Origin of the sequence: Mesorhizobium sp. BR1-1-2 (assembly GCF_020165435.1) — a bacterium.
GTDB lineage: Bacteria > Pseudomonadota > Alphaproteobacteria > Rhizobiales > Rhizobiaceae > Mesorhizobium.
In genome coordinates this window covers 57672-147953 of sequence record NZ_JAIUID010000011.1, presented here as the reverse complement: position 1 = coordinate 147953, position 90282 = coordinate 57672, and the positions used below count along the sequence as shown (strand labels likewise).

The following is a 90282-nucleotide window of genomic DNA, read 5'->3' as shown; positions in this document are numbered from 1 at the left end:
GCAGTAGGGCAGTAGGGCAGTAGGGCAGTAGGGCAGTAGGGCAGTAGGGCAGTAGGTGGGACTATTCAGGCGACAATTTGCGGATCAAAAGCCGTAAGAGCGTCCCCACGCTCTCGCTCCGGGTCATCAATGGTTCGGCTGCTTCATGCGACGTAATTCCGACGCGCTGTGCGATCAGCAGATGGGTCTCGAGTTCCTTGAGAGATCCCTGCGCGATCCTCAGAAACTGCTGATAGGAAGCGCGGCTTTCCCGACCATAGCCCTCGGCGATGTTGGCAGGCACAGAGGTAGCTGCCCGACGCAGCTGTGCTGTCAGCCCATAGAGCTCTTCTTTCGGCCAGGCTTTTGTAGCTTCATAGATTGATACCGCCAACTCCACGGCCTGCTGCCAGACGATCAGATCCTTGTAGGACTCGATCTTCACCATCGACTGTCACCCCTACTGCCCTACTGCCCTACTGCCCTACTGCCTTATTCCCCTAAACATTCAGCAACAAATACTCCCTCTCCCAAGGACTGATCACTTCCATGAACGTCTCGAATTCCGCCCGCTTGATCGCCGCGTAGGTTGCGGCGAAGGACTTGCCCAAAAGTGCGCAGAGTTCCTCGTCGCCCTCGAACAGGTCGACGGCTTCGAGCAGGCTGCGCGGCAGGTCGATCTCGTCGGCATTGGCGGTGGTCAGCACCGGAGGCTCGGCCTTGATCTTGTTGGTGATGCCGATCAGCCCGCAAGCGAGCGAAGCGGCCAGTGCCAGGTAGGGATTGGCGTCGGAGGAGGGGATGCGGTTTTCGACGCGCCGCGCCGCCGGATCCGAGCGCGGCACGCGGAATGCCGTTGTGCGGTTGTCGTAGCCCCATTTGTTGTTGACCGGAGCTGAAGCCGCCTGTGTCAGCCGGCGGTAGGAATTGACATAGGGCGCAAACATCACCAGCGCGTTCGGCACATGCTTCTGCATGCCGCCGATGAAATGGAAAAAGTCCTCGGTTTCCGAGCCGTCCTCGGCCGAGAAGATGTTCTTGCCCGTCTTCCTGTCGATGACCGATTGGTGGATGTGCATGGCGGAGCCCGGCTGACCCTGGATCGGCTTGGCCATGAAGGTGGCGTAGATTTCGTGCTTCAGCGCCGCCTCGCGAATGGTGCGCTTGAACATGAATACCTGGTCGGCGAGTTCGACGGGATCGCCGTGGCGCAAATTGATCTCGAGCTGGCCGGCGCCCTCCTCATGGATGAGCGTGTCGATCTCCAGGCCCTGGCTTTCGGAAAAATGATAGATGTCGTCGATCAGTTCGTCGAATTCGTTGACGCCGGCGATCGAATAGCCGGCGCCGCCGCCGATCGCCCGCCCCGAACGGCCGACGGGCGGTGTCAGCGGGTAGTCCGGATCCGGGTTCTTGCGCACCAGATAAAACTCGATCTCGGGTGCCACCACCGGTTTCAGCCCACGCCTGTCATAGGCGGCTAGAACACGCTTCAAGACGTTGCGCGGCGTGAATTCCACCGAGCGGCCATCCTGGTGGACGAGGTCGCAGATGACGGCCGCCGTCGGGTCTTCCTCCCAGGGTACCACCGTCAGCGTCGACAGGTCCGGCATGAGCTTGAGGTCGCCGTCGTCCTCCGGATAATGGAAGCCGTTGCCGTCCTCGGGATAGCCGCCTGAAATGGTGGTCATGAACACGGCTGAAGGCAGCGCCAGCGAGGTGTTGGAGGTGAATTTCTTCGACGGCATCATCTTGCCGCGGGCGACGCCGGCCTGGTCAGGCGTAATGCATTCGATGTCTTCGATGCCGCGCCAGTCCAGCCATTCGCTGACTTCCTTCCAGTTCTTGACGCCACGCAGGTTTTTCACGAAAGCAGGCGTGCGGGCGCGCCCTCCGCGACTCGACGGACGGACTTCCTTTTTTGCAGGCGGCATTATTCACCAGATTGGGTTGCGGATTTAGGAGTATAGCCGTGCCCGGCGACCGAAGGGAAGGGGAGCCGCTGGTATCGGCCGTTGCGGTTGAAAATCGCGGCCGTGAGCTTAGGTTCAGCCTCGTTTACACATGAGAAGGCGTCGATGCAAAAGACCGGCCAACTGACCACCATAGGCTTCGATGCCGACGATACGCTGTGGCAGAACGAACAGTTCTTCCGCATGACCGAGAAGCGGCTTGCCGCCATGCTCGCCGATCACGGCGAAGAGGAACATATCTCGGCACGGCTGCTGGAGGCGGAGAGGCGCAACCTTGCCGTCTATGGTTTCGGCATCAAGGGATTCACGCTGTCGATGATCGAGACGGCGATCGAGGTCACGCAAGCTCGCGTCCCGGCTTCGATCATATCGGAGATCCTCGGCGCCGGCCGCGAGATGCTGAGTCACCCGATCGAGGTCTTGCCGCATGCGCGCGAGACCGTGGAGCGGCTCGCCGGCGCCTTTCGCCTCGTGCTGATCACCAAGGGCGATTTGTTCGACCAGGAGCGCAAGCTGGCCGGGTCCGGCCTCGGGGATCTGTTCGACGCGATCGAGATCGTCAGCGACAAGAACGCGGCTACCTATGCGCGCGTTTTCAGTCGTCATGGCGATGGCCCGGCCAGGAGCATGATGGTCGGCAATTCGCTGAAGTCCGATGTGCTGCCGGCCATCGAGGCCGGCGGCTGGGGAGTTCATGTGCCGCACGAATTGACCTGGGTGCTTGAACATGTCGAAGCGCCCATTGCCGAACCGCGCTTCCGGCAGATCTCCGATCTCGGACAACTGCCCGAACTGATCGAGAGCCTCGCCGGATAGGCTTACTCGCTGCCTTCAGCGGTTGACCAGCCGATCAATCACCGGCTGCAATCGCTCGGGCGTGATCGGCTTGGCCACCACCGCGTCGACGATGTTTGAAAGGCCCAGGCTCTCCGGCGTGCCGTTCTTGGTTGAAAGCAATACCACCGCAGGGAGCGATTTGCCCGAGGCCCGCCGCAACAGCTCGATGCCGGGCATCAGAGTGTCGCAGTCCCTGTTATCGGCGCCGCCGTCCAGGACAATCACGGCCAGGACCAGCAAGCGCAAGGTCTTCGCCGCCATGTCGGGTGATTCCGAGATCGGCTTGAGCCCGGACCGCTCGACGATCTTGGAAATCACCACCCGATTGATCGGCGACTTGCCGACAACGAGCACCTGCGAGGTCTGACGGATCGTCTCCGTGGCTGAATCCCGGCTCACCAGATTCGGACGTCTCGCGCTTTCGTCGTCACGCTTCACTGGGCACCCAAGTCAGCCAAGAAACTCGTCCCATTTCAATGCAGAGTTGAAATCAGGCGACAATTGGCGTGAGATCGCGGTCCCTGTCAAGCCGAAATAAAAAGCTTCTGGAAAGCATTCCCGCAGCAGTCAATTCAAGCAACAGTACTGTACTGCTCTGTCCATTCCTTGGTTGCATGAAGATAAAATTCACCTGCGCATACACGGCGCAGGTGAGAGGCGGCCCTGCGCGATCTTCGATCAGCCATGGCTTTGCTGCGTGACGATGACCGGGATCAACAGGTCCCCCCAATTGCCGTCGCCGCCATGGTGTCGTGCCGAGCGCACCAGCTCGACCGAGACGCCGGCTTCCACCGCCTTCATCACCGACTGGTTGAGCCGGTGCAGATCGTTGGCCAGCATGCGGATCGTCGCTTGCTGGTCGATGCTCATCGTGGTCGACTGCTCTTCGGCCCGTTCCTTGACGCGGCTTATCGATGCCATTGGTCTTCTCCTTGCTGTATGCCCTTGGGCGTTTGCCGAGATCCCTGGTCTGCTATTCCGCAGCCGGTTTGAACTGGGCGTGCTCGGTCGATTCATGCATGGCCGTGGTCGATGACCGTCCGCCGGTGATCGCCATCGACACGGCATCGAAATAGCCGGTGCCGACCTCGCGCTGGTGCTTGGTCGCGGTGTAGCCGTTGGCCTCCGCCGCGAACTCGGCTTCCTGCAACTCGGAATAGGCTGCCATCTGCCGCTCCTTGTAGCCGCGGGCGAGTTCGAACATGCCGTAGTTGAGCTGGTGGAAACCGGCCAGCGTGATGAACTGGAACTTGTAGCCCATGGCGCCGAGCTCTTTCTGGAACCTGGCGATCGTGGCGTCGTCGAGGTTCTTCTTCCAGTTGAACGAGGGCGAGCAATTATAGGCCAGCAGCTTGCCGGGATGATGCCTGTGCACGCCCTCGGCGAACCTCCTCGCCTGCGCCAGGTCGGGCTTCGAGGTTTCGCACCAGATCAGGTCGGCGTGGGGAGCGTAGGCAACGGCGCGCGCGATGCAGGGCTCGATACCGTTCCTCACCTGGTAGAAGCCTTCCACCGTGCGCCCGGCGTCGTAGTCGACGAAAGGCTGGTCGCGCTCGTCGATGTCGGAGGTGAGCAGCTTTGCCGCTTCGGCGTCCGTGCGCGCCACGACCAGGGTGGGCGTACCCATCACGTCGGCTGCCAGACGTGCGGCATTGAGATTGCGGATGTGGGCCGCGGTCGGGATCAGCACCTTGCCGCCGAGATGGCCGCACTTCTTTTCCGATGCCAATTGATCCTCGTAATGGACGCCGGCGGCACCTGCCTCGATGAACGCCTTCATGATCTCGAAAGCGTTGAGCGGCCCACCGAAACCGGCTTCGGCGTCGGCGACAATAGGTGCGAACCAGGTATCGACCGAAAGCCCCTTGCCTTCGGAGGTCTCGATCTGGTCGGCGCGCTGCAAGGTGCGATTGATGCGCTTGACGAGTTCGGGCGCGGCATTGGCCGGGTAGAGCGACTGGTCCGGATACATGGCAGAGGCGGTGTTGGCGTCGGCGGCGACCTGCCAGCCAGACAGGTAGATCGCCTTCAGCCCGGCGCGCACCTGCTGCATTGCCTGGTTGCCGGACATGGCGCCGAGCGCGTTGACGAAGTCCTCCTCGTGGATGAGCTTCCACAGCCGGTTGGCGCCCATTTCCGCCAGACTCTGGCGGATCTGCACCGAGCCGCGCAGTCGCGTCACATCCTCCGGCGAATAGGGACGTTCGATGCCGTCGAAGCGACCCTCAGGGGCCGAGGGGACGAGGTTGTAAAAATCAGTCATGCTCTACTCCGGAGGATTGTTTCTCTGTGGCTCGGCGGCATTCCCCTCGCCGCGTTTGGATGTGACTGAATTTACAGTGGGAGGCGAAATGAGCTAGGGAAATCGAAGAATCGCGCCATCAATAAGGGAAAATCTGTATTGTGTTTGACAGATCGCCGAGGTAAATTTGTAATTATTGTAAAGCCTGGCACGGCAGCGTAGCAGCGACTGAAATGTAAATTCCTGTCAAGGACGTCCATGGCCGACCAGAAGATATTTGCCGGGCCGCGTATCCGCCGCATCCGCAACGCCAAGGGCCTGACCCAGACGGCAATGGCCGAAGGCCTCGGCATCTCGCCATCCTATCTCAACCTGATCGAGCGCAACCAGCGGCCGCTGACGGTGCAGTTGATCCTGAAGCTGGCGTCCGCCTACAAGGTCGATCCGCGTGAGCTGCAGGGCGAAGCGGGCGGCTCTGTCGCGGCCTTGAGGGAAGTGTTTGCCGATCCGCTGCTGGCTGGCGAACTGCCGGGAGACCAGGAACTGATCGAGCTTGCCGAAGCCGCGCCCAATGCCTCCGCGGCCGTGATAAAACTGTTCCGTGCCTATCGCGAGCAGGCCGAGCGCCTGTCCGACCTCAACGAGCTTCTTGCGCGCGAGGGGCGGGTGACGGCGCTTTCCAGCGCCCGCCTGCCGATCGACGAGGTGCATGAGACCTTCGAGCGTCGGCCGAACCATTTTGCGCATATCGAGGAAGAGGCGGAAGCGTTCACTTCGGTGCTCGATCCCGGCGACGATTTGTCTGCCGCGCTGAAGGCCTGGCTGAAGCGCGAATACGGCATCGTCGTCAAGGTGCTGCCGGTCGCCACAATGCCGAACTGGCGCCGCCGTTACGATCGCCATTCGCAGCGCCTGTTCCTGTCCGAGCGCCTGTCGCCGTTCGACCAATTGCGCGAAATAGCGATGGAGGCATGCCTTATCCGCATGACCGTCGCGGTCGCCGGCGAGATCCAGGCGCTGAAACTGTCCACAGACGAGGCCCGCCGCCTCGCCCGGTTCGAACTCGGGCGCTACGCGGCGCATGCGCTGATGATGCCTTACCAGGCTTTCCACGCGGCGGCCGTTCGTGCCCGCTACGATATCGACGTGCTGCGCTCGCGCTTCGGCGTTTCCTTCGAGCAGGCGGCCAACCGGCTGACCACGCTGCAGCGGCAAGGCGCCGCGGCCGTGCCGTTCTTCATGCTGGAGATCGACAATGCCGGCAATCGCTTCCGCAAAGCCGGCAGCCAAGGCTTTCCGCAAAGCCGCTTCGGTGGCGCTTGTCCCAAGCTTCCCGTGCACGTCGCCTTCAGCCAGCCCGGCCAGATTTTCGTCGAAGCGGTGGAAATGCCCGACGGCGCCGAGTTCCTCTGCATCGCCCGCACGCTGGAAGGGCCGCAAGGCGCGTTCTCCGAGCGGCCGCGCCGCACTGCGCTGCTGCTCGCATGCGACATCGGCTTTCGCGACGACATCGTCTACGGTGCGGCACTTCCCGGCCCGACGGCTGGAAAAGGCGGAGCTGGCGCGGTAGCGGCGACGCCGGTCGGGCCCGCCTGCCGGCTTTGCGAGCGCGTCGGCTGCCTGACGCGCGCCGAGCCGCCGGTGACGCGCCCGCTTGGCCTCGACGAGATGGTGACGGGCCTGAGCGCCTTCGATTTCCAGTGACGCTTCCCATGGCGGACTTGCCACAATCGCCGGCGGTCTCTGGATCACGCCGGGCCCGCGCCTTTGCGTTACCCGAATAAGGTACGTTTTTGTCGTCCCTTGCGCATTGTGCCGTACTCAAAACCTCGACAGTCGTACCCATGACCGACACCGCATCATCGCCGATCGCTCGTTCATCGACCGTCCCGCAGCGGGAGGAGCGCATCGGCTTCCTGCTCGTGTTCCTGTCGGCATTGATGTGGAGTTTCGGCGGCACGATCGCCCGCTTCATCATCGCCGGCGACAGCTGGACGGTGGTGTTCTGGCGTTCCGTATGGGCGGCGGCCTTCCTGCTCTGCTTCATGGTCTGGCGTGATGGCTGGCGCGGCATGCTGAGGTCGTTTCGCGGCATGGGCCTGCCCGGCCTTGCCGTGGGGTTCTGCTTCGCTACCGCATCGACCTCTTTCGTCGTGGCGCTTGCCTACACCACCGTCGCCAACATCCTGTTGATGCAGGCCGGCGTGCCGCTGCTTGCGGCGCTGTTTGCCTGGGCGCTCTTTCGCGAAAGAGTGGCGGTCGCGACCTGGCTGGCGATTGCCGCCGTCATCGCCGGTGTCGCCATCATGGTGTCGGAATCGCTCGATGGCGCCGTTTCGCCCATAGGCGACGGGCTGGCGCTGCTGATCGCCGTCATGTTCTCGATCGCCACCGTCATCACACGGCGCTTCTCCAGCGTGCGCATGACGCCGGCGACCTGCCTCGGCACCATCCTGGCGGCGGGCTTTGCCGCCTCGCAGGCTTCGGCCTTCGCCGTATCGGGCAGCGATATGGGTTTTCTCTTCGTGTTCGGCGTGGTCAATCTCGGCCTCGGCCTCGCCTTCTTCGCCACCGGCGCGCGGCTGATCCCGGCCGCCGTCGCCGCGCTGCTGGGCACGTTTGAGCCGATCCTCGGGCCGATATGGGTGTGGCTGATCCATTCCGAGGTGCCGTCGGGCCGCACCATCGTCGGCGGCGCCGTGGTGGTCACGGCGCTGCTCGTCCATATCGGACTGGAGTTCAAGCGACAGACGCGGCCAGTCAGGGCAGGGGTCACCGGCGTGCCGTCGCCGAATTGATGCGGCGCCCTAGCTTTGCCATTGACAAGTTCGCTGCCGCGCGGGCAGGCTGGGACCACGGCAACAACAAGACAGGCTTATCTTGCCAAGTCTCCCCGGCGACCCGATCGAGACCGGATCACATTCCAGTATTTCTGCCTGCGCGGGGGCGAAAGCTTCTGACGATGCGGCGACTCCTTCCAGCCCAGGACAGTGGCGCGCGAGCATCGCTTGCGACAGCCGGCGACGCGGCAATTGGCGCTTGTCGCCTCCTGGAAAGCTCAATAGTCTGAAGCAAATGCCCGGCCGCGCGGATACCGCGACGCGCCGGCGATGGAACACTCACCAAAGGAGAATAGCATGATCCGCAAAGCGCTCTGGCTTTCGGCGACTTCGGCATTTCTGGCGCTCTTTACGCTCGGCGGCCACGCCGAGGACCGCGTCGTCAATGTCTTCAACTGGTCGGACTATATCGACCCCACGGTCATCGATGATTTCACCAAGCAGACCGGCATCAAGGTGGTCTATGACACGTTCGATTCCAATGAGATCCTGGAAACCAAATTGCTTGCCGGCGGCAGCGGCTATGACGTCGTCGTGCCGAGCGGCAATTTCCTTGCCCGCCAGATCCAGGCCGGCGTGTTCCAGAAGCTCGACAAGTCGAAGCTGCCGAACCTCTCCAACATGTGGGACACGGTTTCGGAACGGACCGCGAAATACGATCCCGGCAACGAATATTCAATCAATTATATGTGGGGCACGGTCGGCCTCGGCTACAACGTCAAGAAGGTGCAGGCAGCGCTCGGCACCGACAAGATCGACAGCTGGGACGTGTTCTTCAATCCGGAAAAGCTGGCCAAGCTGAAGGATTGCGGCGTCTATGTCCTGGATTCGCCGACCGACATCTTCCCGACTGCCTTCAAATATCTCGGCATCGATCCTGAGACCACGTCGCCGGACGATTTTGCCAAGGCCGAGGAATTGATGATGAAGATCAGGCCCTACATCAGGAAGTTCCATTCCTCCGAATACATCAACGCTCTGGCCAATGGCGACATCTGCCTGGCGGTTGGCTGGTCGGGCGACGTGTTCCAGGCGCGCAACCGCGCCGAGGAGGCCAAGCAGGGCGTCGAGATCGGCTACGCCGTGCCGAAGGAAGGCGCCGAAATGTGGTTCGACCAGATGGCAATCCCTGCCGATGCGCCGCATGTCGCCGAGGCGCATGAGTTCCTGAACTACATGATGAAGCCGGAGGTGATCGCCAAATCGTCGAACGCCGTGCTCTATGCCAACGGCAACAAGGCTTCCCAGCAATTCGTCGACAAGGCGCTTCTGGACGATCCGGCTGTCTACCCGGACGCCGCGACCTTGCAGAAGCTCTTTACGATCTCGCCCTACGATCCCAAGACCCAGCGCGTCATCACGCGCACCTGGACCAAAATCGTCACCGGTCAGTAGCCAGTCCAAGGAGGCCCGGCAGCCACCCTGCCGGGCCTCCTTCTTTTGATGGGGCAAAACAGCAGGACGGAGTGGGCACATGAAATCGCTTGGCAGCATCCGCAGGGATTTCGCGCCTTGGAACGATCCGAACGCCAAGCCATACATCCAGTTCGATAACGTCTCCAAGAAGTTCGGCGACTTCACCGCCGTCAACAATCTCTCGCTGACCATATTCGAGCGCGAGTTCTTCGCCCTGCTCGGCGCCTCCGGTTGCGGAAAATCGACGCTGCTAAGGATGCTCGCCGGCTTCGAGGAGCCGACATCAGGCCGCATCCTGCTCGACGGCCAGGATCTGCGCGGCATCCCGCCTTATCGCCGGCCGGTCAACATGATGTTCCAGTCCTATGCCTTGTTTCCGCATATGACGGTGGAGAACAACATCGCCTTCGGCCTCAAGCAGGAAGGCATGGCCAAGCCGGACGTCGAAAAGCGCGTCGCCGAGATGCTCAAGCTGGTCAAGCTCGAGCAGTTCGCCAAGCGCAAGCCGCACCAGCTCTCCGGCGGCCAGCGCCAGCGTGTCGCGCTCGCCCGTTCGGTCGCCAAGCGGCCGAAGGTGCTGCTGCTCGACGAGCCGCTCGGCGCGCTCGACAAGAAGCTGCGCGAGGAGACGCAGTTCGAACTGATGGATCTTCAGCAGGAACTCGGCCTAACCTTCGTCGTCGTCACCCACGACCAGGAAGAGGCCATGACCATGGCCGACCGCATCGCCATCATGGACAAGGGCGAGGTCATGCAGGTCGCGACGCCAGCGGAAGTCTACGAGGCCCCGGCGTCGCGCTTCGTCGCGCATTTCGTCGGCAACGTGAACATGTTCGAGGGCAAGGTTGCCGAACGGACGGACAAGACGGCGCGCATCACCGGGGCGACCGGCGCCCAGATTCTCGTCGAGAATGCCGGCAACGCCGCCGCCGCGGGCGCCGATATCGTCTTCGCGATCAGGCCGGAGAAGATCAAGGTGTCGTCCAAGAAGCCGGCCGACGGCGTCAATGCGCTGGAGGGCGAGGTCTACGACATCGCCTATCTCGGCGACATGACCGTCTACCACGTCCGGCTGGACGACGGGCAACTCGTGCGGGCAAGCGCCCTGAACGCGGCGCGCATCACCGAAGACCCGCTGACCTGGAACGACCGCGCCTGGGTCTCTTTTCGGCCGGATGCCGGCGTCGTGCTGACGCGGTAGGGGGTGACATGTCCGACATCGCCGCCACCGACGCCGCCCTACCGGCCGCGGCCAAACCGTTGCTGGCGCGGCTGGGCGCCGGCTTCGTCAACCGTCTCGTCATCTTCATTCCCTATCTCTGGCTGCTGTTCTTCTTTCTCGTCCCCTTCATCATCGTCTTCAAGATCTCGTTGTCGCAGACGGCGATTGCCATGCCGCCCTATACGCCGGTGCTTGATTTCAGCGACGGCGTCTCCGGCTTCTTCGCGGGCTTTCGCGATCTCAACTTCGACAACTATGCCTGGCTGACGCAGGACGCGCTCTATTTCAACGCCTATGTCACCAGTCTGATCATCGCGGCGATCTCGACCGTGCTGACGCTGATCGTCGGCTACCCCATAGCCTACGGCATGGCCCGCGCGCCGGCGACGATCCGGCCGACCTTGCTGATGCTGGTCATCCTGCCGTTCTGGACCTCGTTCCTGATCCGGGTCTATGCCTGGATCGGCATCCTGAAGCCCGAGGGGCTGCTCAACCAGTTGCTCCTGTCGCTGCACCTGATCAACCAGCCGCTGGTCATCCTCAACACCTATACGGCGATTTTCATCGGCATCGTCTACTCCTACCTGCCGTTCATGGTGCTGCCGCTCTATTCGTCGCTGGAAAAAATGGATTATTCGCTGATCGAGGCGGCCAAGGACCTTGGTTGTCCGCCGACCAGCGCGTTCTGGAAGATCACGTTCCCGCTGTCATTGCCCGGCGTGATCGCCGGCTGCCTGCTGGTGTTCATTCCGGCGGTCGGCGAATTCGTCATTCCCGATCTGCTTGGCGGGTCGCAGACGCTGATGATCGGCAAGACGTTGTGGAACGAGTTCTTCGCCAATCGCGACTGGCCGGTCTCTTCCGCCGTCGCCGTCATCCTGCTGCTGTTGCTGACGGTTCCGATCATGATCTTCCAGCAGGCCCAGGCGAAGGCGCAGGAGCAGGACAAATGAACACCACCTGGAGCCGCTTCAACATCACTTCGATCGTGCTCGGTTTCGCCTTCCTCTATCTGCCGATCGTGCTGCTCATCGTGTTCTCCTTCAACGAATCCAAGCTGGTCACCGTCTGGGGCGGCTTTTCGACCAAATGGTACGTGTCGCTGTTCCACAATCAGGGCCTCATGGATGCCACCTGGGTGACGGCGCGCGTCGGCGTCATTTCGGCCACGGCGGCGACCGTGCTCGGCACGCTGGCGGCGCTGACGCTGACACGCTACACGCGTTTCCGGGGCAGGGTGCTGTTCTCCGGCATGGTGTTCGCGCCTTTGGTCATGCCCGAAGTCATCACCGGCCTGTCGCTGCTGCTGCTCTTCGTCGCTGTCGGCCTGGACCGGGGCTTCCTCACCGTCACACTCGCCCATACCACCTTGACGATGTGCTTCGTCGCCGTCGTCGTGCAGTCGCGCCTGGTATCCTTCGACCGCTCGCTGGAGGAGGCGGCGATGGATCTCGGCGCGCCGCCGGTCAAGACATTCTTCCAGATCACGCTGCCCGTCATCCTGCCCGCGATCGTGTCGGGATGGATGCTTGCCTTCACGCTCTCGCTCGACGACCTGGTCATCGCCAGCTTCACCTCGGGGCCGGGCGCGACCACGCTGCCGATGAAGATCTACAGCCAGGTTCGTCTCGGCGTGACGCCGGAGATCAACGCCGCCTGCACCATTCTGATCGCGGTCGTCGCGGTCGGTGTCATCGTCGCTTCCCTTGCAAACAAGCGTCGCGAGGTCCAGCGTCAACGCGACGAACAGGCCGCGCAACGCGGCTGAGCATGATCCCGAAAAGTGGGCACCGGTTTTCGGGCGAGATCATGCCCGAACAGGCTGGGCATGATCCCGAAAAGCAAGCACAGGCTTTCACGGACAAACGGTTCGGTTTGTCCAGAGATCATGCTTGAACAAAGAGGCCGAAAGGCCGCTTATTCGCCCGACACGCCGCGGTTGATCGGCGAAATGAACGGCGTGCTCCATGTCCCGCCAACGAAGAAGGACGATTGCTTGGGGCCTTGCTGGCCATTTGCCTGCGTGGCGACCTGGTCCGGCTGGATGACACCGCCCGACAGCGCCAGCCCCCGTCCGGCATAGGAGGCGATGCCGGAAAGCCAGATCTTGTACTTCGCCGAATTGGCCTCGGCCTTGTCCAGTCTCGCCACGCCCTTCGAGATGGTTGCCTTCAGTTCGGCGCCATCGATCGGCAGCGTCCCGTCCGAGACGTCATCGAGCGCGAAGAAGCCGCCCTGTTCGGTATGCTTGAGAAAGGCGGGCAGGTTGAACTTGCTGAGCGCGCCTGGCCCGAAGGTCGCCGAAACCGAGCCGTCGGCGGTTTCGAAAATCGAGTCCCAGGTCCTGCCGGGCCCTTTGAGGATGACGGACACGGTCCCCGTGCCGACCGGCACCAGTCGCGTCATCCCGGCCGCCGTGCCGAAAGCGCCGCCATCGATATCGGAAGCCAACAGCCGGATCTCGACCTGGCTGCCCTCGGGCTTGCGGTCGAAACGAAGGCTGCTCTGGATGTTGCCGCCAAAGGCAGAGGCGTCGGAAATGTCGAAAACGGACAGGCCGTCCTTGACCTGGGCCGTGGCGGCGACGTCGGCAAGCTGGATGGAGCCTGCCGTGGCGTGCGCCGCAGACAGCCGGAGGTCCAGATTGACCCGGTCGGCGAAATTCGTGTCGGCTTCGCTTGGACCTGCGCCGCTTGCCGGTCCGAGCGGCGTGAAGGCGGACAGGAACGACCTCAAATCGAGCGTGTCGAAGGCGAGCGTGCCGGAGATCACCGGCTGTGTGTCGCCGAGCGACAGGTCCAGGGCACCCATTCCCGGGTTATTGTCGAGGGAGAGTGCGGTGTTTTCGAATTTGACCCGGCCGGCCGTCGCGGTCACCTTGCTCGAGACGCTGACGGAGCCGATCGCGGCGCCCGGCGCGATATCGGCCTGCGACCATTCAAGCACGCGGCGCAGCGAGGGCGCCGAAAACTTGGCCTGGCCGTCGAGATAGGCGTTTTCGGACATGCTGGCCATGCCGTCGAAAGAGAAGGTGGCGGGCGCGGCCTTGAAGGACAGCGTCAGCGGCGCCATGCCTCCGGCAAACAACACCAGCGGCTTCGGCGATGCGGCGTCCACGGCGACGCTTTCGCCGCGCCAGATGCCGGTCGCCGAGAGCGTCGCATTGCTGTTCATAGCCGCCCATGTCGCTTGGCCGCTCAGGCTGCTCAGCACCTCTTCGTCCTTGCCGTTGACGGACGCCACCATGCGGCCGTCCCTGAACTCCACCGTGCCGAAAGTGTCGGCCGGCAGCTTGTCAAGATCGGGCTTGGCGGGGTCCGCACCGACCACGCCGCGCGCCACGTCGATGGCGCGTGCGATGCGGCCGCCGGTCGGAGCGGTGGGCAGGAACAGGCCGCTCGCAGTGCGCTGGACCCTGATCGTCGGCCGCACCAGCCGCGCCGTGGAAAACACCACGTCGCCGCGCAGCGCCGCCATGGCCGAGAGGTCGACCTCGACCCGTTCGGCCTCGACGACCGGCGGTGCGTCGACGTCGGTCCACTTCGAAAGCGTCACATCCGTCAGGATCGCCCGGAAGTTCGGCCAGACCTCAATGCGCGGCGAGCCTTCGATGGCGACGCGGAAACCGCTCCAGGCACTTAATTCCCAGGCGATGCGATCGCGCACGATGCGCGTCGAAGCGATGAGCGGCAGGGCGGCGATCGCCAGCGCGATGACGATCACGGCAGCGCCGATCGCCCATGTTCCGCGTCGGATCAAAGATGATGGCATATCGCCCCGTATGCTTTCGTTCCGACAAAGATCGTCCGGCGGGTGTAAACCCGGTCGTCACACGACTGCCAGTCGTCACCACGACTTCCAGTTGTCACCACGACTTCTAGTCGTCACTACGACTTAGGGCCGACGCATTTCAAGTCTTTATGGCCCGGCGATGGCATTTGCGCACATCTGGGCGCCCCGGCCGAACAAAATCTTGCTCTGCTGCGGCGCAATATGCATAAGCGATGGCGATCCTGGGAGGACCCATCATGGCTGCCGAAGTACCACTCTGGACCCCAACGCAGGACCAGATCGACGCTGCGCCGCTGACCGCCTTCATGAAGGCCGCCGCGGCAAAGAGCGGCATGCCCCTGACCTCCTATGCCGACCTTCACCGCTGGTCGGTGGAGGATCGCGAAACGTTCTGGAGCCTGGTCTGGGATTTCTGTGGCATCGTCGGCGACAACGGCAGCGCCGGAGGCGGGCGCGTGCTTGTCGATGGCGAGAAGATGCCGGGAGCGGCCTTCTTTCCCGACGCGACGCTGAATTTCGCCGAGAACCTCCTGAGGAAGACCGGAGCCGGAGAAGCGATCGTATTTCGCGGCGAGGACAAGGTCGAGCGCCGGCTGTCCTGGAACGAACTGCATGCGCTCACCTCGCGTTTCCAGCAGCTCTTCCTGTCGCTCAAGGTCAAGAAGGGCGACCGTATCGCTGCGATGATGCCCAACATGCCGGAAACAGTCGCCGCCATGCTCGCAACCGCCTCTATCGGCGCGGTGTGGTCGTCCTGCTCACCCGATTTCGGCGAACAGGGCGTGCTCGACCGGTTCGGGCAGATCGAACCCGTCGTCTTCATAGCGCCCGACGGCTATTGGTACAACGGCAAGGCGATCGAGGTCGCCGACAAGGTCCGCGCGGTGGCCGCGAAACTGGGCACCGTTCGCAAGGTGGTGGTCGTCGACTATCTCGGCACCTCGGCCGATATCGCTGATACAATCGACAAGGCCGTGGCGATGGAAGAGGCGCTGTCGCCCTTCGCCGTCAGGCAGGTCGCCTTCGAGCGGCTGCCGTTTTCGCATCCGCTCTACATCCTGTTCTCGTCCGGAACCACCGGTATTCCCAAATGCATCGTCCATTCGGCCGGCGGAACACTGATCCAGCACCTCAAGGAACACCGCCTGCACGCAGGCTTGCTCGACGGCGACCGCTTCTTCTACTTCACCACCTGCGGCTGGATGATGTGGAACTGGCTGGTGTCGGGCCTCGCTTCGGGCGCGACGCTGCTGCTCTATGACGGCTCGCCCTTCTACCCCAACGGCAATGCGCTGTTCGATTTCGCCGATGCCGAGAAGATGACCTTCTTCGGCACCTCGGCGAAATTCATCGATTCGGTGCGCAAGACCGGCCTCAAGCCGATCCGCAGCCATGACCTGTCCACCGTGCGCGCCATCTCCTCGACCGGTTCGCCGCTCTCGCCCGAGGATTTCCGCTTCGTCTACGACGGCATCAAGAAGAATGTGCATCTGGCATCGGTCTCCGGCGGCACCGACATCGTTTCCTGCTTCGTGCTCGGCGTCCCGACCGAACCGGTATGGACCGGAGAGATCCAGGGACCAGGCCTCGGCCTTGCCGTCGACGTCTGGGACGACGACGGCAAGCCGGTCAGGCAGGAGAAAGGCGAATTGGTCTGCACCAAGGCGTTTCCGGCAATGCCGATCGGCTTCTGGAACGACCCCGAGGGCAAGAAATACCGGGCCGCCTATTTCGAGCGCTTCGACAATGTCTGGTGCCATGGCGACTTCGCCGAGTGGACCGCTCATGGCGGCATGATCATCCACGGCCGCTCCGACGCGACGCTCAATCCGGGTGGGGTGCGCATCGGCACGGCGGAGATCTACAATCAGGTCGAGCAGATGCCGGAAATCCTGGAGGCGCTCTGTATCGGCCAGGATTTCGACAATGACGTACGCGTGGTCCTGTTCGTGCGGCTGGCCGCCGGCGTTCAGCTCGACGAGGATCTGGAGAAGCGCATCCGGGCGAAAATCCGCGCCGGCGCCAGCCCGCGCCACGTGCCGGCCAGGATCGTCGCCGTGTCAGACATTCCGCGCACCAAATCGGGCAAGATCACCGAGCTTGCGGTGCGCGATGTCGTGCATGGCCGCGCTATCAAGAACAAGGAGGCGCTCGCCAATCCCGAGGCGCTCGAGCTGTTCAGAAACCTGCCGCAATTGGCCGAGTGATCGCCCGCCTGGCATGGTTAATCAAATCTGCCGCGCGAATTTACCTAGATTTCACGAGTGGTACACATTCGTAAATTTTTTCGGTACCCGGTAAGGACTTGTTAAGGCCCGGCGCCGATAGTCGCACGTAACTTGAGGGAGAAATCCCGTTCCTCAGCCCCCGGAGGATCTGAATTCGCTCAAGCCCCCGTTGTGACAGCAAATCCCATCTTTCAAGGCGTCCTGTTGGGCGCCTTTTCTTTTTCGGGCGGCTGGACGCACGGGAGCTTGCTATTCCGCAAGCACGCGCGTCGATGGGAACGCGATCTCGACCAGGGTTCCTTCGCCTGGCGTCGAGGTGATGATGAACCGGGCGCGGTTCGCTTCAACCATCGCCTTGGTCAACGGCAGACCGAGACCGGTGCCGTCGCCGCGCCCACGCTTCAATGCATTGATCTGTTTGAACGGCTTCAACGCCTGCTCGATCTCGGCTTGGCTCATGCCGATGCCCGTGTCGCGCACGCGCATGACGACATCGCCCGAGGTCTCGTAGGCCGTCGAGACGATCACCTGGCCGCCGGCCTGGGTGTAGCGGATAGCGTTCGACAGGATGTTGAGGGCGATCTGGCGCACGCTGCGCAGGTCCGCCACCACTTCCGGCAGCCGCGACGCGAAGCTGGAGCGGATGATGACGCGCTCGCGATTGGCCTGCGGCTGCATCATCGCCACGGTCTCGGCCAGCGTGTCGTTGAGCGACACCGCTTCATAGGCCATTTCCTGCTGGCCGGCCTCGATCTTGGAGATGTCGAGAAGATCGTTGACGAGATCGAGCACATGATTGCCCGATCGGTTGATATCGCGCAGATAATCGCGGTAGCGGTCATTGGCCACCGGCCCGAACTTCTCGTCCACCATCAGTTCGGAAAAGCCGATGATGGCATTGAGCGGCGTACGGATCTCGTGGCTGATGCGGGCGAGGAAATCCGTCTTCTGCGAGGAGGCGCGCTCGGCCACCGCACGCGCCTGGGTCAGGTCCTCTTCGGCCCTCTTCCACTGCGTGATATCGCGCACCACCGCGCAAAAGCCGCTGTCGTTGGGCAGTCGGCCGATGGTCATGAACAGCGGAATGAAACGGCCCTGCGCCTCGCGGCCGATGACTTCGCGGCCGTCGTTCAGGACGCTCGCCACGCCGGGCTCGGACAGGCCGTCGAGATAGTCGCGCGCCGCGCGCTGGCTTTCGATGGCGAACAGCGAGGCGAACGGCTTGCCGGTCACGTCGTCGCTGTCGAAGCCGAACAGCGCCTCGGCTGGACGGCTTATGGAACGGATCGCGCCGTCACGGCCGATCAGCACGACGCCGTCGGTGGCGGTATCGATGATGGTGCGCATCTCGGCGATGCGCGCCTTGAGCTCGGAAATATCGGGCTGCGCCTGCTCGTCGCCGGCCGGATGCAGTGCCGCCGGTGCCTCATCCTCGCCCGAACGGCGCACCACCAGCATCAGCGCCTTGCCGTCGCGCCACGGAACCGAGCGCAGGATAGCCTCGATCGGAAATTCCTGCCCCCCATGCGTCTTCAGCCGCAACGCCCGGTCGGCGCCCTCGGCGGCGCCGTCATGGCCATAGGGATCGGCAAACAGCGCGCCCAGCCCGCCGGCATCCGCCAGTTCATCGAGCGTCTCATAGCCTGTCAGCACGAGAAATTCCTCGTTGGCGTAATGAAGTTCATCCCCGGAATGGATGAGCAGCGGCACGGGCAGCTTGCTCAGGAGCGTGGTGTCGGGAGCCTTGCTCTCGTCTCCGACCGCAAAGGCCGACGGCACGAACCCTTCGAGCTTGAGCGGAGGCACTTTGAGGCGTGGCCGCTCGACCGGAGCCTCCACCGCGTCGCTTGTGCCGGTGGCCCCCTCGGCGGTTGCGGCCTGCTCATCGGATGCGGACGCTTCCTCGTCCCCGACCCAGTCCTCAATGTCCTCGGCATCGCGAAAATCGGCTGATGTCATGCTCTCGTCGTCGGCAATGTCATCATTCGCGCCGGCGACGGCCGGTTCGCCTGCCGCCGCGACGGGCTCTTCGCTCTCCCGTTCCGTCTGCGCCGCCGGTTCGGAAATCGGGGTCTCGCCATCGTTGTCGGCGACCGGCGCTGGTTCCTCGCTCCGCTCGGCATAGTCGAGCAGCGAACCCGTCACCCCGGCTGCCCTGTCGGCGGGCTCCTCATCAGCCGTTTTGTCCGGCCGTTCGCCGTCAAGCCGGGCGAGATCGTCTGCGTCCTCGGCATCGACATCGGTTTCTGAGGGCTCGGCCGATGCGGCTTCATCCTTTGGCGCAAGGTTTTTGCGGGCGTCCGCTGGTTTCCTGGACGGCTCCGCCGGCGTTGCCGCCTCCGGTTGCCCGGCATTGTCCGGAGCCGGTTTTTCGGCCTCCGGCTCGGCCGGGTTGCTTTCCTTCTTCAGCCGCTCGCCGATCTCGCGGAAAGCGCTGCGTTCCAGGGTCGAGAGACCCTTGTCGTTGGCCGGCTGGCGATGTTCGGCAAGCCGGATCACCTTGTCGGCAAAGCGGCGTTCGGGCTTCGGCACGATGGTCAGCGCCGGCACCTCGCCCCGGAACGGATCCGATGGCTTCGGCTCCTCGGCCTTCGTCGCCTCAGGCGCGGGTTCGACCGGTTCCGGCGCCTGAGGCGCCTCACTGTTGGGTACCAGCGCCATGCCGATCGCTTCCGGATCGACGATGGCGTCGCCAGCGCGGGCGACGCCGAAACCGCGAAAGCCCTCGAAGGCACGGCTGCGGCCATAGACCGGCAGCGCCGCCAGGTCGACCGGGATCTTCAGGTCGGTGCCGACGACCGGCCACAGCACGGAACGGCCGGACCAGGTGTCGCGCCGCTCCAGGAGACCGGCGATCTCGTCGGACGCATCGAGCCCGAAGGCCGCCGCGACGTCCCTGAAACGGCGGCCGATGACGTCCGCGGCCGGCTTGCCGACGACGTCGGCGAACTCCGGCGACAGCGCGCTGAACCTGCCCTCGGCGTCGGTGCGCCAGACAAAACGCATCGGCGCCGCCGTGCGATCCACGGCCCTGGCGGCCGGGGCTGCCGGGACAGCTGGAGGCTGGACATCCTGCTTCGCGTTCTCGGCTGGACCTTCGGCGGTAGCTGGCGAAGTCACGGCTTCGGCGTCCGGCGCGGCTGGGCCGCGCGCATGCCTCCCGTCCTCGCCGGCATTGAAATACCAATGGTCGTGCTGTGCCGGCGTACCGCTTGCCGCCGGCTGTCCGGGTTCTGACGCCGCCGGCTCTTGCACGGCCGCTTCGGCAGCGGCTTGTGCCTCCGGTTCCGAGATATCCTTGGCGACGGCCTGTGAGCGGTCACGTCCTTCCGAACGCTCGCCGGCTGAAGTTCCCTCCGCAAGCCCGCCGTCGTCGAGCCTGTTCTCGTCGATCACCACCAGCAAATGCCGCTCAGGCGTCAGTCGGGCGAGCCCCGCCGGATAGGATGTGCCGCCGCCCGGAACCAGCCGCTTGACGATGCGATCGCCCTCATTCGCGACGTCGGCCACCAGTGCGGCCAGCGTCGCGGGCTCGATCCCGAGCTGCGAAAAGCTCTCCGATGCCGCTTCGACATTGCCGCTGGCGTCGATGAAGGCGATGAAATGGCCATCTTCCGTGAAGCCGCTGATGGCCTTGCCGGCGATTTCGGCCGCACTGCGCGAGCCGGTCTGCGCCGCCGGCACCGCCAGCATGATGGCGTTCTCGCCGTCGGGCAGCGTCACAGCGCTTGCAAGGAAGCCGATGGCGCGGCTGGTCATGCCGGTCGCCAGCCTGACCGTGATGCTTCGGTCGCTGCCGATGTCGGGAAATCCACTGGTTGCCATGATCTGGCGGCGGGCGATCAGCGGCAGCCGTGCCTCGGCGCCGATGATGCTTTCGATGTCGGGATAGCCGAACACCGCGGCACCCGGTCCATTGGCCCAGATCACCTGCTCCAGATTCGCCGACAGGATCGCGATCGCGTCGCCGGCGGCGAAGCGCTGGCGGACCGCGTCGAGCACGGCGACGTCGAGAAAGGAATATTCGGACGGCATGCGCTGGCGAAATCCTCATGCAGCGGGCATTTTTGCAGTTAACGCTTTGTTAATAAAAGCCGGCGGCGCGAAGGTCCACAAGCCAGAACGTGCATAGGCCTGAATTTCGGCTCTTGGTTAACGGCCGAGACGGAATATATGGTGCAGTGCAACAAAGATATTGCAATGCACAAAAATTGCCTTTATATTGCCATCATACATGAACGAGACGGCTTTCCGTCAAAGCCGCTACCGCTGAAAAGGATGGAAAATGTCCAGGACCAAGACTGCCGAGACCATCGAAAACGTTGAATTCCCGAGCTTTGACGCTTCCAAGGCCACCGACCAGATCCGCGCTTTCGCCGAGAAAGGCGTCGAGCAGTCGAAGGAGGCCTACGCCAAGCTCAAGACTGGCGCCGAGGAAACCCAGAAGGCCCTGGAATCCACATACGAGTCCGCCAAGACCATTTCCAGCGACCTGTCGCTCAAGACCATTGCCGCACTGCGCGCCAATGCCGAAGCGGGCTTTTCGCATCTCGAGGCGCTGATTGGCGCCAAATCGCTGTCGGAAGTCGTGGAGCTGCAGACCGCGTTCCTGCGCAAGCGCATCGAAATGACCGTCGAGCAGGCCAAGGAATTCCAGGCCGTCGCCTCCAAGGCGGCCGAGGATGTCTCCAAGCCGATCAAGACCGTTTTCGAGAAGGCGATGAAGGACATCAAGGCCGCCTAATATTTGCGCATGATCAGAAGATGTAACAAAAGGTCGCATTTTCTTTGAAATGATCATATGTATGATGGCAGCCATCAACGAATACCCGGTCGGCGGAACCTCCTCCCTCCGCCTCCGGGGTGACCAGCCAGCACCTCCTCCCGCTGGCTCGTAACAGGAAAAGGCCGGCACCTCCTCCCGCCGGCCTTTTTCTTGTCCGCGGATCCGCTTCCATGTGGGCAAGTGACCTTTGCTTTGCAAAAGCCTTGAATTAAAATCCATAAGCCCGTAAGGACGCATCGCCGAACGACAGAGCGCTCGAGGGGACTTATGTCCACCGATCCCGCTCAGGCAAACGTGCCGTTGTAGCTCAGCTGGTTAGAGCGCCGGATTGTGGATCCGGAGGTCGCTGGTTCGATCCCAGCCAACGGTACCATCGGCTTTCCTCTGAACAACTGATTTTGCTCGATAAAAATTTTTGACCGCGGACTTCCGGGCTTGCGCTGTAAAGCGACAGCCTGAAGAGGTGCGAGATCCGCAGGATTTCGCGTGGCGAAAGCCTCGAAAGATCTCCGAGATCGAACAGCATGGCCCTGTTGCGGAAGCGGAAATCCAGTAGCAGGCCCGGATCGGAAAAGTTCGTTTACCAAGCGCGGCTGGACAAAAAGGCCTGCGATTCCCATTCGGCTCGCATCGGCGAGAAGCAGGCTGTCGTCCGGGCTTATCTTGGTCGCCGTCGGGAGGGACGCCGCAGATGTTCCGATGATCCACACCCTTCGGCTACATCCCCTGCAAAAGTTCGAGATCATCACACATGCGGTGTAGCGAACCAGGTCATTGGCCAGAAGCTGAGGAGGTGCCAGTATACGGACTAGCGCGCCCTTTGCGCGGTTAGGCCATGGCCGTCCTCTAAATCGCGAGATTGCAGATAGGTCCCATCATGCCCCCTGCTTTTATGACATCGAAGTTGGCAACCGTCGTGGCGATGATTGCTACCGTCGCCATTCTTTACGTCGCCAAGGAGGTCCTGCTGCCATTGGCAATAGCGGTCCTTCTCACATTTGCGTTGGCGCCGATTGTTTCTTTGCTCCGAAAGTTGAAGCTGCCGCGAATGATCGCTGTGCTTGGCGCGGTTGCATCGGCCTTCGTCCTCGTGTCGCTGTTCAGCCTGATCGTTGCCACGCAGGTGAGCCAGGTCGCGCAGGACATTCCGACATACCAATCCAACATCCTCGAGAAGATTCGGACCTTGAAAGAGACGGGATCCGAAGACGGCCTTATCAGCCGGCTCGGCAAGGTATTCGAACGCGTCAACACTGAAATAAACAAATCCCAATCCAACGAGCAAGCAGATGTGGAGCAAACCACGAAGCAGCAGGATCCGCTTCTGGTTCAGATATTCTCGCCCCAGCGTCCGATAGAGACGCTGAGGAACATCATCGAGCCGCTGATCGGACCACTCGCCACGACCGGCCTTGTCATCATCGTGGTGATTTTCATGCTGCTCGAGCGCGAAGAATTGCGGGATCGATTCATTCGCCTTGTGGGCTACAGCGATCTCCATCGCACGACCCAGGCATTGCAGGATGCAGGCAGTCGCGTTGGACAATATCTGCTCATGCAATTGGTCGTGAACATCGTCTACGGCGTCCCCCTTGCAATAGGTCTTTGGTTTCTTGGCATTCCCAACGCCCTGCTATGGGGCATGTTGGCCGTTGTCTTGCGGTTCGTACCCTTTATCGGTCCGGTTATCGCGGCGGTGATACCTTTGTTTCTTGCCTTCGCAGTGGCTCCCGGCTGGAGCTTACTGGTATGGACTGGCGCTCTCTTCATCTTGGCAGAGCTTGTAATCAGCAACGTCGTCGAGCCCTGGCTCTACGGCTCGCACACGGGCCTCTCGCCGCTGGCGATCATCGTAGCCGCCGTTTTCTGGGCCTGGCTATGGGGCCCGGTCGGCTTGGTGCTGTCGACGCCGTTGACCGTCTGCCTTGTCGTGCTTGGACGGCACGTGCCCCAGTTCGAATTCCTGCAGATCCTGTTTGGCGATGAGCCGGTGCTTGACCCGAAGGAGCGTCTGTACCAGCGGCTTCTTGCCGACGATATCGACGAAGCCACCGACAACGCGGAAGAAATGCTCGAGGAGAAATACCTGATCGAGTTCCACAGCACTGTTGCGATTCCGGCGTTGCTGCTTGGTGAACAGGACCGGGCTCGGGGCGCGCTGACGGCAAGTCAGTTGGCGAACCTTGCCGAAAACGCCCGCACCCTGGTGGCCAACCTCAACGAGATCGCCGCGGAGGAAGAAGAAGAGGAAGAAGACGAGCACGCGGAAAAAGAAGGCGCGAGCGCAGATCCGGGCGAAGAGGACGAGGATCAAGCCGAGTTTGCGCCTGATCTCCCGGATGGTGCTGGGAAGTCAGTGCTGTGTATCGGCGGGCGCGGAGACCTCGACGATGTGGCCGCTGCGATGCTCGCGCAGGTCATTTCGATCGAGGGTGCGGATTGCGTGGCCGCGAGCCACCGTGACCTCCTCCCCGCGCGGATCCGGAAACTTCCGCTTGAAGCTCGCGACGCAGTCGTCGTGGGCTTCCTCAACCGCGATTCATTCAAACACGCGGTATTCGTCGTGAGGCGCTTGAGGCGACTCGCACCGCGTGCACGCATCGGAATCGCGCTCTGGCACGATTCCCATGACAAGCCCAGGGAGGATGCGGCGAGCCTCGCCGAGCAATTGGAAGCGGACTTTGTTGCTTTCAACGTGGTCGACTGCGTGACGGGTGCGCTCTCAAACGAAGAACCGCGTCAAGTGAAAAAGAGAAAGCAGAGAAATCTAAGGCGGCCTCGCGTTCGTCAGGGCGTGGCGGCGGCGGTGCAATTGGACGATTCGCTGGGTCAGCCGGCGCGGTGATCGTCAACGGCACGGCTCTTTTTGGACCAACTTCGGCTACCTGACAATGATCGTGTTAGCGGTACCTCTGGTACCGGTCGAAAGTTCGCTGGCAAACGCACACTTCAACGTGTTTCATGCGGTCCAAGGTAATGCGGAAGTCGGCCGGATTGATGTCGGAGCTCGGCGAAGGCACCATGTTTTATCGATGGACGACGTGATCCTGAAACCCTCACACCCAATTACGGAATCCTGTCCATCTGTTACATTCGGCGACCCGGCGCTTTCGACGGTGTTCGAGCAGGAAAAGGCGGTGCCGGATCATCTGCTGCCCGGCGTTCGCTGGGCCTGAAATCTAAACGGAGACGGGCGCGATCAACTCCAGAGAAACGAGTTCGCGCTCGACTTCGTCCCAGTCGGCGCAGATGGTCCGGGCACCGGCCACGCGCAGTTTCTCGGCATGCCCCGAATAGGTGTGGCCGCCGCCGATGAAGCCGATCGCCGTCATGCCGGCGGCGACTGCGCCCTGCACGCCGAAGGGCGAGTCCTCGATAACCGCGCAGCGCTTCGGTTCGACGCTCATCCGTTCGGCGGCGAACAGGAAGATGTCGGGGGCGGGCTTCCCGCGCGCGACCATTGACGATGAGAATATGTTCTCGCCGAAGAATTTCGCGAGCCCCGTGACCGAAAGGCTGTGATGTATCCGCTCCAGCGAGGAGGATGAGGCGACGCAGCGGGGATTGGACAGCCGTTCAAGGAAGGGCTTCAGGCCTGCCATCGGCTGCAGACTTTCGCTGAAGAGCGCTTTCACCTCGTCCCACAAATCCGTGGTCTGATGCTCCTCAAGACGATGGCCGGTCGTGAGCCTGATGCGCTCCAGGATATCGGTCTGCTTCATGCCGACGCATTGCAGGACCGCCTGCGGGTCGAGTTCCATGCCGTGTTTCGAATAGACCCGCCGGTAGGCAAGCGCCGCCAGCGGTTCGCTGTCGACCAGCACGCCGTCGCAGTCGAATATGATCAATGCGTCTTGCATGCTCGCTCCGGTTTGCGCGCCAGGTGTCACAGGCCGCGTAGCGCTTCAAGAAGTTCGTCGTGAATGAGCCCGTTCGAGCCGACCTTCTGCGTGTCCTCGTCTGTGGAGTCGGGACCTGAAAGCGTGGTGACCTTGCCTCCTGCTGCGCGTAGCAGCGGCATGGCAGCCGCGTAGGACACGACGTCGGCCTTGATCGAAACCGCCGCATCAAGCTGGCCGGCGGCGACCATCGAATATTCAAAGGCCCCAGAGACGATGACGCGCACGCCACGCGCGCCGACGCCGAGCCGCCGCACGATCTCTGCTGTGCGCGCCACCTCCTCGGCCGAAAAGTGCGACGTCAGCACGACGGCAATGACCGCATCGGCCAGTCTCGAAGTTGTCGAGACGTTGGCCATCTTGCCGTTGACGGTCGCGATGCCGTCGCTGGTGTAGTGCGCCTCGAAGCCGGCGGCGGGCGCGACGGTCAGGCCGACCTTCGTCGCACCCTGCTCCTGATAGGCCATGGTGACGGAGAACCACGGCAGGCCGGACGCGTAGTTTATCGTGCCGTCGAGCGGGTCGACGATCCAGCGGCTTTCGCCCAAGGTTCCCGTCGTGCCGGCTTCTTCCGACAGGATGCAAGCTTGCGGTGTAAGCGCGCGCAGCCCGTCGATGACAATGCGTTCCGAAGCGAGGTCGGCGGCGGTGACAATGTCCAGACCTTCCTTGCGCGTGACGTCGAGGCGCTCCTCGCGCATCGACATCAACGTCGCGGCTGCCTTGCGTGCGATGGCATCGGCGTCTTTCAGGATTTGATGGTAGTCGCTCATGTCTCGTTTTTCCCGGGGTAGTCGACATCGGTGACGAAATCGTGGGCGGGGCCGAAATCGCCGATCGGGACGACGTGAGAAACGACACCGGTCTGCGGCGACCAGGCGTGCAGGGCGAAAGCCGGCGGTTCGAAGATGAAGCGATTGGGCTCGCCCGGACGAAGATCGAGCGCGACCTGGTGCGCGACGCCCGGCGCGACGAAGCCGACCGTGCCGGCAAAGCGCGTCGTGATGGGCCGGTGATAGTGCCCGCAGGCCACCCGCTCGATTTCGGCGTGGGACCTGATCATGTCGCGGAAGCCGTCGCCGACGACGCACATCATGATGTCCATGCCGTGCGCGCCGACGGGAAAGGGCGGATGGTGCATGAAGACGAAGGTCGGGCGGCCGTCGCCCTCGGCGAGACGCTCACCGAGCCAGGCTTCGCGCCGTTCGCAGATCGCACCACCGTCCTCGCCCGGCTGCACCGTGTCCAGCCCGATGAGGCGGACTGGAAGGTCCTCGATCGTATAATGCAGGAAGTCCGGCGACTGGCTCAGATAGGGGAATTTCGGCGCCATCACCTCGCGCATTGTCTCACGCCGGTCGTGGTTGCCAGGGATGACGAAGACGGGCATGGGCAGGGCCGACAGCATGTCGGCGACAAGCGCATACTCTTCCGGGCGACCGCAATCGGCGAGATCGCCGGTGACGAGGACGCAATCGGGCGCCGGATCGAGCGCGGCGACGGTCGCGATGGCGCGACGAGTCATGGTGTTGGTCTCGAGCCCCTCATAGGCCATCTGGCCGTCGGGTCGGATATGAAAATCGCTGATCTGTGCAATGAGCATCGGGAGGTCCGGCAGTGTGAAGGGAGGGCTGACACAAGAAGGGCGCCACATCGGCGCCACCTTAAAAAAGGCGCGCCAGCCGAAGCCGGCCGGCGCGCGTGGCATGGCGATTTATTTCATGAGTGCCTGTGTTTCGGAGACGAGGCTGTCGAGCCCGTCCTTGATCGATACGTCGCCGCTCATGACCTTGCTGATGATCTCGCGTTGGGTGCGCCAGATGCGGACCGTGTTGCCCGCCGAATAGCCGGGCCACGGGCGCGACAGTGCCATCTGCTTGGCAACGGTGGCGTAATTCGGGTTCGCTTCGTAGAACGGGCCGAGATAGTCGGTCCCGGTGGCGGCCTTGTTGGTCGGGAGGTAACCGCTCATCTTGACGACCTGCTCCTGCGCCTTGGGGCCGGTGACGAATTTAAGGAATTCCCAGGCCGCCTTCTGCTTGGCCGGGTCGGAGGCAGTGATCACCGCCGCGTTGCCGCCTGTGGGCAAGCCACCCTTTTCCTTGTCGTCGACCGGGAAGACCGCGGTACGCAGCTTGAATCGGTCGCCGATCAGTTCGGTATCCTGGCTGAGACGGGCAGGCGTATCGAAGAAGATGCCAATCTGGCCGGCGATGAAGGCCTGGCGCGACTGATCCCAGTCGATCAACGGCATGCCGGCATCGGTGACGAAGCTGCGGAAATATTCCAGCGCCTTCAGGCCGTGCTCGTCGCCGAAGGCCACCTTGCCGTCCTTGGTCAGCTCGCCGCCGCCCTGCATCAGCATGGCGTCCCAGAGCCATTCGTCGGGCCAGTCATGAATATTGTAAGCGAGGCCGGCGATGCCGGAACCGGTGGCCTTGATCTTTTTGGCGAGTTCCATGATGCCCGGCCAGTCGGTGGGCATGTTGTCGGGGTCGCCGCCGGCCTTTTTAACCAGGTCGGCATTGTAGAACATGATCGGCATCGAAGCGTTGAAGGCCAGTCCGTAGAGCTTGCCGTCCACCCGGCCGAGGTCGAGAATGTTGTCGGCGTAGTTGGCGTCGCGCCATTCCTTCGCTTCGGCGTCCATCATCGTGCCGAGGTCCAAGATCTGGTTGCGCGCCTTCAGCTTGCCGACCAGTTCATGCAGGACGTGATAGCCCGAATAATAGACGTCGGGCAGGTTGTTGGTGATGGAGGCCCGCAGCATGGCCTGGTGGCCTTCGTCGTAGCTGGCCGCCGGCGCGCGGAACTGGATCTTGATGTCGGGATGTTCCTTCATGAATTCCGCGGCCAGCGGCTCATGGAACTTCGCGAAGGCCGGGAATGCGTAGTAGACATCGAGCGTCACGGGGGACTGGGCCAGCGCTGTCGACGCCGCTCCCAGCAATACGGCCGAGGCCGCGATGATCTTTGACAAGAATTTCATTAAGGCTTTCCTCCGGTTATGCGATTTGCCCGATGCTCTTGAGGCGATGATGCCGCCTTGCCCCGCGAAAGGTGTGGGGGAACGGCGCGACCGGGCTTCTAGCCGCGCCAGTTGTCAGTTTTATTTCACCCCGGTCATCGTGACGCCTTCGATGAAGCGGCGGCGTGCGAACAGGAACGCGAGCAGCAGTGGCGCGGTCAGGATGGTCGCGGCGGCCGTCAGTGCGCCGTAATTGGTGCCGGCTTCGGCGTCCGAGAAGAACATCATGCCGAGGGGCGGCGGCGCCAGGTTGACGTCGGAGATGACGATTAGCGGCCAGTAGAGGTCGTTCCAGTGCGCGACGAAGGAGAACACCGCGAAGGCGGCGATCGCCGGCATGGCGCTGGGCGTGACGATGCGCCACACGATCTCGAACTCGCTCATCCCGTCGAGCCGCGCGGCATGAATGATGTCGTCGGGGAAGGAACGGAAAAACTGCCTGAACAGGAAGATCGCGAACACTGAGAGGAAGAAGGGCACCATCATGGCGAAATAGGTATTCAGCAGGTCCATTCTCGCCAACGCGATGTAGATCGGCAGCGCCGGCACCTGTTCGGGCACGCATAGGCCGAGCAGGACGAGGACGAAAAGCAGGTTGCGGCCCGGGAACTTCAGCTTGGCCAGCGCGTAGGCGCATGGGATGGCGACCAGAAGCTGGATGAGCAGGATGCCGCCGCACACTATGACGCCGTTGAGTGCGAAGCGCAGCAGCGGCGCACTGGTCAGCGCCATCGCATAATTCTCGAAGCCGTAGAAATGTTTCGGCCAGATCCTGAGCTGGGCGTTGAACACCTCTTCCGGCGGCTTGATCGAGGTCACCAGCATCCACAGGAAAGGCAGGAGAATGAACGCCGCGCCGGTGATCAGGATGCCGTGAGTGATGAACAGAGAGGCGAAGCGCCGGCCGGCGGAGCCAGCTGGTGTGGTTGTTGTGCCCGCCATCGCGGGAGCAGTGATGGTTGTGTCGGTCATCAGTAATGCACCCTGCGATCCATGACGACGGTCTGGAGGATCGAGAAGACCAGAATGAAAATGAGGAAGATGAAGGTGAGAACCGACGCATACGCCATGCGGAAGTACTGGAAGCCTTCGAGGTAGACTTTGTAGAGCAGGACCTCGGTCGATCCCACCGGACCGCCATGGGTCAGCACCGCCACCGTGTCGAACACCTTGAAGGCGGTGATCGAACTGGTGACGATGACGAACATGGTCGTCGGTCCCAGAAGCGGCCACGTGATCGTCAGAAAGCGGTCGATTTCGCCGCCGCAGCCGTCGATCTCGGCGGCTTCATAGAGGTCCTTGGGAATGGTCGAGAGGCCGGCCAGAAACAGGATCATGTTGAAGCCGACCAGTTGCCAGATGCCGATCACGGCAAGCGTCGGCAGCGCCAGCGAGGGATTGCTCAGGAAGGCGACCTCGCCGATGCCGAGCCAGCGCAGCACCGCGCTCACCGGGCCGAGGCTGGGGTGCAGCAGGAACTGCCACACCGTCGCCATGGCGATGAAGGTCGAGGTCACAGGCAGGAAGTAGATGATTTCGTAGAGCGAGCGGGTGCGCTTGCGGCGGTGAACGAGGACGGCGACGAGCAGCGACAGGATCACCGAGCCGGGCAGGACGATCGCGACGTAGACGAGCGTGTTCTTGAGTGCGCGGCGGAATTCCGGATCGGTCAGCGCGTCGGTGATGTTTTGCAGGCCGACATAATGGACATCGACCTCGCCGAGTTCGTAGTCGGTGAAACTGAGATAGCCGAGCACGCCGAGCGGCACGAGGATCGTCAGCACCAGCAAAAGCAGGGCAGGCAGCGCGAAGCCGCCGGCGACCAGCCTCTCGATGAGGGCCTGCCGGGCACCGGGCCTGGCGGGCGAAGCGGGTACCGCGGTCAGGCTCATGACGCGCGCGCTCCCTCTGCGAGGCGCAGCTTTCCCTTGGCGGCGGTGGCCGCGTCTTGGGAGACTTGGGGCTCCACGCGGTTTCCGGCGGCATCGAAGACATGGCAGGCCGAGGGATGGAACAAGAGTTCGGTGTTCTCGACCTCACTGTCCGGCACGCCCGCGCCTATGCGCGAGGTCACCAGGATTCCAGGGAGCGAGGGAACGTCGAAATGCAGGATCTTCTCGGAGCCGAGATGCTCGCTGCGCCGCAGCTTCGCCGCAAGCGGGACCTGGTCCGTCGACTGGCCCGAGACCGCGCCGGGCAGGATCATTTCCGGGCGGACGCCGATCATCGCTTTCTCTCCGGCGGGGAGGGCGGTGCCGATCGGCAGAGGCTTTCCGAGCAATTCCAGCCGCCCGCCGACCCCCACCGTCGCGGGAACCAGGTTGATCGTCGGGCTGCCGATGAACTGGGCGACCTGGATGTTGGCCGGCCTGTCGTAGAGTTCGTCGGGCGTGCCGAGTTGAAGGATGTCTCCGCCTTCCATCATGGCGACCCGGCTCGACATGGTCATCGCCTCGACCTGGTCGTGCGTGACGTAGACGAATGTCGCGCCGAGTCTCTGGTGCAGCTCGGCCAGCTCGCTACGCATGTGGACGCGCAGCTTGGCGTCGAGGTTGGAAAGTGGCTCGTCCATCAGGAAAGCGGCGGGCTGGCGCACCATGGCGCGACCGAGCGCGACGCGTTGACGCTGGCCGCCGGAGAGCTGGGCGGGCTTGCGCTCTAAAAGGGGTTCAATCTGAAGTTGCGCCGCGATGCCCCTGACCTGCTTGCCGATCTCCTGCATCACCTTGCGGCGCCGGGACGAGAGTAGGCGGACGAGCGGCAGGCGCTCGTAAAGGTTAAGCCCGGTCATCGTCAGGGGCAGCGCCATGTTGTTGAAGACGGACATGTGCGGGTAGAGCGCGTAGCTCTGGAACACCATGGCGATGCGCCGCTCATGCGGCCTCAGATGATCGATCGGCGCGCCATCGACGAGGATCGAGCCCGAGGTTTGCGGCTCGAGGCCGGCGATGATGCGGATCAGCGTCGACTTCCCGCAGCCGGAGGGGCCGACAAGCGTCAGAAACTCTCCGTCATTAATGGAAAGATTGATGTCTTTTAGAACCTTGTGGGTTCCGAACGACTTCGAAAGGTTCTTTATCTCTACTGCAGCCACTGCGGGTTGCTCCGTTTCGCAACTAATCGGATCGAGGCGCTATCTCGGTGGATAGACCTCATCCAAGACATCACCGATGAAGAAGGGGGTGAGGCCTGGAATTTCGGCAGGCATCACAGTGAAACCGGACTCGGAAAACTCGTACACGAGCGCGCCGAGGACGGCTTCTCCCGCCATGCCTTCCGGTTGCAGATGGGCGTCAACGACGAAGCCCGACGAAGGGGCCCAAAGGTATCTTACGTTATCGACCACGCTATCGTGCAGCTTGTGCAAATGGCCGCTCGCCACGAACGCCACGTCGAAGCGGCGCACCAAATCCAGCAGCCGCGCCCGCGGAACGGGCGTCGGAGCCCAATATCCGACGTCGCCTTCCCTTGGCTCGCCAATGAACAGCGGGCGGTGGGTGAACCATCCGATCCGGCGTCCGGAGGCCTCGCGCATTGCGCTCTCCAGCCACGCCATCTGCTCCGTTTCGGCCGGCTCGTCGCTGCCGAACAGCATCGAATCGAGTCCGATCAGGCGCCAGCCCTCGATGTCGCGATGCCACCAGTCGGGCCCGAAATGACGTCGCCAGCGGGCCAGGCGTTCTGCGTTGACTGGCTGGTACGGATGCTTGGGCTCCCCCACGTCGTGATTGCCCGGCACGGCGAGATAGGGCAGTCCGATGGAGTCCATTATCTCGGCGCAATAGCGCATGTCCTCCTCGACATCGGCGCCATCCACGGTGACGTCGCCTGTATGGATAACGAGGTCGGCATGGCTTTCCTTCAGCCAGTCGAGGAGCGGCTGGCTGTTGGCATGGAAATGCCGCTTGCCAGGGCTGAGATGGGTATCGGAAATCTGCACTATTCGCGTCATCGGATGTTCTGGAACCTTTGCCGCGTCTTGCGGCGTTGATCTCGTCGTGTCGAAAGAAGCGCCTGAAGCCGGGCGCATTCTTTCCCCTGCATGTGAAGGTGTGACGACGACGTCGGATTCTAGGTCCAGGACGCGGCGTCTCCCGCAGGAAAGGCTCACTCGGTTGAAACGGCTTGGACCGGCATATTGAACCTCCCATCGTGTTCTCCGTCCGATGCCCATTGTCAGGGCATTCTGAGGTGCGGAAAACTTCCTCCAGCTTTCAATTGAAAAAAATTTCACAGCTTGATAAAAATATCAAGACAAAAATCGCGACCGTAGCGCATCTCGAATTGCGGCCCCCATGAGGGTGCTGCCGAAGCGGTGCAGATCGAACAGACCGAGATCGAATATTTGAGCGCGGCCGTGAACCGCTACTTCAAAGAGAAGCTGCGCCGCCAGGATTTGCTGTACGCGTTCTCGGGCGTGCGGCGGTTGTTCGACTACGTCTTCGACCTTCGGCGGCGAGATCACGATCTTCCGGAAACTGGCCGAGCACGGGTGGCTCTACGGCACGCGGGCCAGGAGGTGGTGGCAGGGCAGGTCTGGAAGAAGACGCGCCTGGGCTTGTCAGCTGGCTTGCTGAACCGAGCATCAAAGCATCGGCCGGCCGCCGGTGACCTCATAGACTGCGCCGGTCGTGTGGCTGGAATCATCCGAGGCCAGAAGCACATAGGTTGCCGCGAGTTCGGCGGGCTGGCCGCCCTGCCAGGACAGGCCAAGCCTGGGCAGATGTGTCTATTTTCTCGGTCCGTGGGGCATATAGCTCGACCTGGTGCCCTACCCCGGGCAAGGCTTTGAGCGCGAGCCGTCGCTCTGGCATCCGGCGTTGCCTGCAGGCGGGGACGGCATGGCGGCCCTCTTGGGACGACTTGCTGTGGGTCATAAGCCGGATGGTTTGGACCGGCGCTAGCTGCCAAGCCAGTCCCGGACAACTCCATTGAATTCGCGTGGGCGATCGATCATGACCATGTGAGCGGCGTTGGCGAAAATGTGCATGTCGGCTTGCGGCGCGCGTTCCAGCAGCTTGATGCCGCGCGCCACCGGCACGGTTTCGTCGCAGCCCGACCAGGCTATGAACAGCTTGGCCTGCATGGTGGGCAAATGCGGAAGGAGATGGTCCTCCTGGATCTGGGTATATTCGGTGTCGTCCTTTTTCCGGGCAGCCTGCCTGAAGCGCTCCAACTGACCGGACTTGCAGGCCAGGCGGTAGTTCTTTTTCAGCAGCTCCACGAACTCCGGCGGATTCTTCGTGCTTAGCCTCGCATTGGTGCGCAGAAAGTCTTCCTCGGTATCGCATCCCTCGAGCACATTATACGCTGCTGCCGCTGCTGCCTGCCAAGCGTGGTCCTCATTTCCGCCGAGGCGCGGCGAGGTCGCACCGCTGCTCACGACGACCACCTTATCGACCAGACCCGGGTTTTCAACGGCGAGCATTGCCGCGATGAAACCGCCTTCGGAATGACCGACCAGCGCGCAGCGGGTAATGCCGAGCGCTTCGATGAAGGCTGAAACGTGATGCCGCCTTTCGAGGCGGGGAACGTGTTTCCCGTCTACCGGCGCATCCGAGAGACCGAAGCCGACCAGATCGGGCGCCAGCACCCGGAAGTCATGCGCGAGTGCCGGGATGGTGTTGTGCCAGGTGGACCAGGCATCGATTGCCAGTGACGAGCCGTGCAGAAGGATCACGACCGGTCCGCTGCCAGCTTCGAAATAGCGCGTGCGGATGCCGCCCGCCACGACATAATTCTCCTTCACCGTCGCCGCGGGTGGCGGCGGACGGGCGGCGTCTCGCGCTTTCAAGCGCTGCCGATCAGCTGACGGATTGGTTTTCAAGCTGTTCGATCATCCCGAGCGCGAATTGGGCGGCTTTGCGTACATGCTTTTTCGCAAGCCGCTCGGCGTCCGATGCCCTGCGGCTCACCAGGGCGTCGAGCAGGGCTGCCAGTTCCTCCTGGGATGCCTTTCGCCGCTCTGCATCGGAAAGAGAAATCATGCGCAACTGTGAGGCCCGCATATGGATGCTGCGAAGCATCCGTTCCGCCTCGGAATTGTTCGCGCCCGCTATCAAGACGTCGTAGAATCGGGTTTTTGCGGCAATCATTTCGCGCGGCACACCGACGCGATAAGCATCCATCAGCTCGTCGTACACGCCCCTGCAATGCGTGATATGATCGTCAGTCGCATTCTCGCAAAACAACCTGCATACAAGTGCCTCCAGCGCCTCGCGAAGATCAAAAATGTCCTTCGCGATCTTGGGGTCGACGACAGAGACGATAAGCCCCCGGTTGGGCAGGTTCGTGACAAGGCCCTCGTTCTCGAGTTCGCGCATCGCTTCCCTGAGCGACGTCCGCGAAACGCCCATGCGCTCGCAAAGCGTGCGCTCCACCAGCCGCTCTCCCGGCGCCAGTTCTCCGACGACGATGGCGTTGCGGATGGTATCGGCCACCTGCGTGTACAGGCGCGGCGGAGCATGGACTCGCAGATCATACACGGCGGATTTGCTCCTTCGAAAAGTGCGCGAACGAGTGCAATTTCACAAGCATATCAGCTTACCGCAAGCATGTGCTTCATTCAGTGGCCTGAGGCGTTCAGCGGCCGTGGCTCGTAGGCCCGGTCGATGCGGTCGATATCGTCGGGGCTAAGCATTATGTCCAATGCCGCGACTGCCTCGTCGACATGGTCTGTCGAGGTCGCTCCGAAGATGGGCGCGGTAATGCCGGGGCGCGCCAATGTCCAGGCGAGAGCCACCTGGGCCGGTGTCTTTCCGATGTGGGCGGCAACGGCAACGACGGCTTCGCGCACGGCGTGGTCGCCGTCGCGGTGGTAATATTTCTGCGTATAGTCGTCGCTTTTCGTGCGCGCCGTCTGCTGGGCGGGATTGCGGCGGTCCGCGGCAAGGAAGCCGCGCGCGATGGGGCTGAACGGTATCAGGGCAACATCATCGTGGCGGCAGTAGGCAAGCAGTTCCCGCTCGCACTCCCGGTGAGCGGGATTGTATTCGCATTGCATCGAGATGAATGCCGGAAGGTCGCGTGCGCTGGCAGCCGCACGGCATTTTGCGAGTGTCCAGCCGGGCATGGTCGTGACGCCGACATAGAGCGCCTTTCCGGCGTGCACGATGTCCGCCATGGCATCGACCAGTTCGTCGAGGTCGGTATCCTTGTCCCAAATATGCGTCTGGAAGAGGTCAACGTGATCGGTTCCAAGGCGGGCCAATGAATCGTCGATTGCCTTGAACAGGTGCTTTCTGGAGTAGCCGCGGCCGTTGCAATGCGCAGCCATCGGGTTTCCCGCCTTGGTGGCGATGACGAAGCTGTCGCGCGGCTGCTGGCGAACGAGTATCTGGCCGAGAATGCGTTCGCTCTCGCCAGCCGAATAGAAGTCGCAGGTATCGAAGAAGTTGATGCCGTGGTCGAGGGCGCGCGCAACGATCGGCGCCGAGGCCTTCTCATCGAGCACCCAGGCCCGCCATCCCGCGGATCCGAATCCCATCGCGCCGAGGCATAGCCGGGATACTTTCAGATTGCTCTTGCCGAGCCTGACATAGTTCATGTGTCGATCCGTTGCTTGCGTGATGAGGATCTGGCGTTCTGCCCAGAGTCCCGCAGCAGCGACAGCGCGAAAGCCGCGGATCTTTCGACATACCCGCGCGTGAGCTTTTCGGCGAGGTCGGCATCGCGCGCGCGCAGCGCGTCGAAAATGCCGTGGAGCAAGGCCATCGTATTCCTGCGCCGTTCAGCCGAGGCGACGCGGGTGGTGACGGTGCGCAGATAGGTGACGCGGCCATGCAGGAGAAAGGTCATTTGCCTTGTGATGTCGTTGCCTGCGCCTTGCATGATGATGTCCCACACCGCGTCGAGCTTCTCGGCATGCTGCCTGGCAAGCTCGGACGTGTCGGTTTCGCCTGCTTCCGAAATACGCCGCGCCAATTCGTCCATTTGTTCCTGGCTGGCCCGTTCGACAAACAGGCGCGCCATGGCCGATTCCAGGATTGCGCGGGCCTCGTAGATCTGCCGGACCTCCCGTTCCGACAAGCGGGTCACGAACATGCCCTTGCCGGCTACCCGAGTGACAAGCCCTTCGGACTCAAGCTGGCTCAGCGCTTCCCGGATGCTTGTGCGGCTTACGCCAGTCTGCTCGGCGAGCTTCCGTTCCACCAGCTTGTCACCCGGCTTGAACACTTCGTTGAACAACGCCTCGCGCAGCGTGACAACGGTCTGCTCGCGCAATGTCGGCGAATCCGCAATCGACCAGTCAGTCCATTCATGCATTGCGGCGTCCTCTCCCGTCATTCCTTTCATGACAGCTACGCGTTCGACTCTTTCATCACAAGTAGCCGATTTAAATACGGTTGACCATATGCCTGTCTGTCGGTATACCAAAAAAATCGAGTTTGAACGAGGACCTGGAATGGCGCCGATGCGCACAAAAGACGATCTCATCGCCTATGAGAGAAGCGGTAAGGGGCATCCTCTCGTGCTGGTGCACGGTGTCGGCGCCAATCTGCAAAGCTGGGACGACGTCAGCAGCGAACTGGAGGGCAGTTTCGACATCATTCGTTCCGACCTGCGCGGGCATGGTCGGTCCGCGCACATAGACTCGGAATATTCCGTCGAGAAGTTTGCCGCCGATATCGTTCGGGTGATGGACGACGCCGGCGTGCGCAAAGCCCATCTGGTCGGCTTTTCATTGGGGGGCTTGATCGCGCAAGAGCTGGCCTGCTCCTATCCGGACCGGTTTGAGCGCGTCGTGCTTCTTTCCGCAGTTGCGGGGCGCACCCCCGCCGAACGTGAGAAGGTTGTGGCGCGCCTGCAGATGATCCGCGACGGCGGTATGGACGCAGTCGTTGGTGCGGCGCACGACCGCTGGTTCACCAAGGAATTCGCCGAGCGCCATCCCGATGTGATCGAGCGGCGAATCGCTGAACTCAAGGCGGTCCACGTGCCGTCTTACCTGGAGGCGTATCGGGTGTTCGGCCTTACCGAACTGGTGGATCGGCTTCCCGAGATCAGGCAGCCAACGCTGGTGATCACGGGCGAATTCGATCAGGGGTCGAATGTCCGGATGGCCGAGACGATGCGCCGGCTGATCCCCGATTCGGAATTACGCATTCTGGCCGGCCTGAAGCACAGCGTCCTGGTCGAGGCATCCAAGCTGGTGTCCGACCATGTCCGCGAGTTCCTTTTGCGTCCACGCTGAAAATGAAGGGAAGACGAATGAACGAGACGCTATTTGAGCGTGGGCTGGAGCGGCGCAAGGCGACGCTCGGCAGCGAATATGTTGAAAATTCGCTGAGCAAGGCAACCGATTTTTCCAAGGGCTTTCAGTCTTTTATCACAGAATATTGCTGGGGGACGGCCTGGGGCGACGACAGGCTGGATGCCAGGACCCGCAGCATGCTGAACATCGTCATGATTGCCGCGCTCAACCGCATGCATGAGTGGGAACTGCATTTTCGCGGCGCCCTTCGCAACGGGGTCACCCGTGACGAGCTGGACGCGTTGATAACCCATCTCACGATCTATTGCGGCGTTCCTGTCGGCGTCGAATGCCATCGCATCGCCAACCGCGTGCTTGCCGAACTCGCAGCCGGCGGAGTGGACAAATGACTGGCGTCCTGATCCGCAAGATCGTCGATTTCGTCGAGGACACGCTTGTCGAAGGGGGTCGCGTCGCGCCGGTTCCGCTTCGCATGGCCGCCTGCGCGGCGGTAATCCGCAATCCCTGGGCAGGATCGGCATTCGTCGAGGACCTGCAGCCGCACATCATGGAGCACGCCAAGGCTCTCACGGATGCCCTCGTGCCTCGCCTGGTGGCGATCATGGGCGGTCCGGACCGGATAGAGGCGTTTGGAAAGTGCGCTGTGACCGGGACGGACGGCGAAGTCGAACACGCGGCCGGCCTGATCCACACGCTGCATTTCGGCAATGTCTTCCGCATCGCCGCCGGCGGCGATTCCTTTCTCCCGTTCACGAACAAGCGTGCCGGCGCCGGCACTGCGCTCACCGTTCCCTTGACCCACAAAGACGCCGAGAGGAAGGGGAGCCGCGCTCATTTTCTGACCGTGGAATTCACCATTCCCGACGCGCCTGCCCATGACGAGATCGTCATCGCCTTGGGCGCCGCGAGCGGCGGGCGTCCGCACCATCGCATCGGCGATCGGTTCAACGACATGCGGATCATGGGAGTCGATCAGGCCGGCCGGCCGCTGCCAGCCGAGAGCAAATAACGCGCAAGCCTCCGGGTCCTACCCGGAGGCCAATAACGGCAATGCCGATAATATCGGGAACTGAACCAACGGAGGATTTGTCATGGATAGAAGGCAATTTATGGCCGCCGTCAGCGGCTTCGCAATCGTGGCCTCTTTGCCGGCGGCAGCGCTGGCTCAAGATACCCAGCCGGTCACCGGCGGCACGCTCAACGTCGGCTTCATCAGCGACGTACGCACGCTCGACCCGCTTCAGTCGTCGCAATGGACCGAGCGGCAGATCCTTTTCCTTATATTCGATACGCTTCTCGAGACCGAGGCGGACTTCTCCCTGAAGCCTGCCCTGGCGAAAAGCTGGGAGTTTTCGGACGACGGCAAGCGCGTGGTCCTGAAGCTGCAGGAAGGCGTGAAGTTCCATGACGGCACGCCGTTCAACGCCGAGGCCGTGAAATGGAACCTTGATGCGCGTCTCGATCCGAAAGGCAACTCATCGCAGCTCAAGTTGCTGGAAGGCGTCAAGAATGTCGAAGTGCTGGACGAATTCACCGTCGCCATCGACATGAAGGAACCTTATCCGCCCCTGCTGGCGCTGTTTGCCGACCGCGCAGGGCTGATGGCTTCGCCAGCGGCGGCCAAGAAATACGGCAGCGACGTCGGTTCCAATCCTGTCGGGACTGGTCCGTTCGTTTTCGGCGAATGGGTGCGCGGGTCACGCATCGCGCTCACCAAGAACGACAGCTATTGGCAGAAGGGAATGCCATATCTCGACGGCATCACGTTCCATGACATTCCGACGAACGTCGTCGGCATTCAGCGCATGGCCATCGGTGAACTGGATTTCATAAGCCAGCTTGATCCGCTGGATACGCGCCTCTCCAAGGCCAGCCCGGACATCGAGCTTGTGCCGTCGAAGGGTGGCGTCTGGTATTCCTACCAGTGGCGGTGGGACGCCGAGCCATATAACAAGCCGGAACTGCGCCAGGCCATCGCGCATGGCCTCAACCGCCACCGCATCAACCAGATCATATGGGCCGGGCAAGGCAAGATTTCCGACAGCTTCACGCCAGACGGGCTGTGGTGGACCCCAACCGATCTGGTGCACTACGAATACGATCCGGAAAAGGCGCGCAAGATCGTGGCTGATTCCGGCCTGAAGGGCACCACCATCAAGCTTGCGGCGCCAAGCGGCGATACGCTGCGACGCTTTGCCGAACTTGCCAAGGAAGACCTCGACGCGATCGGCCTCAACATCGAGCTCGAGCCGGTCCCGCAAAGCGACTACTACGCCAAGGCGGTCTCCGGCGAGATACGCTTCACGCCGATGCGCTGGACGCAACGGGCGGATCCCGACGGCCTTATCCACTACCTCTTCTCCAGCAAAGGCACCGCGAACTCCACGGGCTACAAGAATGACCAAGTGGACAAATGGATCGATGAAGCGCGGGTAATTTCCGATCAGGCGCGTCGCAAGGAATTGTACGAAAAGATCCAGCATCAGATTTCTGCCGATCTGCCTTACATGCCCGTCGGGTTCAGCGTCGAATTCAACGCCATGCGCAATACCGTAAAAGGGTTCGCTCCGATGCCGGATGAAATCCCCAGGTTCCGTTACGTCTGGAAAACGCAGGCCTGATCTTCATGCTTTGCCGCGGCGCGCCGCGCTGCGGCTTCTGGCGCGGGTGGGACCTGGTCCCGCCTGCAACCGGTAGAGGAACTTGATCGCCATTATGACCGCCGCCCATCGGATGTGCCCCAACCGCCCGCTTTGCGAGACGGGCGCCCCGGAAGGCGTTTCTTCAATCCTTCGCGATGAACTGAGGCCGGCATGCTTGCGCTTGTACTTTCCCGCATAGCGATCATGGTTCCGAACGTTATCGTTCTGACGTTTCTGCTGTTCACGTCGGTGACGTCCTTTCTGGGGACGCCGGCGGCGATCATGCTGGGCGAGAACGCATCCCCCCAATCGATCGCCGAACTCAACGCGAAGCTAGGCTTCGACCAGCCCATCCTGTCGCGTTACTGGAACTGGATCAGCGCCGCATTGTCGGGCGACCTGGGCCGGTCTTATTCCACCCAACAGCCTGTCGCGCAAATGATCGCGGATGCCCTTCCTCTAACACTCGAGCTGGCATCCTGGGCGATTCTCATCGCTTTCCTGGGCGCCACGCTGATCAATTCGGCGACGTTCATGAAAAAGCTAGTGGACCGGCTCACCGCCGCCGTCAGCATCGTCGGCATCACCGTACCGAATTTCTTTCTCGGGCTGCTGCTGATCTACCTGTTTTCGGTTCAGCTCCGCTGGCTGCCGACGACCGGATGGTCGCCGTGGTCACGGGGCGCCGGGCAGCATCTCATCCACATGATCCTGCCTGTCATCACGCTTACGACCTTTTATTTCAGCTCTTTCACGCTCGTCTACAAAGCCGAATACCAGTCGGTGAAAGGCAGCCTCTACATCCAGGCCGCGCGTTCGAAGGGGCTGTCCGAGGCGCGCATTTCCTACCGGCACATTCTGCCCAACAGCATATTGCCCTTGATCACCTATGCCGGTCTTTCGCTTGGACAACTGGTTGGCGGCGCGGTCGTCACCGAAACCGTCTTTTCGATGCCGGGCATGGGCCGGCTTCTGGTGGAAGCGATCTCGTCCCGGGATTTTCCCGTCATGCTGTCGGTTGGAATGGTGATCATCGTCGGCGTGATGATCCTCAACCTTGTGGCGGACGTGACCTACAGCCTCGTCAATCCGCTCGTGCGAACATCGGCTTAGCATCCAATGAGAAAACTTCCATTCCGATTGGTCCTTGGCCTGACGCTTCTGGTGATCATCACTTTGGTCGCGGTGTTCGCGCCCTTGATCGCGCCCCTGCACCCGACCGCCACGACGGTGAACGTCCTCGGCCCGCCTTCGGCTGAAAACATCCTTGGCACGGATCAACTTGGCCGGGACGTGCTGTCGCGCGTCATCTACGGAACGAGGGTTTCACTGCAGGTAGGTGCTTCGGCGGCGATCGTGGCTGTGCTGATCGGCGCGCCCATTGGCCTGATCGCTGGATTTTTCCGTGGCTGGATCGATTTCTTCCTCGTCCAGATCATCGACATTTTCATCGCCTTGCCGGGGCTCGTTCTCGCATTGATCATCACCGCGATGCTTGGGCCATCGGTGGTCAACCTGGCGGTGACGCTGGGTGTCGTCACCGCGCCGACGGTCGCCCGGCTGGTTCGCGGTCAGGTCTTCGTCGTCCGGGAAATGGTCTTCGTGGAAGCTGCGCGCGCCACGGGCGCAAGCTCTTTCTGGATCATTCGCCATCATATCATGCCAAACACGATGCGCGTGGTGTGGGCGCAGTTCGCAATCAATGTGGCCTTCGCGATCTTCACCTCCGCAAGCCTCAGCTTCCTGGGGCTGGGCGTTCCTCCGCCGGCTCCGGATTGGGGCGGCATGGTACGCGACGGTTCGATGTTCCTGCCGATCCTGCCGCTGCTCAGCCTGGGGCCGGGCGCTGCCGTCGCCCTTACAGTTTTCACATTTTATCTTGTCGGGTCGAGCATGAACGAGGCCGCGTCCCGCAATGATCGCTGATTGGAACAGGGAAATGACGTCTAACCAGATCGAGCCGCCGCTGCCGGCATTCATAGAACAACGCCTGCAGGAGTTTGCGGGCCGGGAAGGTGCCCTGAAGGCGCGGCGATGGATGCGGCCGGCGGATGTTCTGATGCGTGTGGAGAACCTTCGCTGCTTCAAGGCTTCGCGCGTCAGTTTTGCCGACATGTTGTTGCGCAGGATCGTTCGCGAACGCTGGCAGATAAGGATGATCTCGGCGGAATGCGGCGATGACGGAGCGGCGAGATTCGTCTACCGGATCGACGCGGAAGGCCATTCCTTCTCCTATATTGCCCGAGCATATCCATGGGACGGAATCGAAAAAGTCGGACGCCGCTCCGATGGCGCGGACCGTGACATGTTCGGCGCGCTCTTCGTCAATCTTGCCAGCCAACAGCGTATCGAGCAGGAATTCGAAACGTTCGACATCAAGGCTGAAGGCCAGATGCGTACGGATTCGGATGTGGTCGGCTGGACCCCGGCCAATCGCAGCAGCCGGCATTTCGACGCCGCTGTCGAAGCCCTGTCCCGCGGCGAACAGCCCGCCCCCGAGCTTGGCATCGCCTATCTCATGCGGAACGGTGGCTTTCAAAGCAGCGGCCGCAACGGCACGGTTTCCTATCCGGGCATTCCCGACGGGCATCCGCTGGCGCACCCGTTCTTTGCGGATATCTTCGCCATCTACCTGGTGCGGCTCGTCTCCATCGATCTCGTCAATGCCGTGGCGCGGCGGCGCAATCCGGACGCAGCGCAGCTCGACATTTCGATCGCGCGCGGGCTTGGAATAGGCAATTCTTCAGGCCAGGGCATGTGCGTTGCCCTCCAGCGCTGGCCGCATTGGGTCGCCACCTGGGTGACTGTGCGCGAGGCGGCGCTTGGCTACGCAAAAAGCCTGCCGGTCGATACGGGGAGCATTTCGGTTGTCCGCGGCTCGATAGAGAGCACCATCCGCATCTATGCGCAGACCGACCCACAGACGCAGGACTATGTGATGGCCAACGAAACCATCATCGAGAACCTGACACGCGTATCGGCAAGCCTGCGCGAAGGACGGTTCCAGTGCTGGGGCGACGTTGCTGCGCACGTCGCAGAAGTCATGGATGGCGAGACCAGTGAGCAGTTCCATAGCGTACTTCTCGACGTGGTACCGGACTTCTGTGACGCCATCGCGCCCTATTTCCAGATCGGCGCAGCCCGCAAACGGCAATTGCAGCCAGCAATGACAGTCGCTGAACTGCGCGAGATCCTGCGCAGAAACTACGTCTGGGCTCTCATCGCCGACCGCACGCTTGCCGAAACCCATCAGCACTTCTGGTACCATTCGATCGATAACGGCGAACAAAGGCGCGGCGAGCGGGTCATCGACCCGCACGAGCGTTTCGAATCCTTCATCGATCATATCGGACTGATCCAGAGGCTGGCGGCGGTGCTGGTCAGCCGTGGCGACAAGGAGCGCGCCGGCGACGTTGTTCTCGACCATCCGGACCTGCATTACGCCATCTCGCGCGTGCAATATCTGGATGGCCTGCCCTATGCGGAAATACGCGATCCGCTCGCGCATCGCGATTTCGTCCCCGCCGATCTCATACGGTTTTTCCTTGCGTCGCTGGGCATTCGCGGCTCGACGCCGCTCAGCATCCGCTATGTGCGGGGGACTTTCTTCCAAGACCAGCCGCTGCCTTCGGAATTCCTCGAGCCTGACAGGCCGGGTTCCCGGGTTCGCAAGCATGAGAATGAGGTCGCCCTGTGAGCACGACCATGTTTGTTGCCTATTCCGAACTGACCCGCGTCTTGCCGTGGTCGCTTAGGGCGCTGGGCTACGCGTTCGGAACCGCTGACCGGGGCGCTCATCTCGTTGCAACAGGTGCGGCGCTCGATCCGGCTATTCTGGATGAAATTCGCCAGGCGGGACCGCGGCCCTCCCATGGCTTCCGCTATCGGAAATCGGACGGGCTCACGATGCTGGACGCCGCCGGCGTTTCATTTCTGGAGACGGGACCTGCCGCGATCGATGCTCTGGCCGCGCATGCAGGCGACGCCAAATGGGAAATGTGCCGGATATCGGCGGCGACCGAGCTGTCGCTTGTTCCGGCCACGCTAGTCGGTGCGATGGACTACAATCTCTCCTCTATCGGCATCATCGCCAGGGATGGACCCTTCGACTGGCTGTTGGCTGAACCGGACGCGCGGGGTGTGCTTTATTCGGGCCGGGGCCGGGATGCCCTCGCGGCGCTCCTCGGTGAGGACACGGCGGTTCTGCAATCGATCGACGCCGCCGCGCTGACGCCGGGCTGCGCGCTTCTCATGGTCAGCACCCGCACGCCTGAGCTGAAGGCGTCCGGGCACGTTGGCGTTCGGCCTCGGGAAAAGATCGCCGTGGCGCACCAGAAGGGCATTACCCTGTCGCGGGAGACGCTGGATTCTCTGTACGCGCTCGAAATGCTTACCTGGGCTCCAACTTCGGAGCGCTCTCGCTCGCAGGCGGGCTTCACTGTTGCACCGGCGCCAAGCTCATGAGTGAACGGAAATCCGATCCAGTGGTCGAGGTAAAAGGCCTCAACGTCGCTTTCGGCAAGCATCAGGTGGTGCATGATGTCGATCTGGCCATCCATGCTGGCGAGACGCTGGCGCTTGTCGGCGAGTCGGGGTCCGGCAAGAGCGTCACCTCCATGACGATCATGGGACTGCTTTCCGGCAATACCCAAGTGACCGGTTCGGTCGTCGTCGATGGCCAGCAAGTGGTGGGCGCGTCGACATCGACATTGCGGCGGGTGCGTGGCGGCATTGCCAGCATGATCTTCCAGGAACCGATGATGAGCCTGAACCCGGTTCTGCAGGTCAGCACCCAGATCAAGGAAATGCTGCGCCAGCATCGACCCTTGAGCGATGCCGAGGCGCGGGAGGAGGGCATCCGGCTTTTCGACCGCGTTCGCATTCCTGACGCGCGGCGGCGGTTCAATGACTATCCTCACATGTTCTCCGGGGGGATGCGGCAGCGGATCATGATCGCCATCGCATTGGCGTGCTCGCCGAAGCTGCTTATCGCCGATGAGCCGACAACAGCGCTCGACGTGACGATCCAGGCGCAAATCCTCGATCTCCTGAACGAGGTCCAGCGCGACACCGGCACCGCGATCCTGTTCATCACGCACGACATGGGCGTAGTGGCCAATATCGCCGACCGCGTCATGGTCGTGCGCAAGGGACGCGTGGTGGAGACGGGAGCAGTAAAGGACGTCTTCGAGCGTCCGCGCGAGGACTATACGAGGATGCTGATCGACGCGGTCCCCCGTTTGGGGCAAGGCGTGGCCCGCTCCTACCGCGCGCCTGTCAAGGATGGTGTACCGAAGCCGGTTTTGAGCGTGCGCAAGCTGGTGACCCGGTTCGACGTGCGTGGCGGAGCAATGCGTCGCAAGGTGGGGCGTCTCCATGCCGTCGAAGGTCTAAGCTTCGACATCATGCCTGGAGAAACGCTGTCGCTGGTTGGCGAGTCCGGCTGCGGCAAGTCGACGACCGGACGCAGCATCCTGTTTCTCAATCCTCCGGATTCCGGCGAGGTGGTCTACGACGGACGGACGGTGCGGCGCGACAACAGGTCCGATCTTTCGGATCTCCGGCGCAATGTGCAGATGATCTTCCAGGATCCTTTCAGTTCCCTGGACCCGAAGCAAAACGTCGGTGCGATCCTGGCGGAGCCCCTGCTATGCCATGGGTTGGCGACCAGGGCCAAGGCCCTGGACAAGGCGAAACATCTTCTGGAGCGTGTCGGCCTCGAACCGTCGATGATCACCCGTCTTCCGCACGAGTTTTCCGGCGGACAGCGTCAGCGAATCTGCATTGCGCGAACCCTGATGCTCGACCCGAAGGTCATCATAGCCGACGAGGCCGTCTCGGCCCTCGACGTTTCGGTAAAGGCGCAGGTGATCGACCTGCTGCTTGAGTTGCAGGAGGACCTGCGGTTGTCCTACCTCTTCATCAGTCACGACATGGCCATTGTCGAACGTGTCAGCCACCGCGTGGCGGTCATGTATCTTGGCGAGATCGTGGAGATCGGGCCCAGCCGCGAGGTGATAGGGAACCCGAAACATCCCTATACCCAGAAGCTGATGGCAGCGGTGCCGAACCCAGAGCCGGCCGCGGACAGGCACCGTTTGATCGGCAAGCCAGTGACGGAATTGCCGTCTCCCGTGCGGCCGCTCGATTTCATTCCGCCGAAGCGGCAGCCTCGCGCGGTCGGACCCGACCACTTCGTGATCGAGTGACAAGCATTAACGAGGGCGCTTCAGATGGACGCCCTTGAACGAATCCGGGCAAGGCGCTTCCCGATACCTATGGAGAATTCGATGAACACACATGCTGAGCAGTTCCGAATTGGAGAGAAGGCGGCGTCCTTTTTGCGCCAGGAGAAAAAGCTCCTTATCGATGGAAAATGGGTGCCGGCTCAGTCCGGGAAGATTTTCGACACATATGATCCGGGCACGGGACGCATAATTGCACAGGTTCCGGAGGGCGACGCCGCCGATATCGACAATGCCGTCAAAGCTGCGCGACGGGCCTTTGAAGAAGGCCCATGGAGCCGCATCACGCCCAGCGAACGTGGACGTCTCATCTGGAAACTGGCGGACCTGCTGGAACAGAACGCCGATGAACTGGCCGAACTGGAGGTTCTCAACAATGGCAAGCCGCTTGCCAATGCCCGGAATTCCGACGTCGCGCTCAGCGTGGATATGTTCCGCTACATGGCGGGCTGGGCGACCAAGATCACAGGGGAAACCATTTCGATCTCCGCGCCGGACAAGTACCATGCCTTCACGGTGCGCGAGCCGGTCGGCGTCGTCGGGCAGATCATTCCGTGGAATGCGCCACTGCTCATGCTGGCCTGGAAGGTCGCTCCGGCGCTGGCCACCGGCTGCACGATCGTGCTCAAGCCGGCGGAGCAGACGCCGCTGACGGCGCTGCGCTTCGGTGAACTGGTCCAGGAGGTCGGCATTCCCGCCGGCGTGGTCAATATCGTAACCGGTTTTGGCCCGACGGCGGGTGCCGCGATCGCCTCGCACCCCCAGATCGACAAGGTTGCCTTTACGGGTTCCAGCGAGGTCGGCCGCATTATCGTCAAGGCTGCCGCGGGCAATTTGAAGAAAGTGTCGCTCGAACTGGGAGGGAAGTCGCCCGTCATCGTCTTTCCCGATGCTGACATGTCGGTTGCCATTCCCGGTGTCACACAGGGCATTTTTGCCAACAGCGGCCAGGTCTGCACCGCGGGATCGCGGCTGTTTGCCCATAAGAAGGTGTTCGACCAGATCGTGGATGGGATCGGCCAGCGGGCGGGGAACATCCGCGTCGGTCATGGCCTCAGCGAAGGCGTCCAGATGGGGCCGGTCATTTCCCCGGTCCAGTGCGACCGCGTGATGGGCTATATCGAGCAGGGCAGGAGCGCCGGTGCAACGGTGGCGTTTGGCGGCACGCGGATAGGCAATGAAGGCAACTTCATTGCGCCGACCGTGCTGACCGACACCCGGCCCGACATGGCTGTGGTGCAGGAAGAGATTTTCGGTCCTGTCCTGTGCGCCATGAGCTTCGATGATGACGACCTGGAACAGATCGCACGGCAGGCGAATGACAGCATTTTCGGGCTTGCCGGCAGTGTCTGGACGCGGGACCTGAGCGTCGCCCACAAGATGGTCCGGCGCATTCGCGCGGGCCGGATCGGGGTCAACGTACACGGCTCGGTGGACGCGGCAATACCCACCGGCGGCTTCAAGCAATCCGGCTGGGGCAGGGAACGGGGACAGGAAGGGCTGAACCTTTATACGGAGACCAAGTCGGTCATCATGTCGCTTTGAAGGCCTGCCAAACCTTTCGAGAACAGCCGGCAAGGTCGATCCTATCCATGCCGGCCATGCGGCGGCATGGCCGGCGGTAACGAATATGACTGTGGCGCGCCATCGACCAGGAAGGCTATGTAACGATCGAGTACCGGCAAGCAGCGAGGTTCTGTTGAGCGCTTTGGATCGCCCGCTGTCACGCGTCCTGCGCGACGTGACCAGCCTCATCAATTCCAGCGTCGACCTCGAGACAACGCTGCAGCACCTTGTCGATGCGGCATGCCAGCACGATGCCTGGTCGATGGCAGCGGTGATGAGCATCGATCAGGCGGATGGAAATGCTGTGGTCGTGACCCGGCATGATCCGAGCCAGTTGACGAAGTCCTATCGCAACCGCTGGACGCTGGCGACAAGTCCATCCCTCATCGCGTTGACCCGCAATGATCCGGTGATCATCCGCGATGCCCAGGAGAGCATCGAATTTCCCGGCTATCGGGAAGAGGCAATCCAGCGCGGCTATCGCACTGTCGTGGTTTTGCCGCTGGGCTGCCGGGACATGGAAGACCGCGCGATGGTCTTGTCGGTGCAGTCGCGCGACGTTGTCGATCTGTCGGCGGCCGACCTCGCATTCCTGCAGACGATCGTCCATCTGGGCGCCATAGCCGTGGACAAGGCGCACAGACTGAGGGCGGAACATGCTGCCGCCGCGCAACTCCAAAACGCACTTGCCGCGCATTCCTCCCTGATGCACCAGGTCCTGTCGGACGGCTCCGTGGCATCGGCGGCTTCCATGGTCGAAACCTTCCTGCCGAACGCAATCGTCGTGGTGGATCTGACTGCCAACCTGGTCGTTGCCGGGCGCTCGCCGAAGCCGGACCTCATCGACACCGACCGCTGGCGCGAGGAGATGGACGATTGCATGAGCCGCCAGTTTCTCCGTCTTGCTCGCGATATCTCGGACCAGGCCGGGCTTGAAATGCGCAAGCTGTACCTAAACTGCGGCGGGCATCACCTCAACCTGCCGGCGGCGGTGGAGCCGTTGGTCGTGGATGGCAAGACGGTAGGGGCGCTGATCGTGTTTTCGCTCGACGCCAATTTCGGCGACCTCGATCATCTTCTTCTTCAGAGCGCTCGGTTCGCGCTCAGCGTCCAGTTGATGCGCAGCCATTTACGCTTCCAGACGGAATCGCAGACTTCCAGCGAATTGTTCATGGAAATCGTTTCCGGCAACTGGCGCAACGTCGACGATTTGACGGCGCGGGCGCGCCGGCTCGGCATTGACGTAAACGCCACCGCCAGGCTGGTCGCGATCGGCCTCCCGGAAACTGTGCCGGAAAAGGCCAAGACCATACCCGAACTGCACCGCTCCATCATGCGGCTCGCCGGCCAATTGGCGCCGCAGGCGACCGCCGCCGCATTGGGCGAGATCATTCTGTGCCGCATTCCCGACGCACCCCGCGACGCGGACACGGTGGTCAAGACGTTTGTGCGCAAGCTGATCGAGGAAACGCAGTGGCTGATCGGCACCAAGCCGATCATCGTGGCGGGTAAGACCTGTTCGAGCATTCACGACTATCCCCAGGCATGGCTTGAATGCGAGCGCATGATCCGTCTTGCCGTCCGCTTCAACCGTACCGGTTTGCTTGCGCCCCAGGACTTCGGTCCTTTTCCGCTGCTGCTTTCGGCGGCCGACAGCAAGGAAGTGAGGTCGTTCGTGGATATCGCCATTGGCGCGGTCGTGCGTCACGACGAGGCGCATGCAACGGACTATATCAGGACCCTGACCGTCTTTCTGGAGCACGGTTGCCGCAGCCAGGCCTGCGCGGATGCGATGGAATTGCATGTTACAACGCTTCGCTACCGCCTGAACCGTATCCAGGAACTGTTTGGCATCGAGATCGATTCACCCGAACGTCGGTTCGCGCTTGAACTGGCAATACGCCTCAACGAGACCATTGCCCGGGAGCAACCTGTCTGACGCGGTCTCTGCTTCGTGTCCTAGGAGCCTGACTGCCGCCTCTCCTGCGTAGAGCAGGAAGACCCTCTCTCACGTCCCTTTATCCTTCCACTCTCCTGGAGAGGCAGGACGCATGACGGACAAGAGGGAAAAAGAGCTGAGCACGATCGATCCAGTGGAACTGCGGCGAACGTTCGGCACCTTCGTCACGGGCATCACGGTGGTGACGACGCGGGACGAAGATGGTTCGCCGCGCGGCATGACTGCGAATTCCTTCACCTCAGTCTCCCTTGAGCCGCCGCTGCTGCTCGTCTGCATAGGAAAGAGCGCCAGCAGCTTTCCCGCGTTCAACACGGCCGAAGGCTTCGCCGTCAACGTTCTGCACGACCGCCAGAAGGAGGTGGCGAGCCTCTTCGCCTCGAAGTCACTCTCCAAGTTCGAGACGATAGCCCATACCACCGTGCATACGGGCTCGCCGGTGCTCACCGACAGCCTCACCTGGTTCGACTGCACGGTGCATGACCGTATCGAGGCGGGAGATCATGTGATCCTGATCGGCCGGGTGCGTGCTTTCGGCACCAGCCCTGCCGCTCCGCTAGGGTTTTGCCGGGGGCGCTATGTCTGCGTGGAAGACCCCATGCCGCCTGGCTGGACGCCTTCCCATCGCATGATCATCGGCTACCTGGTCGAGCATGACGGTCGCATCCTGCTGCGCGACGATGGCGCCGGAGGCTGGGAACTGCCGACGGCAACGCACCGTAAGCCGGGCGACATGCTCAGCTTCGAAGGCGGCGGCGTGGTTGCGCCGCTCACCAGCGATGCGTTTCTCTACTCGGTCTTCGATGTGGCCGACCAGCAGCCCGGCTATGTCGTTTACCGTGGCGCGCTCGCGGGCCCAGCGGGCGAAATGCCGGATTTGTCGCCGTCGCTGAGGTTCTTTGCCCATGAAGAGCTGCCTTGGGACAGCATTCCGATCAGGCAGATACGCGCAACGCTGCGCCGTTACCTGCATGAGCGCGCGGACTCTCGCTTCGGGATCTACGTCGATTCCAGCGATGGCGGTCGGGTGGCGATGATAGACGGCCCCCCGCGTCCGTGGCGGTCGCTTAACGGCTTGGCCGGCGACCGAGAAACCGCGAAGGGATGAGCTGATGGACCTGACGCTGAAGGTGATCGAAGGATCGCGCCAGGATCTTTTCATTGCCGGGGAGCGCGTCGCGCCGCGGTCCGGCCGCTACATGCCGAGCTACGATCCGACGAACGCGGCGCCCTGGTATGAGGTTGCCGACGCCGGGCCGGATGATGTCGACGCCGCCGTGCAGGCAGCCAAAAGAGCGTTTCACGATCCGGCCTGGCGCAGGCTGACGCAGACGGATCGCGGCAAGCTGCTGCGCCGGTTGGCCGATCTCATCGCGGAACATGCCGATGAACTCGCCGCCATCGAGACGCGTGACAACGGCAAGCTTCTGAAAGAGATGCGTGTGCAACTGCGCGCGGCGCCGGACAGCTATCTCTATTTCGCCGGAATGGCCGACAAGCTGCATGGCGAGACGATACCCGTCAACAAGCTCGATATGCTGAATTTCACGCTGCGCGAGCCGATCGGCGTGGTGGGCATGATCTCGCCGTGGAATTCACCGCTGATGCTGTTGACCGGCACGCTCGCACCCTGCCTGGCGATTGGCAACACGGTCGTGGTCAAGCCATCAGAGCATACTTCCGCGTCCACCCTTGCCCTCGCCGAACTGATTGCAAAAGCGGGCTTCCCGGCTGGCGTTTTCAATGTCGTCACCGGCAAGGGCGCCACGGCGGGCGAAGCGCTGACCTTGCATCCCGATGTCGCCAAGATCGCCTTCACGGGCAGTACGGCAACCGGCCGCCGCATCGCCGCCAACGCTGCCAGCCGACTTGTTTCGTGTCAGATGGAACTGGGCGGCAAGTCGCCCCATGTCGTATTCGCCGATACCGACATCGAGCGTGCGGTGAACGGCGTGGTTGCCGGCGTGTTCGCCGCTGCCGGGCAGACCTGTATCGCAGGCTCGCGCTGTTTCGTCGAAAAATCCATCTATGCCGCATTCGTCGAAAAGCTGGCGGATCGTACCAGGCGCGTGCGTATCGGCCATCCGACCGATGAGGACACGGAAATCGGTCCGCTGGCGCTGGCTGCCCAACTCGACAAGGTCGAGCAGTATGTGGACTACGGCGTCGCCGATGGCGCGCGGCTGGTTGCCGGCGGCCACCGGCCGCTGCGGGACGACCTCTGCGGCGGCTGGTATTACGAGCCCACGGTTCTGGCGGATGCGCGCAACGACATGCGCTTCATGCGCGACGAAATTTTCGGCCCGGTCGTGGGCGTCGTGCCGTTCGACAATGAAAGCGAGCTGATTGGGCTTGCCAACGACACCCATTATGGGCTGGCGGCGGGTGTCTGGACCCGCGACATCGACCGGGCGCTGCGCTTTGCGCGCAACGTCGATGCCGGCACGGTCTGGGTCAATACGTACCGCTCGGCTGCTTACATGTCGCCCTCCGGCGGGTTCAAGGAGAGCGGTTACGGCAAGCGTGGGGGTTTCGAAGTCATGCGCGAGTTCTCCCGCTTGAAGAATGTCGTCATCGACTACTCCGGCGCCACGCAGGACCCGTTCGTAATCCGTTTGCGCTGATGCCTCATCTGACGATCCCCTAATATTCGAAAGGTCATTGCCATGAAATTTTCCGTTTCCCTGAACATGGAGAGGTTCAGTCCCGGCAAGGATATGCGCCAGGTGGCGGCTGAGACGCTGGAACTGGTACGTATGGCCGATGCCGGCGGCTTCGAGACCGCCTGGTCGCCCGAGCATCACACGATTGAATTCACGATCGCGCCCGGCCCGTTCCAGTTGCTGGTCTGGTGGGGAGCTCATACCGAACAGATCCGGCTTGGCACCGCCACCATCGTCGCGCCGTACTGGACCCCGATCCGTCTCGCGGGAGAGGCCGCACTTTGCGATCACCTGACGGGAGGACGGCTGGAATTCGGCATCGCCCGCGGCGCCTATCAGTATGAATTCGACCGTATGGCGGGAGGCATCCCGCAACAGGAAGGCGGCGCCTTCATGCAGGAACTGCTACCGGCAGTCCAGAAATTATGGGCAGGCGATTACGCGCACGAGGGGAAGTATTACCGCTTCCCGCTGGCGACCTCGGTGCCGAAGCCCTTGCAGCAGCCGAACCCGCCCATCTGGGTGGCTGCGCGAGACCCCGGCACATTCGATTGGGCGGTTCGCAATGGCCACAACATCCTCTCCACGCCGTTGTCGCGGCCGGTCGCGGAAGTCGGCATTCTCGGCGACAAGTTCAAGAAGGCCGTCCAGGATCATCCCGAAGTGCCGAGGCCGCGGTTCATGATGCTGCGCCGCACTTGCGTGTATGAACGTCCCGAGGACTGGGAACTGCCGGTTCGCTACAGCTATCAATATGGCCGCAGCTTCGAGAACCTGTTCCAGAACATCGGTACGGTGAAGAACGGTTTTCCTGAAGCGGTTTCTTACGACACCGTTGGCAACAGCGGCGACTACGATCCGCGGTCGATCCGCGACAATCTCCTGTTCGGCACGCCGGACGAGGTGGTCGAAAAGCTGATGGTCTATGAAGCGGCGGGCGTAGATCAGTTCTGCCTCGGCCTCGCCTTCGATCTGCCCTTTGAAGTGCAGAAGAAATCACTGACGCTGTTCATCAAGGAAGTGATGCCCGTATTTGCGATGCGCGAGAAGGAAGCGGGTAGGGAAAAGTCGCGGGTGATCGCCTGATGGGAGCTGTCGCGCCATGATTGTCGAGGAACGCATCTACAAGATAAGGGCCGGCCGTCTCGCCAGGTACATGCAGCTTATCAGCGAGGAAGGCCTTGCCATCCAGCAGCCGATCCTGGGCAACCTGATCGGCTATTTCCGCACCGAGATCGGACCTCTCAACCATGTCGTGCATCTATGGGGCTATAGCGATCTGAACGACCGCGCCGAGCGGCGTCAGCGGCTGGCCGAAGATCCCCCGTGGCGGGCGTTTACGATCAAGCTCACCGAGAATATCGAAACGATGGAAAACCGAATCCTGATCCCGACCGATTTTTCACCCCTGCGGTAGGTTCAAGACCTGGCTTCCCGGTTGCCCGACCGCGAAAGAATCCAGGAGCCGGTCCGTGGTCATGACCCAGCCGTAGTTGCGTGCGAAAGCATCGAGCATGGCCTGCCGGCTGGGCGGATGGTTGGAAGAAACAGCATCCTCCACCACAATCGTGGGATAACCGAAATGCACGGCGTGACGGCAGCTATCTTCGACGCACATCTCGGCTACCGTGCCGACGAATACCAGACCATCCACCGCAAGCCGCTTGAGCGTCTTGGCAAGATCCGTGGCATGAAAGGCGCTGAAATAGACTTTATCCAGCACGATGTCGCCATCCTGTGGCGCAAGCTCGTCGATCACCTCCGCGGCATCCCGCATCCCCTCGACATCGCCGTAGGAGCGCATGAAGCCCGGTACGCACGCATGGGTCGGCGCATCGGTCAGCTTGATCCAGGTCAGCTTGCCGGCCAGGGCCTGATACAGGGGGTCGGCAACGTATCGCGTGAATATCACCGGCTTGCCGTTGCCGCGAAACGCCGCAACGAGACTGCCGATCGAAGGTATGGTTTCGCGCGCGGATGGAACCTCCATCGGCGCATGCCTGCGCACGAAATCGTTCTGCATGTCCACGACCATGAGGGCAGGGTTTTTAAGCGAAGCCAGCACGCCGTTTCTCCATACAGGCGTCCCGGATTATACTTATCCGGGTAGCGGAGAGCCTATATCATCGAACCCGCGAGCCGTATGCTTTCCTTCATAGCACTGGGCTACGCGGGTATCCTGCCGAACGGGGGAAGACGGCGGGTGCAGTTCTATCTTCACTTATCGGGATCGTGGCTCTGGAATGTGCTGACTATCGTCCGCCAGGCCAGGAGTGGAGGACAGGTGTGACGGATCGCATAACGGTCGAGGGCGTGTACAAGATTTTCGGCAGATCGCCGGAATCGGCTTTGGCCATGCTGAAGTCTGGCGAGACAAAGGAAGCTGTGCTCCAGAAGACCGGGCAGGTCGTCGGCTTGAGCGACGTGTCGCTGTCCGTTCCCGTCGGTTCGATTTACATGATCATGGGCTTGTCCGGCTCTGGTAAGTCGACGCTTGCGCGATGCATCAATCGGCTCATCGAGCCGAATGCAGGGCGCATCCTCATCGATGGCGAGGAGATCACCGGCGCCAGCGAAGCGCGGCTGCGCGAAATCCGCCGGACGCGTATCTCCATGGTGTTCCAGCACTTCGGCCTGTTGCCGAACAGAACTGTGTTGGAGAATGCCGAGTTCGGCCTGAAACTGCGAGGTGTGCCAGCCGCCGCGCGCAGGAAGAAGGTGATGGAAGTGCTGGAGGTCGTCGGGCTGGCTTCGTGGGCAAATCATCTTCCCGGTACGCTGAGCGGCGGCATGCGTCAGCGCGTCGGATTGGCCCGCGCACTCGCCACGGATGCCGATGTCCTGATCATGGACGAGGCTTTCAGCGCGCTGGACCCACTCATCCGCAGCGAAATGCAGGACGAACTGCTGCGCCTGCACAGGACTTTCCACAAGACCATCCTGTTTATCACGCATGATTTTCAGGAGGCGCTGAAGCTCGGAAGTCGGGTCGCCATCATGGCTGATGGAATGGTGATGCGCGAAGGCGTTCCGCAGGACATCGTGACCAAGCCCGGCAATGACTACGTCGCTGCCTTCACCCGCGACGTCAACCGGGCCCATCTGTTCGATGCCAGTTCCGTGATGGTGGAAAGCAGCCCGCTTCGGCTAGACGGACGTGCGTCCGGCGGCCGCGATGCCAAGGGCGAACCGGTGTTCATCGTCGACGATTCGATGCAGGTCGTGGGTGTCGTCGGACCACGCCAGTTGCCACGCCTCGCCGATAGTTCGACGATCCAATCATTGATGAGCAAGGACTATGAGACGGTATGCGGCACGGAAAAGCTGTCGGTGGTGGCCAGCCTGTGCCATCGAGACCGGCCGATAGCCGTTGTTGACGAGGGCGGCCGATATTTGGGGCGTGTCGATCCACTCCAGATCTTATCCCGCATTGGCGCTCCGGCGGCGGCTTCCTCGCAATCCCCGGGAGCGGAGGCCTGATCATGCTGGATGTCGATAATCTCTATGTCATCCCGCTGGACCAGTGGATCCAGGTCGGCGTCCGCTGGCTGGCAATGCATTTCCGGCCGCTGTTCCAGACCATCAAGTGGCCCGTCGAGACCCTTCTGACCGCGATCGACCATGGACTCCATGCCATTCCGTTTCCGATCCTGATCGGGATATTTGCCCTCATCGCATGGCGCTCCGCATCGCGTGGCGTGGCCCTATTCACTCTGCTTTCGCTGACCCTGATTGCCTTCATGGGCCTGTGGGCGGAAGCGATCACCACCCTGTCGCTCATCGCCACGGCAATCGTGGTGTGCGTCATCCTTGGCATTCCAATCGGAATCCTGTGCGCCCGCCACGACCGCGCCTGGACCATTGTGCGGCCGGTGCTCGACGTCATGCAGACGACGCCCAGCTTCGTCTATCTGGTTCCGGTGGTCATGCTGTTCGGCGTCGGAACAGTGCCTGGGGCAGTCGCGGTCATCGTGGCGGCGATATCGCCGCTGATCCGCTTCACCAATCTCGGGATTCGGCTTGTCGACAAGGAGATGGTCGAGGCGGGGCGGGCTTTCGGTGCCACCGATCGCCAACTTCTCTGGGAAGTCCAACTTCCATTAGCCTTGCCAACCATTCTGGGCGGCCTCAACCAGACGGTACTGATGGCCATGGTCATGTCGGTGATCGTATCCATGATCGGGGCCGAAGGGCTCGGACTTGTGGTCCTGCAGGGGCTGGGACGTCTCGATGTCGGCATGGCTGCCGTCGGCGGCATCGCCATCGTCCTGCTAGCCATGATCCTCGATCGCATCACACAGGGCCTGGCCAACCAGGACAAGGCCGGACCGACCCGGGGCATCCGCGCCGCCCTGGCTCAGCTGCTGCGTCCCAGAAATGAGGAAGCGGGGAGTTTCGAAACGAACCACCAGCAGGTGTGAACACCGTCTCGATCAGGCGGAACGACGCAACAAATATCACAACAAGGGGAGAATACATGTCGGTGAATTATCGATACCGCAAGGGACTGAGACTGGCCTGCGCCATGGCTGTTGCAGCAACCATGATGGGTGGGCAGAGTCTTGCGCAGGATAAGCCTGGCGAAGGCAAGACTATTCGTTTCACGTCCTCCGACAGCCTGGGCGCCAACTATATTCAGGACCAGGTCCTGATAGCGGGCCTCGAGAAACTCGGTTACGACGTAAAGTTGTCGACCATGAACATGTCGGCGATCCTGCAGGCCATTTCGCAGGACGACCTCGACATGACCGGCGACATCAACTGGCCGCAGGCCGAGCCCGCCATAGCACAGATCTCGGATACGGTCGAACTGATCAATGAAGGCACGATCGCGGGCGGCGGCATCAACGGCTACATGATCGACAAGAAGACGGCCGAAGCCAACAACATCACCAATGTCTCGCAACTGAAGGACCCGAAGATCGCGGCCTTGTTCGACACCGACGGTGACGGAAAAGCCAATCTGGTGAATTGCGATCCGGCTTGGAAGTGCGGCGACGTCGTCGATTTCCAGGTCAAGGAGTTCGGCTTGAGCGATACGGTGCGCTCCATCCGCGCCAAATACGAGCCGCTGATCGGTGAGGTCTTTGCTCGGGCCGACCGCGGAGAGCCGATCCTTCTTTACACCTGGAGTCCATCCTGGATCGTCTATCGGCTGAAGCCCGGCAAGGACGTGGTGTGGCTGCCGATCCCGTATGACGCTCTTCCCGAGGGCGTATCGAAACCGAAGACGCACGAGGTCAAGGATGTGGTTGGCTGTGCGGGGGGCCAGAACCCATGCCGCATGGCGGTTGGCCCATGGAACTGGCGCACGCTCGCCAACAAGAAGTTCCTGGCTGACAATCCGGCGGCCAAGAAATTCATCGAACAGGCGAAATGGTCGCTGGACATCTGGAGCCAGTGGGAAGGCGATCTGGGGGCCGGCAACAAGACCGACGCCGAGATCAAGAAGATCGCCAACGACTGGATTGCCGCAAATCAGTCGGAGTTCGATGGCTGGGTAAAGAATGCGGCTGCCGCCGGAAAATAATCCGGGCAGACCTCTATCGCGGCTTGTTATCACAATGGTGGCGGACCCTGTCCGCCACCATTGTCGATTGAGGAGACCGATTGCCGGCCAAGCGTTTTCGCTTCATGGGGCGACGTTCCTTGTGCGGAGCGGCTACACCAGGCCCATGCAAAGGGCAGGCGAATCGTTTCGACATGCGGCCTCAGAGACGATTATCTCGCGATAAATAACTGCCGCCGCGCCTGGTCGAGCGCGGGCCGCTTGGCATAGCGAGAAAAGCTGAGTGAAGCTGTATTTCACGCGCAGCTATTACTCCAAGTCGCGCGTGAAGGTTCCATTCTCCTTGAGCCCCCTGCTGTCGTGGAACTTGACATCTAGACGCCAATGCGACCGGCGGCGGCATGTCGTTACAAGCGCGAAACCGTCGCCAGGGGCGAAACTTGTCTGCACCTCGCAACAATACGGCCCGTTCTTAGGATCGGGATCGCGAAAGTAAAAAGCCTCATTGGCCTGGAAATTGTCGGCAGTTCCGTTCGCAAACGGATAAGGCGCGTACAGCGCCGAACTGTGGATACAATGCAGGATGCTCTGCTTGCCGGTTTTGCTGTTTGTTACACGGGCGGTGACCAGGCTGCTCACGTGCTCGTCACCCGACAGGAATACCAGTCGCTTTATTTCCTTGTCGCACACGAACCTGAGCAGCGCGTGCATGGAGAACGGGTACCCATCCCACGCGTCCGAACGCAGGGCACAGGTGGGGTCCTCGGCCACCTCCCGCCGCCGCGGCAGCACTGCCGAGGATGTGAGAACAAATTTGGGCACTTCGGCGTGTTCAGGCTTGATAAGCCATTCACGAAGCTTCGCGAATTGGGTTGGACCCATAATCCGCGCTTTGCACCAGTTCGAAACCGTCCGTCCTTCACGTTCGGTGCGCGTGTCGCAAAGGAAGAATGGCATCCCGTTGTGAGTAAAATCGTCTCGCCAGATGTGTGCCGGCAGGCGCTTTTCCAGTACCCCGGCCTTGACACGTTCATACCTGAAGTAAGCCAGCTTCCCAGGCTTTATGACGGGATCGTCCTTGCGCATCGCCGGGTCGGGGTCTTTTGCCCAATTGTCGCGCAACTCGTGGTCATCGAGCATCATTTCAACCGCCATGTCCAAGCGCTGCATCACCGCCTTCACACCGCGGCTCTGGCCTCGGCGTTCGTAGGGTATTCGGAATCGGTCATCGGTCGCCTTGGGGTCGAAAAGCCCTGCCGTAGCGTCGACATATACTTGGTCGCCGGCCAGCAGCAGCAAGGTGGGAGCGCCGGGTTTGCCCAGTAGATCGCCGAGCGCGAGCAGAGACGCATCCGCGGGCCCTCGTGTTGCATGCTGACCGTCGGGCATGTGGTCGAGGAAATCACTGGGGTATTGGCAACTTGCGAGAGCGAATGAAAGGTTCGATTCCGTCCGGACAGCGCTCTTGTGGCGGTAGCTTCTGTGTGATCTTCCAGGCCTGCCGAGGATCAGGCCACCCCGCAGATCATCCAATGTGTCAGCCTCGAGCGCATACCGAATAGCCTCGGCGGCCCTCTCCACCGCGTACTCGGCATGCGAACCTTTGTCGGGGATTTCAGATGCTGATTCCGTCGCGTCGGGCAGTTTCGGTAACCGAGCCAAGCCGCCAATACCCTGCGCCTGAACGTACAGCAGCAAGACGAGTACCTGCTGCGCTTCAGGCCACTTGTGGAGCGGAACTTCAAATACGTAGGGAGATGCGGGTTGCTCGATATAGTACGGAAGGAGACAATCATGGAGGCTGTCGCTTCTCTGTCCTTTCTCGTCGCCAGGGCTCGTAGCCGGCGGATCGATCATGTGCAGGCGGTCGGCCTTTGCGCAAACGGGAACAATAAGGGCTGCATGAGGCACGCCCCGCCCTCCGCTATCGGCCGCTTGCACCAGGATCTTGCCCGCTTCGATCCCTACGCGCACCCCGAAGACGGGCGCCCTGGCTTCAAAGGGGAGAGAGCGCGTCATGGCTTGTCCTCCAGGGAGCCCGGCATATCCGGCATTCCAAGGTATTTCGCTATAACACCGCAGATCGACGAGGCATCTTTGCCGATCAGGCAATCCTGATGACCGTGGCCGGCAATGCACCAGGTCAGGTAGGACGGTTGGCCGAGCCTCAGGAACTGGCGGCTTTTGTCAATAAGATGCCTGATTTCTTCCTCCGATTGCACCGCCTCGACCGCATGCAGAGATGAGTTCAAGTGCGGCACGCCGGCCCCTTTGAGCATATTTCGCATCAGTGTCAGCGTTGAGGGGTCGACCAAACCGTTTTCGGCTCCATGGATCGACATCATCGGGAACTTCAGTCGATCCCTCACCCGGTCCGGCAGCACATAGCGATTTATGCCGGCGCGATCGGTCACGGTGTTGAAGCCAGCAAAATGTATGACCTGCGAGACTGTCTCGACGCTGAGCGGGCCGAAGAAATCGTCGATGTGGTCGAGTACGAGGTCAGAGAGATTGTTGAGCGAGAAGGTGCGTGCATAGAGCGCGTCCATCCGATGTCTTGTGCCGACCCAAGGCGTCGCTTTGCCTGGGGGCCAGAGGGGATTCTCGCGCCGATACTCGTCGGACGGCAGCCGCATTGCCGAGAGCGCTCTGTCGAGCAATTGACCGGCGAGCGAGATATCGCCATGCGGACTAAACACATAGTCATCAAGCTGAAGAAAATAACGCACATATCGCATCACGTATGCGGCGAGCACATTTGCCGAACTCAACAGCATTACCGGGCCGACTTGTGAAAAAACCACGCGCCCGATCTTATTGTGCAAAGTCCTTCGATCGTGCTCGCCAAGCACTGCCATGCTGAACATTGCCGCGCCCATACAATGGCAGACGACATCGAGCCTTTCCTGCCCTGTCGCAGCCAGCACGTGTTGGATGGCGATCGGAATGTCATTCTCCGCCATCTCCTCAAAAGACCAACCGCCCGTGGCGGTAGTCAGGCCTGAACTCGATCGCATATCGAGCACCCAGACATCGCGCCCAGCATCACACAGCGATTGAGCGAGGTTGCCGGGTACGGCAGCATGAGCAAATGTGGTGCCGCTCGCACTGTAGCCATGAACAAGCAAGACGGGGCGTTTCGGGACGCCGTTCTCGATCGCCTTTGCGGACCTGCCGTCATAGCGGGCCAGGCGAATGCGGATCGGGGGGCTTCGCTTGCCGTCCAAAGTCAGCCAGTCGATCTGAGGCGCCGGTAAGCCCGGCACTGCCCCGGGCAGCCGTTGCGGTTCACGCGTCGATGGCGGGTCGGGGCGGCGAAAACTCAATGCATGTATCTGAAGCACGACGCGAAAGCCGTAGAGGATGAAAGAGGCCAGATCTGCCAGTGCTGCGACACGGTCTTGCTGGTCTACTATTCGCAGCAATGGCACTCCCTGTCGCGCCAGGTATCGCTTATTCAGTTCCAGCGAGGGCAGCTTTTTGCCAACGATGGCCTTGCGCATCTGCGGGAACGCCTCGACCGACATTTCCATCAACTGCGTCCAAGGGCTGGCGCCACATGCATATGTGAGCCGCTTCACCCCTCTGATTTTCTTCTGTGCGAACAAAGAACTGTCGAACCTCACGCCCGTGCCGAGATCTTCCGGCTCGACAACCTTGTCGATGTGCAAATCGTATTCGATCAGGCGCACCCCGCCCGCACGCGAGCACAGGTGCAGAATATCGAGCAGTCTGAGATGGGACGGCTCTCCGCTAGGTGGCGTGAGACGCAACCATTCCTGGCCCTGGCGGACCAAGCGGTAAGCAAAGTCGCGCATCCCGCGGTTGAGCGCCCACGCAAGGACAGCGCGCAGCATTCGAGGCACGGGGCGCGATTCTTCCAGATCGAACAGGTGGAGCGATCCCGAGATATCCGCCTCGAGCGCAACATCGCTTTCATAGGCCTGATCTGCAATGGGGTCGAACTCCTTTCCTGCACGCAGAATGCGCAGCCGACCATGGGCAATCGGCAAACAGCGTCCACGGGGCGTTTGCAGCGCGTAGAGATCGGTGAGCACCACCGGCTTGGTGGTCAGGGTCAGTTCGACGGTATGCGGTTTCACACCTCTGCCGCGCACCGCCAGGGGGACCTTGCCGCGCACCTGTTCGGTCAGTTCGATGCTGGTAGGCGTAGGTGTAGCATTCGTCCGCGGCGTGGAATAAATCGGCCGCGTTTCGCCACGAGAGTTCCCAGGCAAGGGGGCATTGGTCAAACGACCGCCACTGAGATGCCATTCCCCCTTGAGCTCGGTGATCGCTCGCAATGCCAGAACGGCTATGGTCAAGGCGGGATTGATGCCCAGAGACGTGGGCACGACCGAGCCATCGAGCACGATCAACCCTGCGTGAGTGCGTCTGCGGCCGATCGCGGCGGCATCGAACACGCGGCCGCAATGATCGGTCACGCCTTGGCGAACGTCGTCACCCATGGCGCAGCCCCCGAGGGGATGAACTGTAAGCAGCGGCCCGCGTTGGCGACCGAACACGGCTTCGAGCCTGTCGGACAAAGGTCGCCACAGCAGGTTGTTCACCAGCCGTCCCCCCAATCCCGACTCTCGAAGCAATCTGCCAAGGCGCGCATGATGGTTCTCCAGCCGGGGGTCCAGTCGCAACTCCGGCCAGCGCACCGTGAGCATCCCGTCGGCGCGCATTTCGTCAGCATCGTCTTGCATCTCATCGACGCTGTTTTGCCTCGAGGCCCCTGGAGCCAGTGCTCCCTCTGCGTCGTCGCGGCCGATCATGGCCAGCACCAGGGAGTTGGTGATGGCGGCAGGATTGACGGCTGCGTCGTCTGCCCGTGAAGGATTTGGTTCATGCTTCGCCCAGTCGCCATCTGCGACGCGATTGAGCACATCGAATGTGGTGGCGCTTTCCTCAAACAGGCGGCGCAGCGGTCCCGGTACGGCAAGATCTTGGATCACCAGGTCAGTAGCCGCGTTCCCGTCGCGCAGATCGATCATTGCGGTTATCGTCGGGCCGACCGCGCGACCGCATTCTTCGCTTTTGATGTTTGGGGCCGGATCCTCGGTTTCGTCAGCGACGCCATTCACCCTTGCCGCCAAATCGTGAGCAACTACTAGCATGTCACCATTGGCGGAGAACTTGCGTCCCAGCTGATCGGAGAACTTTACCCCGCGAATTTGCGAGCGCATCAAAATTTCCGTCGAGCCGAATGTGCCTGCTGCAAGGATCACGCGCCTCGCCAGCAGCGCGAACGGCTCCCGCTGGTTATCGCGTAGATGGCCATCCGTGTGATTGACGTCCAACCGCCATCCTTCGTCCGAGGGCAAAACGCGCAAGACGGTGGCGCCAGTGACGATTCGTACTCCGCTTTGTCGAGCCAGCCGCAACAAGTTCAGGTCAAGGGATTCTTTGGCATTGTAGTTGCAACCAGTGGCGCAGTCGCCGCAACGGCGACATTCGCTCATCGCGACCCCGGCGTGGTTGGTGTGGCAATCGGAAGCGACGGTTATGTGAGCGGGTTGTGCTTTGCCCCCAGCCAAATTTCTAATTGCTTCGGACTTGGCCAAGAAAGGCTTGGTGTTAGTACGTATCGGCTTGGCTCCCAACCAATCGCGCAGCCGTTCAGCCGTCTCTGCGAGCTTCGTATCTCTACGGATTTTGGTGGGCCAGCGCGCCTCCCGGAAAATCTCCGGCAGCGGCATCTCCATCACGCCGGCGTTGATTAATGAGCCTCCACCCAAGCCACACGCGACGAGAGCTACCGCGTCGTCGCTGCAGCGCAAGTCGTAAAGACCATCGAACACGCCGCGTTGGCGGTTCGCAAAGGGGGTGGCAAAGCGGACGTGGCCGCCCAGATCGGCCAATCGCGAAGGGAACATTCCAGCCAGGTACTCCTTGCCGCGTTCGAGCATGCAGATTTTTAAAGATTGGCCTTGCACATCCTTGCAGCTACTCAGTTCGGCGGCAGCCACCGAGCCACCATAGCCGCTGCCAACGATGACAATATCAAAGTCATATCCGCCCTTGACGCGTGTCCTTGGCGTATCAGCGATCTGCGGAAAATCGTGGACCAACGCCTCAAGTCCGCGCGAGAGCCAAGTCGTCGCACGTGGCGGCTCCGGCGCTGCCTTGATGTGCACAGGCAATGCGTCATCCCTAATTTAGGTATCAATCATATACGAAATTTGGTGTAACGTCAGGAAGTCACGCAATCTATCGGGGACGATATTCATTCCCTTTAAGAAGTGCGCGGTCGGCGGTGCCTTTCTCTGCCTGAAACTATGGGCACGGCTGCGGGAAGGAACCCATGAGGGGTACTTGCGAGCTACTTGAGAGTTTTCTGCCGCTGGAATTACTCGGTAGAATTCACGCACTTCGAGCGGACGGCCCAGTAGCCGTCGAATTCCCGGCTGCAGTGGTGTTTGTCGATGTGTCCAGATACACGGCCTTGGTCGAGCAACTAACACGACGGGGACAAGAAGGACTTGAAAGAATCCCGAGCCTGCTTAGTCACTCCTACGCACGATGCGTAGAGCAAGTATACAATCGTGGAGGCGAGATTTTGTACCTCGCCGGCGACGAACTGCTGGCTTACTGGTCGGCGGATGTCCGCGGACTTGAAAGCGCGGTGCGAGCGGCGACAGCCTGTGCCAAGGCAATCTGCGGCGGCCGGAATGAGCGTTTGGAGAACGGAACAGCTGAAATCGCACCCGCGCTGCATGTTGGAGTAGGGGCGGGGCCCCTCTGGGCGGCGGCTTTGGGCGGTCAGCCGGTCTGGACCCTCTTTGCAGGTGGAGATGCCATCATGCAGGCCGCTCAGTCCCAATCGGCTGCGCGCCGATGGGAATATGTACTTTCCGACAAAGCCAACTTGGCCCTTGCGCAGCCGTCTCAATCGCGGCGCAGTCGGCCTACACTGGCTTCTCCGCCTCCGGGCTGGCTGGCAAGGTTCCTGCCTATGCAACTCAGGGACCTGCTGTCCGAAGCCGACTTGCGGTCAGTTGCTGCGGACAGCGCCATTGCCATCCGTTCCGAAGAAGATCGTCCAACGACCGCCCGCTTAGACGCCCTGGCGGAGATTAGACCGATCACCGCCCTTTTCGCGCGAATTGCCGGACTTGACCACCGCCAACCTCAGGCGCTTGCGCGCTATCAATTGCTATGCGCGACCCTCCAGGAGGATCTGCGTTCGCGGGATGGGCCGGCCGGCGAGTTGCTCTTTGACGACAAAGGCCTGATTTTCTTTGCGACGTTCGGAGCGCGAGGCAGTTTCCACCGCGACGACCCTTGCCGTGCCGTCGATGCTGCTCGCGCGATCCGTCTGACGGCCCAACGCTTGGGCCTCTCCGCGTCGATGGGGGTGGCTACCGGCGATGCGCTTTTTAGTGTTGTCGGAAGCGCACGTCGGCGCCAGCTCATGGTGATCGGTGCGCCCGTGAATCGGGCGGCGCGGCTTATGACGGCGGCATCGGCAAACGTTCTCTGCGATGCACCGACAGAGCGAGCCAGCCGGGCGGCGTTTTGGTTCGAAGAACACGGCACGTTGCAACTGGACGGACTTGGGGACATGGCAACGGTGTTTTGTCCCATGGATCCGCGCGCCTCGGCCCAACCTCTTAGTCCGCTGATTGGCCGGCGGAGCGAACTGGAGTTCCTGAAACGTACGTTCGAGGAGACCCGCCGTGGAGGCAGGCGGTTGCTCGTTGTCTTGGGTGAATCGGGCATTGGAAAAACCGCTTTGATCAGAGCTTTCACGGACGAACTGCGCTCAACTGCGACCGAGGTTTTGACAGCGCGCGCCGAACGTGACGATCGCCGGACATCGCTCCTGCCATGGCGGCGGGTGCTTGTGTCTCTTCTCGGCCTACCGTCCGACAGCGATGGATTTGCGGTGCTTGAGGTCGTCACGCAACGGGTTCAGGGCAATTCGTCGCTCGTTGGGCGACTGCCCTTGCTAGGTGATGTTTTGAGCATCGAAATTCCCCAAAATGACGGGACGCGACATCTGGAGGGACCTCATCGCGCTGATGCCACCATGCGCCTTTTGGGTGATCTCATGGATAACTTGGCACCGCGGCCGTTGGCATTGGTCCTGGAGGACAGTCAGTGGCTGGATTCGGCATCGTGGCGCCTCGTCGAGTGGGTTCTCTCATCTCTGTCCTCGTTGCTTCTGGTCCTGTGCGTACGCTCGGACGAAGTTCCGGAGGAGTTAAAAAACCTACGAAGGCGAGCCGAGGCCCCACGAAGGAATACATCCGGAACGGAACCTGACGATCCCGCGCGCCTGTGTCGTATCCTGGATCTTGAGGAACTCAGCGAGACGTCGATTTGCGAACTGGTCGCCCGCACGCTCGGGGATGTGCCCCCACATGGCGAACTGGCGCGCCGGATCTCGGCCTTGGCCGGTGGCAATCCATTTTTCGCCGAGGAGATAGCGCTGACATTAAAGAGCCAGGGGCTCATCGCCATACGCGATGGTTTGTGGTGTCCGATCCGCCCGCTCGAGAGCCTTCGATATTTCGAAGGTGTCGATCGGGTCATTCGGGAGCGCGTTGATCGATTGGAGACCTCAGTCCAGCACGTTCTCAGGGCTGCGGCCGTGATCGGGCGTTCATTTACCGGCGAGGCCCTGGCGACGTTGCTCGAGGGCGAGTTGGACTACGACGGTGTGGGTGCAGCTGTCGAGTCGCTCGCGGTGGCGCATCTCGTGCGTCAGGGCACTGGATCAGGCAACTACGAGTTCCGTCATGATCAAATCCGAGACGTCGTTTATGGTTCAATTCCCAGTGAAGTGCGACAGCGACTTCATGCAGCTCTGGCCGCCTGGATCGAGTCGAGCCAGTCGGCCGCCATGGGCGCGGATGTCGCGGCCCTCGTTCAGCATTTTGAGGCCGCCGGAAACAATTTCAAGGCAGTTGAATATGCCAATTTGGCAGCAATCAAGGCGCTGCAGGTCGGTGCATTTCGAGAGGTCGAGGCGTTTCTGGAAATCTGCTTGAGATACGAGTCGAAGCAACCTTGGAGTGCTGAGCAAAGACTTCAGTCGGTGCGTTGGCGCAGGCAGCTCGGCGAGGCTCATTACAGTCGCGGCGACCTCCATGCTCAGGGCATTTCGGTGAGGCGCGCCCTCACCTTGGCGGGCACGCCGGTTCCACGTTCCTCGGCAGCTCTTTTGATGCGACTGCTTGGGGGTGGAATGCTGCTCGCGTTCCAACAGGTGTTCCCTCCTTCGCTATGGTCAACTCAGGGAGGTGTGCTGGACTCCTGGGAGCGAGAAATAGCTCGCTGCCTTAACCAGGCGGCGGTCGTGGACTATTTCGAGCTTCGCTTTTCGCGAGCGTTTTCCCACACCGTCGCGGCTGTCGCCCATGCGGAGCGCACGGGGCTCACCATGGAGATGGTGGTCGCGTCCGCCCAACTGGCATGCGGGCTGGGAATTCTGGGGCGCCGGCGCGCTTGCAACTACTTCATGGCAAGGGCAGAACGGGTGGTGACTGCGCTCGCAGATCCAGCGGTCCATGCCCACCTGTGTAATCTCGATGCGCTCTGGCGCATCGGGCGTTGTGACTGGCTGATGGTAGATCGTCGTCTGGATCAGTCCCAAGAGCTATGTCTAAAGGCGGGCGATCAACTAAGTTGGTGCAACGCCCAGGCCATGCGCTTCTGGTCAATGTACTACCGGGGTGAATTGGGTGCGCTGGAGTACACCGCCCAAGCGCTGCTCTCCCGTGCGCAGAACAGCGGAAACCTCCAGCAAGAGATTTGGGCGCTCCGATGCAAGTCGTTGTGCGTGCTCCACACGGATAGCCCCCGTGAAGCGGTCGACATCCTTCGGCTGACCACGTCCGCTATGGCCGGGTCCGCCGATCTCGCCGACTTGGTCTCCGCCAAAGGGTCGCTCGCGCTCGCGCTTGCACGGGTCGGGCTCCATGCTGAGAGCCTTCGGGCTGTGGTCGAGACGCTACGCCTACTGCGCGAGATGCGTCGGCCGACTGTGCACAGCACACTGCCCGGCATTGCCGGCGTGTGCGAAGTGCTTCTGCGCGGCAGGGAGGCGGGCCTCTCGCGCGAGTACGACCAGTGGCGCCACTGGGAGCGCCAAGCGCTGCATGAGCTCAAGCGCTACCGCCGGGCGTTTCCTGTCGGCACCGCTCAGTATGGGCTGTGGGTCGGCGTGGCCCATTGGCTGGACGGGCGCGGTGACCGCGCCGTCTCTACTTGGCGGCAAGCACTCGCGGCTGCACGGCGCCTCTCGTTACGCAGGGATCAGTCGATCATTGCGGCCGAGCTGAGGCGTCGGCAAGACAAGACCTAAGATAGTCTCTGCGTTGGAGTTATCCGATCGGCAACTTGGGGGCGACATGGCTTTTGGCGGCGCGAACGAAAGAAATGATCTGCCGCGCCTTGCGCGGATCGATCCGCGCCTGTTCGATCTTCTTTTCGGCGGCTGCAAGGTTGAACGCCACGCGGCGGGCCAGATTCTCTTCGTCCAGGAAGATCCATCCGATCGTATTTACGGGGTGATGAGCGGGACGGTGGAGATCTCGATGTATTCGCCGGGAGGCCGGAAGCTGGTGGCCAATATCGAGCTTTCGCACAGCTTGGTCGGAGAGATCGGCGCGCTCGACGGGCGCCCGCGCACCGCAACCGCCACTTGTCTGACCGTTTGCGATCTGGCCTCGCTCGGTCGGACGCAGCTCTTCGATCGCATTGAAAAAAACCCACCTCTGGCACGCGCCATGATTGAGCTTTTGTGCGCACGGCTGCGTTGGGTCAGCGGCGAACTTGGCGATCAGGCTTTCTTCGGCATTGAGGCCAGGCTGGCAAAACGACTGGTCTTTTTGGCCGGCGTTATGGCGGATGGCTCAGGTTGGATACCGATCTCCCAGTCCGAACTGGGGGAGTTCCTGGGTGCCACGCGCGAGTCCGTCAACAAGACGCTTAACGATTGGCGCAACCGTTCGATCATCGCAATCAAGCGTGGCGGCCTGCGCATAACGAACACCGGTGCGCTGCGTCACATCGCCGAGTCACAGGACGATGACTGATGTCGCCGTTCGCAATCGGCGCGCGCGCATCGGAGCCGCGATCAGATTGCGCAACGAAGACCGAATCGGCGTGAAGGTATAGTCCTCCACCTGTCGTGGTGACGAACTGGGGGCCTCCGTTCAGCATCCTGACACCGTCCCAGGCGGATTGGACGTGCCACGGCTGTCGCGCGACCTATGGTCGGGCTTTTCTTAGTAGTCCGTCGGTCAGTCGGTACCCGCTCAAGGAGGCAGAGCGGTGGCTAGCGCCACCGCTCTTATCTGGATCAATTCCGGCAGTCCGGGCTGACGGGATCGTACTGGTGTGGGCTGACCCCCATGCACTTGGAGCTCGCAGCACCACCAGGCAATCCGATCGATCCGGTCGGGAAGCCATACACCGGTTCTTCTGAAGCCAATGAATGTTGACCCTTCAAGTCACCCGGGGCCTCGAAGTCACCATTGTCGGCTCGCAGACTGTGGACGAACGTCGAGTCGATCGCGAACGAAGGCGCCGTGAGGATGAAAAATGCAGACGCAGCTGTAATGATCTTATACATGTTGCTCTCCCTTTGGTTGATGACATCACAAAAATTCGTGATGAGAACGAAATTGGCTTAGCTTTCAAAACCAACTTCCTCTTCGGACTTGATCTTCGCTGTTTTCTTTATGATCTATCCGAAAGAGAGACTAAATTGCCTGCTCTGTCATCTCTTGTACGCCGCGGGTGAGATTTGTATGTGAAGGAATTCACGCAGGTGCTAATATGATCGACGGGACGCTTTTCATTCCCGCTGCTTCAGCACCGGGATCGGAACGAGGGACATCGGCTGGTACTGAGCCAGTCTTCGAAGGCCCGCAAGATCGGTCAAATCGATGAAGCGCGCGTTGCTGGTGATAAGCTGTTCGGCGCGCAATTGCTGAATGACGCGATTAAGATGGGGCACGCTCAACCCGAGCGCGTCCGCCATGATTTCCTGTGAAAACGGCAAATCGAAACTTGCTTCGTCGGCGCGTTCGACCTCCAGGAGACGCGCGTGAATCTCCAGCAAAAGGTGCGCCAGCCTTTCAATCGGAGTGCGCCGGCCCAGATTGACGATGTGCTCCGCATAAGTCGCGGCCTCTTGGGCGGCGAGCCAACTTAACACCAGACCGAATTGGGGCTGCTCGTAGCAGAGGCGAACGTAAGCATCGAACGAGCAGACGGCGTAGGTCAGTTCGCTCACGGCAACGACCGCGCAAGTGGATCGATCGAAAAAGCTGACCGGGAAGCCAATGACATCACCGGGCAGGATGAGCTTCAGGATTTGCCGCCTGCCGCTGCGCAGCAACCTGTAGCGGATCGCGTAGCCGTCTTTAACAAAGCACAGGTTTCGGAACTCGGAGCCGTGAACGACGAGTTCCTCCCGTTTCCGAATGGTAAGATCGCGCTCGAAGATTGCCTCAAGACGTTTGATGTCTAGCGAATCCAGCTTCATTGCACGCGTCAGTCGGGTCACGATCGGGTGGCCGGTCAGCGGCATGCCAAGCTCCAAATGTTCATGACCTTCAATGAAACTTTCCTATGCTTATTAATCCAGATCAATGAACAGAATCATCAAACGAAAGTTGTATTGACTGCCAGGCCTACGCCACTGCGAATGCCCATGCAAATAGGCCATTTTCAGCGTTTCGCTGAAAAAAACCGGTTTCCGGGAACAACAAATGAGAGCCGTCCGACGGCTCCACGCTAAGGAGGAACAGCTGATGCCGCTCGACGATCAAAATACTTCCAATATATCCCGCCGTACCATGCTGCACGTGGGCGCAGGACTTCTCGGTAGTGCGGTTCTGCCCTTATCCAGCTTCGCGGCTTTTGCGGCCGACGACAAGCCCGCGATAGGCACCTGGCCGGCCGGGTCGGCGGGCGACACCGTCTACATCGGAGCCGCGGTGCCCCTTACCGGTGCCTATGCCGTGCAAGGTGCTGACGAACTTAAGGGCTGGCAGCTGGCGGTCGACCACATCAACAACGGCCATGAATTGATGAAGGCGTTGGCGCCGAAGGTCGACAAGGGGTTGCTCGGCAAGAAGGTCGAGCTGTTGTCCGCCGACAGCGCGGCCAAGCCGAACCAGGCCGTCGAGCTCGAGCAGAATTTCATCCACCAAAACAACATCATCCTGATGACCGGCTCGACTTCATCGGCGGTCGCGGTTGCGCTCAACAAATTCGCGCAGCGCGAGAAGATCCTCTACGTCGCGGGGATCTCCGGCTCAAACGACACAACCGGCAAGGACTGCGTCCGCTACGGCTTCCGCCAGAACTTCTACGGCCAGACCGCGGCCAACGCGATCGGCCCGATCCTTCTGAAGACCTACGGAAAGGGAAAGAAGGCGGCATTCATGACGCCGGACTACACTTACGGTCACACCGTCACCAAGTCGGTGAACGACTACCTGACCTCTCAGGGCGGATGGGAGATGGTGACGGACCAGGTCTCGCCGTTGGGCACCCAGGATTTCAGCCAATATCTGACCAACATCGCCAATTCGGGTGCCGAATTCATTGTCAACGTCAACTGGGGCCGCGACGCGGTGCTGTCGATCCAGCAGGCCAAGCAGTTCGGCCTGACTCCGAGCATGAAGATGGTCATCCCCTACCAGATCCCCTTCCTTGCCAAGGAAGTGGGCCCCGAACTGACAGCCGGGGTTTTTGCCGCTACCGATTTCTGGTGGACCCTGCAGGACAAGTATCCGCTCGCCAAGCAGTTCGTCGACGCGTTCCAGCAAAAGTTCGGCTACCGGCCGGAATGGGGCGCCGAAAACGCCTATGTCAGCTTCGCTCATTGGGCGCGCATGGTGTCGCAGGCCGGTAGCTTCTATCCGCCGGACGTCATCAAGCAATACGAGAAGGGTGAGACCATCCCTTCACTCGTCGGCGACGTTCACTACCGGCCGGAAGACCATCAGTGCGTGCGACCGGTCGTACTCGTCCAGGGTAAGGACCCCAAGGACATGAAGAGCGACGACGACTACTGGAACGTGGTCGAGGTGGTCGATGGCGCGCCGCTGATGCAGAAGCCCGACGAGTTCGGCTGCAACCTGGGCAGCTACACCTGATACCCGGCAGCGCCTTCTCCGCCCGACACGGGCGGAGAAGGCGCTCGCACCGGGACTGGCTCTGGCTGGGCGCAGACGGTTCATCGTCCCGCGGTCGGTGGGATGTCGATTGTTCGCGACTTTTCTGCCAAACCCTTGCTGGCGCGAGGGCAGGGCATATTTTTCATGATTAAGGTGGGCGCAGAGTGATCAACTGGGCAAATTTCATCTCGCAGTGCTTCAATGGGCTCGTGCTCGGCGCGCTTCTGGCGCTGATCTCCTCCGGGCTGACCATCATCTACGGGACGCTCGGCGTCCTGAACCTTGCCCACGGCGCGATGTTCATGCTCGGAGGCTATGCCGGCTGGCTCGCCTACACCTACACAGGTTCGTTCCTCGCCGCGGTGGCGGCCGGATCGCTGTTCGTGATGATCGTCGGGGTGTTGATCGAGCGGCTGATCATTCGCCATTTCTACACGCGGCCGCTCGAGGACCAGCTTCTCGTCACGTTCGGGCTCGGCATCGTCTTCGTCGAGACGGTCCGCTTCTTCTTCGGCAGCCTCTCGCGCACGGTGCCGCCGCCCGCCTCGCTGGTCGGCATCACCCATCTGGGCTTCATGGTCTATCCCACCTACCGATTGGCGTTGCTCGGCATCGTCGCCCTGGCGCTGCTGATGCTCTATGTCGTGCTCTATCGCACCCGCATCGGGATGATCGTGCGAGCAGGCATCGAGGATTCGGTAATGGTCGATTCGCTTGGAATCGACGTCTACAAGATCTTCATGCTCGTCTTCGGCATCGGAGCCATGGCGGCCGGCTTCGCCGGCATTGTCAACGCACCCGTGGTGTCGATCGCGCCCGATGTCGGGGAAGCCATACTGGTCCAGACCTTCGTGGTCGTGGTGATCGGCGGCGTCGGTTCCTTTCCCGGCGCCATCCTCGGCGGCCTCATCGCCGGCGAAATCATTAGCATCACGTCGATGTTCAATCCCGGTTATTCCTATGTCATGCTGTTCGTGGCGATGACGCTGGTGCTGGTGCTTCGCCCGCACGGGCTGCTCGGCACGGCCGGGCGCGAGTAGACGCGGTCGGCCATGAACATCAAACATCCCTTCCTTGTCGAGCTTCTGACGGCGCTGGCGCTCGTCCTGGCGCCCTTCGTGCTGCCCCATCTCGGCTTCTCGCCCAGCACGATCAATCGCATCCTCATATGGGGCCTGTTCGGGATCGGCTTCGACATCCTGTTCGGCTACACGGGATTGCTGTCCTTCGGCCAGTCGGCCTTCTACGGCACTGGCGGCATGTTCGCCGCCTACCTGCTGACTGAAGCCGGCTTCCCCTATGTCATGGCTGCCATTGTCATGGGCGCCGTCGTGTCGGGTGTCGTCGGCTATGTGATCGGGCTGATCGCCCTGCGACGCACCGGCATCTATTTCGCCATGATCACGGTGGCGATCGCCGAAGTCTTCTTCTTTGTCGAGTTCAATCCGCTCTCGGCATTCACGGGCGGCGAGAACGGCTTGCCCGGCGTGCCTACCCCCGTCGTCAACCTCGGCTTCACGGTGCTCGAGTTCAACACCGACTGGACGATGTATACTTTCCTGGCGTTCTGGTATTTCGTCGGCATTGTCGTCGCACTTCGCATCGTACGCTCGCCGGTTGGCGCGATCCTTTCGGCGATCCGCGACAATCCGCTCCGCGCCGCGGCGCTCGGCCATGACGTCCACGGCTACAAGCTCACGGCCTTCGTGGTTGCGGCGATCTATGCCGGCTTTGCCGGCGGCCTGTTGGGCGTCATGCAGGGCTTCATGCCGCCGGACGCTTTCATGTTCGACACGTCCGGCCAGGTCGTCATGCAGACGGCGATCGGCGGTGCCGGCACACTGTTCGGACCGCTGGTGGGCGCGACGGTGTGGCTCTACCTGAGCGACTTTTTCCAGAACACATTGCATCTCGGCGCGACATGGAAGCTGGTGCTCGGCGTCGTTTTCGTGCTGCTGGTCTGCTTCCTGCGGCGCGGCATCGTCGGTGCGATCGTCGACCTCTATGGGCTGGCCGGCGGCCGCAAGAGCATCGAAGCGGCAGAGACCGCGACAGAGAGCACGCCGCACATCGTGACCGCGATCGAGCCGATGCCGGCGCGCCGGCATGGCACTGCGCCAGCATCCGGACCGATCCTGCAGGTGCAGGGCCTAACCAAACGCTATGGCGGCATCACGGCCAATAGCGACATCGACTTCAGCGTCGATCACGGGGAGATACGGGGCATCATCGGGCCCAACGGCGCGGGCAAGACCACGTTCTTCAAGATGCTCACCTGCGAGATCGCGCCGACCTCCGGCCGCATCATGCTGGCGGGCCGCGACATTACCGGCATGGGCGTGTCCGAGGTGTGCCAGCTCGGGCTCACCAAGAGCTACCAGATCAACCAGCTGTTCGAACGCTTGACGGTGCGGCGGAACCTGATGATTGCCGCGCTGGGCGAGGCGCGTGGAAAGTTCCGGCTTGATCTGTTCAAGAGTATCCACCGCGTTCCCGGTCTCCACGAGCAGGTCGAGCGAACGGCGGCGCTGGTGAACCTTACGGCGCGGCTCGATCGGCCTGTTTCGTCACTGGCTTATGGCGAGAAGCGGCGGCTGGAGATCGGTCTTGCGCTGGCGACGTCGCCGAGCCTGCTCCTCCTCGATGAACCCCTTGCGGGCATGAGCCCGCGCGAGCGCGTCGAAACCGTGGCGCTGCTCAAGTCAATCGCGCGTGGACGCACGATGATCATCATCGACCACGACATGGATTCGCTCTTCGAGCTGGTCGAGAAAGTGACCGTCCTGCAGGAGGGCAGGGTACTGGTCGAAGGCATGCCAGGTGCGATCAAGACCAACGCAAAGGTGCAGGAAGCCTACCTCGGCGGGGTACATGGAGAGGTGGCATGAGCCTGCTCGAAGTCAGAGCGTTGAACAGCTATTATGGCGACAGTCACATCCTGTTCGACGTCGCATTGAGGGTCGGGAAGAACGAGGTCGTGGCGCTGCTCGGCCGCAACGGCGCGGGTAAGTCGACGACGCTGAAGAGCCTGATGGGCGTGGTGACGCCACGGGCCGGCTCGGTTGAACTCGACGGAGTTGAGCTGGTGGGCAGGAAGGCGCACAGCATCGCTCGGGAAGGCATGCAGCTCGTGCATGAGAATCGCCGCATCTTCGGCAGCCTGAGCGTCGAGGAAAACATCATTCTGGCCGGATTGACCGCCGACGCCCGGTGGCCGCTGGAACGCATCTACACGATGTTCCCACGGCTGAAGGAACGGCGCACCAGCCGTGGCACGGATCTCTCGGGTGGCGAACAGCAGATGCTGGCCATAGCCCGTGCATTGGTGCGCAACCCGAAGATCCTTTTGCTTGATGAACCCTTCGAAGGACTTGCTCCAGTCATTGTGCACGATCTGGTGCGCGCCTGCCGCGAACTGGCGGAGGCAGGGCAGACAATCGTGCTGGTAGAACAGAACATCGCCGCGACGCTGGCGCTCGCAAGCCGGGTTTATATCATCAACAACGGCCATATCGCCCATGAGGGCCCGGCCGCCGAGCTCAAGACACAGCCAGGGCTGCTGCAGCACCATCTTGGCGTCTAGAGGCATAGGCGAGCAGTCGCGGACGGCGTTCGACTTCCGACCGCCTTCGGCCATCCCGCTCTATCGCGGCAATCCGTGATTCATGCCGGCGATTATCCAGTGCTATCGCTTTGCAGACCGTATCGCCTTCTGGCGCGCCAGCCGCTGATCGCCGGAAGTACCAGGACAGTCTCCAGGTTGGAGTCGGCCTGGATTATTGCCGACCTGCCGTGTTGGAAAAGAGAGGCGCCGTTCGATTTTCGAGGAATTTCAAGTCGAGCCGGCGCCGGCTTCGGCGGCAATCGAGCAGATGATCGCGTGGAACCCGGAACGGATCGTGTCGACGCACGGTTGATGGTCTCCGGCGGTGCGGTGGCCGAACTGAGGCGGACCTTCCGCCGGGTCTTATAAGAGCGTTTCGCCGGCTTGTGCACCGCAAGCGAGCGCTCTGATATTTGGCGCGAGGAGATCGAGATGACTGAACGACCGGAGAGATATCGAAACGCGATTGTCCCTCACATCTATGTCGACGGGGCGTCGGATGGGATCGCGTTCTACGAGCGGGCATTCGGAGCGATGGAACTGTTCCGAATTGCCCACCCAGACGGCAAAATCATGCACGCCGAGATTTTGATCTGCGGAGCCGTGATCATGATCGGGGATCCGGACGAGAGACTATACGGCGAGCCGCGGACACTTGGTCGCTGCACGGCTGGCCTTCACATCTTCACTGATGACAACGCGACCTTGCTGCGGCGCGCGGTCAAGGCTGGCGCGGAAGAGATTCAGCCACCCACGGATATGTTCTATGGCGCCAGTTCCGCCACCGTGCGCGATCCCTTCGGCCACGTCTGGGTGCTCCTGTCGTGGAAGGAGGACCTCGATCCGGCGGTGATGGAACGTCGCGGGAATGCCCTCCTGGCCTAAAGAAGAAAACGTCGAAGACATGGCCAAATGCGGCATGTTCGCTGTGCGACTCGTTATTGACAACCGGCTCGAACACCTCCGCTAGACAGCGAGCTTCGCCCGTCGCAACATTCTCCTCAGGACGTGAGAAGTGCGGGGCATCGAGATTGTTCCCGGACCTCTGAACCCGCCGCGTGAATCCATTCAGATGCTTCGCGTCAGGGCATCGGCCCCTTGCCGCTTTCCATTCCGCCGGCTCCGCGCCGCGCCATTCGGTTTCCCCTGCGGTGTGCCGAGCAGCACGCGAACGGCGATTTCATGAAGTGGTTGCACGGCGCCCTTGACGACGTAGTCGAGGCTGGAACGATCGGAGATCAGGGTCGGCAGGCGCAAGGTGCCGACCAGTCCTTCCGCCTCGAAGCGGGAGTGTAGAAGTTGGTAGAGTCCAGCATTGCAGGTAAACGGGCCGGTGATGAACACCTTCTCGGGAAAAAGCAGCCTGCAGGCGTTACCCAGCGCGCGCGCCATAAGATCGACGGCGACCCGGATTTCGGGAATATCCGTCAGCTCCATCGTCTCGATTTGGCTGGAGAGGAGTTCCTCCTCCCCCGAAGCCCACGGATATATCTCCCGTATGACCGGCAACAGGGCTGAGAGCGAAGCTGCTGTTTCGAGACAGCCCCGGTTGCCGCATCCGCAGGGGCGATCCTTGAGCACGTTGAAACGCCAATGGCCGATTTCGCCGAAGGGGCCGCCCTGGCGCATCGGCGCATCGTCGCTGCCGCGATAGGCCAGGCCGATACCCCAGCCCCAATGAAGAATGAACGCGCTTTCCAGCCTTTCCATGTCCGGCGCGGCGTATCGGGCGCTCAGTTCGACATCCAGTTGGCGAAACAGGAACACGCGCGGTGTGAGGCCGCCGAGCGCCTTGCCGACGTCGAAATCGCGAACGTTCGGCCATCGCGAGGTCAATATCCACGTCCGGGTCTTCACGTCCACGATGCCCGAAACGGCAACCGACGTTCCGACATGATGCATGCCAGACGGGCAGCTGCCGATGAGACCGGCGACAAGTTCGCGCATCGTCGCGGTCATGCGGGCCGAATCGGCGTCGGACGGAACATGGGCGGTTTGCCGGGCGAGGACACTTCCGCGGAAATCGACAAGGACGCCAACCAGTTCCTGGCTGGAAACAAGAAGGACGGTCGCCCCCGCGCAGCCGGGGTTCAAAACGATTTGCGCCGGTGGGCGGCCACGGCCGCTCACCTGGCCGACGCTCTGCTCGATAATGCCCCTGCCGACGAGGTTGGCGATGGCGCGCGAGGTCGCCATCGAGGTCATGTCCAATTCGGCGGCAAGCGTGGCGCGGGATTTGCCGCCGCCTTCGTGCAGGCTGGCGATGACGCGTGCGCAGTCGCGTTGGCGGGCGTCCTCGAAATCCGCGGTGTGGAGTGTCAGCATGCCGGGATTCTTTTCCTTCTTATTTTTGGATATCATTATTCAAAAATGGCTTGCAAGCGGTATCGGGCCGTGTAGTCTCCGCATAGGGAACCTGGGCGATCGGTCGCATCATGATTACTTCCGGTCTGGTCGACATGCAGGTCAATGGCTTCGCCGGCGTCGACTTTAACTCGGGGACCCTGACGGCGGCGGAATTCGACGAAGCGCTGGAGGCCCTTCTGGCGTGCGGCGTGACGGCGTGCCTGCCGACGATCATCACGGCAAGGCCTGACGAATTGTCGGCGCGGTTCAGCGCTCTCGACAAGGCTGTTTCCGAAAGCCGCCTCGGTCCCCTCATGTGCCCCGGCTATCATCTGGAAGGTCCGTTCCTCAATCCCGCCCCGGGTTATTCCGGATGCCATCCCGCCTCGGCGATGACCGCTGCGGATCCTGCTCTCATTGAGCGCCTGCAGTCGCTGCTCAAGCGCCCGATCCTTTTGACGACGCTGGCACCCGAAGTGGAAGGCGGCATTGCTTTCATAGGGGCCATGAACCGGCGCAACATCCTTGTTTCGATCGGCCACTCGGCTTGCGGCTTTGAGCTCGTGGCGCAGGCCGCGGCGGCTGGCGCTGTCCTTTCCACCCATCTCGGCAACGGGCTGCCGCAAACCTTGCCGAAACTGGACAATACCCTGTTTGCTCAACTGGCCGAAGACCGTCTCGCCGCGACATTCATCGCCGACGGGATTCACGTTCCTCCAGGCGCGTTGAAGTCGCTGATCCGGGCAAAAGGGCTGGACCGGTCGATCCTGGTTACCGATGCCGTTTCGGCGGCCGGTGCGCCGCACGGCTCTTACGAATTTGCCGGAATGCGGGTCGAGAGCCGCGCCGATGGCTCGGTCCGCGTTCCTGGCGGCATCGGGCTCGCCGGGTCGGCGCTGCGGCTGGACGACGCCGTTCGCAATCTGGTGCGCTGGGGCATCGCCGGTTTCGCACAGGCTGTCGATATGGCCTCGGCAAATGTGATGGCGCTGCTGCAGCCGGTGCTGGACGCGCATGGCCTTCGCGTGCCCGCCAGCGAGATCGAGTGGGCGCCCGACATGACCATCATCCGTGCGCGCGTCGGAGAGGAAGAACGCGGATACGATCGGCAAACGACAAAATGGGAAGGAAGACAGCCATGACTGCTCGTGAATTCAGGGTGAACCGCCGCACCATCCTTGGCGGCATTGGCGGTACGTTCCTCGCCGGCACGACGGGGGCCTGGGCGCAGTCACCCAAATTGCCGGCATCGCCGGTCGTCATTTCGGTGATGGACGTGGGCGGCGCGCTGGCGCTTTCGCAGCCGGCCTTCGAAAACTACGCCAGGAAATATCCCGAGCGCACCGAACGCATCGTCTTCACCAAGGCGCCGGTGACCGAGCTTGCCGGAAAGCTGCGCGCGCAGCAGGAAGCCAACCGCGTCGATATCGACATGGTGCTGACCGGCTCCGACGGTCTGGCGGCAGGCCTGGCCAACGGCACATGGATCAAGATTCTGCCGAACTTCAACGACAAGTTCCCCAAAATCGAGGACAATTACGAACCGGCCGCACTGGCCCTGCACAAGAAGCAGGGCGCGGGATATGGCGTTGTCGTCAATTACTATCCTTCCGGCCCGCTGATCGAATACGCGCCTGAGCGGGTGAAGGAGGTTCCCGGCTCGGTCGAGGAGCTGCTAGCCTGGGCCAAGGCCAATCCGGGCCGCTTCATGTATGCGCGGCCCACCAATTCCGGCCCTGGCCGCACATTCATGATGGGTCTCCCCTACTTGCTCGGCGACAAGGATCCGCAGGATCCCGTCGACGGCTGGGAGAAGACGTGGGGTTATCTGGCAGAGATCGGCCAGTATATCGACTATTATCCCGCGGGCACCGGCGTCACCATGAAGGAATTCGGGGAAGGCAGCCGCGACATCATCATTTCGACCACGGGATGGGATATCAATCCACGTGCCCTCGGCATCGTGCCGGAATCGGCAAGGATCGGCACGCTCAAGGGCTTCCATTGGGTTTCGGACGCCTTTTTCATGTGCGTTCCGAAAGGCATCTCCGACGACAAACTCGCCGTGGTGCTCGACCTGATGGCATTTCTGCTCACTCCCGAAGCGCAGGCCTATTCCTATGATGAGGGCTATCTCTATCCCGGCCCCGCGGTGAAGAACGTGCCTGTCTCCATGGCGCCGCAACACAGCCAGGACATCGTCAAACGCTTCGGCAGAGAAGAGTATGCCGGCCTCATCGCCAATAATCCGATCGAACTGCCGCTGCCGCCGGAAAAGATGATCGCCGCCTTCCGAAAGTGGGACGAATTGGTCGGCGCAAAGAAATCCTGATGCTTAGCCCAGAGGCCGGCCGCGTCGAGGGGTTGGCGCTAGGATAGTACCGCATGCCAGGCACCGGCCTGACGCGGCCCCCTGCGACAGGACCTTCAGCGCAGCGGGGTGTCATTTGTGTTGCATTCGATACTAATAGACTAATATATCATTCGCCTGGGAGAGCTGGGATGAAAGTGCGGAGACACCGCTCTTTCAAGAGATAAATGAGGAGGACGACGATGTTCACGATTTCACGCCGCCAGGCGCTTGGCGGATTGGCTGGTTTTGCAACGCTGCCCTTTGGCCGGTCATTCGCCGACGAGCTTGCCTTGCCCACTTCGCCGGTGGCGCTCAACATCATCGATGTCGCGGGCAATCTGCAGCTTACCCAGACGGCAATCGAGAAATTCGGCAAGGAAAATCCGGGGCTCGTCTCCAAGATCACGTTCTCGCGCGCGCCGTCCCCCGAACTGCCGGCCAAGCTCGCCGCGCAGCAGGCGGCCAACCGGGTCGACATCGACCTGGTGCTGACGGGTCCGGGTGCCATGTCGGACGGCATCACCCAGGGCCTGTGGATCGACGTGTGGACGAAATATCCCACTGTGCTGCCCAAGGCTGAGGCCGTCTATCTCGACAGCGCCTTGATGATGCAGAAGAACTTCGGCCAGAACGAAGGTGTCGCCGTCGTCTATTCGCCGTCGGGCCCACTCTTCGAATATGCGCCGGACAGGGTCAAGACCATCCCCAGGAGCACCGATGAACTGCTTGCGTGGGTGAAGGCAAATCCCGGCAAATTCTGCTATGCGCGACCGGTCAATTCGGGACCGGGCTGGACCTTCCTGATGGCCATGCCCTACATCCTCGGCGACAAGAATCCTTCCGACCCCATCAATGGATGGGAGAAGACCTGGGCCTATCTGAAGGCGCTGGATGAAGGCATCGACTATTATCCCTCCGGCACCACCGTGACGATGAAGGAGCTGGCCGAGGGCACCCGCGACATGATCGTTTCCACGTTCGGCTGGGACATCAACCCGCGCGTTTTGGGCATCGTGCCGAAGGAGATCGAGACGTTTGCGCTCGAAGGCACGCATTGGGTTCCCGATACGCAGTTCATGTGCATTCCCAAGGGCGTCGCCGAAGAAAAGGTCGCGGTTCTGGTCAAGCTCATGGCCTTCATGCTCGAACCCGCGCAGCAGGCCTATACCTATGACAAGGGCTATTTCTATCCCGGTCCGGCGGTCAAGGGCGTACCGCTCAGCGCCGCGCCGCAGGAAAGCCAGGACGCCATCGCCGAGTTCGGCCGCCCACAATATGAAGAGCTGATCAGGAAGTTCCCGGTCGAAGCGCCGTTAAAGCCGGAAGCACTGGTCGCCGCCTTCGGGAAATGGGACCGCGAGGTCGGCGCCAACAAGATGAAGTAGCGGACCAATGCGATTTGCCGTGATCGGCATCGATCATCGTCACGTCTATGACCTGATCGGTGGGCTTCTGGAGGCCGGCGCCGAGTGCGCCGGTTACGATTCCGCGACGACCGATCCCAAGGTTGCCGCCGGCATCGCCGAGCGTTTTCCACGGATCGCGCCGGTCGAAAAACGGCGGCTAATCGAGGATCCCGCCGTCGACCTCGTCGTTACCGCGGCTGTCCCCTCCGACCGGGCCGCCATTGCCGTCGAGGCCATGCGGCACGGCAAGGACGTGCTTGCCGACAAGCCCGGCCTGACCACGTTCGAGCAGCTTGCCGCTATGCGGCAGACCGTGCGCGAGACGGGCCGCATCTTTTCGATCTGCTTTTCGGAGCGCCTCCTGACCCGAGCCTCGACGCTGGCGACGCAACTGGCGATGGACGGCGCCATCGGCGAAGTCATCCATGTGACGGGCTTGGGGCCGCACCGGCTCAACCGTGCGCTACGCCCGGCGTGGTTTTTCGATCCCGTGAATTACGGCGGCATCCTGGTCGATATCGCCTCGCACCAAATTGATCAGTTCCTGTTCTATACTGGCTGCGTCGACGCGAATGTCGTTTCAAGTGCGGTCGGCCATTTTGGCGCTCCTGACATTCCGGCATTCCAGGATTTCGGCGACATCCTCCTGCGGGGAGACAAAGCGAGCGGCTATATCCGCGTCGACTGGTTCACCGCCGACGGTCTGCCGACCTGGGGGGATGGACGGCTGATACTGCTCGGCACCAAGGGCACGATCGAGCTTAGGAAATATGTCGACATAGCCGGCAAACCCGGAACGGACCACGTATTTCTCGTCGATGGTCAGGGCACGCGCCATTTCGATGCATCGGGCGAAAAGATATCCTATTTCGAACGCCTGCTTGCCGATATGCGCGACCGTACCGAAACGGCGATGACGCAGGAGCATGTCTTCACGGTCTGCCGGCTGGCGCTCGAGGCGCAGGCGGCGGCGGTCGTCGTGACGAGGCTGGAAAGGAACGCGCGATGAGCAGGCTATGTGTCGCCATGATCGGCTTGGGTCCGGCGGCGTTGCCGCATGCGAAGAGCCTCGTCGATCTTGCCGACAGGATCGAGGTGAGGTGGGCGGCCAGCCGCAGCCAGGCGACGGCAGGGGCCTTTGCCGACCAGTTTTCCTTTCCCGTGACGACCGACATTGCGGCCGCGATTGCCGATCCCGAGGTTCAGGCGGTGCTGGTGCTGACGCCGGCCAACGCGCATCTGGCGGTGGCCGAGTTGGCCCTTGCCGCCGGCAAGCACGTGTTGGTCGAAAAGCCGCTCGAAACGACGCTGGCGCGCGCCGAGAAGCTGGTGACGCTGGCCCGCGGGGCCGGCCTGCGCCTCGGCGTCGTCCTGCAGCACCGTTTCCGGCCGGCCAGCCTGCGGCTGCGCCAAGTGCTGGCCTCCGGCGCCATCGGCACGATCGAGGCGGCCAGCCTTAGGGTTCCGTGGTGGCGGCCCCAGGCCTATTACGACACCGGAGGCCGCGGCAGCTTCGCGCGGGACGGGGGCGGCGTGCTGTTGTCGCAGGCGATTCACGCCATCGACCTTTTCCGCTCTCTGCTGGGAGAGGTCGAGGTCGTGGCTTCGCAGGTGCGGACGACCGGCCTGCACCAGATGGAGGCTGAGGATTACGTCACCGCCCTGATGCGGCTCGCTAACGGCTCACCGGCCTCGCTGCTCGCCACTACGGCTGCCTATCCGGGCTCGCCTGAAACCATGGAGCTTGTCGGCTCGCTCGGCACGGCCACGCTGACCGGAGGAGCGCTGAGCGTCAACTGGCTCGACGGACGCGAAGAGCGCGTCGAGGCGGAGGGGAAGACAGGCAGCGGCGCAGCCATCATGGACTTCCCCCATGACGCGCACCGTGCGCTGATTGACGATTTCGCCGATGCGATTTCGCAAGGCCGCGATCCGGCCGTGACGGGTGAGGAGGCGCTCCAGACACAGCGCCTGATCGCAGCCCTCATCCGTGCGGATCCGGCCAGCAACCAACCGGTATAAGAGCGCTTTCTTCGAATCTCGAACGCTCCAGGATTCCGACAGAGAGTGGCTTTCCGCCGCCATCATGCGGCGGAAAGAAAAGCCTGTTTCAGGCGGAGGCGGGCTGCTGCTTTGCCCGCGCGACAATCTGCGTCGGATTGACGAAGCGCAGTGCGATCAGCAGCCAGACCAGCGTCGTTATCATATACACCACCGCCATCGCATCGATCGACTGCACCGCGCGAACGCCCGAGGCGAAAACCGAATAATACAGCGCCACGACGAGCGTCTGGCTGGTCGGACCGGCTGTCAGGAAGGTCAGTTCGAACATGCCGATGGTACGCACCAGCACCAGCAGCAGCGCCGCCAAGATGCCCGGCACCAGCATCGGCAGCAGAACATGGAGAAAGAGCTGGAACGTGTTGGCGCCGAAGACGCGCGCGGCCGCCTCGATCTTGGGATCGATCTGTTCGATGAAGGGGATCATCACCAGGATGACGAAAGGAACCGTCGGCACGAGATTGGCCAGCACCACGCCCCAGAACGTGCCGCCGACTCCCGACTGGTAGAGCACGGTGGCCAGCGGAATGCCGAAGGTGATCGGCGGCACCAGAAGCGGCAGCAGGAACAGAAGCATGATCAGCTTCTTGCCGGGAAAATCGCGCCGCGCCAGCGCATAGGCCGCTGTCACGCCGAGCAGGCCTGAAAGCGCGACCACGGTGAAGGCGATCTGGAAAGTTACGATCAGAATATCGTGCAGCTGGAATTCCGCCCAGGCGGCGAAATACCAGCGGGTGGTGAAGCCGGCGGGAATCCATGTACCCAGCCAGCGCGTGCCGAAGGACGACAGGATGACCGTGGCAATCATCGCCGCGAGGTTGAGTACGAAGAAACCCACCACCACCCAGATGGCGGTGATCCAGAGCTTGGCGCCGATGCTTGTGTCGCGGATCATGTCAGCCCTTTCCGCCCGCGGTGCTGCCGCGATAGAAAAGGTTGCGCAGCATCAGGATGGCGACGACGATGACCAACTGCACACCGGCCATGATCATCGCGATTGCCGAGGCCATCGAGTAGTCATATTGCTCGAAGGCGGCCTGGTAGGCGGCAATCGAGATGACGCGGGTCGGCCCGGCCGGCGCGCCGAGCAGGACCGCCGACGGAAAGACGGCGAAGGCCTGTACGAACGAAAGCAGGAAGGCGATGGCCAGGCCGGGGATCAGCAGCGGCAGGAACACATAGCGGAACCGCTGCCAGGAGCGCGCGCCGTGGGTCGCCGCTGCCTGTTCCAGTGCCGGATCGATGCCTGTCACATAGGAAAGCGTCAAAAGGAACGTGAATGGGAAACCGGTGATGATCAGCGACGCGAAAACACCCCAGTAATTGTTGGTGAGTTTCACGGGACTGCTGATGACGCCGAACAACATCAGCGTGCGGCTGAACCAGCCCTGTGGTCCCAGATAGTTGAGCAGGCCTTCCGCCACCAGCACCGTGCCGAGCGTTACCGGCAGCACGAGGATGGTGGTCAGCATACGCTGGTGCGTCATCAGGCGAACGCGAAAGGCGATGGGCAGCGCCAGCGCCAGGCTGATGACGGTGACCGGCACCGCCAGCCACAACGTTGTGGCAATGGTGTTGTAGAGGAACGGGTCGGAGAAGAAACGCTCGTAGTTGGCGAGGAGTCCCCCTTCCTTCGGCTTGAAGGACAGGAGCAGGCCGTAGACGAAGGGATAGACGAAGATCGCCAGCGTAAACAAGGCGGCCGGAAGCACCAGAAGGGTGACGCCGTCGATCCCATGCAAGGCCAGCCGCTGGCGCAGGGAAGGAGGGGGCGTATGATCGAGCGTCGACATCGCCGTCCTCAGGCCGCGTAGATCAGGGCGTGGGCAGAATCGATCGAGAGCGAAACCGTGTTCCCGACCGACGCGGCCTGGCTGGCATGGAAGATCAGCTCGAGGCCGCCCTCGGTGCGTGCCGTGCCGACGAATTCCCGGCCGCGATACTCGATGGTTTCAACCTGCGCATCGAGCGTCCCGATGCCCTTGTCGCTCACGGTGACATCGTCCGGCCTGGCGGCGATCACGGCTTGCGCGCCAACCGCGAGATCGTCGCGAAGTCTGCCCGAAAGGCTGACGCCGCCGACTTCGACCGTGGCAACGTCGCCGTCGCGCCGGGTGACCTTGCCGGTTAGCCGGTTGCGATAGCCCATGAATTCGGCGACGTCGAGATGATCCGGGCTCTCATAGAGGTCCCGCGGAGCGCCAACCTGCCGGATTTGGCCGTCGCGCAGCACAACTATGCGGTCGGCAAGCGACAAGGCCTCGTCCTGGTCATGGGTCACATAAAGGGTGGTGGCCCCGAGCTGGTTGTGGATGCGCCGGATTTCCGCACGCATCTCGATGCGCAATTTTGCGTCGAGGTTGGAGAGCGGCTCGTCCATCAGCACCAACGGCGGCTCGATGACGATGGCGCGGGCGATGGCCACCCGCTGCTGCTGGCCGCCCGACAGCTGACCGGGCAGCTTGTGGCCCTGCGTTTCCAGCCGCACCAGCCCCAGCGCTTCGTCGACGCGCTGCGTGATCTCGGCCTTGGGCGTGCCGCGCATCTTCAGGCCGAAGCCGATATTGGCTTTGACGGTCATGTGCGGGAACAGCGCATAGTTCTGGAACACCATGCCGAAGCCGCGGTCTTCCGGCTTGAGCTGGTCGATGCGCTTGTCGTCCAGATAGATGCTGCCGCCCGTGGTGGAAAGCAGACCGGCGATACAGTTCAGTGCGGTCGACTTGCCGCAGCCCGAAGGTCCGAGCAGAGCGATGAATTCCCCCTTGCGGACGGTCAGCGAAACGTCACTCAGCGCGCTCATACTGCCGAATTTTCGGCTCATATGATCGAGGCGGAGTTCGTCGAATTTCGACGAGGCGAGCAGCATCCGTTCGTAGCCCCATTGTTCTAGGCGAACCGTGCGGCATGCCCGGTTCATATTATGCGCTGAAACTCAAAGGTTTGTCATTTCGCGGCGGCGGCGACCTGTTCGTCCCAGATTCGGAATGCCGTGACCATCGAAGCGGGCTCCAGCGGCAGTTCGATCGGGTTGTTGGCGATCAGGTCGGCATATTCGGTGCGGCCGAATTCGGCGATCGCATCCTGGCTTTCCTGCGGCGCCATGTCGAGGGTGACATTCTTGACCGCCGGGCCCGGATAGAAATAGCCCTCGTCATAGGTATAGGCCTGCTGTTTAGGCGTCAGCAGGAATGCCATCAGGTCCTTGAGCACGGCCAGTTTTTCGTCGCTGACCCCTTTCGGCACGCACATGTAATGGGCGTCGGCGACCCAATGGAAGCCTTTCAGCGCCCCAACCTTGGCTTCTTTCGGTACGACGCCGAGAACGCGCGGATTGATGTCCCAGCCCGTCGTCGACACAGTCATGTCACGCGTGCCTTCGCCGAGTTCCTTCATCAGCGCCCCCGTGCCCGTCGGGTAATATTCGATGTATTTGTGCAATTCCTTGAGATAGGCCCAGGTCTTGTCCCAGCCCTTGACCGGATCCTTCGGATCGCTGTCGCCGAGCAGATAGGGAAGGCCCATCAGGAAGGTGCGGCCGGGGCCGGAATTGGCCGGGCGCGCATAGAGGAACCGGTTCGGGTTCTCCTTGGCCCAGGCCAGAAGCTCCTCCGCCGTGGTCGGCACTGTCTTGACCTTGTCGGGCATGTATTCGAGCAGCGGCCCGGACGGGTAGTAGGTGACGACGACGCCGTGGTCCTTGGCCAGTGTCTGCATACGCGCTGCCGGCTCCTGATAGATATCGGCCAGCTTAGGCAAGGCACCGGAATCGTCGGGAAGCAGCTTGACCCACAGGTCCATCTCGAGGCCCGCCGACAGCGCATCCGTTCCGGTAAGCACGAGGTCGATATCGACGCGGTTCGCCGCCTGCTGCGCCTTGATCTTGCCCGGAAGCTCCGGGGCGGGCGCCTTGGTGAAGACGATGTTCGAGATCAGTTCCGGCTTGGCCGTCTTGTAATTCTCGATCGCCTTCTGGGTCAGCGCCAGATTGCCGGCGACATCGACGATATTGATGGTGACGGGCGCGGTCGGCAGCTTGGCGGTCTGGGCAAACGCGCGCGCGACCGGAAGCGCCGCCATGCCGGCTAATCCGCCGACCGCCTGTCGCCGAGTGATCTTGACCATCTTCATCTCCTCCGCTGGGATCCTGTCTTGTCCGGGCAGGATTTCAATTTTGATATATTAATCTACCAGTCCTCAAAAACAACCGCTTTCTGCTCCGTGCATGAACCCCTGCGCCCATCGTGGCACGGTGGCTGCGGCGCCGTCGTTCAAAAGATCGATCAATGAGGTTCCACAGCCTTGCGAAATGGGGGTTTGGCCGAGAGATCGTTGCCGAAGACCTGCTTCAGCCACAGGAAGACGGCGGCCAGTTCGGCAGCCGAGCTGAGCTCTGCGGTCCGTGCGCCCGATCCCGGCCGGCAAGTCACCCACGGTCCGATTGGAAAGCCGCTGCACCATGGTCAGAACCTATAGGCTTTCTTGGCCAGGCGGTAGGCGAGATCGTGCGCCACTTCCTGCGCCTCGTCCTCGTCGAGCCGGTGGTCAGCCACCAATTCCGCGAGAAAATTGCAGTCGACGCGGCGCGCCATGTCGTGCCGCGCGGGGATCGAACAGAAGGCACGGGTGTCGTCGTTGAAGCCCACCGTGTTATAGAAGCCGGCTGTCTCCGTGGTAAGCTTGCGAAACCGGTACATGCCTTCGGGGCTGTCGAAAAACCACCAGGGGGGGCCGAGGCGCAGCGCCGGATAATGCCCGGCAAGCGGCGCGAGCTCGCGCCCGTAGGCCGTCTCGTCCAGTGTGAACAGGATCAATGTCAGGCGCGTGTCGTTGCCGAACGCGTCGAGGAGCGGCTTGAGGTCGTGCACATAATCGGTGCTGGTGGGAATGTCCGCGCCCTTGTCGAAACCGAACTCGGTGAAAATCTGCGGGTTGTGGTTGCGGAAAGAGCCGGGATGGATTTGCATGACCAGGCCGTCCTCGACGCTCATGCGCGCCATTTCGGTCAGCATTTGCGCGCGGAACAGGTCGGCATCCTCGGGCGAGACATCGGCCTTCAGCACTCGGTCGAACAGGGCCGCCGCTTCCGCCTTAGACAGGTCGGCGGTGCGGGCATTCGGATGGCCGTGGTCGGTCGACGTCGCGCCGCGCTGCTTGAAATAGGCACGGCGGATTCGGTGCGCCTCAAGATAGCCGGGATAGCTGGCCGGCGTTCCGGCCAACGCCAGGAACCGCTCCACCTCGGCATGGAAACCCTTGCGCGAAGGGTCGACGACGGCGTCTGGCCGGTAGGCCGGCACAACCTGGCCGTCCCATCCGGAAGCCTTGATCGCATCATGCGCGGCAAGCGCATCGGTGGCGGCGTCCGTCGTTGAGATGGCTTCGATGTTGAAACGCTTGTAGAGCGCGCGCGGGCGCATCTCCGGCCGCTCGAGCTGTTCGGCGATGCGATCATAAAGAAGGTCGGCATTCTTCGCGCCGAGCCGCTCTTCGATTCCGAAGACCGTTGCCAGCGAATGCTCGAACCACAGCCGCGTCGGCGTGCCGCGGAAAAGGGCGTAGTTCTCGGCGAAGCGGCGCCAGATCTTGCGGGGATCGGTTTCGATCGGGCCCCCATCCAGCCGCGGGACGCCGAAATCTTCCATGCGCATTCCCTGGGAATAGAACATGCGCAAAATATAGTGGTCGGGCTTGACGAACAGCGTGGCCGGATCCGGGAACGGCAGGTCATACGCATACCAATCCGGCTCGGTATGGCCGTGCGGGGAGATGATCGGCAAGGCACGCACGCCTTCATAGAGGCGCCTGGCGATGGAGCGGACGGTAGGGTCAGGCGAAAAAAGCCTGTCGGGATGGAGCGGCATTGCAAAATCCTTGCGGTCGAGCCGCGAAGCGGCGTTCGGAAGGGAAGGGCGATTGAATGCGCGCGATCATAATTTGGGATGAAGCGGCGTTCCGATATTGGCGAACAGTAAGGAATAATATATTAATATGTCAACTGATTGAAGATCGGGGATCGAGAAATGACATCAGCAAAGGCGCATGCGGGCCTTGCGGGTTCCGACCGCGACGCCGTCCCCGTTCGAACGAAGATGCGTCGGCCGGGCATCGTGCGTACGACCGCTGCGTCCGCAGTATACCGCGAACTGCACGAGGCGATCGTATCCATGCAGCTTAAGCCCGGCAACGCCTTGAATGAAAAGGTTCTGACCGAGCGTTTCGGTGTCAGCCGCACGCCGGTTCGCGAGGCGTTGATTCGCCTGGTCGAAGACGGGCTGGTCAATATCTATCCCCAGTCGGGAACCTTCGTCGCGCCGATACCGA

Annotated in this window: 72 protein-coding genes, 1 tRNA gene and 2 pseudogenes (1 of these 75 cut by a window edge); 45 read left to right on the top strand and 30 right to left on the bottom strand. The window is 61.8% G+C overall.

What is annotated here, in order from left to right; genetic code table 11:
• Nucleotides 1-61: 61 nt before the first annotated feature.
• Complete coding sequence (locus tag LB551_RS22610; RefSeq protein ID WP_224628338.1) at nt 62-424, bottom strand: four helix bundle protein; 363 nt, start codon at nt 422-424, stop codon at nt 62-64.
• A gap of 55 nt (nt 425-479) precedes the next feature.
• Complete coding sequence (locus tag LB551_RS22605) at nt 480-1913, bottom strand: glutamine synthetase family protein (RefSeq protein WP_224660533.1); 1434 nt, start codon at nt 1911-1913, stop codon at nt 480-482.
• 144 nt (nt 1914-2057) lie between these two features.
• Here LB551_RS22605 and LB551_RS22600 point away from each other — a divergent pair, with 144 nt between their 5' ends.
• Nucleotides 2058-2768 (top strand): HAD family hydrolase, encoded by a 711-nt coding sequence (locus LB551_RS22600; protein WP_224660532.1) that lies wholly within the window; start codon nt 2058-2060, stop codon nt 2766-2768.
• A gap of 15 nt (nt 2769-2783) precedes the next feature.
• Here LB551_RS22600 and LB551_RS22595 read toward each other — a convergent pair whose 3' ends face one another.
• The 3 genes from LB551_RS22595 to aceA form a co-directional block, all read right to left on the bottom strand.
• Nucleotides 2784-3227 carry a response regulator gene (locus tag LB551_RS22595; protein WP_181172613.1) on the bottom strand — a complete coding sequence of 148 codons (444 nt, stop codon included), beginning with the start codon at nt 3225-3227 and terminating at the stop codon, nt 2784-2786.
• A 240-nt stretch (nt 3228-3467) separates the two neighbouring features.
• Nucleotides 3468-3710 (bottom strand): hypothetical protein, encoded by a 243-nt coding sequence (locus tag LB551_RS22590; RefSeq protein ID WP_140498529.1) that lies wholly within the window; start codon nt 3708-3710, stop codon nt 3468-3470.
• Nucleotides 3711-3762: 52 nt separating this feature from the next.
• The gene (aceA, locus tag LB551_RS22585) at nt 3763-5052 is read right to left on the bottom strand and encodes an isocitrate lyase (RefSeq protein WP_224628244.1); all 1290 of its coding nucleotides are present in this window, start codon (nt 5050-5052) and stop codon (nt 3763-3765) included.
• 237 nt (nt 5053-5289) lie between these two features.
• On the opposite strand from aceA, the gene LB551_RS22580 reads away from it, so the two are divergent.
• From LB551_RS22580 to LB551_RS22555, 6 genes are all read left to right on the top strand, one after another.
• The gene (locus tag LB551_RS22580; RefSeq protein WP_224660531.1) at nt 5290-6735 is read left to right on the top strand and encodes a short-chain fatty acyl-CoA regulator family protein; all 1446 of its coding nucleotides are present in this window, start codon (nt 5290-5292) and stop codon (nt 6733-6735) included.
• A gap of 140 nt (nt 6736-6875) precedes the next feature.
• On the top strand, nt 6876-7829 hold the full coding sequence (locus LB551_RS22575; RefSeq protein WP_224660530.1) for a DMT family transporter: 954 nt from the start codon (nt 6876-6878) through the stop codon (nt 7827-7829).
• Nucleotides 7830-8168: 339 nt separating this feature from the next.
• On the top strand, nt 8169-9266 hold the full coding sequence (locus LB551_RS22570; RefSeq protein WP_140552858.1) for a polyamine ABC transporter substrate-binding protein: 1098 nt from the start codon (nt 8169-8171) through the stop codon (nt 9264-9266).
• A gap of 79 nt (nt 9267-9345) precedes the next feature.
• Nucleotides 9346-10488 carry an ABC transporter ATP-binding protein gene (locus tag LB551_RS22565; RefSeq protein WP_140552857.1) on the top strand — a complete coding sequence of 381 codons (1143 nt, stop codon included), beginning with the start codon at nt 9346-9348 and terminating at the stop codon, nt 10486-10488.
• 8 nt (nt 10489-10496) lie between these two features.
• Complete coding sequence (locus tag LB551_RS22560) at nt 10497-11462, top strand: ABC transporter permease subunit (protein ID WP_140498523.1); 966 nt, start codon at nt 10497-10499, stop codon at nt 11460-11462.
• Nucleotides 11459-12277: an ABC transporter permease subunit gene (locus LB551_RS22555; RefSeq protein WP_140552855.1), complete on the top strand. Its 819-nt coding sequence runs from the start codon at nt 11459-11461 to the stop codon at nt 12275-12277. The genes LB551_RS22560 and LB551_RS22555 overlap by 4 nt, the downstream gene beginning before the upstream one ends.
• A 149-nt stretch (nt 12278-12426) precedes the next feature.
• On the opposite strand, the gene LB551_RS22550 is transcribed toward LB551_RS22555, so the two are convergent.
• Nucleotides 12427-14280, bottom strand: a complete 1854-nt coding sequence (locus LB551_RS22550; RefSeq protein WP_224660529.1) for an AsmA-like C-terminal region-containing protein — start codon at nt 14278-14280, stop codon at nt 12427-12429.
• Nucleotides 14281-14537: 257 nt separating this feature from the next.
• Here LB551_RS22550 and LB551_RS22545 point away from each other — a divergent pair, with 257 nt between their 5' ends.
• Nucleotides 14538-16508 carry an acetoacetate--CoA ligase gene (locus LB551_RS22545; protein ID WP_224660528.1) on the top strand — a complete coding sequence of 657 codons (1971 nt, stop codon included), beginning with the start codon at nt 14538-14540 and terminating at the stop codon, nt 16506-16508.
• Nucleotides 16509-16778: 270 nt separating this feature from the next.
• Here the strand turns inward: LB551_RS22545 and LB551_RS22540 are convergent, their stop codons facing one another.
• Nucleotides 16779-20564 carry a PAS domain S-box protein gene (locus LB551_RS22540; protein WP_224660527.1) on the bottom strand — a complete coding sequence of 1262 codons (3786 nt, stop codon included), beginning with the start codon at nt 20562-20564 and terminating at the stop codon, nt 16779-16781.
• Between the two features lie 250 nt (nt 20565-20814).
• Between LB551_RS22540 and LB551_RS22535 the strand changes: the two genes are divergently transcribed.
• The 4 genes from LB551_RS22535 (at nt 20815) to LB551_RS22520 (ending at nt 24491) form a co-directional block, all read left to right on the top strand.
• Nucleotides 20815-21273 carry a phasin gene (locus LB551_RS22535; protein WP_224660526.1) on the top strand — a complete coding sequence of 153 codons (459 nt, stop codon included), beginning with the start codon at nt 20815-20817 and terminating at the stop codon, nt 21271-21273.
• Nucleotides 21274-21611: 338 nt separating this feature from the next.
• Nucleotides 21612-21688: transfer RNA gene (locus LB551_RS22530), tRNA-His, on the top strand.
• Between the two features lie 504 nt (nt 21689-22192).
• Complete coding sequence (locus LB551_RS22525) at nt 22193-24160, top strand: AI-2E family transporter (RefSeq protein ID WP_411970961.1); 1968 nt, start codon at nt 22193-22195, stop codon at nt 24158-24160.
• Between the two features lie 46 nt (nt 24161-24206).
• A complete protein-coding gene (locus tag LB551_RS22520; RefSeq protein ID WP_224660525.1) occupies nt 24207-24491 on the top strand; it encodes a hypothetical protein in 285 nt (94 codons plus the stop codon).
• Nucleotides 24492-24494: 3 nt separating this feature from the next.
• Here the strand turns inward: LB551_RS22520 and LB551_RS22515 are convergent, their stop codons facing one another.
• The 8 genes from LB551_RS22515 to LB551_RS22480 form a co-directional block, all read right to left on the bottom strand.
• Nucleotides 24495-25175: an HAD family hydrolase gene (locus LB551_RS22515; protein WP_224660524.1), complete on the bottom strand. Its 681-nt coding sequence runs from the start codon at nt 25173-25175 to the stop codon at nt 24495-24497.
• A gap of 26 nt (nt 25176-25201) precedes the next feature.
• Nucleotides 25202-25987, bottom strand: a complete 786-nt coding sequence (locus LB551_RS22510; RefSeq protein ID WP_224660523.1) for an inositol monophosphatase family protein — start codon at nt 25985-25987, stop codon at nt 25202-25204.
• Nucleotides 25984-26817: a phosphodiesterase gene (locus LB551_RS22505; protein WP_224628205.1), complete on the bottom strand. Its 834-nt coding sequence runs from the start codon at nt 26815-26817 to the stop codon at nt 25984-25986. Before LB551_RS22505 ends, LB551_RS22510 begins: the two co-directional genes overlap by 4 nt.
• 111 nt (nt 26818-26928) lie before the next feature.
• Nucleotides 26929-28203, bottom strand: a complete 1275-nt coding sequence (locus LB551_RS22500; protein WP_224628204.1) for an ABC transporter substrate-binding protein — start codon at nt 28201-28203, stop codon at nt 26929-26931.
• A gap of 120 nt (nt 28204-28323) precedes the next feature.
• Complete coding sequence (locus tag LB551_RS22495) at nt 28324-29184, bottom strand: carbohydrate ABC transporter permease (protein WP_224660536.1); 861 nt, start codon at nt 29182-29184, stop codon at nt 28324-28326.
• Nucleotides 29185-29213: 29 nt separating this feature from the next.
• Entirely contained in the window at nt 29214-30128 is a 915-nt protein-coding gene (locus LB551_RS22490; RefSeq protein WP_140552871.1) for a carbohydrate ABC transporter permease, read from the bottom strand.
• Between the two features lie 2 nt (nt 30129-30130).
• Nucleotides 30131-31336 (bottom strand): ABC transporter ATP-binding protein, encoded by a 1206-nt coding sequence (locus tag LB551_RS22485; protein WP_140552845.1) that lies wholly within the window; start codon nt 31334-31336, stop codon nt 30131-30133.
• A gap of 39 nt (nt 31337-31375) precedes the next feature.
• Nucleotides 31376-32272, bottom strand: coding sequence for a metallophosphoesterase family protein (locus LB551_RS22480; RefSeq protein ID WP_224660521.1), 897 nt, complete (start codon nt 32270-32272; stop codon nt 31376-31378).
• Nucleotides 32273-32536: 264 nt separating this feature from the next.
• Here LB551_RS22480 and LB551_RS22475 point away from each other — a divergent pair.
• A pseudogene (locus tag LB551_RS22475) lies at nt 32537-32735 on the top strand (glycerol-3-phosphate dehydrogenase); the annotation flags it as partial.
• A gap of 407 nt (nt 32736-33142) precedes the next feature.
• Here LB551_RS22475 and LB551_RS22470 read toward each other — a convergent pair.
• From LB551_RS22470 to LB551_RS22455, 4 genes are all read right to left on the bottom strand, one after another.
• Nucleotides 33143-34036 (bottom strand): alpha/beta fold hydrolase, encoded by an 894-nt coding sequence (locus tag LB551_RS22470; RefSeq protein WP_181172612.1) that lies wholly within the window; start codon nt 34034-34036, stop codon nt 33143-33145.
• 10 nt (nt 34037-34046) lie between these two features.
• The gene (locus tag LB551_RS22465) at nt 34047-34727 is read right to left on the bottom strand and encodes a GntR family transcriptional regulator (protein WP_140552843.1); all 681 of its coding nucleotides are present in this window, start codon (nt 34725-34727) and stop codon (nt 34047-34049) included.
• A gap of 80 nt (nt 34728-34807) precedes the next feature.
• On the bottom strand, nt 34808-35788 hold the full coding sequence (locus tag LB551_RS22460) for an aldo/keto reductase (protein ID WP_140552842.1): 981 nt from the start codon (nt 35786-35788) through the stop codon (nt 34808-34810).
• Nucleotides 35785-36663: a GntR family transcriptional regulator gene (locus LB551_RS22455; RefSeq protein ID WP_224660520.1), complete on the bottom strand. Its 879-nt coding sequence runs from the start codon at nt 36661-36663 to the stop codon at nt 35785-35787. Before LB551_RS22455 ends, LB551_RS22460 begins: the two co-directional genes overlap by 4 nt.
• Here LB551_RS22455 and LB551_RS22450 point away from each other — a divergent pair.
• From LB551_RS22450 to LB551_RS22380, 15 genes are all read left to right on the top strand, one after another.
• The gene (locus LB551_RS22450; protein ID WP_224660519.1) at nt 36647-37435 is read left to right on the top strand and encodes an alpha/beta fold hydrolase; all 789 of its coding nucleotides are present in this window, start codon (nt 36647-36649) and stop codon (nt 37433-37435) included. The two genes, LB551_RS22455 and LB551_RS22450, sit on opposite strands and share 17 nt — an antisense overlap.
• A gap of 17 nt (nt 37436-37452) precedes the next feature.
• Nucleotides 37453-37845, top strand: a complete 393-nt coding sequence (locus LB551_RS22445; protein ID WP_224660518.1) for a carboxymuconolactone decarboxylase family protein — start codon at nt 37453-37455, stop codon at nt 37843-37845.
• On the top strand, nt 37842-38465 hold the full coding sequence (locus tag LB551_RS22440) for an amino acid synthesis family protein (RefSeq protein ID WP_140552839.1): 624 nt from the start codon (nt 37842-37844) through the stop codon (nt 38463-38465). Before LB551_RS22445 ends, LB551_RS22440 begins: the two co-directional genes overlap by 4 nt.
• A 100-nt stretch (nt 38466-38565) precedes the next feature.
• Entirely contained in the window at nt 38566-40077 is a 1512-nt protein-coding gene (locus LB551_RS22435) for an ABC transporter substrate-binding protein (RefSeq protein ID WP_224660517.1), read from the top strand.
• Between the two features lie 192 nt (nt 40078-40269).
• Nucleotides 40270-41211 carry an ABC transporter permease gene (locus tag LB551_RS22430; protein ID WP_140513435.1) on the top strand — a complete coding sequence of 314 codons (942 nt, stop codon included), beginning with the start codon at nt 40270-40272 and terminating at the stop codon, nt 41209-41211.
• A gap of 6 nt (nt 41212-41217) precedes the next feature.
• Nucleotides 41218-42024: an ABC transporter permease gene (locus tag LB551_RS22425; RefSeq protein ID WP_224660516.1), complete on the top strand. Its 807-nt coding sequence runs from the start codon at nt 41218-41220 to the stop codon at nt 42022-42024.
• 13 nt (nt 42025-42037) lie between these two features.
• Nucleotides 42038-43795 carry a hypothetical protein gene (locus tag LB551_RS22420; RefSeq protein ID WP_224660515.1) on the top strand — a complete coding sequence of 586 codons (1758 nt, stop codon included), beginning with the start codon at nt 42038-42040 and terminating at the stop codon, nt 43793-43795.
• 8 nt (nt 43796-43803) lie between these two features.
• On the top strand, nt 43804-44562 hold the full coding sequence (locus tag LB551_RS22415) for a hypothetical protein (RefSeq protein WP_224660514.1): 759 nt from the start codon (nt 43804-43806) through the stop codon (nt 44560-44562).
• Entirely contained in the window at nt 44559-46307 is a 1749-nt protein-coding gene (locus LB551_RS22410) for an ABC transporter ATP-binding protein (protein ID WP_224660513.1), read from the top strand. The genes LB551_RS22415 and LB551_RS22410 overlap by 4 nt, the downstream gene beginning before the upstream one ends.
• Before the next feature lie 81 nt (nt 46308-46388).
• On the top strand, nt 46389-47888 hold the full coding sequence (locus LB551_RS22405; protein WP_224660512.1) for an aldehyde dehydrogenase family protein: 1500 nt from the start codon (nt 46389-46391) through the stop codon (nt 47886-47888).
• A gap of 154 nt (nt 47889-48042) precedes the next feature.
• Nucleotides 48043-49848, top strand: a complete 1806-nt coding sequence (locus LB551_RS22400) for a helix-turn-helix domain-containing protein (RefSeq protein ID WP_224660511.1) — start codon at nt 48043-48045, stop codon at nt 49846-49848.
• Between the two features lie 112 nt (nt 49849-49960).
• Complete coding sequence (locus tag LB551_RS22395) at nt 49961-50974, top strand: flavin reductase (RefSeq protein ID WP_224660510.1); 1014 nt, start codon at nt 49961-49963, stop codon at nt 50972-50974.
• Between the two features lie 4 nt (nt 50975-50978).
• Nucleotides 50979-52490 carry an aldehyde dehydrogenase gene (locus tag LB551_RS22390; protein WP_224660509.1) on the top strand — a complete coding sequence of 504 codons (1512 nt, stop codon included), beginning with the start codon at nt 50979-50981 and terminating at the stop codon, nt 52488-52490.
• Nucleotides 52491-52532: 42 nt separating this feature from the next.
• On the top strand, nt 52533-53615 hold the full coding sequence (locus tag LB551_RS22385; protein ID WP_140552829.1) for an LLM class flavin-dependent oxidoreductase: 1083 nt from the start codon (nt 52533-52535) through the stop codon (nt 53613-53615).
• A gap of 16 nt (nt 53616-53631) precedes the next feature.
• Entirely contained in the window at nt 53632-53946 is a 315-nt protein-coding gene (locus LB551_RS22380; RefSeq protein WP_224660508.1) for an NIPSNAP family protein, read from the top strand.
• On the opposite strand, the gene LB551_RS22375 is transcribed toward LB551_RS22380, so the two are convergent.
• Nucleotides 53932-54594: a cysteine hydrolase family protein gene (locus LB551_RS22375; RefSeq protein WP_224660507.1), complete on the bottom strand. Its 663-nt coding sequence runs from the start codon at nt 54592-54594 to the stop codon at nt 53932-53934. The genes LB551_RS22380 and LB551_RS22375 overlap by 15 nt on opposite strands.
• 221 nt (nt 54595-54815) lie before the next feature.
• Between LB551_RS22375 and LB551_RS22370 the strand changes: the two genes are divergently transcribed.
• Genes LB551_RS22370 through proX form a run of 3 tightly spaced genes read left to right on the top strand, consistent with a single transcriptional unit; the run spans nt 54816 to nt 58059 of the window.
• Nucleotides 54816-56009 (top strand): glycine betaine/L-proline ABC transporter ATP-binding protein, encoded by a 1194-nt coding sequence (locus LB551_RS22370; protein WP_224660506.1) that lies wholly within the window; start codon nt 54816-54818, stop codon nt 56007-56009.
• 2 nt (nt 56010-56011) lie between these two features.
• On the top strand, nt 56012-56950 hold the full coding sequence (locus LB551_RS22365; protein ID WP_224660505.1) for an ABC transporter permease: 939 nt from the start codon (nt 56012-56014) through the stop codon (nt 56948-56950).
• Nucleotides 56951-57006: 56 nt separating this feature from the next.
• The gene (gene proX, locus LB551_RS22360; protein WP_224660504.1) at nt 57007-58059 is read left to right on the top strand and encodes a glycine betaine/L-proline ABC transporter substrate-binding protein ProX; all 1053 of its coding nucleotides are present in this window, start codon (nt 57007-57009) and stop codon (nt 58057-58059) included.
• Between the two features lie 288 nt (nt 58060-58347).
• Here proX and LB551_RS22355 read toward each other — a convergent pair whose 3' ends face one another.
• Nucleotides 58348-60057, bottom strand: coding sequence for an alkaline phosphatase D family protein (locus LB551_RS22355; RefSeq protein ID WP_224660503.1), 1710 nt, complete (start codon nt 60055-60057; stop codon nt 58348-58350).
• Nucleotides 60054-64181 carry a GMC family oxidoreductase N-terminal domain-containing protein gene (locus tag LB551_RS22350; RefSeq protein ID WP_224660535.1) on the bottom strand — a complete coding sequence of 1376 codons (4128 nt, stop codon included), beginning with the start codon at nt 64179-64181 and terminating at the stop codon, nt 60054-60056. The genes LB551_RS22355 and LB551_RS22350 overlap by 4 nt, the downstream gene beginning before the upstream one ends.
• Before the next feature lie 422 nt (nt 64182-64603).
• Here LB551_RS22350 and LB551_RS22345 point away from each other — a divergent pair, with 422 nt between their 5' ends.
• Both LB551_RS22345 and LB551_RS22340 read left to right on the top strand, forming a co-directional pair.
• Nucleotides 64604-68356: an ATP-binding protein gene (locus LB551_RS22345; protein ID WP_224660501.1), complete on the top strand. Its 3753-nt coding sequence runs from the start codon at nt 64604-64606 to the stop codon at nt 68354-68356.
• Between the two features lie 46 nt (nt 68357-68402).
• Nucleotides 68403-69089, top strand: coding sequence for a Crp/Fnr family transcriptional regulator (locus LB551_RS22340; RefSeq protein WP_140552821.1), 687 nt, complete (start codon nt 68403-68405; stop codon nt 69087-69089).
• Nucleotides 69090-69355: 266 nt separating this feature from the next.
• Here LB551_RS22340 and LB551_RS22335 read toward each other — a convergent pair whose 3' ends face one another.
• Both LB551_RS22335 and LB551_RS22330 read right to left on the bottom strand, forming a co-directional pair.
• Complete coding sequence (locus LB551_RS22335; protein ID WP_140552820.1) at nt 69356-69628, bottom strand: hypothetical protein; 273 nt, start codon at nt 69626-69628, stop codon at nt 69356-69358.
• A gap of 225 nt (nt 69629-69853) precedes the next feature.
• Nucleotides 69854-70591: a Crp/Fnr family transcriptional regulator gene (locus tag LB551_RS22330; RefSeq protein ID WP_140552819.1), complete on the bottom strand. Its 738-nt coding sequence runs from the start codon at nt 70589-70591 to the stop codon at nt 69854-69856.
• Nucleotides 70592-70814: 223 nt separating this feature from the next.
• Between LB551_RS22330 and LB551_RS22325 the strand changes: the two genes are divergently transcribed.
• The 6 genes and pseudogenes from LB551_RS22325 to LB551_RS22300 all read left to right on the top strand — a co-directional run bounded on the left by LB551_RS22325 (nt 70815) and on the right by LB551_RS22300 (nt 76677).
• Nucleotides 70815-72167, top strand: coding sequence for a substrate-binding protein (locus tag LB551_RS22325; protein WP_224660499.1), 1353 nt, complete (start codon nt 70815-70817; stop codon nt 72165-72167).
• Between the two features lie 185 nt (nt 72168-72352).
• Nucleotides 72353-73228 carry a branched-chain amino acid ABC transporter permease gene (locus LB551_RS22320; RefSeq protein ID WP_140498479.1) on the top strand — a complete coding sequence of 292 codons (876 nt, stop codon included), beginning with the start codon at nt 72353-72355 and terminating at the stop codon, nt 73226-73228.
• A 12-nt stretch (nt 73229-73240) separates the two neighbouring features.
• Nucleotides 73241-75076, top strand: coding sequence for an ABC transporter permease subunit (locus LB551_RS22315; protein WP_224660498.1), 1836 nt, complete (start codon nt 73241-73243; stop codon nt 75074-75076).
• Nucleotides 75073-75771, top strand: coding sequence for an ABC transporter ATP-binding protein (locus tag LB551_RS22310; RefSeq protein ID WP_224660497.1), 699 nt, complete (start codon nt 75073-75075; stop codon nt 75769-75771). The genes LB551_RS22315 and LB551_RS22310 overlap by 4 nt, the downstream gene beginning before the upstream one ends.
• Nucleotide 75772: 1 nt before the next feature.
• A pseudogene (locus tag LB551_RS22305) lies at nt 75773-75919 on the top strand (oxidoreductase); the annotation flags it as partial.
• A 305-nt stretch (nt 75920-76224) separates the two neighbouring features.
• On the top strand, nt 76225-76677 hold the full coding sequence (locus LB551_RS22300) for a VOC family protein (protein ID WP_224660496.1): 453 nt from the start codon (nt 76225-76227) through the stop codon (nt 76675-76677).
• 183 nt (nt 76678-76860) lie between these two features.
• Here the strand turns inward: LB551_RS22300 and LB551_RS22295 are convergent, their stop codons facing one another.
• The gene (locus tag LB551_RS22295; protein ID WP_224660495.1) at nt 76861-78117 is read right to left on the bottom strand and encodes an ROK family transcriptional regulator; all 1257 of its coding nucleotides are present in this window, start codon (nt 78115-78117) and stop codon (nt 76861-76863) included.
• 110 nt (nt 78118-78227) lie between these two features.
• Here LB551_RS22295 and LB551_RS22290 point away from each other — a divergent pair, with 110 nt between their 5' ends.
• From LB551_RS22290 to LB551_RS22270, 5 genes are all read left to right on the top strand, one after another.
• A complete protein-coding gene (locus LB551_RS22290) occupies nt 78228-79280 on the top strand; it encodes an N-acetylglucosamine-6-phosphate deacetylase (RefSeq protein ID WP_224660494.1) in 1053 nt (350 codons plus the stop codon).
• Nucleotides 79277-80470: an ABC transporter substrate-binding protein gene (locus tag LB551_RS22285; RefSeq protein ID WP_224660493.1), complete on the top strand. Its 1194-nt coding sequence runs from the start codon at nt 79277-79279 to the stop codon at nt 80468-80470. Before LB551_RS22290 ends, LB551_RS22285 begins: the two co-directional genes overlap by 4 nt.
• A 221-nt stretch (nt 80471-80691) precedes the next feature.
• The gene (locus LB551_RS22280; protein WP_224660492.1) at nt 80692-81876 is read left to right on the top strand and encodes an ABC transporter substrate-binding protein; all 1185 of its coding nucleotides are present in this window, start codon (nt 80692-80694) and stop codon (nt 81874-81876) included.
• Between the two features lie 7 nt (nt 81877-81883).
• Nucleotides 81884-82906 (top strand): Gfo/Idh/MocA family protein, encoded by a 1023-nt coding sequence (locus LB551_RS22275; RefSeq protein ID WP_224660491.1) that lies wholly within the window; start codon nt 81884-81886, stop codon nt 82904-82906.
• The gene (locus LB551_RS22270; protein ID WP_224660490.1) at nt 82903-83919 is read left to right on the top strand and encodes a Gfo/Idh/MocA family protein; all 1017 of its coding nucleotides are present in this window, start codon (nt 82903-82905) and stop codon (nt 83917-83919) included. Before LB551_RS22275 ends, LB551_RS22270 begins: the two co-directional genes overlap by 4 nt.
• Nucleotides 83920-84007: 88 nt before the next feature.
• Here the strand turns inward: LB551_RS22270 and LB551_RS22265 are convergent, their stop codons facing one another.
• The 5 genes from LB551_RS22265 to uxaC form a co-directional block, all read right to left on the bottom strand.
• Nucleotides 84008-84853 carry an ABC transporter permease gene (locus LB551_RS22265; protein WP_224660489.1) on the bottom strand — a complete coding sequence of 282 codons (846 nt, stop codon included), beginning with the start codon at nt 84851-84853 and terminating at the stop codon, nt 84008-84010.
• Between the two features lies 1 nt (nt 84854).
• Nucleotides 84855-85751 carry an ABC transporter permease gene (locus LB551_RS22260; protein WP_140552807.1) on the bottom strand — a complete coding sequence of 299 codons (897 nt, stop codon included), beginning with the start codon at nt 85749-85751 and terminating at the stop codon, nt 84855-84857.
• A gap of 8 nt (nt 85752-85759) precedes the next feature.
• Nucleotides 85760-86827, bottom strand: a complete 1068-nt coding sequence (locus tag LB551_RS22255; RefSeq protein ID WP_224660488.1) for an ABC transporter ATP-binding protein — start codon at nt 86825-86827, stop codon at nt 85760-85762.
• A 77-nt stretch (nt 86828-86904) separates the two neighbouring features.
• Nucleotides 86905-88083: an extracellular solute-binding protein gene (locus LB551_RS22250; RefSeq protein WP_140552805.1), complete on the bottom strand. Its 1179-nt coding sequence runs from the start codon at nt 88081-88083 to the stop codon at nt 86905-86907.
• A gap of 338 nt (nt 88084-88421) precedes the next feature.
• Nucleotides 88422-89822, bottom strand: coding sequence for a glucuronate isomerase (gene uxaC, locus LB551_RS22245; protein WP_224660487.1), 1401 nt, complete (start codon nt 89820-89822; stop codon nt 88422-88424).
• Nucleotides 89823-89981: 159 nt separating this feature from the next.
• Between uxaC and LB551_RS22240 the strand changes: the two genes are divergently transcribed.
• On the top strand, nt 89982-90282 hold the beginning of the coding sequence (locus LB551_RS22240; RefSeq protein WP_411970960.1) for a GntR family transcriptional regulator. The gene runs 443 nt beyond the window's last position; 301 of the gene's 744 nt are visible here — the first part of the coding sequence; the start codon lies at nt 89982-89984; the stop codon falls past the right edge of the window.

What these genes read in the sequence shown, in the direction of transcription:
- LB551_RS22605 (WP_224660533.1), bottom strand. Translation starts at nt 1,913, where the DNA reads ATGCCGCCTGCAAAAAAGGAAGTCCGTCCGTCGAGTCGCGGAGGGCGC.
- LB551_RS22600 (WP_224660532.1), top strand. Translation starts at nt 2,058, where the DNA reads ATGCAAAAGACCGGCCAACTGACCACCATAGGCTTCGATGCCGACGAT.
- LB551_RS22590 (WP_140498529.1), bottom strand. Translation starts at nt 3,710, where the DNA reads ATGGCATCGATAAGCCGCGTCAAGGAACGGGCCGAAGAGCAGTCGACC.
- aceA (WP_224628244.1), bottom strand. Translation starts at nt 5,052, where the DNA reads ATGACTGATTTTTACAACCTCGTCCCCTCGGCCCCTGAGGGTCGCTTC.
- LB551_RS22580 (WP_224660531.1), top strand. Translation starts at nt 5,290, where the DNA reads ATGGCCGACCAGAAGATATTTGCCGGGCCGCGTATCCGCCGCATCCGC.
- LB551_RS22575 (WP_224660530.1), top strand. Translation starts at nt 6,876, where the DNA reads ATGACCGACACCGCATCATCGCCGATCGCTCGTTCATCGACCGTCCCG.
- LB551_RS22570 (WP_140552858.1), top strand. Translation starts at nt 8,169, where the DNA reads ATGATCCGCAAAGCGCTCTGGCTTTCGGCGACTTCGGCATTTCTGGCG.
- LB551_RS22565 (WP_140552857.1), top strand. Translation starts at nt 9,346, where the DNA reads ATGAAATCGCTTGGCAGCATCCGCAGGGATTTCGCGCCTTGGAACGAT.
- LB551_RS22560 (WP_140498523.1), top strand. Translation starts at nt 10,497, where the DNA reads ATGTCCGACATCGCCGCCACCGACGCCGCCCTACCGGCCGCGGCCAAA.
- LB551_RS22555 (WP_140552855.1), top strand. Translation starts at nt 11,459, where the DNA reads ATGAACACCACCTGGAGCCGCTTCAACATCACTTCGATCGTGCTCGGT.
- LB551_RS22550 (WP_224660529.1), bottom strand. Translation starts at nt 14,280, where the DNA reads ATGCCATCATCTTTGATCCGACGCGGAACATGGGCGATCGGCGCTGCC.
- LB551_RS22545 (WP_224660528.1), top strand. Translation starts at nt 14,538, where the DNA reads ATGGCTGCCGAAGTACCACTCTGGACCCCAACGCAGGACCAGATCGAC.
- LB551_RS22540 (WP_224660527.1), bottom strand. Translation starts at nt 20,564, where the DNA reads ATGCCGTCCGAATATTCCTTTCTCGACGTCGCCGTGCTCGACGCGGTC.
- LB551_RS22535 (WP_224660526.1), top strand. Translation starts at nt 20,815, where the DNA reads ATGTCCAGGACCAAGACTGCCGAGACCATCGAAAACGTTGAATTCCCG.
- LB551_RS22525 (WP_411970961.1), top strand. Translation starts at nt 22,193, where the DNA reads ATGCCCCCTGCTTTTATGACATCGAAGTTGGCAACCGTCGTGGCGATG.
- LB551_RS22520 (WP_224660525.1), top strand. Translation starts at nt 24,207, where the DNA reads ATGATCGTGTTAGCGGTACCTCTGGTACCGGTCGAAAGTTCGCTGGCA.
- LB551_RS22515 (WP_224660524.1), bottom strand. Translation starts at nt 25,175, where the DNA reads ATGCAAGACGCATTGATCATATTCGACTGCGACGGCGTGCTGGTCGAC.
- LB551_RS22510 (WP_224660523.1), bottom strand. Translation starts at nt 25,987, where the DNA reads ATGAGCGACTACCATCAAATCCTGAAAGACGCCGATGCCATCGCACGC.
- LB551_RS22505 (WP_224628205.1), bottom strand. Translation starts at nt 26,817, where the DNA reads ATGCTCATTGCACAGATCAGCGATTTTCATATCCGACCCGACGGCCAG.
- LB551_RS22500 (WP_224628204.1), bottom strand. Translation starts at nt 28,203, where the DNA reads ATGAAATTCTTGTCAAAGATCATCGCGGCCTCGGCCGTATTGCTGGGA.
- LB551_RS22495 (WP_224660536.1), bottom strand. Translation starts at nt 29,184, where the DNA reads ATGGCGGGCACAACAACCACACCAGCTGGCTCCGCCGGCCGGCGCTTC.
- LB551_RS22480 (WP_224660521.1), bottom strand. Translation starts at nt 32,272, where the DNA reads ATGCGCCCGGCTTCAGGCGCTTCTTTCGACACGACGAGATCAACGCCG.
- LB551_RS22460 (WP_140552842.1), bottom strand. Translation starts at nt 35,788, where the DNA reads ATGAACTATGTCAGGCTCGGCAAGAGCAATCTGAAAGTATCCCGGCTA.
- LB551_RS22450 (WP_224660519.1), top strand. Translation starts at nt 36,647, where the DNA reads ATGGCGCCGATGCGCACAAAAGACGATCTCATCGCCTATGAGAGAAGC.
- LB551_RS22445 (WP_224660518.1), top strand. Translation starts at nt 37,453, where the DNA reads ATGAACGAGACGCTATTTGAGCGTGGGCTGGAGCGGCGCAAGGCGACG.
- LB551_RS22440 (WP_140552839.1), top strand. Translation starts at nt 37,842, where the DNA reads ATGACTGGCGTCCTGATCCGCAAGATCGTCGATTTCGTCGAGGACACG.
- LB551_RS22435 (WP_224660517.1), top strand. Translation starts at nt 38,566, where the DNA reads ATGGCCGCCGTCAGCGGCTTCGCAATCGTGGCCTCTTTGCCGGCGGCA.
- LB551_RS22430 (WP_140513435.1), top strand. Translation starts at nt 40,270, where the DNA reads ATGCTTGCGCTTGTACTTTCCCGCATAGCGATCATGGTTCCGAACGTT.
- LB551_RS22425 (WP_224660516.1), top strand. Translation starts at nt 41,218, where the DNA reads ATGAGAAAACTTCCATTCCGATTGGTCCTTGGCCTGACGCTTCTGGTG.
- LB551_RS22420 (WP_224660515.1), top strand. Translation starts at nt 42,038, where the DNA reads ATGACGTCTAACCAGATCGAGCCGCCGCTGCCGGCATTCATAGAACAA.
- LB551_RS22415 (WP_224660514.1), top strand. Translation starts at nt 43,804, where the DNA reads ATGTTTGTTGCCTATTCCGAACTGACCCGCGTCTTGCCGTGGTCGCTT.
- LB551_RS22410 (WP_224660513.1), top strand. Translation starts at nt 44,559, where the DNA reads ATGAGTGAACGGAAATCCGATCCAGTGGTCGAGGTAAAAGGCCTCAAC.
- LB551_RS22405 (WP_224660512.1), top strand. Translation starts at nt 46,389, where the DNA reads ATGAACACACATGCTGAGCAGTTCCGAATTGGAGAGAAGGCGGCGTCC.
- LB551_RS22395 (WP_224660510.1), top strand. Translation starts at nt 49,961, where the DNA reads ATGACGGACAAGAGGGAAAAAGAGCTGAGCACGATCGATCCAGTGGAA.
- LB551_RS22390 (WP_224660509.1), top strand. Translation starts at nt 50,979, where the DNA reads ATGGACCTGACGCTGAAGGTGATCGAAGGATCGCGCCAGGATCTTTTC.
- LB551_RS22385 (WP_140552829.1), top strand. Translation starts at nt 52,533, where the DNA reads ATGAAATTTTCCGTTTCCCTGAACATGGAGAGGTTCAGTCCCGGCAAG.
- LB551_RS22380 (WP_224660508.1), top strand. Translation starts at nt 53,632, where the DNA reads ATGATTGTCGAGGAACGCATCTACAAGATAAGGGCCGGCCGTCTCGCC.
- LB551_RS22365 (WP_224660505.1), top strand. Translation starts at nt 56,012, where the DNA reads ATGCTGGATGTCGATAATCTCTATGTCATCCCGCTGGACCAGTGGATC.
- proX (WP_224660504.1), top strand. Translation starts at nt 57,007, where the DNA reads ATGTCGGTGAATTATCGATACCGCAAGGGACTGAGACTGGCCTGCGCC.
- LB551_RS22355 (WP_224660503.1), bottom strand. Translation starts at nt 60,057, where the DNA reads ATGACGCGCTCTCTCCCCTTTGAAGCCAGGGCGCCCGTCTTCGGGGTG.
- LB551_RS22340 (WP_140552821.1), top strand. Translation starts at nt 68,403, where the DNA reads ATGGCTTTTGGCGGCGCGAACGAAAGAAATGATCTGCCGCGCCTTGCG.
- LB551_RS22335 (WP_140552820.1), bottom strand. Translation starts at nt 69,628, where the DNA reads ATGTATAAGATCATTACAGCTGCGTCTGCATTTTTCATCCTCACGGCG.
- LB551_RS22330 (WP_140552819.1), bottom strand. Translation starts at nt 70,591, where the DNA reads ATGCCGCTGACCGGCCACCCGATCGTGACCCGACTGACGCGTGCAATG.
- LB551_RS22325 (WP_224660499.1), top strand. Translation starts at nt 70,815, where the DNA reads ATGCCGCTCGACGATCAAAATACTTCCAATATATCCCGCCGTACCATG.
- LB551_RS22315 (WP_224660498.1), top strand. Translation starts at nt 73,241, where the DNA reads ATGAACATCAAACATCCCTTCCTTGTCGAGCTTCTGACGGCGCTGGCG.
- LB551_RS22310 (WP_224660497.1), top strand. Translation starts at nt 75,073, where the DNA reads ATGAGCCTGCTCGAAGTCAGAGCGTTGAACAGCTATTATGGCGACAGT.
- LB551_RS22300 (WP_224660496.1), top strand. Translation starts at nt 76,225, where the DNA reads ATGACTGAACGACCGGAGAGATATCGAAACGCGATTGTCCCTCACATC.
- LB551_RS22295 (WP_224660495.1), bottom strand. Translation starts at nt 78,117, where the DNA reads ATGCTGACACTCCACACCGCGGATTTCGAGGACGCCCGCCAACGCGAC.
- LB551_RS22290 (WP_224660494.1), top strand. Translation starts at nt 78,228, where the DNA reads ATGATTACTTCCGGTCTGGTCGACATGCAGGTCAATGGCTTCGCCGGC.
- LB551_RS22285 (WP_224660493.1), top strand. Translation starts at nt 79,277, where the DNA reads ATGACTGCTCGTGAATTCAGGGTGAACCGCCGCACCATCCTTGGCGGC.
- LB551_RS22280 (WP_224660492.1), top strand. Translation starts at nt 80,692, where the DNA reads ATGTTCACGATTTCACGCCGCCAGGCGCTTGGCGGATTGGCTGGTTTT.
- LB551_RS22275 (WP_224660491.1), top strand. Translation starts at nt 81,884, where the DNA reads ATGCGATTTGCCGTGATCGGCATCGATCATCGTCACGTCTATGACCTG.
- LB551_RS22270 (WP_224660490.1), top strand. Translation starts at nt 82,903, where the DNA reads ATGAGCAGGCTATGTGTCGCCATGATCGGCTTGGGTCCGGCGGCGTTG.
- LB551_RS22265 (WP_224660489.1), bottom strand. Translation starts at nt 84,853, where the DNA reads ATGATCCGCGACACAAGCATCGGCGCCAAGCTCTGGATCACCGCCATC.
- LB551_RS22260 (WP_140552807.1), bottom strand. Translation starts at nt 85,751, where the DNA reads ATGTCGACGCTCGATCATACGCCCCCTCCTTCCCTGCGCCAGCGGCTG.
- LB551_RS22255 (WP_224660488.1), bottom strand. Translation starts at nt 86,827, where the DNA reads ATGCTGCTCGCCTCGTCGAAATTCGACGAACTCCGCCTCGATCATATG.
- LB551_RS22250 (WP_140552805.1), bottom strand. Translation starts at nt 88,083, where the DNA reads ATGGTCAAGATCACTCGGCGACAGGCGGTCGGCGGATTAGCCGGCATG.
- uxaC (WP_224660487.1), bottom strand. Translation starts at nt 89,822, where the DNA reads ATGCCGCTCCATCCCGACAGGCTTTTTTCGCCTGACCCTACCGTCCGC.